Below are 109738 nucleotides of genomic sequence, written 5' to 3'. Positions count from 1 at the left end.
ATCCGCCGAGCTGCACAAGCCGATGGTGCTGCTGTTCGAGCCTGCCTATGCCGGCGTGCATGAGCGGATCCGCGCCCAGGTCTCGAAGCGGCTATCCTGGCTGAGCGGCCGTTTTGCCGGACCCTATCTGACCGGCGAGGCCTTCACCGTGGCGGACGCCTATCTCTTCGTCTGCCTGAACTGGTCCCCCTGGACGCAGATCCATCTCAAGCAATGGCCGGCGCTGCACGGTTTCATGGCCCGTGTGGCGGCCCGCCCGAAGGTGCGCGAAGCACTGCGGGCCGAAGATCTCCAGGCCTTCGATGTCGATGGCGTCTTTTTCGCGCCGAATGCCTATCTCGCCTCGTCGGATTGGACGGGCTCGCCGGTGCAGCCCTGAGCGCGTCCCTCAGAGCGCGTTGACGGCCACAGGCAAAGCGCGCTTATGGGCGGTGGCCCGATAGGCGGCAAGGATCCGGCGGCGGGCGATCTCGCCGACCGGCTTGCCTTCGAGGAAATCATCGATCTCGTCGTAGCTGACACCATATGCCTCCTCGTCGGGGCGCAGCGGCCGCTGGTCTTCGAGATCGGCGGTCGGCACCTTGAAGATCAGCTCGTCGGGCGCGCCGAGCCGCTTTGCCAGCAGGCGGACGCGGCGTTTGTTGAGGCCGGCGAGCGGCAGGATGTCGGCGGCGCCATCACCGAATTTGGTGAAGAAACCCATGACCGCTTCAGCCGCATGATCAGTGCCGATGACGAGGCCGCCGAGCGCGCCGGCCAAAGCGAACTGGGCGATCATGCGCTGGCGGGCCTTGATATTGCCGAGAATGAAATCCTGCCGGCCGGCATCGGCAAAGGCAAGGCCGCCATCTTGAGCGGCGGCCAGCATCGCATCCGCCGCCGCCTTGATGTTGACCACCATCGAGCGGTCAGGGTCGATCGTTGCAAGGGCCTTCACCGCATCGGCCTCATCCGCCTGGACGCCATAGGGAAGGCGTACGGCGATGAATTCGGCCGCATAGCCGCCGTCACGCAGCTCGCGCACGGCCTTCTGAGCCAGCAAAGCCGCCGTCAGCGAATCGACGCCGCCGCTGATGCCGAGGACGTAGCCTCGCATGCCCGAGCCGACGAGATAATCCTTGAGGAAAGCGGTTCGCCGTTGGATCTCCCGCTCCGGATCGATCTCGGTGGCGACACCTAGTTCGCGGATGATCTCGGCTTGCTCGTCGAACAGCACAGTCATTAAGCTCCTCCTCCCAGCTTACGGAATTCCGGCGCCACTATGGCGAAAAGATGGGGGAAGACGAAGCCGTTTCGGGCAGACCTGCCATGCATTTTATGCAAGTGGGCGGCGAGGCTCGAACAGGTCAAAGACGGATAGACTGGTTTCGCTGGCTGCCGCACACCTACCGTACAATCGTAAACAGCTCCACTGGCTCGGCAAACCCCTTCAGCCCCTGTGCCCCGACCGACATCACATCCCCTGCCCCGGCTTTTTCGCGGAATGGCTCAGACATCAGCAAGGCCTCGCCCAATTCACTGCAGGCGGTCTGGATGCGGCTGACCAAGTTGACGTCGCGGCCGATCAGGGTGAAGTCGAGACGCCGGCCGGAGCCGATATTGCCGTAGCTGACCTCGCCGTAATGCAGGGCGATGCCGGCCTTCACGCCGATGCCGTCGTACTGGAAACGGTCGATCTCATCGAGGATGGCGCGGGCCGATGCCAGGGCAGCGCCGCAGGCATGGGCCGCAGCGTAGCCGGGAAAGAAGGCAAGCACGGCGTCGCCCATGAATTTCAGCACTTCGCCGCCTTCCCGGGTAATGGCCGGGACAACCCGATCGAAATAGGCGTTGAGAAGCCCAAGCACGGTGCCGCCGGGGAGTTTATTCGACAGCTCGGTAAAGCCGCGCAGATCGCAGAGCAGCAGGGCGGCCTCCATCGATTCGATTTCGCCCTGGCGGATGCGGCCGGCCAAGATCCGGCTTGCGGTCAGCGGGCCGACATAGGTGTCGAGCAGGCTGAGCTCGACCTGGCGAAGAATGCGCAGTTCGCTGGTGTTGCGCAGCGCCGGCAGAATGCGCTCGATCACCTGACGTTCGGAGGCTGTGAAGCCGGCCGGCCGCCTCGTGCCGAAGACGGCGGCGCCGACCGGCCCATCGATATTGCAGAGCGGCGCGATGACAAGCTGCATCAGACCGCGATCGGCGAAAACGTCGATATGCCGCCAGCGGCCGTGCACGATTTCGCCGGGGCCAACCACCAGCGGCTCCCGGGTTTCCATGACCTTGCGCAGCGGCGTGTTTGAGATCGCGACCCGCGCGCCATGTTCGCGGTCGTGGATCTCGACCGGCTCGCCCGGCGCCCAGGCAATGGTGCGGCCGACGAGCTCGGGATGCAGCGTCATCAGATGCAGGGTCAGCCGGTCGACCGGCAGGCCGAGCGCCTGAAGCCTGCGGCCGAGGCCGGAAACGAGGCCTGCTTCGTCGAGCGCGTGGCATTCATCGCCGGAGAGCCATTCGATGATGGCAAGCAGCGCGCCGGTGCCGACGGCATTGGTCTGCCGTTCGGCGGCTGGAGCATAGATTGCGGTTGTCATGGCTTCTTCTCCTTGACCAGGTGGCGCTAATGGGCGCCGCCGCCCGAGAGTTGATCGGGTTTCTTCAGTAGCAGGATCGCAAGCAATGCGACGACGAGCGCAACGCCGAGCAGGAAGAAAGCGTCGCTGAAGGCCATGATATTGGCCTGCTTGCGTATCTTGAACGCGATGGCGACCATGGCCTTATTGCTGGCGAGCGCCTGGTCGCTGACGCCATGGCTCATGAAGTAGGCGGTCAGGCGAGCGATACGATCGCGGGTGGCTTCCTCGAAGACCGAGACCGAGTGGGTGAGGATATTCGAATGGTACTGCTCGCGCTTCGACAGGAAGGTCTGCAGCGAGGCAATGCCGACGGCGCCGCCGAGATTGCGCATCATGTTAAAGAGGGACGAGGCCGAACCGGCATTCTCCTGCTCGATGCCTGCAGTGGCGATCGCCGAAAGCGGTGTGAAGACCAGTGCCTGGCCGATGGCGCGGACGATGTTCGGCCAGAAGAGCTGGTCGCTGGCATAATCGCCGGTCATGTGCACGTTCATGAAATTCGAGGCGGCAAAGAGGGCGAAGCCGATGATGATCAGCAGCCGCACATCGAAACGCTTCATCAGGCGCGGCACCAGCGGGATGAGCAGCAGCTGCGGTATGCCGGTCCAGGCGAGAACCATGCCGATCTGCTCGGAATTATAACCCTGGATGCGGGTGAGATAGATCGGCAGCACGAAAACCGAACCGTAAAGCGCGATGCCGAGCAGGAAGTTGGCGACGATGCCGAAGCCGAAATTACGGCGGAGCAGCAGACGGAGGTTCAAGAGCGGATGAGCCGCTCTCAGCTCGATGACGATGAACAGGGTCGTTGAGACGGCTGATATAACCGACAGGCGCAGGATGAAATCGGAGCCGAACCAGTCTTCCTTGTTGCCCTCTTCCAGCACGGTCTGCAGGGCCGCAAGGCCGATCGCCATGGTGACGATGCCCGGCCAGTCACCCTTGGCGAGCAGCTTCAGGTTCATCGGCGCCCGATCGAGCGAAGCCCAGAGCAGGCCGACCATCAAGGCGCCGGGCACCAGATTGACATAGAAGATATATTCCCAGCCCCAGTTCTCGGTGAGGTACCCGCCGATCGTCGGGCCGATCGCCGGTGCGAAGGTGGCCGACAAGGCAAAGAGGGCAAGGCCGATCGGCTGCTTGGCCTTGGGCAGCAGCGTGATGATGATGGTGAAGGCCATCGGGATCAGCACGCCACCGGCAAAACCCTGAATGGCGCGCAGGATGATCATCTGCTGCAGATTGGCCGCGAAGGCGCAGGCCACCGAGAAGATCAGGAAGAGGATGGCGTTGGCCAACAGATAGTTGCGCAGCGAAAAGACCCGCGCCAGCCAGCCGCTGAGCGGAATGACGACGATTTCGGCAATCAGATAGGAGGTCGAGATCCAGCCGCCGTCATCCGTGCCGGCGCCGATGGCGCCCTGGATATCGGCAAGCGAGGCATTGACGATCTGGATGTTGAGGACCGCCATGAAGGCGCCGAGTGTCGAGCCGACCACGGCCGACCATATTCGAAGCGGGCTCGTGACGGCAGGCGTCGCGGGCGCTGTCGCGGCGGGGCGCGCAAGCGAATTGCCGTTTGCGGCGATCTGAAGCGTGGCCATGACCTATCTCCTTCCGGCTGTGGCGGAAACTTTCTGACGATGGGTTCTGCGATATTTCGGGAGGAGATGGATCATCCAGCGTGGCTGGAAAATTCCTCCTCGGTTTCTCCAGAGGCCTGGGAAGCCTCGCTCTGGGCAGCCTTGGTATCGACTTCGGGCTCGACCGACATGCCCGAGCGCAGCAGCCCGCTCAAAGCCCCGTCGTCGATGACGATCTTGACGGGGATACGCTGGACGATCTTGGTGAAGTTGCCGGTGGCATTGTCCGGCGGCAGCAGCGAGAATTCCAGACCGCTTGCCGGCGAAACGCTGTCGACATGACCCTTGATGGCGATATCGGGAAAACTGTCGACCTTGATCTCGACCGATTGGCCGGGACGGACATAGGTCAGCTGCGTTTCCTTGAAATTGGCGACGACATAGACCGCATGCAGCGGCACGACAGCCATCAGTTGGGTGCCCGAGGTGACATATTGCCCGACGCGGATCGAGCGGGCGCCGACCGTGCCGTCGACGGCGGCGACGATATCCGTGTAGGAGAGGTTGAGTTCGGCCTGGTGCGCGGCCGCGGCCGCCCGGTCGCGCTGGGCTGCCGCCTGTTCGCGCTCAGTCCGGAGCACCGGCACCTTGTTCTCTGCCGCGACGAGCGCTGCCCGGTCGCGTTCGACGGCGGCAGCGGCCTGGTCGCGTGCCGACTGGGTCTGTTCGGCGCGCGACTGGGTGCCGGCGCCGTTGGTGATCAGGCGGGCGGAGCGGGCGGCATCGGAAACGGCAAAGTCCAGCGAGGCCTGCGAAGCGTCGACCGTGGCCTTGGCCTGTTGGATGACCGACTGTTGCAAAGCGATCTGGGCATCGATGTTGGTGATGGCGGCCTCGGCTGCCTTGACGTCGGCTCTCGCCTGCGAAAGCGCTGCCTGGAAATCGCGGTCGTCGATGCGGGCGAGAACCTGGCCTGATTTGACCACGTCGTTGTCGTTGACGAGAACCTGCTTGATATAGCCGGCAACTTTTGGCGCGACGGTGGTGTAGTCGGCCTTCACATAGGCGTCGTCGGTGGATTCGATGAAACGGCCAACCGTCCAGTAGCGATAGCCGAAATCGCCCGCGAACGCGGCGCCGGCAAGCAGTGCTGCGGCGATGACCGCACGCTTGAGCATCCGGCGGCCGGTCTTTTCAGGTGCTTGCGCGACCGGGGTTCCGGTCATGGGTGTTGCGGGTGCCTCGGCGGCGGGCGCCCTGGCGGCCTCCTCGGCCAGGATCCGCTCGGCCTCTCCAGCACTTTCGAAAAACTGCTTGCGGGGTAGCTCGACCATCGTCCTTTTCCTTCGTCTGTCGCCCTGCTTAGGCGAGGCCTGTTCGATGCGAAGGAAAATGCACCCTGCCATTCACTTTGATAATCTGCTTAAATCAGGAAGGATCATCAACTCTCAGCGGATAATCCGAGGGCAATATGGATCGGCTGACAAGCCTTGCAGTTTTTGGCCGCGTCGTGGAATGCGGCGGTTTTTCCGCGGCCGCGCGCCGGCTGAACATGTCCGTCACCATGGTCGGCAATCATGTGCAATCGCTGGAGGAGCGGCTCGGTGTACGGCTGCTCAACCGCACGACGCGCAAGGTCAGCCTCACGGAAACCGGCAAATATTATTATGAGCGGTCGTCGCAGATTCTCGCCGAACTCGATGAAGCGGACCGGACGGCGAGCGCGCTGAGCACGACGCCGCGCGGCACGCTGAAGGTCTATACCAGCGGCTCCATCGTGCGTTTCCTGCTGCCCGTCTTTAGCGAATATATGGAGCTCTATCCGTCGATCTCAGTCGATTTCAGCGTCGGCGAGCGGATGGTCGACATGATTGAGGATGGCTATGACCTAGTCATCCGCACCCTGCCGCCGGATTCGTCGCTCATCGCGCGCAAGCTGACGCCGTGGCGCCATATGCTGGTCTGCTCGCCCGCCTATGTCGACAGCCATCCGCTCCCGCTGAAGCCGGCCGAGATTGCCGATCACAATTGCCTGCAATACGCCTACTATCCTTATGGTGACGAATGGCGCTTCGAGGATGGCGACGGCCGGCAGGAAAGCGTCAAAGTCAGCGGCAATGTCGTCTCGAACAATGCCGAGATGCTGCGCTTCCTGACGATGAACGGACGAGGCCTCTTCCTGGCGCCGAGCTTCGTGGTGTTCGACGACATCGCCGAAGGGCGGCTGATAAGGATCATGCCGGATTACCGGCCGGTGGAATTCACCATCAACGCCGTCTACCCCAACCGCAGCCACCTGCCGACCAAGGTGCGGCTGTTCATCGACCTCTTGGCGGAGAGATTTGCGGAACATCGGAAGTGGATGACGTGAGGGGTAATTTCAACACAGCGGAGCTCGGCAGCAATGCCGATCGGACATCAAAATGCCTCGACTTCGCTGGACATCATTCGACGTTAAAAAACAACGAGGTGAATGTGTCGGTTGAGCACATAGACATTTGGAATGTTCGGCGAATGGTCATCGCCGCTTTTCTTGGAATCGCCTATGCCGCCTACGATCGCGCCTTGGATTTTTGGCCGCTTGGTTTTGGCAATGGGCTGCGAGGACTCTTTGATCTGTTGGGAGGTCTGCTGCTCGCTCTTTTGATCGTGGGCATACTGCTCGTTTGGTTTGTCAGCGCCATTGCTGCCCAATATGATCGTCGTTTCCGTGGGATGGCGAGTAGCTTCATCGCCATCATCATTGTTCCGGTTTGCTTTGGGACGATCGTCACCGTGCCACTATTCGATCCTTGGCTATGGTACGCCATTTTGAATAAATCGAGTTTCGAAGCCGCCGCAGCCACGAGTGGTTCTTCACAGAACAGTCCAAAGTTTGCCATCATCGATGCGCGCGACGTTTCGACGGGTATCGCCGGCGTGGGTCTCAATCATTTCGTCGCTCTCATTTACAGCGAAGGCGATCCATACAAACATGTTTATAACGACAGCGATGAAGAAAAACTGGGATCCAATTCGGTGCTGACGCACCTCTACGGCAATTTCTACAGGCGAGATGAGTACTGGTGACGCCCCATCGGTTTGAAGTTGTCATTGGTGGCTTTGCAGATGGCTCCAAGGGGAGCGACCGCGCCAGCTCTGCGCTTGCGCTCCGGGCGTTCGCAGTTGCAAATTCACTGGATCGATTGCGCCCGCTGCGCCGGACCCGCCCCGGCCCTGCGCTTGCGCTTCGGGCGTTCGCCACTGCAATCGATTCACTGGATCGATTGCTCCCGCTGCGCGGGATCGTGGCTCACTCCTCGCTCTCGGTTCTGCCGTGGGCCCAGTTCATGTAGAGCTCCAGCGCCTTGCGGGTGACCGGGCCTTCCTGGAGGTTGCGGTCGTCGAGGCGGGTGACGCCGACGACTTTGGAGTAGTTGCCGGTGGTGAAGATTTCGTCGGCGGCGAGGAAATCCTCGACGGACAGGGCTGCTTCGCCGACGTCGAAACCGGCCTTGCGAAGCAGGCCGATGACGCGGGCGCGGGTGATGCCGGCGAGGAAGGTGCGGTTGGCGGCCGGCGTCATCACCACGCCGTCACGCACCAGGAAGACGTTCGACGAGGCGGTTTCGACGACATTGCCGTTGAGGTCGCGCACCAGCGCATTGTCGAAACCGCGGCTGCGGGCCTCGGCGATCGTGCGGCCGCTGTTCGGATAGAGCGAGCCGGTCTTCGCCTCGGTCATTGCCGTTTCCGGCGACGGACGGCGATAGGGCGAGACGGTGAGGCTGGTGCCGGCATGACCGCCCATCGGCGCCTCGAACAGGCAGAGCGCGAAACGGGTCGATTCCGCATCGACGGAGACGATGCTGCCGGCCGAACCATGTTCGCCCCAATACATCGGCTTGATGTAGATCGCCGTCGCGCCGTCGAATCTGCCAACGCCTTCCCAGGCAAGCGCAGCAATCTCCTCGGCCGATTTTACCGGCTTCAGCCCCATGGCGAGCGCCGAGCGGTTGACGCGCTGGCAATGCAGGTCGAGATCCGGCGCGATGCCGTCGAACCAGCGGGCACCGTCGAAGACCGTGGAGCCGAGCCACATGGCATGCGAGGTCGGCCCGATCAGCGGCGGATTGCCGGGAAGCCATTCCCCGTCGACGTGAGTCCAGGTGGTGGAACGCGGTGATGTATCGACGGCCATTGCTGCTCTCCCTTCAGAATCCGGGAAAGCAAAAACCCCGGCGGCAAGCCGGGTCAAGGACAAATCCCGGCCGGAAATACGGAAGCAAGAAAATGCCGGAGCACAGCGTCCGGCCGCAATATTCGTGCGCGACACCTGCGGCCTGAGCGATGGGTGCATCAGCAAAAATGATCGAATCTTTGTTGGAATGGCGGGCTGGCGCATGCGATCATCAGGAGAAATCGCCGGACAGCAGCAAGGGAGAACGCCGATGAAAGCCATGTATTATGAAGCCTTCGAGCAGGCGCCCGAAATCCGCACCCTGCCCGATCCGACCCCGACTGAGGATGGCGTCGTCATCTCCGTCGGCGCCAGCGGCCTCTGCCGCAGCGACTGGCACGGCTGGATGGGACACGATCCCGATATCCGGCTGCCGCATGTGCCTGGACACGAGCTTGCCGGGCGGGTCGTCGCCACCGGCCGCGGCGTGATGCGCTTCAAGGTCGGCGACCGGGTCACCGTGCCCTTCGTTTCCGGCTGCGGCCATTGCAGCGAATGCCATTCCGGCAACCAGCAGGTCTGCCCGAACCAGTTTCAGCCGGGCTTCACCCATTGGGGCTCCTTCTCCGAATATGTGGCGATCGATTATGCCGACACCAATCTGGTGCACCTGCCGGATACGATCGACGATGCGACGGCGGCAAGTCTCGGCTGCCGCTTCGCCACTTCGTTTCGCGCCGTCGCCGACCATGCGCGCACCGGACCCGGCGAATGGATCGCCGTGCATGGCTGCGGCGGCGTCGGCCTGTCGGCGATCATGATCGCCACCGCGCTTGGCGCCAATGCGATCGGCATCGACATATCGGAGGAGAAACTCGCCTTCGCCAGAGAGTGCGGCGCGGTGGCGACGGTCAATGCCGCAAGCGTTGCCGACGTGGCCGAGGCGGTCCGCGAAATCACCAAAGGCGGCGCGCATGTCTCGATCGACGCGCTCGGCCATCCCGCCACCTGCTTCAACTCGATCAAGAATCTGCGCCGGCGCGGCCGGCATGTGCAGGTGGGGCTGATGCTCGGCGAATATGCGACGCCGCAAATCCCGATGGCGCAGGTGATCAGCAACGAACTGGAGATCTACGGCAGCCACGGCATGCAGGCCTGGCGCTACGACGCCATGCTGTCGATGCTGGCCGCCGGCAAGATCGCGCCGCAGAAGCTGATCGGAAGGCGCATCAGCCTGGAGGAAGCCGTGCCGGCGCTGATGGCGCTCGACAAGGCGGAGGGCACGGGGATCAGCGTGATCACGCAATTCTAGAACCGGGCGGGCCGGAGCAGCGAATCGCCGGCCAACGCTCCACAAGCGCATTTTTCTGGGTGCTGGGCGCGCGCCCTTCCGTCCTCTGCCTGCCGGTCATCTTTTCGCGCCGACCGAAGGAGGCCGTGGCCTGACGGACAGCGACAGCGGCAACGTCTCAGGCTGTGCGCCGTTCAGAACAGGTGCTTGTGACGCACAAAAAGCCGCGAGAGGCGATCGAGCACGACCCGCACACGCGGGACTTGAGCGAGTTCGGCCGGCGTCAGCATCCAGAGCTCCCGTTCGGGCATGGGCGCGGCGAAGGCGACGGGCTCGAGGCCGGAGACGGTTGCGGCCAGATAGAGCGGCAGCATGGCAAGGCCGAGACCGGATGCGGCGGCCTGCGCCTGCACCGCATTGCTGCCGGAGCGCAGGCTGACGGGGTGGTCGGGAAAATTGTTGTCAAGCCAGCGCGCCTCGGCGACGCCCTGGCTCTCGCCATCATAGGTGATCAGCGGCGGAAGATCACCCATCTCAAAGGCGTTCCGCGTCTCCTTCGAGCCGAAAAAACCGTAGCGGATGGTGGCGACGCGCCGGCCGGAGAGCTCGCTGTCGCCGGGATGGCCGAGGCGCAGCGCGATATCGGCCTCGCGCTGGGCAAGGCTTGCCACCTTGATGTCGGTGATGATCTCAAGTTCGACATGCGGCAGTCCATCGAGGATCTCGGCCAGGTTGGGCGCCAGCACGAGATCGGCAAGAGAGCGGATCGTCGTCAGTCGGACGCGGCCCCGCGGACCGTCTTCGGCATCGAGCCGGTCGCGAATTGCGGCAGCCGCAGCCTCCATCGCGCCCGTTTCGGCGAGAATGGCGCTGCCTTGGCGGCTCAGCGCGTAACCATCGGCCCGGCGCTCGAAAAGGTTGACGCCGAGGTTTTGCTCAAGAGCTGCGATGCGCCGCGCCACCGTGGCGTGATTGACCTTCAGGGCGCGTGCGGTGGCCGAAAGGCTGCGGTGCCTGGCCAGCGCTGCAAAAAAGCGCAGGTCCTCCCAATCCAATCCTGTGCGTTTTTGCTCAGCCACTGTGAATATATAGCGGATATTCGCTCAGGTCGATAGGCGCTATCTGATAGTGGCGAACCCGAACCCAAGAGAAACACATGGCTCCCCTCACTCTTCTTCAGCATGCCGGCGTAACGCCAAAACCGATCGACCTTGCAAAATCGGTGCTCGTCATCATCGACGCACAGAACGAATATCTCGACGGCAAGCTGCCGCTTCCCGGCATCGGGCCGGCAATTGTCGAAATAGGCCGGCTGCTCGACGCCGCGCGCGAAAACGGAGTGCCGGTCTTCCACGTCGTGCATCACGCACCGCCCACCGGCAGCCTCTTTGCCGCCGGCTCGCAGGCCGCCGAAATCATTCCGGCGCTTGCTCCCGTCGACGGCGAGAGGGTGATCGCAAAGACGCTTCCCAATGCTTTTGCCGGCACGACACTGGCAGCGGCGCTGACGGATCTTGCGGAAGGAAGCGGCCGTACCGATATCATCCTCGTCGGCTTCATGACGCATATGTGCGTGAGCGCCACGGCGCGAGCGGCGCTCGATCTCGGCATTCGGGCAATCGTCGTCGCATCCGCCGCCGCCACCCGCGCCCTGCCCGATCCGCTCGGCGGCGTCATCAGCGCCGATCTCGTGCATCGCACGGCGCTTGCCGAACTCGCCGACCGTTTCGCGACCGTCGTCCCGGATGCGGGGTCTGTTGTCAAAGACGGCGTAAAGGTCTAACGGCTGCACCGCCCAGAAAAAATGGGCAAGAAAAGGCGGGCATGAAAAGCCCGTAAGAAGAAGAAAGAGACATGATGTCCAACTCATTTGTGACAATGCCTGCCGGCAAAGAGGCAAAGCGCTTTTTCGTCCTCGGCGACCGGATCGAACGACAGGTCCGCATCCGCGGCACCTGGCTCAACATCTTCGACGTCACCGTGCCGCCCGGCAGCCGGACGCCGAAACATGCGCATGCGAGCCCGGAGGTGTTCCGCATCCTCGAGGGGGGCCTGACGATTTGGCGGCTGACCGACAACGGCCCCGAAGAGATCGAGGCCAGCGCCGGCGACATCGTCACCATCGCGCCCTTCATGGTGCACTGCTATGCCAACCGCGGAGATGTTCCGGCGGTGTTTTCGGCGATCGTCGATCGCGACATGGCCGAATTCATCGAAGCGGAAGGCACGAGCGAGCCGCTGAAGGCCCCCTCGCCCGAGACCATCGCCCGCATGACGGCTGCCGCCAATGCTTATGGGATCACCATCCTCGCCGCATGACGGCGCGAGCGCGCGATGCCGGAACGGTGAGAACGGTTTCGGCATCATGCGGAAACGCGTGGAATCCCTGATCAGACAGCGGCGCGGCCACCATTTTCAAAACTGTCACATCAACATCCTATGATGTTTTTTGCCCGGCGCCTCTTGCGTGGGAAGCGTTTCAACGCCAAAACGGCAACATGCCTGATAGCGAGCCATCCAGTACAAGCTCCGCCCGTTCCAGCCTGGATCTACCGGCCGAGGAAGCTGGCGACCATTGTAGCAGGCGCGATGACGCCCGCCTCGCCTGGGATATACGACGATGGAAAGACGATGGGCGATGCTGATATAGCGTCTATCCGAACGCGTCGCCGCCTCGCCTCATCATCTTGGCATTCAAACCTCAACGAATAGGGTCCCTGTGTTTCTGGAAATTGGAATTGTGGCGCTTCTCACCATCCTCAATGGTGTGCTCGCCATGTCGGAGCTCGCTGTCGTATCGTCTCGAACAGCCCGCCTGAAGGTTCTCTCCGACAATGGCAGCAAGGGTGCTGCCCAAGCCATCAAGCTTGCCGAAAACCCCGGTCGCTTTCTCTCCACGGTTCAGATCGGCATTACGCTGGTCGGTGTACTCTCCGGCGCTTTCTCGGGGGCGACGCTCGGGGGCCGGTTGACAGCATGGCTGGAGACGCAGGGCATGTCATCGGCGGTTGCCGACGCGGTCGGCGTCGGTTCCGTCGTCGTCGCCATCACCTATCTCTCTCTGATCGTCGGCGAACTTGTGCCAAAGCAGATCGCGTTGCGGGAACCCGAAGCCGTTGCGGCGAGGGTCGCGCCCGCCATGGCGGTGCTTTCCAAAATTGCGCTGCCGCTCGTCTGGCTGCTGAACGCCTCCGGGAACCTTGTGCTCAAGCTCTTGGGTCAATCCGGAAAAGGCGGCGACAACGTTTCCGATGAAGAGATCAAAACCGTGCTCGCCGAGGCGCAGTCGGCCGGCGTGATCGAAAGCGAAGAGTCGGCGATGATTTCAGGCGTCATGCGGCTGGCCGACCGCACCGCCCGGGCGCTGATGACGCCGCGGCGCGACGTCGAAATTATCGATATCGATGACAGCCTTGATGAAATCCGGGCGCAGTTGCACCGGACGAAACGATCGCGGCTGCCCGTTCGCAAGGGCAGTTCGGACGAGGTGATCGGCATCCTGCCGGTCAAGGATTTTTACGACGCGATGTCCGAACATGGCAGTGCCGATATCAAGGCTCTGACGCAGGACATCCCTGTCGTTTCGGACCTTGCAACCGCGATCAACGTGATCGAAGCCATCCGCAAATCGCCGGTGCACATGGTGCTGGTTTTTGACGAGTACGGCCATTTCGAGGGCATTGTTTCGTCAGGCGACATTCTGGAAGCGATCATGGGCGCCCTGCAGGAGGGACCGGTCGACGAGCAGGCCATTGCGCGGCGCGACGACGGCTCCTACCTCGTGTCCGGCTGGACGCCGATCGACGAATTCGCCGAATTCCTGAACCTCAAGCTCGACGACGACCTCGAATATCAGACGGTGGCCGGCCTGGTGCTGGAAGAGCTGAAACATCTGCCGGAACTGGGTGAGAGCTTCACCAGAGACGGATGGCGCTTCGAAGTCATCGATCTCGACGGCAGGCGCGTGGACAAAATACTTGTCTCTGCGGAGTGAAAGCTCTTTGAGATCATCGAGCCTGATGAAGCAACATCGACGGCATCCGCCACAGGAAAGTGTGGCCTGACATCAGGAGGTACCGCCATGGCATGGTCCGCCCAGCAATATGTGAAATTCGAGGACGAGCGCACACGACCGGCACGCGATCTTCTGGCCCAGGTGCCGCTGCAGAGCCTGCGCCGCGCCGTCGACCTCGGCTGCGGGCCGGGCAATTCGACCGAACTCATCATCGAGCGTTTTGGCGCCGAAGGCGTCTCCGGCCTCGACAGCGACGTCAACATGCTGGAGGCGGCCCGCAAGCGGCTTCCCGGCACCGCCTTCGTCGAGGCCGATCTCGGCAGCTGGCAACCGACCGAGCCGGCCGATCTGCTCTTTGCCAATGCAGTCTTCCAATGGCTGCCCGATCATCTGGACATCTTCGACCGGCTGATGGACGGGCTTTCCCCAGGCGGCGTGCTCGCCGTGCAGATGCCCGACAATCTCGGCGAAGCCTCGCATCTGGCAATGGAGGAGAGCGCCCATGCGGGTCCGTGGAAGGCCGCCTTCGAGGAGAAGAGCGTGCGCCGCCAGCCGCTGGCGCCGCCGTCAGCCTATTATTCCAGGCTGATCGGCAAGGCCGCGCGCATCGATATCTGGCATACCATCTACAACCACCCGATGGCGGATGCGGCTGATATCGTCGAATGGGTGAAGGGCACCGGCCTGATGCCCTATCTCGCCCATGCCGGCGAGGCATATCGCGAGGCGTTTCTGGCGGATTATCTGGAACGGATCGAAAAGGCCTATCCGAAGATGTCGGACGGCCGGGTGATGCTGCGGTTTCCGAGGATTTTCATGGTGGCGGTGAAAAAATAACGGTGTGCTCCGTCATGGTCGGTTTGTGCCAATGGCTGCCCCTCACCCTAACCCTTGCCGGGGTCGAGCCGCTGGTCTCGACCCGTCCTGTGGACCCCCGTTTTGACGGGGAGAGGGGACGTGCCAAACGCAGCGTGGAGAGGGCGAGCGGGTGCGACATGCCCCCTTCGCCCGGCAAGCGGGGATCCGAAGGACGGGGCGAGACCGGTGGCTCGACCCCGGTCGGTGCCGGCAGGCGGATGAGGGGCGGGCCCCGCAAACTGTCAAATGCCTGTTACCCCCACCCTCATATGTTGCGGCGAAACCGGCGCGCATTATAGTCGGCCGAACAATCTCAGGGAGATGACACCTATGGACGCTGCCCCTACCCCGCCGGTCACCCTCGTCATCTTCGGCGCCACCGGCGATCTCACGCGCCGGCTGCTGGTGCCGGCGATCATCAACCTGACGCGCCAGCGCCTCGTCGGCGAGGATCTCAATATTCTCGGCATCGGCATCGAGCCGGGCGACGACGAGTTCCTGCGCGGCCGGCTCGACGCCTTTCTCAGCCATCTCAATGGCGACAAGCAGACGGTCAAGGACGAAGCGTGGGAGAGCCTGCGCCGGCGCATAAGCTACACCTCGGGTGATTTCACCAAGGACGATATTTTCCTCGAGATCGGCAGGCGGCTGGGGCCGGATGCCAATGCTGCTTTCTATCTCGCCGTGCCGCCATCCTTCTTCGGCTCGATCGTCGAAAAGCTCGCCGCCCATGGCCTGACCGACGAGAAGGACGGCACCTTTCGCCGTGTCGCCATCGAGAAGCCGTTCGGTACCGATCTCGCCTCGGCCAAGGCGCTGAATGCGCAGATCCTTGCTCAGATCGACGAAAGCCAGACGTACCGGCTCGACCATTTTCTCGGCAAGGAGACGGTGCAGAACCTGATGACGGCGCGTTTTGCCAACATGATCATCGAGTCGCTGTGGAACAGCCGCTATATCGACCATGTGCAGATCACCGCCGCCGAGATCGTCGATGTCGGCAGCCGCGGCAAATTCTACGATGCCACAGGCGCGCTGCGCGACATGGTGCCGAACCATCTCTTCCAGCTGCTGGCGATGATCGCCATGGAGCCGCCGAACAGCTTCGATGCCGAAGCGATCCGCAACGAGAAGAGCAAGGTGCTGAAGGCGCTGCGCATCTATACGCCCGACGAGTCAAAAACCCACGGCGTGCGTGGCGCCTATACGGCCGGGCCGCTCAACGGCGTCGAGCTCCCGGCCTATCGCGATACCAAGGATGTCTCCCCCGACAGCCGGACAGAGACCTATGTGGCGCTGAAGCTCTATGCCGATACCTGGCGCTGGGCGGGCGTGCCTTTCTATTTGAGGACCGGCAAGGCGCTGACGGCGCGCGACACCGAGATCGTCATCACTTTCCAGCCGGTACCCTTCGCGCAGTTCCGCGAGACCGAGGTCAGTCGCCGCCTGCCGCCGAACCGGCTGGTGATCCAGGTGCAGCCCGATGAGGGCATGAGCATGGAAATCTCGATTAAATCGCCGGGGCTTTCGGTCGATACCACCCCGGTTTCCCTCGACTTCCGTTATGCCGACAAATTCGATATCGGCAAAACCACAGGCTATGAATCGCTCCTCTACGATCTCTTCATCGGCGACCAGACACTGTTCCAGCGCGCCGACGGCATCGAGGCCGGCTGGGCGGCGGTACAGCCCTTCCTCGACATCTGGGCGAAGGACCCGAGCACCCCGGAACCTTACGCGCCGGGAAGCATGGGACCGGCCTGCGCCGATCGCCTGATCGAGCGCGACGGGCGGCAATGGCACGAACTTGGCGTCCTGCTGCATCACAACGGCAAGGACGCTAAATAGAACGCTTCTGTATTATCGATCGCGGCAGGCCGCGCTGGTGGAGGCGCCGCTGTTGCCGCCTTCGGTCGCCAGCGCGCCGCGGGCCTTTCGCGGCGGGCAGCGCGCCCAATCGACGCGGCCGCTCGGGGCGCCGTTGTCGACGCTGCCGGTTTCGATCGAATCGAGCGGGATGACCAGCCCGCTTTGCGTCTCGACGCCCGGTGCAGTGCCGAGCGGCGGCGTTCCGTCGATCCGGCCGCTGGCATCCATGCCCATATTCGACTGGGCGAGGACCGGGGCGGAGAGGCTGAGGAGAGCGATCGACGTTGCTGCAATAAACCTGCGCATGATGCTGTTCCCTCTGGTTTCAACGATGCGATAATAACAGCAATTCGATCTTCCTTGTTCCGCTTGACCGGGCGCGGACGATCAAAGTTTGGCGAGGAGAATATCGGTCTCGCGGAAATGTACTCTCGGGATCAATCGCGCCAGCGTGACAGCAGCTTTTCCAGCCCTGTCGGATAGAGATCGATGCCGGCATCTCGCACTATGTCGCGGCCGAACCAGCGCGCCGTCGCCGCCGTCTCGTCGAGTTCGGAATAGCGGATTTCATCACGCGCATAGAGCGATGCGTCGGCGAGTTCGACATCGGCGGCGAAGATATATTCGTGGCCGGTCGCGCCATGGTGTTCGAAGATATTTTCGAGCAGATGCCAGGGGCCGACGATGCGGATCGCCGTTTCGAGCTCCTCCCGGAATTCGCGCTGCAGGGCCTGTTCGCGCGTCTCGCCGAATTCGATCGAGCCGCCGAGCGGCCGAATGCCCTTGATATGGCCGCCATCATCCTCCACTTCCGCGGCGAGCAGCCGATCCTGCCTCCAGGCAAGGCCGATCACCTTCACCCTGATCTGCTGCGGCGGGCGCCAGACAGTCACGCTGCTCTCCTCCTTTTCGACGGAAATCCTTAACTGGCCGCAAGAGGCTGCATGGCAAGGGCGGCCGGAAGCCACCACGCGGCAAGGCCGCGAAGGCTTCTGGCCGTCGTCTCTCAGACGAACTGGCTGAGGCCGGGGACGGAAGCGACGACTTCGTCGACGACCTCTTCGCCGGCATATTGCTTGGCGATGGCGATGGTTTCCTTGGCGAGCGAGGTGATCTCGCCCATGCCGAGGCCCTCGCCCATCAGCTGCTGGCCGAGGCCCATGATGCCGCCGCCGCCGAGCGAGCTCATCAGGCCGCCGAGCAGACCACCGCCGCCGGCACCGGCGCCGTTGAACTGGGCGACGAGATCGGCGCCGCCGGGAATCGCTTCGATCATCCGCGCGACCGGGCCATCGGCCGCCTCGCGCTGCAGGAAGCCGAGCATCATGCCGAGCGCCTTTTCGGCCAGATCCGGCGCAATACCCACGCGATCGGCGACCTGGGTTACGATTTCATTCATGTCAGCCTCCTGTTATTTTGACGTTAACGTCAACGTTAATCGAGATTCGAGCGCAACTCAAGAGGCGCTTTCAAACGCGGTTTTGCTTTGCATGCAAACAGTTGTCCGCATCCTTCCGCCTGCTTATAACAGGGAAACGATGGTTCGATGAAGGGCGGCGCAAGCCCAAGCCATCTCAACAAATGGCGGCGGCGCCGAAGGGAGAGTTGCGGATGATCGAGGATGGCAAGATTTTCATCGGCGCGAGCCGCAACCCCGACGACAGCATCAACAAGCCGGAATATCTCGACCTGAAATTCGGCAACCGCCACGGCCTCGTCACCGGCGCCACCGGCACCGGCAAGACGGTGACGCTGCAGGTGCTGGCCGAGGGCTTCTCGCGGGCCGGCGTGCCGGTTTTTGCCGCCGATATCAAGGGCGATCTTTCCGGCATCGCCGCCAAGGGTGAGCCCAAGGACTTCCTCACCAAGCGCGCCGAGCAGATCGGCTTTACCGACTATGAATTTGACCAGTTTCCGGTGATTTTCTGGGATCTGTTCGGCGAGAAGGGCCACAGGGTGCGCACCACCGTCGCCGAAATGGGGCCGCTGCTGCTTGCGCGGCTGATGGATGCCTCCGAACCGCAGGAAGGCGTCATCAACATCGCCTTCAAGATCGCCGACCAGGCCGGACTGCCGCTTCTCGACCTCAAGGATTTCACCTCGCTGCTCAACTATATGGGCGAAAACGCCACTGCGCTTTCCACCCAGTACGGGCTGATCTCCAAGGCCTCGGTCGGCTCGATCCAGCGGGCGCTGCTCGTTCTCGAACAGCAGGGTGCGGAACATTTCTTCGGCGAGCCGGCGCTGAAGATCTCCGACATCATGCGCACCAGCAATAACGGCTACGGCCAGATCTCGGTGCTGGCCGCCGACAAGCTGATGATGAACCCGCGGCTCTACGCCACCTTCCTGCTCTGGCTGCTGTCGGAACTGTTCGAGGAACTGCCGGAGGTCGGCGATCCCGACAAGCCGAAGCTGGTCTTCTTCTTCGACGAAGCCCATCTGCTCTTCAACGACGCGCCGAAGGTGCTGGTCGAGCGCGTCGAGCAGGTGGTGCGGCTGATCCGTTCCAAGGGCGTCGGCGTCTATTTCGTCACGCAGAACCCGCTCGACGTGCCGGAAACGGTGCTCGCCCAGCTCGGCAACCGCGCCCAGCATGCGCTTCGCGCCTATTCGCCGCGCGAGCAGAAGGCGGTGAAGACGGCGGCCGAAACCTTCCGCCCCAACCCGGCCTTCGATTGCGCCACCGTCATCACCAATCTCGGCACCGGCGAGGCGCTGGTCTCGACGCTGGAAGCCAAGGGCGCGCCGTCGATCGTCGAGCGCACCCTGATCCGCCCGCCCTCGGGCCGCGTCGGCCCGCTGAGCGACGGCGAGCGCCAGCAGGTGATGGACAAGAGCCCGGTCCTCGGCCTCTATGACGACGACATCGACCGCGAATCCGCCTTCGAGATCTTGGCGGCGCGCGCCAAGAAGGCGGCAGATGCCGAGGCCGCCAAGCGGGCGCAGGAAGAAGCGGCCGAACAGCAGCCGGGCAGCACATCCGGCTGGAGCCTGCCGGGCTTCGGTGACAGCAATGACGACAATCAGGGCCGCGGCCAATCCCGCGGCAGATCGTCCGGCTACCAGCGCGAAACGGTGGTGGAAGCGGCGATGAAGAGCGTGGCGCGCACGGTGGCGACCCAGGTCGGCCGGGCGCTGGTGCGCGGGATCCTGGGGAGCTTGAAGCGGTAGCTTCGCTCTCTTCCTCCTCGCTGAGAAGAGAGCGAGACAAGGCCGACGCTCGATGCCTGGCTGAAGGAGAAGAAAAATGAGCACTGAATGGAAGACGCTACGCGCCGAACTTCCTGAAGATGTTCGCGCCCGGCTCGACATGAAGCGGCAAGAGCGCCGTCTTGGCAAGGCCTTGGCGGAAGTACGCAAAGCGATGGATGCCACGCAGCAAGAGGTTGCCGCGCGCGCCGCTATGACACAAAATACCGTGTCGAAAATCGAAAGCGCTGACGATGTCCTGCTATCGTAAATCGTGCGGTACATGCATTCTCTGGGCGGCGGCGTCGAGCTTGCCTTGAAAAACCCGACGGAAAAGCCAGGCGCGTTGATTTTGATCCTGAGATTTACGTCAAGCAGACCGTGTAGCCGCAGAGCACCCGAATAACCACAGCGAGGTAGGATCGGACTGCCGGCGGGCCGAGGATCTTGAACCTGACATCTTCATTCCCTAAATTCGCAAGCCATCGATCATTTCAACAGGATGTGTGCCGCAATGGATTTCAACCCGATCGCAACGCCAGTTCGCCTTGCCAACGGGGATATTCAGATCCATGCCTGCATCCATCACCCTCTCCCAGATTTCGTGGTCCGCGCCTGACGGGCGGCCGCTTTTTTCCGATCTTGACCTGAGCTTCGGGCCGGAGCGCACCGGTCTCGTCGGCCGCAACGGCGTCGGCAAGACGACGCTGCTGAAGCTTGTCTCCGGTGAGCTCCGGCCGCATGCCGGGACGATCTCGGTCAGCGGCAGCCTCGGCATTCTGCGCCAGAGCGTGCAGGTCGCGCCGGAGGAGACCATCGCCGATCTCTTCGGTGTCACCGCTGCACTTGCCGTTCTCCACCGTGCCGAGGCCGGCAGGGCAACCGCCGACGAGCTTGCTGCGGCCGACTGGATGCTGCCGGCGCGGATCGCCGCAGCACTCGGCCGCACCGGCCTCGACGCGGAGCCGCAGACGCCGCTTGCCGCGCTCTCCGGCGGGCAGCGCACGCGGGCCGGGCTGGCCGCGCTGGTTTTTGCCGAGCCGGATTTCCTGCTGCTCGACGAACCCACCAACAATCTCGATCGCGATGGCCGCGAAGCGGTAATCGCGCTGATGTCAGGGTGGCGGGCCGGCGCGGTCATCGTCAGCCATGACCGGGAACTGCTCGAAAGCGTCGATCAGATCGTCGAACTGACGTCGCTCGGTGCCACCCGCTATGGCGGCAACTGGAGCCATTATCGCGAGCGCAAGGCGCTGGAGCTTGCCGCAGCCCAGCATGACCTCGCCGATGCCGAAAAGCGCATGGCCGAGGTGGCGCGCAAGACGCAGGCGACGGTGGAGCGTCAGGCGCGCCGGGACAGCGCCGGGCGGAAGACGGCGGCCAAGGGCGGCATCCCGCGCATCCTGCTCGGCGGCATGAAGGAGCGGAGTGAGACGACCGGCGGCGACAATGCCCGGCTGGCCGAACGGCGGCGCAGCCAAGCGCTGGAGGAGGCAAAAGCGGCGCGCGAAAAGATCGAGATCCTCCAGCCCCTGTCGGTCAACCTACCATCGACCGGGCTTTCGGCCAGCAAGATCGTGCTGAGGATGGAGGCCGTAACAGCGGGTTATCGGCCGGGAGACGCCGTGATCCGCGATCTTTCCTTCGCCGTGACGGGGCCGGAACGGATCGCCCTCACCGGCCGCAACGGTTCGGGCAAGACGACGCTACTGGCGCTCGTCACCGGCGCGTTGAAACCCTGGGCCGGCACGGTCGCCGTGATGACCGGCTTTGCAATGCTCGACCAGAAGGTCAGCCTTCTCGATCCGTCGGTCTCGATCCGCGACAATTTTCGCCGGATCAATCCGCTTTCCGATGAAAACACCTGCCGCGCCGCGCTGGCCCGCTTCATGTTCCGGGCCGACGCGGCTCTGCAGACCGTCTCGACACTGAGCGGCGGGCAATTGCTGCGCGCCGGCCTTGCCTGCACGCTCGGCTCCACGCCGCCGCCGCTGCTGATCCTCGACGAGCCGACCAACCATCTCGACATCGACTCGATATCAGCGGTCGAGGCCGGTCTCAGCGCCTATGACGGGGCGTTGCTGGTCGTCAGCCATGACGAGAGGTTTCTTGAAAACATCGGAATAGAGCGGCGGTTGGAGCTGACTGGCGGGGCGGCAGTGGGTTAGAGAGACAGCCACTTGCCCCCCTATCAGGCGCGCGGCATTCTCCAACCTCCCTCATCCTGAGGTGCGCAGGCCGAAGGCCGAAGCCTCGAAGGGCACGCTCCAACGCTGCTCCTTGCAGCCATCGGCGTCAGCGCACCCGCCTCGCCCTTCGAGCACCTCAGGATGAGGGAGCGCGGAGCATCTAGCCACCGGAAATCCTGGTGACAGGGGTTTTTCTTGCCTCCTACCGCGGGCAATGGTATTTCACTCCTGCAACCCTTTCGAGAAAGGAGGATCACGCTATGCAAACTTACTTCCGGCATCATCGCCAGCGTGGTCCCGTCAACGCCCTGCAAATGCGTTTGCAGGGCTGACCAGAGACCTTTTCTCGACATCTCTTCCTGGTCTGCCCTTCGTGGCCAATGCGGCGCCGTCTCCAAGCTGCGCGCGCATTTCTGTAACGTCCCGGGCCTGAAAGGCGCAATTCCGTGATGGCTGATGCCCCGGATGCCCCGCTCCCGGTCAAGACCAGAGAACGATCATGACACTCATCACTATCCGCAACCTCGGCGTGACGCTGGGCAACCCGTTGTTTTCCAAGTTTAACCTCGTCGTCAATGCCGGCGACCGCATCGGCCTCGTCGCCGCCAACGGGCGCGGGAAGTCCACCCTGCTTGCCTGCATCACCGGCGCGCTCGAGCCGAGCGAGGGCGAAATCACCAAGGCGCGCGGGTTGACCATCGGCCATGTCGCCCAGAATGTGCCGGCCGCTCTTTTCGACACGGCGTTTTACAATGCGGTGCTGCAGGCTCTGCCGGCCGACCAGGCCGAAAGCGAGAGCTGGCGCGTCGACGTCGTGCTGGAATCGCTCGAGGTGCCGGAGGCCATGCGCCGACGGCCGCTGCAGCAGTTGAGCGGCGGCTGGCAGCGGCTTGCCATGCTGGCCCGTGCCTGGGTGAGCGAACCCGACGTGCTTCTGCTCGACGAGCCGACCAACCATCTCGACCTCGAAAAGATCGCGCAGCTGGAGGGCTGGCTGAATGCGCTGCCGCGCGACGTGCCGGTCATTTTATCCAGCCACGACCGCGCCTTCCTCGATGCGACGACCAACCGGACGCTGTTCCTGCGACCGGAGCACTCGCCGGTCTTTGCGCTCCCCTATTCCAGGGCGCGCGCCGCCCTCGACGAGGCCGATGCCGCCGAAGCGCGGCGATACGAGCGCGATATGAAGACGGCGGAGCAGCTGCGCAAGCAGGCGGCCAAGCTCAACAATATCGGCATCAATTCCGGCAGCGACCTGCTCGTCGTCAAGACGAAGCAGCTGAAACAGCGGGCGGAGAAGCTGGAGGATGCTGCAAAACCGGCGCATCTGGAGCGCTCGGCCGGCGCCATCCGGCTTGCCAACCGCGGCACGCATGCCAAGGTGCTGGTGACGCTGGAGGATGCGGCGGTGACGACCCCGGATGGAACGCTGCTGTTCAGGACCGGCCGACAATTCATCTGCCAGGATGACCGGATCGTGCTCCTCGGCCTCAACGGCGCCGGCAAGTCGCGGCTGGTCTCGATGCTGAGACTGGCGATCGAAAGGCCGGAGGCGGCGCCGGGCGGGATCAAGGCGACGCCGTCGCTGATTCTCGGCTATGGCGACCAGGCGCTCGCCGATCTTGCCGACGGCGACACGCCGCTCGGCACGATCATCCGCCGTTTCGATGTCGGCGACCAAAGGGCGCGCGCCCTGCTGGCCGGCGCCGGCATGACGATCGACATGCAAGCCAGACCGATCGGCCAGCTTTCCGGCGGCCAGAAGGCGCGGCTCGGCATGGTGGTGCTGCGGCTGACGGAGCCGAATTTCTATCTGCTCGACGAGCCGACCAATCATCTCGACATCGAGGGACAGGAAGCGCTCGAAAGCGAGCTGATGGCGCACGAGGCGAGCTGCCTGCTGGTCTCGCACGACCGCAGTTTCGTGCGGGCGGTGGGCAATCGCTTCTGGCTGATCGAGAAGAAGCGTCTGGTGGAAGTGGAGAGCCCGGAAGGGTTTTTTGCTTCGGTGGCGGGGTGACGGATATTTGAGCTGCGCCTTGCAGGCCAAAAGTGAGAGGCGCAGCCCCTCACCCTAGCCCTTTACCCTAGCCCTCTCCCCGTTCTGACGGGGAGAGGGGACGTGCCATAAGAGAAGTGGCGTGGAACGAAGAGCCTGCGGCATATCCCTTCTCCCCGTCAGAACGGGGAGAGGTGGCGGCAGCCGGATGAGGGGTCTGCCGCCCGGCACAACGCCTATCGCTTCGGCGCCACCAGGCAGAAGAAGGCGCCCTGGGGGTCGGTGGCCTGGATGATCCAGCTGCCGCCGGGGACTTCCATCGGGCCGTTGACGACCTTGCCGCCGCCCGAGGTGACGCGGTCGATCGCGGCATCGAGGGTGGGCACGATGAAATAATAGCACCAGAAGGGCATCGGCATGTTGTCCGGCTTGGTCATCATGCCGCCGGTCTGCCGGCCGCCATGGGCAAAGATGTAGTAAGTGCCCATCGGACCCATGTCCATTTCGCTGTCCTTCGTCCAGCCGAACAGCTTGGAATAGAAGGCGAGCGCGTCCTTGCCGTTGCCGGAATAGAGCTCGCGCCAGCCGATATTGCCCGGCGCGTCGAAGGCGAGTTCAGGCCAGGTCTGTTCCATCGGCGCCGGCGTCATGATGCAGATGACGGCGCCGTCCGGATCGGCGACGACGGCGAAGCGGCCGACGGTCGGGATGTCTTCCGGCGGACGCCGCACAGCACCGCCATTGGCGGCGAAATCCTTTGCCGACCGGTCGACATCGTCGACGCTGACATAACCCGTCCAGTTCGGCGGAATGCCCTGGCCTTCGAGTTCGGCCGGGAACTCCATCAGACCGCCAACGCCGATGCCATTGGCCTCGAAGACCGTATAGGTCGGCATGCCCTCCACCTTCATCTCGGAGGTGGTCCAGCCAACGACGGAGCTGTAGAATTTCGCGGCAGCCGCCGTGTCTGGTGTCATCAATTCGCACCAGATGAACTTTCCATGCGTATCAGACATCATACTCTCCCTTTGTCGGCCCGTTTCGAGTGCGCCGTGATGGTCAGATCTTGCGAATGTAATGCGCTTCCATGAACTGCTTCCACGAGCCGTCGGCCTGTCTGGCGCTGGAGGTGAAGGTGCGGTGATCCGGGTTGATGAAGGTGATCCGCTCGCGGTAATCGGCATGGCCCTCACCATTGAAGTCAGGTCCCGTCGTATAGAGGTCGAGCACGTTGCCGGAGGCATCGACCTCGCCTTCATAGACCCACATGAAGTCCATCATCGAGCCGATCCAGCTGCCGACATACTTGCCCTTTTCGGCATTGTAGCCGAGCGTCAGGATCGTGGTGGCCTGCTTGCCGTCGGGCATGCGGCCGTGCCCTTCGGCGACGAACCAGATGCCGTGCAGCGAGCGGACGGTCTCCGTCCAGTCGTCACCGCCGCCCATCTCGGGTGCGGTGACGCTCCAGTCGCCGATCAGTCGTTCCAGGAAGGAATGTTCCTTCAGCACTTCAGCCGTCTTCATCATCCTCTTCTCCCTTGAGTGATGCTGGGATGCTTTTGCGGCATTGCGGGGAACATGACGTCGTCGAAACCGCTCAGCGGCATCATATCCCCCTCAATGACAGCAGGATGGCGCCTCGGCCTCCTCATATTCGTCGTGGCGGCGCACGAAATTCATCGTGCCCTCCTCGTTGCGGCCCTTCGGCGCGCGGTCGAGGATCATCAAGGTGCCGATCAGTTCCTCCGGCCCGCGGGCATAGCTCGAATAGGTGTGGAAGACCTCGCCCTTGTCGTTGCGGTAGAAGGCGCTAAGGCCCGGCAATTCGTCATTGGCCTCGGCCGGCTCTATCGGTGTGAAATTGTAAAAGACCTTGTCTTTGGCAAGGTCCTCCGGGCTGAAAGAAACGTGATAATCGAAATTGAAATCGCCGCCGAAGGAGGAGACCCAGGGAAATTTCCAACCCATCCGCCTCTTATAGGCGGCGATCTTGTCGAGCGGCGCGCGTGAGACGGCGACCCAGGTGACGTCGTGATGGTTGAGATGCGGCAGGGCGCCGTCGACATGATCCGAAAGGAAGGAGCAGCCGGGGCAGCCGGCCTCCCAGTCCGGGCCGAGCATGAAATGATAGATCAAAAGCTGGCTGCGGCCATCGAAGAGATCGGCGAGCGATTTCTTTCCCTCGGGCGTATCGAAGGTATAATCCTTATCGACCTTCACCCAGGGCAGCGCCAGACGCTCGGCATTGATGCTGTCACGCAGCTTCGTCGCCTCCTTTTCCTTCAAGAGCAGGGCACGGCGGGCTTCGAGCCATTGCTCGCGGGAAACAACTTCGTTCTGCATCGGATGCGCCCTCCTCCGGCGCTGCCGGCGAGCCGGCCCATTCTCCTTCTCCTTGACTAAAAAGATTGATATCAATATAAAATGATCATGTCAAATTCGGTTGAAATTCCTTTCTCTACAACGCTGCTGGTGCGCGACACCTGCCTCTGCCTGCATGCGCAGCGCGCGGCGCGGGCGCTCGCTCGCCTGTTCGACGACGCATTGCGGCCCGCGGGACTGACCAACGGCCAGTTTTCGCTGATGATGTCGCTGAACCGGCCGGAGCCGCCGCCGATGGGGCCGGTCGCAACCCTGCTCGCCATGGACCAGACGACCCTGACGGCGGCCTTAAAACCGCTGCAGCGCAAGGGCTGGGTGAGCGTGATGGAAAATCCGAAGGACAGGCGCGGCCGGCTGCTTGCGCTGACCGGCGAAGGCAAGGCAGTGCTGGCAAGAGCGCTGCCGATCTGGAAAGAGACGCATGCGGCGCTCGACCAGAAGCTCCCTGATGGAAGTTCCGCGCGGCTGCGGCAGGATCTGCAGACGGTGTCGGGGATGACAGATGAGACGCCGACGCCGGCCGGGTCGCGCCGGCCACCTCAGGGCGCACGGGCAATCGGCGAATAGAGCGAGCGGAACGTCACTCCGCCACTGTTCGAATATGCCTGCAGCTGTTCGGTCTGCGCCAACGGCTGCCCCTCACCCTAGCCCTCTCCCCGTTTGACGGGGAGAGGGACGTTCCCCACGCGAGGTCTGTGGGGAACGGAGAGTGTGCGGATGTTCCCTTCGCCCCGTTTACGGGGAGAAGGTGCCGGCAGGCGGAGGGGCGCCTCTCCAATCTTCCGGCTGTTACTCCAATCAGGCAACCGTGACCGGAACTTCGGTCGAGGTGCGCATGGCGTGGCTGTAGGGGCAGACGATATGGGCTGCCGCGGCGAGCTTTTCGGCGGTTTCGCGGTCAAGGCCGGGGATGTTGACGGTCAACGCCACTTCGATACCGAAGCCGGTGCCGTCTTCGCGCGGGCCGATGCCGACCTTGGCGGAGACCGTCGTTTCTTCCGGAATCTTGACCTTCTGCTGGCCCGCGACAAATTTCAGGGCACCTAGGAAGCAGGCGGAATAACCGGCGGCGAAAAGCTGTTCGGGATTGGTGCCGGTTGCGCCGTCGCCGCCGAGCTCCTTCGGAACGGTCAGGGTGACGTCGAGAACGCCATTTTCGGAAACGGCGCGGCCGGCGCGGCCGCCGGTGGCAGAGGCTTGGGTCGTATAGAGGATAGGCATGACAATCTCCTTTGGTTGGCCCTTCGATCGGGGTTGGATTTTTAATATCGCACAATTAATTTGTATGCAAGTTAATTTTGCAAATTGCATTTCGACGTCGAAAAGAAGACAATCGTAGCCGTAGAGCAGGATGATTTTTGGCTGGCTCGGCCCAAAAATCTGAATCCTGCTCTACCTTAAGGTGAGAGCTGATGTTGCCCGACACCGCTCACACTTTTCGGCAACATGCTCTGGGATGGTGGATATGAAAGCGCAAACGGCAAAGACGATGGAGATACCGGACGAGGAGAAGCGGCTGGAAAAGCAGCTGTGCTTCGCGGTCTACGCGACGGCGCATGCCTTCACCCGCGCCTACAAACCGATCCTCGACAGGGTCGGCCTCACCTATCCGCAATATCTGGTGATGCTGGTGCTGTGGGAGCGCAGCGAGCTGCCGGTGAAGACGATCGGCGAGCAGCTGGACCTCGATTCCGGCACGCTGTCGCCGCTGTTGAAGCGACTGGAACAGAGCGGGCTGATCAAGCGCATCCGTGACCTGCGCGACGAGCGCCAGGTGATCGTGTCGCTGACCCCGAAGGGCGAGGCGATGAAGGCCGAGGTCGATACGATCATGACGGCGATCGGACAAGCCGCCGGCTGCACGCTGGAGGAGATGGGAGAGATGCGCGACATGCTGCATCGGCTGCGGGCCAATCTCGGCCGGGCCGGCCTCGCCGGCGGCTGAAGGCGCTAAAACGCTTTAGCGCTTGTTCTTACGCGGAGCGTTGCCGCAAAACCGCTGCGCACATTTACGCGACATGCTTTCACGAAGCCTGCTGGGAAGAATCAAGGCCGGCGCGGAGCGGATTTGCCCGGCGACCGGCGCTTCTTTGCCGGCGCCGCTTCCGCTCCGGCTTCGGCCGCCTGCTGCAGGCGCAACGCCTTCAGCTTTTCCGTCTTCTTGTCGCGGGCCGAGGCCTCGGCCGCGATGATGGCGCGCGCTGTCTGATCGGTGGCTTCCGCCTTGTCGCGGGGCGACAGCTTGGCGGGATTGAAGAATTCGTCTTTGGTGGCGGTCATATGCCCCTTTCTCAGGTGCTGGCGATGGGCCGCGGAGCCACCGCGGGCCAGATTTCACGGGCCCTTGGCCGGGCCGCTGGGTTAGCGGGCGCGGAGAACCTTTTTCGGCGCCGGCAGCAGGCCTTCGCGCTGCAGCTTCTTGCGGGCAAGCTTACGCTGGCGGCGAATGGCCTCGCCCTTTTCGCGGGCCCGCTTCTCGGACGGCTTCTCATAGGCACTGCGGGCTTTCATTTCCCGGAACAGGCCTTCGCGTTGCATCTTTTTCTTGAGCACACGCAGCGCCTGATCGACATTATTATCCCTGACGAGAACCTGCAAAATAATTCCTTCCTGTCGGCCGCAGCCTCACTTGAATGATGAATCGGACGGGACTACTTGCCCGTCCGGATGCCTGAAAATTTCAGCCAAGGCTCGGCGGCGCCGTCGGTCGCCACCTCGGGAGAAGCCGCCGACGGCGTTTCCACGACGTGGATATCGGCCTCGGTGATGCGCCGCTCGAAATTCTCGGCCGCGAACTGGACGCGATATTGCACATGTCCATGGTCATTCGGCAGGACGCTTGCGATCCGGCACCGCTTCTCAACTTTTGCCGTTCGGGTCAGGCCAGATTTCAAAACGATCGTGTCGCCGACTTTGTAGTTAGGCCTGCTCATTCAGCGTCCCTCGAGTCTTCGGCTGCTCAATTGAGCAAAACAAAAAGGCCGGGCGTGTACCCGACCTCTTCCGGTCATTCAGCCACACGGCTCCAATTCATCGTCAGCGTGCTGCCAGTACATCCGTGGTCAGCCCGCCGCCTTGTCATGGTTAGCCCAGGCGAATGACAAATCATGCGGCCTGAAGATTGTCGGCCGCGTTCTTGCCCGAGCGCTTGTCGCGAACGAGGTCGTAACGGACCTTCTGACCTTCGGTGAGTTCGCGCATGCCAGCGCGCTCGACTGCCGAAATGTGCACGAAAACGTCCGTGGAACCGTCATCGGGCTGGATGAAGCCAAAACCCTTGGTACCATTGAACCACTTGACGACACCTGAATTCACAACGATCTCCTTTCAACCGTTTGTGTGCGCCCGGGAAGGATGTCCGCGGGCAGTATCGATGTTGAGACGAGATCTGACGAGGCGCTTTTGGCGCATGGACAAAGGTCACAAGCAATATTCGATACGCCCCATGTAGGGCTTTTATCGAATTAAGCAATGCTAAATCAGAAATAAAACTTTTCCTGGCAGGACAATGGCGGCCGGAAAGCGGCGGAGGCGGCCGGCTGGCGGCCGCCTCGGCGGCATCACTGCCAGACGACGATCGGCGCCTTTGTCGGAACGCGGTCGTAGAGATCGATGATGTCCTGGTTCATCAGCCGGACGCAGCCCGAGGAGACGGCCTTGCCGATCGAGCGCCAGTCGGGGTTGCCGTGCAGGCGGTAGAGCGTGTCCTCGCCGTTCGAGAAGATATAGAGCGCCCGGGCGCCGAGCGGGTTCTTCAGACCCGGCTCCATACCGCCGTTATCGATCGAATATTTGACGAGTTCCGGCTGGCGGGCGACCATCTCGTTCGGCGGCTTCCAGCGCGGCCATTTCTGACGCCACTGGATGACGCCCGATCCCTGCCAGGCAAATCCTTCGCGGCCGATGCCGACGCCGTAACGCATCGCCATGCCATCGGCCTGGACGAGATAGAGGAAGCGGGACGGCGTATCGACGACGATGGTGCCGGGCGGCTGGCCGGTGGGATCGACGACGCGCTGGCGATAGTAGCGCGGATCGATCTGTTCATAGGGAACGGCGGGAATGAGGAAGCCGCCGTCTTCGACCGGACCGTACATGACGGCAAGCTCGGCGCCGCTCGGCACGCTCGAGGCTCCCGGCGACTGGAACAGACGCATGGGCGAACGGTAGATGATCGACGTGTCGCCCGATGTCACGGTGTTGGCGGAGGAGGCGCAGCCGGTGAGCGCGGAAGCTGCCGTCAGTGCCGAAAGGGAGAGAAAGCTGCGGCGGGAAAGATGGCTATCGGAACTCATGACGCGGGACTGATTTCCTTTTGATGCGGGAATCCTGGGATAACGACATGAGGAAATCTATCGGCTTGCGCCAAATAAACCATAGCTTCACGCAGACGTGTTCCTGATAGGGCCGACGATATGACGAGCGCTGTTGCAGCGCTACATCACAACGATCTCGGCCCTGGCAGGCAGGCGGTCATAGAGATCGACGACATCCTGGTTCAGCATGCGCACGCAGCCGGACGATGTGGCCTTGCCGATCGACTGCCAGTCGGGCGTGCCGTGGATGCGATAGAGCGTATCCTGCCCGTCCTTGAAAATATACATGGCGCGCGCGCCGAGCGGGTTCTGCAGCCCCGGATTCATGCCGCCATTCTCGGCCGAAAAGGCGCGAACATCGGGCTGACGCGAGACCATTTCGGCCGGCGGCGTCCAGCGCGGCCATTTCTGCTTCCACTGGATGACGCCGCGGCCCGACCAGGCGTAACCGTCGCGGCCGAGGCCGACGCCGTAACGCATCGCCTTGCCGTTGCCCTCGACGAAATAGAGAAAACGCGCCTTGGTATCGACGACGACGGTGCCGGGGCGCTCGGCCGTCTGGTAATCGACCTCCTGGCGCAGATATTGCGGCTGGACGCGGCTGACCGGGATGGCCGGCAGGGTGAAGTCCTCGTCGCGCAGTTCGCCATACATGGTCGCGTGCACGGGGTTGGTGACCGGCAGACCATAGGTCTGGTTGAACTGGGTCCTGTAGAGTTCGCGGGTCTGCGGCACCGGCTGATCGGGGATCGGCCGCACGCGGCGCGGATCGACGCCGGGCGGCTGATAGAAGACCGGCGAGGTTTCCTGGACGAAGCGGGCGGGCGAATCGGCGGCGACATCGGGAACGAGGATGTTGCAGCCGCTGAGCGACGCAGCGACCAGCACCAGCCCGGCAATCGGGAAGACCCGGCGCAGAATATTCATGGAACCACCCTTATCAACGATCGGCGAGACAGCGATATCTGCCGGACGATGGCATCCGCGGCTGGCGCGAGGCTGGTGTCGGGGGACAAGTTTAGAAATCAAAACGCCCAGAGCCGCTGCGCTTCGCCGCGAAGCGCAGCGATCGCCTGCACGGCAAGATCATTGTCCATCTGCAGAACAACTGCGGCATGTTTTAATTCCGTCTCGTCCTCGAGTCTGTCGAGTACCCAACCGATCTTGCGTTCAATGTCCTGGCCATAAGCGTCCGTCGCTTTCCGAACGGCAACAGCGGGAATCTTCTCATAACGGGTGAGCAGCATGCCGAGATCGATGGCATCGCGATAAGCGACAGCCCTGTCCTGGCAGCGGTCAGCATTGGCGAGCAGTTTTTCAGCGAACATATCGGGGAGCGACAGCATTGGTACGTTCAGTCTTGAATCGAAAGTACCCTCAAGAGCCACCCGGGCCTCACGCACGATTTCGAAGCGAATAGGTTGGCTTTCGAGGGTAAGGACAGTACGCACGCCGTATTGGTCCGTCCTGAACTCCCTGAGTGTCGTGACCGGCTCGCGGAAAAAGGCTCCTACTCCGCTTTCCACCGCCGCCGTCCGCAAAACGCGATATCCTTCCCCATCTGCACAGAGGAAATCGACATCAAGCGACAGCCGGTATTCGTCGAGATGCATGACAATGGCTGTTCCGCCGGCAAACCAACATCTGTTGGCCAGGAAAAAATCCGCCTGCATCAGTCGGAGGGCCGCGGCGATGGTGCGATGTTCAGGACGTCTGAATTCCATAATGGCAACCTGGTTTCCGCATAAGCTTAGATATCAAGGATAAAGAACGGAAAATCAGGAGACGAGCAGAATGCCGTTGCCATAGGCGGCAGCCAGATCGCGGATCAGCCGCATCTCCCGTTCTGTCAGCCGGCCGGTATCGACAAAACGCCAGTTGCGCTCATACAGCGCGAAAGCTTCGCTGGCAGGGATCGCGCGCACGGGGTCACGATTCCAAACGAGCGATTTCAACTCGGGGAAGTCGTTCGGCACGATCATCGTCTCTGCGTCCGTCTTCATACCGGGAATATAGGCCCAATGGGCCTGTATTTGAAGCGGCGGCGAAAATCAGGCTGCCACGCCACGGAAGAAGCGGATGCTTTGGTCGATCTCGGCCGGCAGCGCCGAGGTGTGGTTGCCGGCGACGGTATCGGTTTCGATGTGCGCGCCGGCGGCGCGGGCGCGGCGGGCGAGCAGGTCGGCGCGATCGTTGAAATGCGCCTCTTCGGTGCCGTGGACGACCCGGACAGGGCATTTGAAGCTGTGGGCGTAGCAGAGCGCCGAACGCACTTCGAATTCATGCGTATTGCTGTCGTCGAAGCGGATATCCTGGGGGTAGCGATTGAAGAAGCGGAAGGCGTTGGGATTGCCCGAAATCGGCGCGGCCGCACGGAATTTATGGGTGCTCATCGCCGTCAACATGGTCAGCGTGCCGCCGATGCTGTGGCCGGCGATGAACAGGCGTCCGGAATCGACACCCGGCAGATGCGCCAGGCGCTCGGCCGCGGCGAGAACGTCGTCGACCTCATCATAAAAACCGGAGAAATTGCCCCTCTGGCCGTTTTCACCGCGCAGCGACGGCATCATCACGACATAGCCGGCATCCATATAGGGCTTCATCAGCTGCCAATGGCCGATGCCCATGGCATTGCCGCCATGCAGGAAAAGCACGGCCGGCTTCGCCGTACGCTCACGCTTATATTTGGAAACCCAGGCCGCCAGCTCCAGCTCGCCGCCATAGCCGGAACGGTAGAAGATCTTCTCGGCGTCGGCAGGCGCGGCCAGCGGTTCGTATTTGTCGGGCGCCGGCCCCTTCTGCAGCAGCTTCGTGCGAAAACGGCGGCGAACCTCGGCGTAATCGTGCTTGGCAAGGCGCGGTTCGTCCGGGACATCGAAGGCGGCCGCCATACGCGGCAGGACGAGCGCGCCGGCAAGACCCGCCAGCACGGCACGGCGTTGGCGGAAAAAGGAATTTCGTTCATGCGAGCTCATGCGCAGCACCCAAATCATTTCCCCGGCTCGCAAGATTTGCACCGGAAACCGCGGTGGCGCCAATACACATCCTGTTGAAAATATCGCCCTGCGTCATTGTTGCGCAGGCGGCCCGCGACTCAGCCTGGCTTGGCGTCGATCATGGCTATCAGCGTGCGCAGCCGGTCGGCCTCGTAGGGCGGTTTGTCGGGGCGAAGGCGGGCGATGCGGGGGAAGCGCATGGCGACGCCGGATTTGTGCCGTGTCGAGCGATTAATACCCTCGAAGGCGACCTCGACGACGAAACCGAAATCCCTGTCGGCGCGCACGGCCCGCACCGGGCCGAACCGCTCCGTCGTATTGTTGCGCACGAACTTGTCGAGCAGCTCGAGCTCGGCATCGGTGAAACCGAAATAGGCCTTTCCCACCGGCACCAGCTGTTCGCCGTCCTCGTCGTCGGCCCAGACGCCGAAGGTGAAATCGGAATAGTAGCTGGAGCGCTTGCCGTGGCCGCGCTGGGCATACATCAGCACCGCATCGACATTATAGGGATTGCGCTTCCACTTGAACCAGGGGCCCTTCATGCGGCCGGCCTGGTAGATGCTGTCGCGGCGCTTGATCATCACTCCCTCGATGACCGGATCGGGCGGGGCGGCGCGCAAAGCATCGAGCTCCTCCCAGGATGAGAACGGCACGAGCGGCGACAGATCAAAGCGATCGTGGGGGGCGCGGTCGATGATCTCGGAGAGACGCTCGCGGCGATCGACATAGGTGCGGCCGCGCACATCCTCCTCATCGTCGAAGAGCAGGTCATAGGCGCGGATGAAGGCGGGGTAATCGTCGAGCATCCTTGCGGTCACCGTCTTGCGGTTCAGGCGCTGCTGCAGATCGGAGAAGGTGCGGGTCGGGCTGTTGGAGCGGGCGGTACCGCCGACCAGCAGCTCGCCGTCGACGACGCCGGAAAAATTGATGGCGTCGAGAATATCGGGAAAGGCGCCGGAGATATCGTCGCCGGAGCGGGAATAGATCTTGCGCCGGTCGCCGGAGCGAGAAAGCTGGACGCGGATGCCGTCCCATTTCCACTCGGCGGCATAGTCGCCCGGTTCGAGACCGGTAAGATCCCCCTCCTCCACCGCATTGGCGAGCATGACGGAATGGAAGATCGCCGGCGTCGCCAGCGCCGGCTTGTCGCCGCCGCCCGTCAACCACTGGAACAATGCCTCATAAGGCGGCTGCAGGCCGTGCCACAGGGTTTCGATCTCGGTGACGTCCTTGCCGCCGAGATCGGCGAGCGCCTGCTTGGCAAGGCGGGCGGAGACGCCGATGCGCATGGCCCCGGTCGCCAGCTTGATGAAGGCGAAGCGGCCGGAGGAATCCAGCCGGTCGAGCAGGTCGCGGACATAGCCGCGCACTTCGGTGCGGCCGAGCCCGTTCATGCGGCTGACGACCTCGCCGAGGCGCGGCTGGGCAAGGGCGGAACGGTCTATATCGCGCTCATTATCCCAGACGAGCGAGATGGTTTCGGCGAGATCGCCGACATAATCGTAGGAATAGCGGAACAGCACCTCGTCCATGCGCTCCAGCACCAGCTCGCGCAGCATGGCCGGCTTGACGTTGCGCACCTCCAGAGTGCCGGCGATGGCGGCAAGGCCATAACCGCGGTCGGGATCGGGCGTGTCGCGGAAATAGTCGGTCAGCAGCTTGAGCTTGCCGTTGCGGCTGGGGGTCAGCACGAGGCGGTCGAGGAGGTCGGCGAAGGCTTTCATGCGGGCCTCGTCCGGGCATGACGAGGCTCCATAGGAACTCCCTCATTCCTGTGCTCGTCACAGGAATCCAGTGCGCCCAAGTCCTTGGGCGCCGGTGGCTCTTTGGTGTTGCGTGAGTCATTCACCGCGCCGACGCGCGGTGGCTGGATTCCTGTGACAAGCACAGGAATGAGGGAGTGTGGAGCAGGCGTCGCTGCCACATCCAAAGTGCCGGCGATGGCGGAACTGTCGGCTGGAGAGGCGTTTTCGCGCAGCACGCTCATCTCAATCCGCCTCATCCTCGTAGCCCACCAGATGCAGCGGTTTCGCCTTGATGCCCTGCAATTGGCACCAGCGCACCAGCGCCTCCTCGCGGCCATGGGTCACCCAGACCTCGGCCGGGTGCAGCTCCCGGATCGTTTCCGTCAGTTCCGGCCAGTCGCAATGATCGGAGATGACGAGCGGCAGTTCGACGCCGAGCTGTTTGGCCCGCTGGCGCACCATCATCCAGCCGGAGGCGAAGGCCGGCAGCGGCTCGTTGAAGCGGCGCGCCCATCGGTCGGCGAAGGCCGAAGACGGGCCGATGACGACCGCGCCCTTGAAGGCGGATCTGTCGCGGCTTTCGATGGTCGCCGGCAGCAGCTCGCCGAGATCGATGCCCTGGCCGATATAATAGTCGCAGAGTTTTTCCATGGCGCCGTGGATATAGATTGGTTCGGCATAACCGGCATCGCGCAACAGCCGGATGACCCGCTGGGCCTTGCCCAGCGCATAGGCGCCGACGAGATGGGTGCGCTCGGGAAATTGGCGGAGCGAGGCCAGCAGCTTGCCGGTCTCGTCGAGCGGATCGGGATGACGGAAGACCGGCAGGCCGAAGGTTGCCTCGGTGATGAAGACATCGCAGGCAATCGGCACATAGGCCGCACAGGTCGGGTCGGGACGGCGCTTGTAATCGCCGGAGACGACAATGCGGGTGCCGTTCTTCTCGATAGCGATCTGCGCAGAGCCGAGCACGTGGCCGGCGGGATGAAAGCTCACCCTGACGCCGTTGATCAGCAGCTCCTCGCCGAAACCGGCACTCTGCTCGCTGCCACAAAAGCCCTCGCCATAGCGCAGCCGCATGATGTCGAGCGTCTGACGGGTGGCGAGCACGTTCACGTGACCGGGTCGGGCGTGATCGGAATGGCCGTGGGTGACGAGCGCCCGCTCCACCGGCCGCACCGGATCGACGTAGAATCCGCCTTCCGGGCAATAGAGCCCTTCCGGGGCGGGATAAAGCAACGCGTCAGCTCTCATGCAGCAAGAGATAGCGGCAAATGGGCGCGAGGCCAGAGGGAGCGCTTCAAGACGAGAGCCCGTCGAGGAAGGACAGCACTGCGGCGTTGAACTCGGCCGGCCGCTGCAGCGGCGCAAAATGGCTGACGCCCTTGAGAGTGATCATCTGAGCGTCCGGAATGCTGCGGGCGAGATATTCGGCATGCGCGGGCTTGATGAACTCGTCGTGTTCGCCGAGCACGATCGCTACCGGCACGCGGATGCGGCTGAGGTCTTCGGCCCGATAATTCGGCTCCGTCCGCATCATCAGGCTGACGGCTTCGATGAAGCCATTGAAATCGTCCGGCGTGGCGGACAAGGCCGCGTAATCCTTGGCGTGGCGGCTGAAGCATCGGTCGATGACCGGAGTCGCAACGAATTCCAGGGTGCCGCTCGGATCCATGTTGCAGGCAAAAAAGAAGACGCCCGCGACACGCGCCGGCGCCGTCGCGGCGAGGATCAGCGCGATGCAGGCGCCGTCGCTCCAGCCGACAAAGGCCGCTTTCTCAAGAGAGAGTTCGTCCATGACCGCAAGCACGTCGGATGCCATCAGCTCATAACTATAGGGACGGGCATCGCGCGTGCTGCGGCCATGGCCGCGGCTATCGATCAGCACGACGCGGCGCCCGCTTTGGAGCAGCGCCGGGACCTGGTAGCCCCAGTTGCCGCTGTGGCCGAGGCCGCCATGCAGCAGGATGACGGCAGGGCCGGCGCCGTAGCTCGCATACCAGATGCGGGCGCCGGCGCGTCCGACATGACCTTCGATAGAAGCCGGCGGCAAGGGTTCGGCGCCATGGGCTTCGAAACGGATGAGTTCGTCGTCCTGTTGTTCCATTGATGCCAGTCCTCTCCTGAGATAACCGCGCATAGAAAAGCCGGAAAACAGCCCAAGAACAACCAGAATCGCTTTCTAGCTGTTGTCTTCTTCGATGCAATCTGGGGGAGCAATATGGGCAGGAAGCTTTTCTATGGCGCGGCGGCGGTCGCGCTCGCCGCGGCCGCCACCTATCTCAACAATAGCAGCCTGCTTGCCGTGCATCGGCCGGGAAAGCCGGTGCTGCTCGCCCATCGCGGCATCGCCCAGCGCTTCGACGAAACCGATCTGAAGAACGATACCTGCACGGCAAGCCGCATGCTGCCGCCGAAACACGATTATCTCGAGAATACGATCCGCTCGATGCAGGCTGGCTTTGCCGCCGGCGCCGATATCGTCGAGATCGACGTGCATCCAACGACGGATGGGCAATTCGCCGTCTTCCACGACTGGACGCTGGACTGCCGCACCGACGGGCACGGCGTTACCCGCGAACATTCGATGGCTGACATGCGGAAGCTCGACATCGGCTACGGCTATACGGCCGACGGCGGCAAGAGCTTCCCCTTCCGCGGCCGCGGCATCGGCATGATGCCAACGCTGGCCGAGGTGCTGTCGACCTTTCCGGATCGGCGATTCCTCATCAACGTCAAGAGCCGCGATCCATCCGAGGGCGAAAAGCTCGCTGGTGTGCTCAACGGACTTTCACCCGCGCGACGGGCAGAGATCATCGTCTATGGCGGCGACGAGCCGATCGACGTCATCCGCCAACGCGTGCCCGATATCAAGACCGCCTCGCGCCAGAGCCTGAAGGGCTGCCTGTTCGGCTATATCGGCTATGGCTGGACCGGCCTCATGCCGGAGGCCTGCAAGCAGCGGATGATGCTGGTGCCGATCAATATCGCTCCCTTGCTCTGGGGCTGGCCCGATCGCTTCCTCAACCGCATGCAGGATGCCGGAACCGAGGTCTTCGTGCTCGGCCCCTATCGCGGCAACGACTTCTCCACCGGCATCGACGATCCCGCACAGCTGGCGCGGCTACCGCAAAACTATGCGGCAGGCATTTGGACGAATGAGATCGAGACGATCGGACGGCTCCTGGAATAAGGCGGAGCGCCGCCCGCCTCAGAACTCCTCCCAGTCGCCGCCGGCGACTGCCGCGTTGCCATGGAAGGCTGCGCCGACCTTCGCAGCCATTGCCCGCGGCGCCGATGCGACGGGCCTGGAAGCGGCAGTTGCCATGGCGGGGCGCTGCTGGCGTGAGGCTGGGCCGCCGATATTGAACTGGCCCAGCAGCTGGAAAAGCGCGTCGGCTTCCTTCGCGAGGCTATGTGCGGCAGCCGTCGATTCCTCCACCATGGCGGCGTTCTGCTGTGTGCCCTGGTCCATGGTGTTGACGGCGGTGTTGATTTCCTTCAACCCAGTCGCCTGCTCCTTTGAACTCTCGACGATCGCAAGAACATTGTTGTTGACCTGCTGAACCTGGGCGACGATCTCTTCGAGAGCCTTGCCCGTTTCGCCGACCAGCGTCACGCCGCTCTTCACATGCTCGTTGGAGGCCCCGATCAATTCCTTGATCTCCTTTGCCGCCTTGGCCGATCTTTGAGCAAGCTCGCGAACCTCTTGCGCGACCACCGCAAAACCCTTGCCGGCATCGCCCGCGCGCGCCGCCTCGACGCCGGCGTTAAGCGCCAGGAGGTTGGTCTGGAAGGCGATTTCGTCGATGACGCCGATGATGTTGCCGATCTCTGCGGACGATGTTTCGATCTTGCCCATCGCATCGACGGCGCTGCGGACCACCGCGCCGGAACGCTCGGCGTTCTCGCGCGTCCTTCGAACCAGCTGGCCGGCTTCCTGGGCGCGGTTGCTCGAATCGGAGACCGTTGTGGTGATCTCTTCAAGGGCGGCTGCGGTTTCCTCGACGGAGGCCGCCTGCTGTTCCGTGCGCTTCGACAAATCGTCCGAGGCTGAACGAACCTGCTGGGCGCTGGCAGCGATGCCCGTCGCGTTTTGAGCCACGACCTGCATCGCTGTGCGCAGCTTGGTGGCCGCGGCGTTGAAATCGGTGCGGAGCCTTTCCAGTGTCGGAATGAATGGTGTTGCGACCTCCTGGGTCAAATCGCCGCCGGCCAGGCCCATCAAAGACGCCGCAAGCTGATCGACATTGTTGACGCGGGCAGTAACGTCAGTCGCGAATTTGACGACCTTGAACACCTTGCCGTTCATATCGAAGATCGGATTGTAAGAGGCCTGGATATAGACCTTTTTTCCACCCTTGCCGATGCGCAGGAATTCGTCAGCCACGAACTCCCCGCCTGACAAACGCTCCCAGAAACGCCGATAATCCTCGCTGTTTGCGTAAGCGCTGTCGCAGAACATGGAATGATGACGGCCGTGGATTTCCGCAAGCTGATAGCCGAGCGCCGACAGGAAATTTTCGTTCGCTGTCAGGATCTCGCCTTTGGGCGTGAACTCGATAATGGCCTGGGCGCGCGACAGTGCGCTCAACTTGCCGGCATCTTCAGCGCTTTGCAACTTCTGCTTGGTGATATCGGTGGCGAACTTCACTACTTTGTATGGTCTTCCGCCACTAAAGACGGGGTTATAAGAGGCTTCGATCCAGATTTCCTTGCCACCCTTGCCGATGCGCTTGTACTGGCGCTGATCGAACTCGCCTCGGCCGAGCCTCGCCCAGAACTCGCGATACTCGGCCGACGAGGCTTCTGCCGGCTCGACGAACATCCGGTGGTGCTGTCCGACAATCTCAGACAGCTGGTAGCCGAGCGCGGCACAGAAATTGGCATTGGCTGTCAGGATCTTGCCGGTAAGGTCGAATTCGATGATCGCCTGTGACCTGCTCATTGCGGCCAGTATGGCCTTGGCGTCAGATCCGAAGCCCAATGCTAAATTTTTCATTCTGTTCCCCTTACTCAAAATCCACGCGCTCGATTGCCGCGACCACCCGTGATGGGCTTCGCCGGACAAGCACCCCGAAAATAAAATCCATTAAATTCTTTAAGTATCCATTAACCGCACACATCCATCCGACGCGCCGACCGCGTCTGGGTGACAACAAAAAAACTCGTATAAAATCAGTGACTTAGGCCGCAGCACTAGCGGAGTTCCAGTGCCAACGTGAAATCTCCCGGCGCCAATTTCTCGCCTAACCGGCCCCGAAAACCGAACGGTGCATTTACTGTCTGTTAAGCATCAATCGTTCTAATTCTTGGTGTTCCCGGTAGCGGGCACTCCGACTTCCTCTGCAGCGACATGTTGCACCGCAACTTGAGCGCGCAAAAATCGGCGATCGCACGGGCGGATTCGGTCGGCACATCAGCGACCAATCCGCCGGAAGAATCTGGTGATTGGAGAAAGACATGGAGCTCGAGGCCCAGTTCAATCGAATTGAGGAAGCAGCCGCGGGCTTCAACACGCATTATGAAGTCTTCAAATATATGAAGGGTCTCACTCAGGGTCTGGGAATGACCGCTTTCCTGATCATGACGCTGCCGACGGTCGATTTTGTCGAGATTGGCGCGACCAAGATCATCACCAACTGGCCGGCGGAGATGGTCGATTATTATGACTCCCATAACCTGATGGTCGACAGTCCGGTCATCCGGCGGATGCTGAGATCGACCAGCCCCTTCAACTACGATGTCGAGGCGATCAACACTGACCGCGGAGAGGGCAAGAAGTCCACGGTCATCGATTTGTTCAGGCGGTACGGCATGGAAAAGGGAGCCTATTTTCCCGTTCACGATGCCGCCGGCGGACGCGGTGCGATGTCGATTTCCGGGTCCCGGAATTTCACCATGCTCGAAATGGCGAAGATCCTGTTTATCGCGACACTCATCTATGATCGGCTCTCACAGCTGACCTTGAACGAGAAACACAAGCCGATTGCCTTTACGTCGAGCGAGCTGGACTGCCTGAGGCTGACGGCCGGGGGCAGGAAGAGCAGCGAAATCGCCAAGCTTCTCGATCTGTCGGAAAATGCGGTCAACAATCATATCGGCAGCGTGATCAAGAAGCTGGGATGCACGACGAGAACACAGGCGGTCGTCAGCGCTCTGCGTCTCAATATCATTCGGGTTTAGAGCGCGTTTCGGTCACATCGACTGCGTCTGCAGCAACAGGGTAGCCGCCTCGGGCGAAACGGGCTTCGAGAAGCGGTAGCCCTGCGCCTCCTCGCAATGCGCCTGCCGCAGGAAATCCATCTGAGCGTCGGTCTCTACGCCTTCGGCAAGAACCGAAAGCTTCAGCGTCTGCGCCAGCGAAATGACGGCGGAGGCGATGGCGACGGCGGTCTTGTCGCCCGGCAGGGCCTCGACCAGCGAGCGGTCCATCTTCAGCCGGTCGAAGGGGAAGGTCTTCAGCGCCGCAAGGCTGGAATAACCGGAGCCGAAATCGTCGATCGACAGGCGCACGCCGAGCGCCCGCAACGATGCCATCATCGCCAGCGCACGTTCGGCATCCTGCATCACCACGCTTTCGGTGACCTCGAGTTCCAGCCAGTGGGATTGCAGGCGGTGACGCTCCAGCGCCTCGGCGACATGGCTTGCGAAATCCGGATCGGCGAATTGCTTGGCCGAAACGTTGACGGCGATCGTCAGCGGCGCGAGGCCCATATCCTGCCAGGCGCGCGCCTGGCGGCAGGCCTCGTTCAGCACCCAGAGGCCGAGCGGAACGATGAGGCCGGTCTCTTCGGCGAGCGGGATGAAATTGACGGGCGGCACCCTGCCCTTGGCCGGATGGTTCCAGCGGACCAGCGCCTCGATGCCGGTGATGCGCCCGGTGGCGACATCGACCTGCGGCTGATATTCCAGGAACAACTGATCGCCCGTGATCGCCTGGTGGAGCTCCTCCTGCTCGCCGAGCGGCATGCCGACCGACGTGCTGGCGCCATCGTGATGCTGCAGCGTATTGCGGCCGAGCTGCTTGGCCCGGTACATAGCGCGGTCGGCATTGGCGAGGAGCTCTTCGGCGGTTGCGCCGTCGACGGGGAAGGCGGCGACGCCGATGCTGGCGGTAACGGCGATATCACCGCTCTCGCCGCGCATCGGCCGGTTGATCGCCTTCTGCAACTCGCGCAGGCGCCGCGCAATGCCGGCATCGTGGCTCGACTGGTGGACGAGCACCACGAGGAATTCGTCGCCGCCGAGCCGCACCACCATATCGGAGGCGCGGACGCTGTTGGCCATGCGGGTGGCGATCTCCTTCAGCACCTCGTCGCCGGCGGCGTGGCCGCGGCCGTCATTGATGTCCTTGAAATTGTCGAGATCGATATAGGCGACGGTGACCTTGCGGTTGTTGCGCCGGGCCTGATCGAGAATATTGGCCAGCCGCTCCTTCAGGAAGGCGCGGTTCGGCAGGCCGGTCAAATCATCATGATGGGCCATGAAATGGATGCGGTCGTGGACCCGCTTGCGCTCGATGGCGATGCCGGCGATGTGCGTGGCGAGCGCCACCAACTTCGTTTCATGCTCTGTGGGGCGGCGGACTTCCCTGGAATAAAGCGCGAAGGTGCCGAGCACATTATTCTCAGAGGTGGCGATCGGCGTCGACCAGCAGGAGCGGAAGCCGAAGGGCGCTACCAGCGCGCGGAAATCCTCCCACAGCGGGTCGCTCATCACGTCCTCGACGATGACAGGATGGCCGCGCCAGGCGGCGGTGCCGCAGGAGCCGACCTTGGGACCGATCGTGACGCCGTCGATCAGGCGGCTGTAGCCGCCGGGCAGATTGGGAGCCGCGCCGTGATAGAGTCTGGTGCCCTCGCTGTCGAGCAGCAGCACCGATCCGTCGATGCCGGTCAGTTGCGCCTCGATCATCAGCACCAGCGCCTCGAGGACCATTGGCAGCGGCTCGTTGCGGGCGATCATTTCCAGCAGTTTCGCCTGGCCGCGATGGAGATCCTCCTGGAGCTTGCGTTCGGTGATATCGCGGGACACACCGATCAGCCCGACGATTTCGCCGCGTTCGTTGCGCAGCGGAATCTTCGAGGTCAGCCGGCATACCGGCCGGGGGCTGCCTGGAAGAACGACCGTTTCCTCCATGTCGATCCGGGCCTGGCCGGTCGCCATGATCTGCTGCTCAATATCGAAATGACGGCGCGCCACCTCGAAATCGAACAGGTCGAAATCGCGCTTGCCGGTGAGCTCTTCGGCACTCCCGAAGCCAAGGTTGCTGGCGGTGACGGCATTGGCGAAGACGAAGCGGCTGTCACGATCCTTGACGTAGAGGAAATCGGGCAGTTCGTGGATGATCGCTTTCAGGCGCAGATTCTCGACGCCCTCGGAGAGGTGGTGGGCGGTCGACGCCAACATTGCCTCGGTCGCGGCGACGAAGCGCCGCGTTTCGGCCGTCAGAGCCTCGGCAGATTCCCATCGCCTGACTGTTTCGTGCATAACCCCATTCTCCCCGGCCCCGCAATCGTCATTTCCCTTCAAAGTAGTCCTGAAGTCCTTCGGCTTGCTTAAGTGACAGAGTGAACAACACGCCAAAATAGGCGGCGAGATCCTGCCCTCAACCGCGCCCGCACGCGCAATTTCGCATGCTGCGGAAAAGTCTGTGCCAAAAGAAGACAGGCGGAATGGCACGTTTCCTGCTACGGGGGCGCCATGACAGGAGCGCCCGGAATGCCTTCACGCCGCGACATGCTTCTCTTTCTCGCCGCCTCAGCGGTTGCGGGCGGGGCGTCGCGCGCGCTGGCCTCGCCGCTGACGGCAGCCGCCCAGCCCGACCTGCGCGGCGCGATCGACGCGGTTGAATATCGCGCCGTTCCCGAAAGCGGCGACCGCAAGGCCCGCAACCTGGAGCAGATGATCAAGCGGGCGGCGGCCGAGAATGTGCAGGTCTTCCTGCCGCCCGGCACCTACCGGATCTCCAATCTCACCTTGCCGGACAACACTCGCATTACGGGCGTGCCGGGCGCGTCGCGGATCGTCTATACCGGCGACGGCCATCTCTTCGCGGCCGGGAATGTGCGGCGCATCGAGCTTTCCAATCTCGTCATCGACGGTAGCAACCGCTGGCTCGGCGATTATGCCGGCGGGCTCCTGCAATTTACCGGCGTCGACGAGGTGCTGATCGACAATTGCGAGATCGGCGGCAGCCGCAAGCACGGCCTGCAGCTGGAGCGCTGCGGCGGGCGGATCGAACGCAGCCGCATCTCAGGCGCTGCCCAATCCGGGCTTTACGCCATCGATTCGGCCAATCTTTCGGTCACCGGCAATACGATCGCCGATTGCGGCAATGGCGGCATTCTCGTGCATCGCTGGAAGAAGGCGGAAGACGGCACCGTGGTATCAGGCAACCGTATTTCCAACATCCGCGCCAATGACGGCGGCACCGGCCAGAACGGCAACGGCATCAACATCTTCCGCGCCGACGGGGTGATGGTGGTGAACAACCATATTTCCGACTGCGCCTTTACGGCGATCCGCGCCAACTCAGCCTCGGACATCCAGATCAGCAGCAACCAGTGCCGGCGGTCCGGCGAGACGGCGATCTATGTCGAATTCGCCTTCGAGGGTGCCGTGGTCTCCGCCAATCTGATCGATGGGGCGGCCAACGGCATCTCGATCGCCAATTTCGACGAGGGTGGCAGGCTTGCCAGCGTCACCGGCAATGTCGTGCGCAACCTGACGCTGAAGGGCCCCTACCAGCACGAGGTCGGCTTCGGCATCGGCATCGCGGCGGAGGCCGATACGCTGGTGTCGGCCAATGTGATCGAAGGGGCGCCGCGCTGGGGACTGCAGATCGGCTGGGGCGCCTACCTGCGCAATGTCGTCGTCAGCGGCAATGTGGTGCGCAAGGCCCCGGTCGGCTGCGCCGTCTCGGTCGCCGACGGCGCCGGCACGGCCGTCATCACCGACAATGTCTTCCAGGAAACCAGGGACGGCGCGGTTCTCGGCTTCGCGTGGGAGAAGAAAGTCTCCGGCGAGTTGGCGGACGGCGGCTCGCCCTATGCGCAGCTCACCATCGAGCGAAACCGCGTATCCTGACGGCCGGAAGCCGCCTTCGACCGCGGCTCTGCCCGCGGCAAAACCTCACGCAAGTGAATTCACACCGTCGTCACTGCGTCTGATAGGTGCCGGTGACGGTCGCTTCCGCCAAGGCATGCTTCTTTGCCTCCGCCCACATGGCGCTGATGCCGGCGGCATCGGGGATCGACAGCTTCGGCACGTCAAGGGCGGCGAGGCGGAAGATATAGTGATGCGGACGATCGCCGGCCGGCGGTTGCGGGCCGTCGTAACGGGCGTTGCCGAAATCGTTCTTATAAAAACGCGGCGCCTGTTCGGGTGCGGTGTCGGCGCTTTCGGCGAGTTCACTCCATTGCGCCGGGATATTGGCGATGCCGCAATGGCGGAAGGTGCCGCGCGGCGCATCCGGATCCTCGATCACCAGGGCAAAACTCATGGTCTCGTCGGGGGCGCCGCTCCAGGCGAGCGGCGGAAAGAGATTCTCGCCGGCACGGGCATATTTCCTCGGAATCGGCTGATCCTGCGCAAAGGCTTTGCTGATCAATGTCAAAGTCATGACAGTCTCCTTATCGTCTCAGGGACGACCGCTTCCCTTCTTATGCTGACTTTCCTGGTTGCGGCCGCGCGTGATCGTGCGATCATCGTTCCCCGCATCCGGATCGGGCTTCAGATCGCGGCCTTTGCGAAGGGCTTCTTTCGCCTGCGCATTGCGTTGCAGATCTGCTTCGGCGTCGAAACCATCATCGGCGTTTGCGGTTTTCTCGCGTTTTTCGATGACGCGAAGCTGCTGCTCATGGGTCTTTTTCCCCGTCATGACATTCCTCCTTGTCTGAGCACATGCCCTCTTTGGACGCCTCGCCGGCGCCAGCATCAGGGTCGAACCCGCCGGCCCTCTCATTGTTCCCCGGGGCCGGGCAATTCTGCCTGTGATTTCCGGAGTTACGCAGCCCTATCAAAAGCTTTCATCATTCCATCAGCGACGACGACTTTTCCGAGGGAGATCGGGCGATTACGGTTTCTCCGACACATCAAGGGGATATGGTGATGCTGACAATTTACGGGGTCTATCGTTCACGCGCCTCGCGCGTCTATTGGATGGCGGAAGAGCTCGGGCTCGAATTCCGCTCTGTGCCGGTGCTGCAGGCCAGGCGGCTCGCCGACCCGCTCGCCGCGGGGGCGCCGCTCAACACCCATTCGGCCGAGTTCGCCGCCGTCAATCCGATGGGTCAGATCCCCAGCATTGCCGACGGCGACCTCGTCATGCACGAGTCGCTGGCGATCAATCTCTACCTCGCCCGCAAACATGGCGGGCCGCTGTCGGGCCAAACCGTCGAGGAAGACGGATTGCTGACGATGTGGACGGTGTGGGCGGCCTCGCAGGTCGAGCCGCATTCGGTCCGGATCGTGCTGACCTATGATAACGGCCTGGAAAACAGCGCCGAGGGCAAGGAGACGATCGCGGCCGCCTGCTACGGGCTGCGCCGGCCGCTTGCGGCGCTCGAAAGCCAGCTTGCCGGCCGTTCGTGGATCGTCGGCGACCGCTTCACCGTCGCCGATCTCAACATTGCCGAGGTGCTGCGCTATGCCCAGAGCGAGGCAGCGCTTTTAGACGCCCATCCGAACGTCAAGGCCTGGATCGAGCGCTGCCAGTCCCGCCCCGCTTACAAGAGAATGCAGGAGACGCGCGGCAAGGAACCGATCGAGGTTTGATCTAAAGCGCGTCGCGCTTTAGCTTTTTGTTTTTGCGCATGTCGTTGCGGCAAACGCGCTTCGCGCTGTGCCTGGGAAACCGCTGCACAGTTTTGCGCGACATGCTTTAGCGGAACAAGGCGAGCGTACCGTCCATTTCTTCGCGGATCCACGCCTTGAAATCCTTGACCTTCTTCGGCTCGCGCGCACCCTCGGCGGCAATGAAATAATGGCCGAAACCGGTCTTTGCGCGAATGCCGAAGGGAGCCGCCAGCCGGCCTTCGGCCAGCGCAAAGGCGGCAAGCGTCTGCCAGGCAAGCATCACGCCCTGGCCGGCGATCGCCGCATCGAGACAGAGCGAGGCGTCGTTGAAGACGTGACGGGTCACAGGCGTGGCGCCCGATAGCCCCGCCTCGCGCATCCAGACCTCCCAGCCGAACATGGCATGGCCATCGATGATGGCAGGCAGCTTCAGGATATCGGCGGGCTCTTTCAATTTCGCCGCCATTTCGGGCGAACAGACAGGAAAGACCTCCTGTTGCAGCAGCAGTTCGGCCTTCACGTCTGGCCATTTGCCGGCGCCGACGCGGATGCCGATATCGACATCGCCAAGCGCCGGATTGACGAGATTGTGCGTCGCATCCAGCCGCAGCTTGATGTCGGGATGTCGCTCGGCGAAACGATCGAGCCGGCAGACGAGCCAGCGGGCGGCGAAGACTGGCGCCACCGAGATCGTCAGGATCGCATCGTCCTTGCGGCTGGCGATCGACACCGCCGCCGAAAGACGGGCAAAACCCTCGTCGAGCGCATGCAGCACCGGCCGGCCGGCTTCGGTGGCGATCATGCCGCGGGCGGTGCGCTCGAAGATCACCTGCCCCAGTTGCGCTTCGGCCTTGATCACCTGCTGGCTGACGGCGCCGACCGAGACGCCAAGCTCGTCGGCGGCCGCCTGCAGCGAGCCGAGACGGCCGACGGCGTCGAGCGCCCTGAGGCCGTTGAGGTGCACCGTGTTGAGGTTCTTCATATAGTTTTTCTATAACAGCGCCTCGGTAATCTCAATTGAAAATCTGGCTGCCGGCGCACAGATTGGTGGCATAGGCGATCCCAGCCGGTGCGGGATCACCATTTACGTCACCGCTGGAGAAAGCGAGGCATGCCATGTCATTGCTGAAGTTTTTCTTGAAGCCCGCCCTTGCCACGGACGGCGGGGACACCGCTCCAATCTGGAAGGACGATCCGCTGCGACACCCCGAGATCAAGCACATGTCGTTGCGCGAAATCGCTGATCTGCCACTTGGAATGGAGAGTGACGCAAGCGCAGAGACTAGGACGCCGCTGACAACAGGCGCATGAGACGGCTGCCGCTCATTTGCAGAATCGCTCTGTCTCGGCCCACAAAATGCGCGTCGCCGTAGAAAAACCTTACTTGGCACCTGCATTCGCGCGAGCCACGTCTCGGCGTCGCGAAGCCTATCTGTTTCAGAAAGAGATTTTCAGTGCCATCCATTCGAAAAATCCTATTCGGACTCCTCGGAATTTTCACGGTCGTGATTGTCGTCGGTGCCGGCTGGCTCTGGCAGGTCGCGGGTGTTTACGGTTTCAACACCGTCTTGCGGCGCGGCGGGACCTATTGGACCGACATGAAACCTGACGACGATCGCCTTTCCGCCTCCATGCGTTTGGCGTTGAGCCCCGTGATCCCGGCGGTCCTGCCCGGGCCGCTGGTCTGGCAGGAGCCGGAGCCGGGCTTCGAGGTGGCGGAGCTGCCGGTTCTTGCCGATGGCCGCGAAGTCGACCGGATCTTTCTAAGCCGAGTTGACCCGGCCCGCTTTCGATTCGTCACGCATAATGCGGCTGCGGGCGATAAGGGCATCGACGAATGGGAAAAGACTTTGCCGAACGCCGTGCTCATCGTCAACGGCAGCTATTTCGACAAACATGGCAGGCCCGATACGCCTTTCATCAGCGAAGGCATTGCGATGGGTCCTCGGCAGTATGACGCGCGGGCCGGCGCCTTCACTGCCGATAAAGACACTGCCGAGATCCGTGACCTCTCGCATCAGGATTGGCAGACAGCCTTTGTCGGCGCGTCGAACGCAATGGTCTCCTATCCGCTCCTGATCGGCGATGACGGGCAAACGCATGTGAATGTGAAAAGCCGCTGGCTCGCCAACCGTACGTTTGTCGCCAAAGACGATCTGGGGCGCGTCGTCATCGGGACGACAAAGGAAGCGTTCTTTTCCCTCGACCGGCTGGCACAGTTTCTCAAGACCTCGCCGCTCAATCTCAAGGTCGCGCTCAATCTTGACGGCGGTCCCGTCGCCTGCCGGAGCGTGCGGCTGAATGGCTATCGGCAAAAATTCTACGCACGGTGGGAGTCTCAGGCGGACGGCAACACAGTAAGCCTGCTCCGCTGGCCGATTTCCGAAGCCAACTGGGCCATGCCGATGGTGCTGACGGTCGAGCGGAAATAGGTCGATCGGCACTGCGCTGAAAGGCGCCCAGCCGATGACGCGCGCATTGACCTGCCGCTTTTCCCGGCGTAAATAGCTAGACAGTCTAGCCAGGAGACGTCTCATGGAATGGCAGTTGCAGGACGCCAAGAATCAGTTCTCGAAGGTAGTTCAGAGGGCGCGAGATGAGGGGCCGCAGGTGGTGACGTTGCGCGGAGAGCGGACGGCTGTCGTCTTATCCGCCCGCGATTACGACGCCCTGCGCGCCGGCCGCCCGACGCTCGTCGACGATCTGCTGGGCGGTCCTGCCTGGGACGACGAGCTTGCCGATGCGGTGGAAGCTCGGGCCAAGAACCCAAGCCGTAGCGTGACCTTCTGATGTATCTGGTTGATACGAATATCGTCTCGGAGGCGCGGCGCGGCACGCCGCAGGCGGTTACCTGGCTGCGCTCCGTCGACCCGCTGAGCATCCATCTGAGCGCCCTGACCCTTGGCGAGATCATGCGCGGCATTGCCCTCAAACAGAAGTCGGATCCGAAGGCCGCAGGCCACCTCGCCGAGTGGCTGCGCAAGCTGCGCCATGATCACGGCGCCCGCATCCTGCCGGTAACAGATCAGATCGCCGTGGAATGGGGCCGAATCGCCGCGATCCGGCCGCGCGGCGACATCGATGGACTGATCGCCGCGACCGCCATCGTCCATGATCTGATCGTCGTCACCCGCAATGTCGGCGACTTCAATGACACCGGCGTATCGGTGATCGACCCTTGGGAACCCTCGGCATGACCTCCGGGATTCTGCGCCCCTGCCCCGCGGGCCTCAGGTCAGCGATCAGCCGCGATCGTAGGCGAGCGCGCGCTGAACGGCGGGGCGCTTCAGCATGCGGGCGTGGTGGGCGCTGACCTTTGCGAAGCGGGCGGGGTCGACGCCGTCGGAGGGCAGCCAGTCGGTCATGACGAAGAGATAGGGATCGGCGAGCGAATAGGTCTCGCCCATCACCCAGGGGCCTTTGAACATCGTCTCTTCGATCAGGGCGAAACAATCCGCCATATTCTGCGGCACCTTCGCCTTCATCGCCTCGAGCGCCGCCGGATCGTCGGCCCAGCGCGAGCCGCGCGGGCGATGGGCATGGTTCACATGCACGGTCGAGCAGAGATAGTTGTTGAAGGACTGCAGCCGCGCCATTTCGAAGACATCGCCGAGCGGCGCGAGTTTGGCGGCCGGCGCGCTTTCCGCGATGAAACCGAGGATCGCCGGCGTTTCCGTCAGGACGCCGCGGTCGGTGACCAGCGCCGGCACCCGTCCCTTCGGATTGATCTGCAGATAGCCGGGCGTGCGCTGCTCGCCATCGCGCAGGCTGAGCTTTTTCGTTTCGAAGCCCAGGCCGGATTCTTCCAGGGCAATCAGGCTTGCGAGCGCGCAGGTTCCCGGCGCGTAGTACAAAGTCAGCATGGTTGTCGTCTCCCTTTCGGGAAGTGTATAGCGCAGCCGTCGCGATGCCGGAACTGGAGAGATGGCAGTTTTGACACTGGGTGGGGACGCCCCTCATCCGCCTGCCGGCACCTTCTCCCCGCTTGCGGGGCGAAGGGGGCAAGCCGTGACCTCTCCGTCCCTCGCCCACATCTCGCGGGGCATGTCCCCTCTCCCCGTTTGACGGGGAGAGGGCTAGGGTGAGGGGCAAATCACGGCACAAACTCGCCCTCACCCGCAGCCCGGCACATCCTCCAGCCGGTGCCAGACCGGGATGCCGCGTTCCCTCGCAATGCGCACGTCGTTGTCGGCGCCCTTGGAATCGCCGGCCAAGCGCAGTACGCCCTCGCAGAGCTGCAGCAGCCGGCCGGCGACCGGGTGGAAGATCTCTTCGTAGAGGCCATCGCCAACCGACGTGCCGCCGGCGGCGTGCCAGATCGGCAGCGCCACCCATTCACCGATCATCGGCACGTGGCCAGCCGCAAACAGCTTATGCGAGGGTTCCTCCAGCCGCCTCAGGTTGGCGGCCATCTTTTCCGGGTCGTCGCCGGTTCCCGACCGGTAAGGGCCGGCAATCAAAATCAACATGATCCACTCCTTCGCTCCGCCCTATGCGTGAGCACTCCCGGCCTCATGCACGGGACTTCCCGAAAATGCACGATAATTCTTGAATGTCGAGTCATTTCATGCAAGATCACGCTATCTCGTTTAATTTCGTGCGGAGAGATGATGCTGACGACGCAACGCAAGGCCTTGATCCTCGACATATTGCGCCGTGACGGCCAGGTGATCGCCAAGCGCGTCGCCGGGGAATTTTCGCTTTCAGAGGACACGATCCGGCGCGACTTGAGGGAAATGGCCGCCGAAGGGCTGTTGAAACGCGTGCATGGCGGGGCGATGCCGCTATCGCCCGATCTGCCCGATTTCACCGCCCGCCGCAGCGTCTCGTCCGAGATCAAGGCGCGGCTCGGGGCGGCGGCGGCGGCGATGATCAGGCCGGGGCAGATGATCTTCCTCGACGGCGGCACGACGACGGCGGAGATCGCCCGGCATCTGCCGCGCGACATGCCGCTGACGGTTGCGACCCACAGCCCGACGATCGCGGCCGAGCTGGAGCACCATCCGACGGCCGAGGTGATCCTGACCGGCGGCCGGCTCTACAAACATTCGATGGTGGCGACCGGGGCAGCGGCGATGGCGGCAATCTCGCAGCTGCGCCCCGACCTGTTCTTCCTCGGCGTCACCGCCGCCCATCCGGTGCACGGCCTATCCACCGGCGATTTCGAGGAAGCGGCGATCAAACGCCATATCGCCCGCCGCTCGGCCGAAGCGCATGTGCTGCTGACGCAGGAGAAGTTCGACCTCGTCTCGCCCTGCCCGGTGCTTGGAATTTCCGAGGTGGCGGGGCTGATCGTGCCGGCGGAGATGACGGCCGAACGGCTGAAGCCCTATCGCGATCTCAACAACACGATCGCCGCGGCATAGTCATTCGGCAAGAGCCGAGGTAACGCTGATATCGCCGACATGGATGCCGTTCCAGTTGCGCATCGCGGTTGCGGCGAAGGCCGTCAGGGCGGCATGCACCGTCTCTTGCGTCTCGAAGAAACGGGCGAGTGTCGCGGCCACCATGGCTTCGGCGGCACGGGTGGCGCCGTCCTCGCATTTCAGCGCGATGGCGATGCCCTTTTCCGGGATCGCGGCGCAGAAGACGCCCTCGGCGCCGGTTTTGACGAAGATGCGACCCGGGGCGATCTGCATCAGCGCCGTGCAGGCACGCCCGGAGCCGGCGACATAGAAGGGCTCGGCCATGCAGGCCTCGATCAGGCGGCGGGATGCCTTGGCGCGCAAAGGCTCCAGGCCGATGCCGGTCGCCATCTTGGCAAAACCGTGGGCAAGGCTGCGCAAAGGCACGGCATAGGTCGGGATCGAGCAGCCGTCGGTGCCGCAGCTTTCCGCGCCGAGAACGGCGCCGGTCAAGCTTTCCATCGTCGCGCGAATCTCGACCTGCAGCGGGTGCTCATAACCGACATAGCCGGTCGGATCGATATCCCGGTGGCAGCAGGTGCAGATGAAGCCGGCATGTTTGCCGGAGCAATTGTTGTGCAGCGCCGTCGGCGCCTCCAGCGTGCGGGCCTGCTGGATCAGGACCTTCTGGTTCATCGACCAATGGGCGCCGCATTCCAGGGCTCCCGCATTCCGGCCGGCGCGCGCCAGCATGGAAGCGGCAAGCGCCACATGCTCGTCCTCGCCATTATGCGAGGCGCAAGCGAGCGCCAGTTCCTTGTCGCCAAACCCATAGGCATCGGCTGCACCGCTTTCGACGAGCGGCAGCGCCTGCATCGCCTTGCAGGCAGAACGCGGGAAGACGGCGGCCTCGACATCGCCGAGCGAAAAGACAAGGCTGCCATCGCCATCGACGACCGCCACCGCGCCACGATGACGGCTTTCGACAAGCAGACCACGGGTGACTTCGACGGCGACGGGATTGGTCATGGCTCTCATCCGGATGCTGGTGGGATGCCGCAGGCATAACGCGTCAGGGCGCGAAAGCCAACGGGGTTTGGGCTAGGCTGCCCGTCGCAGGGCCAGCGGCCTGTCTTGGGAGCGCCGGCTATTGTCCGGGAGACATCCCGCCAGCTTCCGTCATCCATCGCCACCATTGGATTTGCCACGGATCTCCCTCCACTCTCCGTCGTCCTCGGGCTCGACCCGAGGACCCAGGCTGGCCTCCGTCGCACCGTCCCATGGATTCCAGGCTCAAGGCCTGGAATGACGGAGGTTGAAGAGGGCGGTTTGGCAGGATCACTATGCTGCCGTCCAGCCTTAACCTCCGTCACTCGGGCAAATCGACTTCTGGCTCTCCAGTTTGGCAGCCCATATCTGAGCGGAATGCATCACAAAAATTGACCGCGACGATCGAAAACTATCGTTTCCCTGATGTGTCCGATTCCGGCTAAAGGTGGCGCATCAGGAACCGCTCCCATGTCATCCAGTTTTCCCTTGATCCTTGGCGATAAGAGGATCCGCATTCCCACCGTGACGCTCGTCGCGCTCGCCTTTACCTATGCCTCGACCGTGCCCTACCAGTCGATCATCGGCATCAATGAACTGGGTCTCGGCAACGGCGCCTATTCGGCGCTGGTGTTCTTCTCGGCAATCGTCAACGTGACGACCAGCCTGACGCTCGGCATCTGGTCGGACAGGCTGAAGGAGCGGCGGCCGCTGGTGCTGGCGCTGTCGGTTGCCGGCATGCTCGGCTTCGGCTCGATCGCGATCATCCACAGCCCGGCCATCTTCATCGTGTCGACGCTGCTGCTGGTGCCGATGAGCAATTCCACCTATTCGCTGCTTTTCGCCAGCCTGCGCGCCAGGACCAACCAGATCGAGCGCGGCCAGGCAGCGGCGGTGACGGCGACGGTGCGGGCGCTGTTTTCCGGCTCCTGGGCGCTGGCGCCGGGGCTGATCGGCCTTTACCTCGCCAATTCGGCATCGATGACCCCGGCCTATGGGATCGCGGCCTTCGCAAGCCTCGTCTGCTTCTGCCTGTTTTTCCTCTTCGCGCCCGGCAACGGCACCGCCGGTCCCGCCCCCGATCACGTCGGCTTTCTGGCGTCACTGAAACGCATCTTCATGCCCACCGTGCTGCTGCGCGTCGTCGTTATGTCGCTGCTCTTCGGGCTGCAGCGGCTGAACGGCATGCTCTCGCCGCTGATCATCACCCATGCGGCCGGCGGAACCGTGGTCGATGTCGGCTTCATGGCCGGGCTGACGGCCTTTCTCGAAATGCCGTTCATGATGATGTGGGGTTTTGCCCAACGGCGCTTCCGCACCGTGCATGTGCTCGCCTTCGGCGCGCTGATCTACTGCACCTATCTGATGCTGCTCGGCTTTGCCTCGGCGCGCTGGCACGTCTATGCGCTGCTCCTCCTCAACGCGTGCGGGGCGGCGGCGATCCTCAGCGTGCCGATCACCTATCTGCAGGACCTGATCGCCGACCGACCGGGGCTCGGAACCTCGCTGATCTCGCTCAACAGTTTCATCGGCACCGGCATCGCCGCCGGGCTCTTCGCCTTCGGCACCGGCATCACCAACTATTCCGGCACCGCCTTCGTCGGCGCCGGCGCCGGTCTGGCGGCGATCGGAGCGCTGCTCTATCTCGAAAGCGAGCGGCGCCAGGCGCGGCAGCCGGCTTGATGTGCGGTCGCTTGCAAGCGACATGATCCACAGTGTGAGCGCAGAGGAAACGTCGCGCGCCACCGGCGGTGCGTCGGTGATCGCCAGGCCGGAACCTCACCCCACATTCCGTCATCCTCGGCCTTTGAGCCGAGGATCCATGCTCGCTACAAGTCGAAGCCGCTTGGGTCCTCGGGTCAAGCCCGAGGACGACGGAAGAGAGGGTGGCGCCTATCGCGAAAGACACATTCGCGGCAGGGACAGGGCGACACGCGCCGGAAACGCAGCCCCTTCAGCGGCTCCGCCTCAACGCGACGTGATGCGATAAGCACAGCGGCGGGCGCCGGCGAGGATGTGTTCGCTGCGCTCGACCTCGGCGCCGAGGACGGCCCGGAAGGTTTCGAGCTCGGAGCGGCAGAAGCCGGCGCAGGCGGATGCGGCCGCGCAGATCGGACAGTGGTTTTCGACCAGCATGAAAGAGCCATCGGCCTCCCGCCAGCTGTCGGCCATATAGCCTTCGCGGGTGCGGATAGCGGCTAAGCCCTCGACGCGGGCGGCAAGGTCGCCGGCAGTCTCAAGCTCTCGGCGATAGCGCTTCAGGGTTTCGGTCTCGCGGGCCGAGATGACGGTGTCGAGCGCTGCGGCGCCAAGCTGTTCGGTGAGGGTGGCGAGCAGGTTTGCCGTCAGTTCGGCATGGCCGTCGGGAAAGCGGCGGTTGCCGGCCGCAGTCAGATGCCAGAGCTGACGCGGCCGTCCCCGGCCGCCGGCGGCGACGGTCACCGGTTCCACCAGCCCCTCCTCCGCCATCTTAGCCAGTTGCTGGCGGGCGGCCTCGCCCGAGATGCCGAGCGCATCGCCGATTGCGGCGGCAAGCTGGGGACCCTCGGTCTTGATCAGGATCAGAATCCTGACGGCTGGGGATTGGCGCATATTTTCCAAGTCAAGTCTTGCTTTAATCGAGGCTGCATGTAATTTTCCAATTTATAACTTGGAATATCATTTCTCGCCAGCGAAAATGTCGGGGTTCTCCCATGTCCAAAATCGACCAGACCATCGCCCTTCCGGACGCCAGCTCCGTCTTCCGCCTGTTCCTTCCCGAGCACTTGGCGGCAACGCTGATGCTGGCCGGCGGCGTGACGCTTTATGCGGTCGAGAGCTACGTCACCGCGACCATCGCTCCTTCGATCGTGCGCGATATTGGCGGTCTTGCCCTGTTTTCCTGGGTGACAAGCCTGTTCGTCGCCGCCGCCGTGCTCGGTTCTATCTTCGTCGCCATGCGGCCGCGGGGGATTACGCTGCGCGGCGTCTATGTGATCGCCGCCCTTGTCTTCGGCGCGGGCAGCCTGGTCGCCGCAATCGCCCCGTCAATGCCGGTAGTGCTGATCGGCCGGGCGCTGCAGGGGCTCGGCACGGGGGCGCTTGCGGCCCTCGGCTACGCCTTCATCCGCTTCGTCTACCCCGAACCCTTATGGCCGAAGGCGACGACGCTTTACGCGGCGATCTGGGGGATCTCGACCGTCATCGGCCCGACGCTCGGCGGCTTCTTTTCCGCCGGCAGCAGCTGGCGCTACGCCTTCATCGTGCTCGTGCCGCTCGGCCTCGTGATGGCGGCGCTGGCACCGCGGCTCCTGCCCGAGGTCGAGGACGACCGCGAGCAGCTCAAGACGCCGGTTGCCCAGATCGGGCTGCTTCTTGCCGCCGTGCTGATGATCAGCGCCGCCGGCGCGATCGAGGCGACAGCCATCAAAGCCGCCCTCATCACCGCCGCGTTCATCGCGGTATCGGCCATGCTGTTCATCGAGGCCCGAAGCCGCAACCGGCTGCTGCCGTCCGGCGCCGTCAGCCTGTCGAAGCCGATTTCCCGCGTCTATCTGACGATGCTGGCCATGACCCTCGTGCTCGTCAGCGACGTCTTCATTCCCTATTTCCTGCAGAGCCTGCACGGGGTGACACCGCTGATGTCGGGCTATCTCGTGGCGCTCGTCGCACTCGGCTGGACCTTCGCCGCCTTCCTCAGCAGCTCCCTGACCGGCGGCCAAGCCCATGCGGCGATCGTTGCCGGCGCGCTGATCGAGGCGGTGGCGACCGCTTCGCTGGCCGTCCTCCTCGCCCGGGACAATCCGCAGGGGCATTTGCCGCTGATTGTGCCGGCGGCGATCGCGATATTCATGATGGGCTTCGGCATCGGCCTCGGCTGGGCGCATCTCGTCGCCATGGTGTTGAAACTCGTCGCCAGCAACGAACAGGACAAGGCCTCGGCGGCAATCCCGACGATGAGTTCGCTCGGCGGCGCCTTCGGTGCGGCCATCGCCGGCGTCATCGCCAATGGCGCCGGCCTCGTCGAACCGGGCGGCATATTGGGCGCGCTGTCGGCGGCGCACTGGCTCTATGCGGCGATGGCGCTGCCCGGCATCGTCGCGATTGCGGCGGCGATGACGCTGAGAGACAGTCGAAATTGAAAAGGCGCCTCAAGGTTCGAGGCGCCTCTTGTAGCGTGACTAGATCTTTCAGGCGACGTTGCGTTCCGGTTCCGGCGCCTGCTGGACGGCCTGCTGCTTGACGCCGAGATAGAGGACGGAGCCGCGGCCGATGCCATAGGTATCGCAGACCTGGGGCGTCAGGAATTCGGTGACCGGAATCTGCTGGACAGCCAAACCGGCGCGCTGGATCACATCGATGAAGCCGGACCTCGAGAAGATGCGCACATGGTCGTCCTGGCCGAAATGCGCCCAGCGGCCTTCCGGCGTCGTCACCTCGGGATTCTCATAGGTGTCCTCGATTGACAGGCAGATCGGCGCCATCAGAATGGCGACGCTGTCCTGCTTCAGGACTCGCCGGATTTCTGCCGTGGCACGCACCGGATCCTCGACATGTTCGAGCACATGCGAGCAAAGTACGAAGTCGAAGCTCTCGTCGGCGTAGGGCAGATTGTGAATATCCGCCTTGTCGTCCGCCTCGGGCATATGCATGTCGCAGCTGCGGTAGAAGACATGCGGGTGGCCCTTGAGCCAGAAGGTCAAGGCCCGGCCCGGCGCAATATCCAGGAAGCGGACGGGCTGCGCCTGATCGAGGCGCTGGAATACCGGCGTCAGGAACAGCGCGTATAGCCTGTCGCGATCGGTCGAATGACAATTGGGGCAGCTATAGGCCTGATGGTTGATCGTCTCGAACTCATCGATGCGATAGGGAAAGCCGTGCTCGACCGCCTTGTCGATGTAGTAGCGCGGTAGCGGTACGAAATGCGGAATTCTGCTGCGGCAGATGGGGCAGGCGTGGAATAGAGCCATTGTATCCTCGTAGGGACCGTACAACGCGCAAGCAACGCCACATCAAGATGCGCAGTTTCGCGGCCGGGTTTCGATCAGACAAACGTTCAACGATCCTGGAGACTCACGAACGGCCAGGATCAACGCCACCTTGCGCGCCAATGCTGGCCCGAAACTGACGTCAGACAGTGAGCATGATCTTGCCGATATGGCTGCCGTCTTCAAGCAGCCGGTGCGCCGCGACGACGTCCTCGAAGGCAAAGACCTTGTGAACGACAGGAGCGACGGTGCCGGCCTCCAGCAGCGGCCAGACTTCGGCGAGCAGATCGTCGCGGATGGCGCGTTTTTCTTCCGTCGTGCGCGGGCGCATGGTGGAGCCGGTGACCGTCAGCCGCTTGACCATGATCGGCGACAAATTGATCTTTTCGGCAACGGCGCCGCCGAGGAAGGCGATGATCGACAGGCAGCCGTCCTTGGCGAGCGAGGCGAGGTTGCGCTCGAAATAGGCCGCCCCGATCATGTCGAGGATGATATCGACGCCCTGGCCGGTCTCGGCCCTGATCACCTCGGCGAAATCCTCGCTGCGGTAGTTGATCGCCCGTTTGGCCCCGAGCCTCTCACAGGCCTCGCATTTTTTCGGTGAGCCGGCCGTCGCATAGACCTCGGCGCCGAAGGCGCGGGCGAGCTGGATCGCCGTCGTGCCGATGCCGCTGGTGCCGCCATGGATCAGCACCGTCTCGCCTTCCGTCAGCCCGGCCATCTGGAAGAGATTGGCCCAGACGGTGAAGAAGGTTTCGGGCAAGGCCGCCGCCTGCACCGCGTCATAGCCCTTGGGAAAGGGAAGGATCTGGCCTGATGGTAGCAGGCAATATTCGGCATAGGCGCCGCCATTGGCGAGCCCGCAGACCTTGTCGCCGACGGCATGATCGGTGACATCGGGGCCGACGGCGACGATTTCGCCGGATAGTTCCAGGCCGAGGATCGGGCTCGCATCCTTAGGCGGCGGATAGCTGCCCTGGCGCTGGGCAATATCGGGGCGGTTGACGCCGATCGCCGCGGCGCGCACCAGCACCTGCCCCTCACCCGGCACCGGCAGCGGGCGTCTGCCGATCGCCATCACCTCTGGAGTGCCGAAGGACTTGAGATCGACGAAACGCATTTCCTGAGGCAATGGCATGGTGCGATCCTCCCTGATCCAAACAGGGGAATTAAATCAGCACCGCCGGCTTGGGAAGGTTGGAAGCGGCAAGCGTGTCAATTCGCCTCGCCGAGGACGTGGAAGGCGAGGCCCTCCTCGCTCTCCTTGGCGGCCGATTTGATGACGGCGATCTCGGCGCCGACGCGGTTAATATCGTCGATGACGAGGTCTTCCGGCAGTTCGAGCACGCCGATCGAGCAGCGCATCAGCGGGAACAGGGCTTCGGCGCCGGTGCGGTCGTGGCCGAGGATTCGGCCGGCGGCACGGTGCTCTTCGGAATAGAGGTCGAGCACGTCGTCGTGGAAATCGCTGATGAGCCGGTCGAGGATCTCGGTCAGTTCCTCCTTCGTCCAGCCGACGACGCCGATGAAGAAATCGTCGCCGCCGACATGACCGAGGAAATGCCGCTCGGCGAAGAAATAGCGGCGCATCAGCGCGGCAAACAGCGAGATCGCATGGTCGCCGAGATGGAAGCCGTAGGCATCGTTGAACGGCTTGAAATTGTCGAAGTCGCAATAGCAGAAATGGCGGACCTCGTCGCCGTCGCGGCCGGACTGGCGCATGAAATCGCGGATGGCGCGGTTGCCCGGCAGGCCGGTCAGCGGGTTCTGGTCCTGGGCGGTCTTCAGCTGCTTCTCGTTGATGACCTTGATCAGCGAGGCGGCGGAGACGACGCCGGCATAACGCATATTGTCGGTCAGGATCAGGCAGTTGCTGCCTTCCATATTGGCAAAGATCGCCATCAGATGCTCGGCATCGCTGTCGAGGCCGACGATCGGCGCCATCTCGACGAAATGCGAAATGCTGCGCTCATACATCTTGTTCTTCAGGAGATCGCGGCCGAAGGGCTGGTAGATATATTCCTTCAGGTGATGCTCATGGATGATGCCGCGTGGCTCGTTGTTGGCATTGAGCACGGGAAAGAAAGCCTGGCGCGGATTGCGGCGGAAAAGCTCGAAGACGCTGTCGATGCTGTCGTTTTCGTAGACTGCCGGCAGCAGCTCGATCTGCTTGCGGATGAGGATCTCGTCGAGCGACTGGCTGGCGCGCTTGCTTTTCCCGAGCTCCTGCAGATGCGGGAAGGACGGCGCCAGCTCCGACATGTGCGTCGTCGGCCGCGAGATGAACCAACCCTGGACGAGATCGACGCCATATTCGCGGCAGGCGATGAATTCGGCCTCGGTCTCGATGCCCTCGGCGATGACGCGGGTGCCGAGCACATGGGCGATGTTGACGATGCTCTTCAGGAGATGGCGCTTGCGCGGACTGCGGTCGATCTCGGCAACGAAATGGCGGTCGATCTTCAGATAATCGACCGCGTGATCGCACAGCAGTTTCATTTCGCCGTGACCGACGCCGAAATCGTCGATCGCCAGCTTGAAGCCGGCCTTGCGCAGCTTCGAGACCAGGGCTGAAAATTCCGGTACGCTGGTATTGTCGAAACGCTCGGAGAATTCGAAACAGATCGAAGACGGCGGGATATTCGCAGTCCTCAGATGCTGCAGCAGGTTTTCGACCAGCCGTTCGCCATGCGGGATGAGGCGGACGTCGAGATTGAGGAACAGCGTCGAGTTGGAGAAATTCGACAGCGTCGCGAATTTGGCAAGCGCGCGGCTTGCCAGCATCTGTTCGAGCTGCAGCAACTGGCCGGCCTCATGGGCCTGATCGAGAATCTCGGCCGGCGTGTCATAGCCGATGCGCTCCTGGCCGCGCATCAGGGACTCGTAACCGAACACCGTGCCGGTGCCGGCCTCGACGATCGGCTGGAAGGCGTTCTCGACCACGAGCTTGGCAAGGGTAACGATCTGATCGCTGGCGTAACGGCGCAGGACGCCGGGCTCGACGGGGGAAGCCAGGGATGTGCCGGTTTTCATCTCGGCCGAGCTCCGCTGTGATTTGTTCTTGTTGAGCCAGGACCATGCGGCAGAAGGATCAATGAACCCTTTCGCCAGTGTGAAAGTTTTGTGAAAGACGCGAACCATCGCTGCGCGTTCCGCGTTTATTCGAGTTCCCCCATACAATCAGATGCTTGTTCAGGCGGAGCGACGGCGCTGCGCCTCATGATCGGCGAACATGTCGGCGACGCATCTGCCGCCCGAGGCAACGCTCTCGTCATTGAGGAGATCGGCCTTGATTTCGCCGAGCTTGCGGGCGCTGTCCCAGAGGCGGAGCGCCTCGCGGACGACCTCGCTGCTCGAGGCGTAACCGCCATTGTCGACGGCAGCACGGATGCCCGCTGCCTGTTGCGGAGAGATGGAAACGGTGACCATCGGCATGAACTTCCTCCCTTTTTTATTCAGGCAGTACCCTGCCTTTGGGGGACGCATGACCATTTGCGGCGATCGTATAGGACCACCCGCTTTTGGCGAGCGGTCCGTACTCCTTAAGTCTAATCCCCTGCCATGTCCTTGTCAAAACGGAGGCGCCAAAAAGCCGACGACGGCGCTTCCGAAATTTCAACTGCGCAAACCGAGACCGAAGGCGATCATCGTCCATCCCTGAATGATGAGATCGACGGCCAGGAAAAGACCGAGGATCCAGAGGCTGTTCACCGGCCAGCCCAGCGCGATGACAAAGCCGGCCAGCGCCGTCATCACGCCGCTGGCGGCGATCCAGCGCCAGCCCTTCAGCGGTCGCATCCGCATCCCGACCCAGAGGCGGAAGACCCCGGCCACCAGCAGCGCAATGGCCAGAAACAGGGTCAAGGCCGCCGAGGTGAAGATGGGATTGATGAAGGCGCAGATGCCGGCAAGCACGTAAAGCAGGCCGCTCAGAGCCCAGAAGAGCACCTGATCCCAACGGCGCACCTGAAAAGCGTGGACGAGATAGATGACGCCGCCCGCCAGCATGAGCATGCCGACATAAAAGACCGAGGCGACGGTGGCCATCAACAGGTTGCTGAGAGCGATGAGGCCGCAGATAAGAAGCAGAACGCCGAGGCCGAGGAACCATGTCCATTTCGACCGCAGCGGGGATCCGGGCATTTCGTTGAAGACGCTGGTCATAGCACACCTCCTGATCAACTTCGAATATGTTGCGCCCGTTTCTCCGGAAAAGATCTGCGCCAAATCAATTCGGCCGAGATTTTTGTTGATTGATCAGTCAATCAAAAATATCCTTATCCAAAATGCGTGAGGAGTTGGCGTTTTGCCGAAAGTCGGAATGGAACCGGTGCGCCGCAAGGCGCTTGTCGATGCGGCGCTGCGAGTGATCGGCGATCACGGCTCGCTGGCGGTCACCATGTCCGATATCGCCCGTCAGGCCGGCGTGTCTGCAGCCCTTGCCCATCATTATTTCGGCAGCAAGGAGCAATTGCTGATCGAGACGATCCGCTCGCTGCTCAGGCAGCTGCGCCGCGATACGGTGGCGGCGCTGAAGGAGGCGCGCACGCCGCGTGAGCGGCTTTCGGCCATCATCCGCGTCAGCTTCCACGCCGACCAGTTCACGCCGGAGACGATTGCCGCCTGGCTTGCCTTTTACGCCGAAGCGCAGCGCTCAGAAGAGACGCGCCGCTTCCTGGTAATCTATGCCCGCCGCTTGCGCTCCAACCTGCTTGCCGATCTCAAGGCGCTGCTGCCGGCCGACGCCGCAGAACGCATCGCCGAGGGCGCTGCGGCGATGATCGACGGGCTTTATATCAGGCAAAGTCTGAAATCGGCGCCGATCGGCATCGAAGCCTCGATCGCGCTGACGGAGGATTATGTGAACGCACTTCTGGCCAGCGCCTCCCCTTCTCCCACCCGGGGAAGGAAAAACCACTTCGCACCATCCAAGGATAAATGACATGAAAGCCCAACCGAAAGCCTCGCACTTCATCGATGGCGAATATGTCGAGGATAGCGACGGCACCGTCATCGAGAGCCTCTATCCTGCTACCGGCGAAGTGATCGCCCGGCTGCATGCGGCAACGCCTGCGATCGTCGAGAAGGCGATCGCCGCGGCCAAAAGCGCCCAGCCGGAATGGGCGGCGATGAGCCCGATGGCGCGCGGCCGCATCCTGAAACGCGCTGCCGACATCATGCGCGAACGCAACCGCGAGCTTTCCGAACTGGAAACGCTCGATACCGGCAAGCCGATCCAGGAGACGATCGTCGCCGATCCGACCTCGGGCGCCGACGCCTTCGAATTCTTCGGCGGTGTTGCACCGGCCGGCCTCAACGGTTCGCACATCCCGCTCGGCCAGGATTTTGCCTATACCAAGCGGGTGCCGCTCGGCGTCTGCGTCGGCATCGGCGCCTGGAACTATCCGCAGCAGATCGCCTGTTGGAAGGGTGCGCCGGCGCTGATCGCAGGCAATGCCATGGTGTTCAAGCCGTCTGAGAATACCCCGCTCGGTGCCTTGAAGATCGCCGAGATCCTGCATGAGGCGGGGCTGCCGAAGGGGCTCTTCAACGTCATCCAGGGCGACCGCGATACCGGGCCGCTGCTCGTCAACCATCCCGATGTCGCCAAGGTGTCGCTGACCGGATCGGTGCCGACCGGGCGCCGGGTGGCGGCGGCTGCCGCCGGCAGCCTCAAGCATGTGACGATGGAACTCGGCGGCAAGTCGCCGCTCATCGTCTTCGACGACGCCGATCTCGATTCGGCGGTCGGCGGCGCCATGCTCGGCAATTTCTATTCGACCGGCCAGGTCTGCTCGAACGGCACCCGTGTCTTCGTGCAGAAGGGCATCAAGACGGAATTCCTGAAGCGGCTGAAGGCGCGCACCGAGGCGATGCTGATCGGCGACCCGATGGACGAGGCGACGCAGATCGGCCCGATGGTCTCCTGGGCACAGCGCGAGAAGGTGGTCGCCTATATCGAGAAGGGCAAGGCCGAAGGCGCGACGCTCGTTGCCGGCGGCGGCATTCCCAACAACGTCTCCGGCGAAGGTTATTACGTGCAGCCGACGGTGTTTGCCGACGTCACCGACGAGATGACCATCGCCCGCGAGGAGATCTTCGGGCCCGTCATGTCGGTGCTCGATTTCGACGATGAGGACGAGGTCATCACACGCGCCAATGCCAGCGAATTCGGCCTGTCGGGCGGCGTCTTCACCGCCGACCTCACCCGCGCCCACCGCGTCGTCGACCGGCTGGAGGCCGGCACGCTGTGGATCAACGCCTATAATCTCGCGCCGGTCGAGATCCCCTTCGGCGGCTCGAAACAATCCGGCTTCGGCCGCGAGAATTCGCTGGCGGCGCTGGAGCATTATTCCGAGCTGAAGACGGTCTACGTCGGCATGGGGCCGGTACAGGCGCCTTACTAAGTCAGCGCAAGCAGCCCCTCATCCGCCCTCCGGGCACCTTCCCCCCCAGGGGAGAAGGGGAGTCGAGAGGCCGTGGCACGTCCGTTCTCCCCTCGGGAGAAGGTGGCGGCAGCCGGATAAGGGGGCGACGCGGCGCGGCGGCTGAAGCAAAACACGAGAGAAAAACCATGCAAGCAGATTTCGTCATCATCGGCTCGGGCTCCGCCGGCTCCGCCCTCGCCTATCGCCTCTCGGAAGACGGCAAGAATTCCGTTCTCGTCATCGAGGCGGGCGGCAGCGATTTCGGGCCGTTCATCCAGATGCCGGCCGCCCTTGCCTGGCCGATGAGCATGAAGCGCTATAATTGGGGTTATCTCTCTGAGCCGGAACCCAACCTCAACAACCGGCGTATCACTGCGCCGCGCGGCAAGGTGATCGGCGGCTCCTCCTCGATCAACGGCATGGTGTATGTGCGCGGCCACGCGGAAGACTTCAACCGCTGGGAGGAGCTTGGCGCCAGCGGCTGGGCCTATGCCGACGTGCTCCCCTATTTCAAGCGGATGGAGCATTCGCATGGCGGCGAGGAAGGCTGGCGCGGCACCGACGGACCGCTGCATGTCCAGCGCGGCGGCTTCACCAATCCGCTGTTCCGCGCCTTCATCGAGGCCGGCAAGCAGGCGGGCTTCGAGACCACCGACGATTATAACGGCAGCAAGCAGGAAGGCTTCGGCCTGATGGAGCAGACCATCTTTTCCGGCCGCCGCTGGTCTGCCGCCAACGCCTATCTGAAACCGGCGCTAAAGCGGAAAAATGTCGGCATGGTCTACGGCCTGGCACGCAAGATCGTCATCGAGGACGGCCGGGCGACCGGCGTCGAGATCGAGCGCGGCGGCAAGGTGGAGGTGGTCAAGGCGACGCGCGAGGTGATCGTCTCGGCCTCCTCCTTCAATTCGCCGAAGCTCTTGATGCTGTCGGGCATCGGCCCGGGCCAGCATCTCAACGACATGGGCATCGCGGTGAAGGCCGACCGGCCGGGCGTCGGCGCCAACCTGCAGGACCACATGGAATTCTACTTCCAGCAGGTCAGCACCAAGCCGGTGTCGCTCTATTCCTGGCTGCCCTGGTTCTGGCAAGGGGTGGCCGGCGCGCAATGGCTGCTGTCGAAGGGCGGGCTCGGCGCCTCCAACCAGTTCGAGGCCTGCGCCTTCCTGCGTTCCGCGCCGGGGCTGAAACAGCCCGACATCCAGTATCATTTTCTGCCGGTGGCGATCAGCTATGACGGCAAGGCGGCGGCCAAAAGCCATGGTTTCCAGGTGCATGTCGGCTACAACCTGTCGAAATCGCGCGGCAGCGTGACGCTGCGCTCGCCCGACCCGAAGGCCGAGCCGGTGCTGCGTTTCAACTATATGAGCCATCCGGAAGACTGGGAGAAATTCCGCCACTGCGTGCGCCTCACGCGCGAAATCTTCGGGCAGACGGCCTTCGATGCCTATCGCGGCCCGGAGATCCAGCCTGGCGAAGGCGTGCAGAGCGACGAGCAGATCGACGCCTTCCTGCGCGAGCATCTGGAAAGCGCCTATCACCCCTGCGGCACCTGCAAGATGGGCGCCAAGGACGATCCGATGGCAGTGGTCGATCCGCAGACCCGGGTGATCGGCGTCGATGGCCTGCGCGTCGCCGACAGCTCGATCTTCCCGCACGTTACCTACGGCAATCTGAACGGCCCCTCGATCATGACCGGCGAGAAGGCCGCCGACCACATTCTCGGCAAACAGCCGCTGGCGCGCTCCAACCAGGAGCCCTGGATCAACCCAAGGGCGGCGGTCAGCGACAGATAATCAGTGATAATCTTCTTCACGCTGGTGACGGACGGCGAGGACAATGACGCTCGTTTCGTTCACCACCTTGAAGAGAATGACATATCCGGCTGAACCGAATGGTGCGAGGAGCTCGCGCAGCAAAGGATCATCCGCAGATGCGCGTCTGGCCATAAGCGGAAAATCCTGGAGTATCATCAGCGCTTTCTGGATGGTGTTAAGGGCACGTTCCGCCAAATCCGGATCACGTTCGATCAGAAAATCGGCGAGCCGGTCGAGATCTTCATAGAAGGTCTTGGTGTACTTCAGCTCGAAGGTCATTTCTGCTGTGCGGCTTTGCGGGCTTTCGCCTTTTGAAGCTTTCTGCGCATCAACGCCTGAATGTCGTCTGTTGTGTAGAACACACCCGTCCGCTGCGCTTCCGCCAAGCCGGCTAGGCCGCGTGCGACGAACTCCGCTTGGGTTCTTCTATAGTCGATCTGGCGGCGAAGGGAATCCTCCATCAGCGACGACAAGCTCTCGCCTTCTTTCAGAACGCTTTCGGCAGCAGCGCGCAATTCAGGATCCACGCGAAGGGATGGGAGCGATGCCGTTTTCATGAACTTCCTCATGCGTTGCAATTGCAACGCAATATGGCGGATCATCGTGGCATATTCAACTCCGCCCGTGGCGCAATTCATGCGCGCCTTAGCTGGGAAAATCGGGAGCGACCGCCTCAGAGAAATCCTATCCACCGCCCGGCCAATACGGCGGCGATCCAGACCGCGGCCGACAGGGCTGCGGAGAAGCGAAGGCCGGGTTGGATGAGGCCGGTTGATATGACCGTTTTCCACCCTTGCCCGAGATGAACAACCAGGAGGTTGAGCAGGCCGAGGCCGATCAGGCCAAGCTTAGCGAGGAAGGCCGGATTGGCGGCATATTCGACCGCCCGGACACTGAAGAGGCAGAAGCCGGTGAGAATGGCCGCGGCCAGGCCGACGCCCGCGGAGCGCGACAGAAACGGCGCGACAATCTCCACCGGCACCTTGCGGAAGCAGCCGGCAAGCCTGAGATCAAGCGGCAGGATGGCGCCGACGAGAAGGCCGATCGCCAGGATATGGCCTGTGTTGACGAACATGTAGAGTGTTGCGGAGCGCCGGAGCGTTACCGCTGGAGTCGTGGCCGACAGCCATTCGAGAATGTCGATCACAGCCGGTTCAGCCTGCGTCAGTTCGTCTTGATGCGATCCGGATAGATATCGTAGCGCTTCTCGCCGATGGTGATGCGCACCGCCTTCATCCGCTTTTCCTGCCGATCCTGCGAACGGTTTCCGAGCGCCACCACCTGATCGCCTGGTGTGGCGACGCCTTCGACGAAGCCGGAGCGCTCTGTCTGGCGTGGATTGCCGAGTTCGACACGCCACAGGCCATCATCGGCGGTCGCGACATCGAGTGTCGGATGCGGGCCGCCCATCGAGATCTTCTCTATGGTGCCGCGCAGCTCGATTTGATCCGCCTCGGCCCAGGACCAGCCGTGATGAGCGGCAGCGCCTGTGGCAAGGGCAGCCGACAGGCCGACGGCGGCCAGCAGGCGCTTTGTCGAAAGTGCAAACATGGTTCTTCTCTCTACCCCGAATGAGCAGGCAGGTGGAGCATCGCAGCGGCGAGAAAAGGCATTTCACCAAATATTGAAGAACAACGCCCTGCGGGCTGCCGATCAGGCCAGCAGGCGGGTGACTTCGGCGCCGTGCCTCGGACCGACGGCATCGGCGATGGTCGTCGAGAACAGCACCTTGCGGGTGGCGTCGGCGACCTTGGCGAAGACGTGGCGGATTTCGCAGGTCTGTTCACCATCGCAATCGTCGCATTTGCGGTAGGCGGTGATCGACAGGCACGGCAACGGCGCGATCGGGCCGTCGATAATGCGCAGGATCTCGCCGAAGGTGATGGTATGGGCGGGCTTCAGCAGGAGATAGCCGCCCTGCTTGCCGCGGCGACTGGCGACGATGCCGTGATGTTTCAGGTCGAGCAGGATCTGTTCGAGGAACTTTTTCGGGATCTTCTGCTGGGCGGCGATATCGGAAATCATCACCGGTTCGTCGGCATCGGCATCCGCCAGAACCGTCAGCGCCCGCAGCGCATATTTCGCCTTTTGCGTAATCATCTCAGACCGTCAACACACAGGCGGCGCGTATTCCCGCGCCGCTTCACGAGTACATTCGCCTCTATGGCACAACCAGCATGAACGGAATTTGAACGCGCTAGAGAAAGCCTTGAGGGACAAGCATTTTGGCCTTGTTTTTCACCCTTGGCCAAGCCCCTGCAATTTACGCCAAAACCCCGCCTTCCGCACCTTTTTCGGCATCACTTCAGATTTCGAATTGACAGGCTGCGTGTAACTCTACTATTTTTATAGAGATATAGGCTGTCGGCGGGGATCTTTATCCTCGGGCGGCTGTTTTTTTGCATTGCGGCAGCTTCGGAGAGATATTTGCTCCTGTGGCCGCAGCTTTCGAAATCCCTTTTTCTGTCCGATCCGGGACTGAACTGCGATACTCCGGTCAACAAAGGACAGGATTCTCATGACTGTTATCGATACGATTGCGGAAGCGGAAGCCAAGGCGCTGAACGACAAGCTGGCGGGTCTCGACCTTGCCGGACGTCTGTCGCTGGTGGCGGGCCTTGGCGGGCGCGTGGTGTTCACCACCTCGCTCGGCATCGAAGATCAGGTGATCAGCGCCGAGATCGGCATACATCGCCTGCCGATCGACATCGCGACGCTCGAGACCGGCCGGCTGTTTGCCGAGACGCTGTCGCTGATCGACGAGACCGAAGCCCAGTACGACATCCACATCCAGCGGTTCACCCCCGAAAAGGCCGATATCGACGCCTATGCTGCGAAATACGGCCTCAACGGCTTCTACGAAAGCGTCGAAGCAAGGCATGCCTGTTGCGGCGTGCGCAAGCTGAAGCCGCTTGCGCGCGCACTCGAAGGGGCAACGATCTGGATCACCGGCCTGCGCCGCGGGCAATCGGCCAACCGCGCCGAGACGCCCTTTGCCGAATATGACGCCGAACGGCACCTCGTGAAGGTCAATCCGCTCGCCGATTGGGACATCGAGGCGATCAAGGCTTTCGTTTCCGACAATGGCGTGCCGGTCAATCCGCTGCATGCCCGCGGCTATCCCTCGATCGGCTGCGAGCCCTGCACCCGGGCAATCAAGCCCGGCGAGCCGGAGCGCGCCGGCCGCTGGTGGTGGGAGCAGGACGAGACGCGCGAATGCGGCCTGCATGTCGCCGAAGAGGCCTCGGTGGTCGCCGCCCAGTAATCAACCCTCACGGCTTTCCCAATCAAGGCGCGGCGATCGCCGCAGCCTTTGGGAAAGCCAACATCAAAGAATTGTTTGCGGGCGCCGCAAACGACCGACAGCCTGGAGTAAGACATGCCCGATAGCCGTCCGGATACGGAACTCAGCAACCCGCAGAGCGCCAAGGCGCCGCTCGACCCGCATCTAAAGGCGCTGGAAAACGAATCCATCCATATCTTCCGCGAGGTGGCGGCCGAATTCGAGCGTCCCGTCATGCTCTATTCGATCGGCAAGGATTCCTCGGTGCTCTTGCATCTCGCGCGCAAGGCCTTTTATCCCGGCCGCGTGCCCTTCCCGCTGCTGCATGTGAACACCGGCTGGAAATTCCGCGAGATGATCGCCTTCCGCGACGAGACCGCGAAGAAGTACGATCTCGACCTGATCGAGCACATCAATCCGCGCGGTGCGGCCGAAAACATCACGCCGTTCACCCATGGTTCGGCCGCCTTCACCGACATCATGAAGACCGAAAGCCTGCGCCAGGCGCTCGATGCCGGCCAGTTCGACGCCGCTTTCGGCGGTGCACGCCGCGACGAGGAAGCAAGCCGCGCCAAGGAGCGCATCTATTCCTTCCGCACGCCCGACCATCGCTGGGATCCGCGCAATCAGCGGCCGGAACTCTGGAACGTCTATAACGGCATGATCCGCAAGGGCGAGAGCGTGCGCGCCTTCCCGCTGTCGAACTGGACGGAAGTCGATATCTGGCGCTACATCCAGGCCGAGGACATTCCGCTGGTTCCGCTCTACTACGCCAAGATGCGCAAGTTCGTGGAGCGTGACGGCATGATGATCCTGGCCGAGGATCCGCGGCTCGAGCTGTTGCCCGGTGAAGTGCGCCAGGAAGGCATGATCCGCTTCCGCACGCTTGGCGACTTCCCGCTGACCGGCGCCATCCGCTCACAGGCGACCACGCTGCAAGAGGTGATCGCCGAACTCGAAATTGCAACGGTGTCCGAACGCCAGGGCCGCGCCATCGACCGCGACCAGTCGGGCTCCATGGAAAAGAAGAAGCGTGAAGGATATTTCTGAGATGACCGCAGCCAACACCGCCGTCTCGGCCGCAACCGCCGTCAGCCTGCCCGCGGCCGAGCCGCAGAAGGCCCAGCGCGACTCGCGCCCGCTGCGCCTCATCACCTGCGGCAGCGTCGATGACGGCAAATCGACGCTGATCGGCCGCCTGCTCTGGGACACCAAGGCGGTCAAGGAAGATCAGGCCGCCACGCTGCAGCGCGATTCGACCGGCAAGCAGAACGATCTCGGCCTGCCCGACTTCGCCCTGCTGCTCGACGGCCTGCAGGCCGAGCGCGAACAGGGCATCACCATCGATGTCGCCTATCGCTATTTCTCGACCGACAAGCGCTCCTTCATCGTCGCCGACACGCCCGGCCACGAGCAATATACCCGCAATATGGCGACGGGCGCTTCGACCGCCGATCTCGCCATCCTGCTGGTCGACGCGCGTTTCGGCATTCTGGAGCAGACACGCCGTCACGCGACGATCGCCTCGCTGCTCGGGATCAAGCAGTTCGTGCTTGCCGTCAATAAGATCGACCTGACGGGCTACGACCGCGCCGGCTTCGAGAAGATCAGCCACGAATTCCGGGAATTCGCCCTGTCGCTCGGCGTCAAGCAGATCACCGCCATTCCGATGTCGGCGCTGAAGGGTGAAAACGTCGTCTATTCCGGCCAGGGCGCCATGCCCTGGTACAGCGGCCCGACGCTGGTGGAAACGCTGGAACTGGCCACCGTGCGCTCGTCGCAGACGGTCGGCTTCCGCCTGTCGGTGCAGCGCGTCTCTCGTCCGGGTGAAAGCTTCCGAGGCTATCAGGGCACGGTTGCCGGCGGCTCGGTCAAACCCGGCGACAGCGTCATGATCCTGCCGTCCGGCATGGTCGCCAATGTCTCCAAGATCGTCACCTTCGATCTCGTGCGCAACGCCGCCGTCGCCGGCGACGCGATCACGCTGGTGCTCGACCGCCAGGTCGACGTGGCGCGCGGCGACATGATCGTCTCGATCGACGCCCAGCCGCAGGTCGGCCTCGCCTTCGACGCGCAAATCGTCGCGCTGCAGCCCGAGGGCATCGAGCCCGGCAAGCGCTACTGGCTGAAGAGCGGCTCGCGCCGCCAGCGCGTCCAGGTGCAGCCGCTCAGCCAGCTCGAATTGAAGACCGGCACGTGGAACGCCGCCCAGCGGCTCTACATGAATGCGATCGGCAAGGTGCGGCTTTACTTCGACGAAGCGGCGATCTTCGACCCCTATGAGCAGAACCGCCAGTCCGGCTCCTTCATCCTGATCGATCCGGAGACCAACAACACGGTCGCCGGCGGCATGGTGACCGGCAAACGCACCGAGCTCGGCGGCCTGCACAATGGCGACGCCCGCGTCATCCTCTCGCTGCCGGCCGATCTCGCCGAGCAGATCATGGCGAGCGAACTCTTCGCCAGCCGCAGCCACGAGGCCGAGGTGCGCCGCATGACGGCCGCCGAAGCCGCCGACCTCTGGTCGAGCGCGGCAAGCGATATCTGATAGGAGATAAGGGGCCGGGAAGACCGGCCCTTTTCGTAATGCCGAACCCGCTGGCTGCGGGGCTGGCGCATTCTTCGCGAACGGCTCTGTCACAAGATTCAGTGATGAAGTCGATCAGATCCTCGTACGTTGCAGCAAGCTCCTCACGCCGGGTCTCGGTCGATATCGTTGAAAACCCGTCACTCGTCGCGACGGATATCTTTTTCGATCATATTCCGCTGGGCGATGATCCGGTCAACGCGCGTCTGCGACTTAACATCTTGCCATATCGCCCACAGCGCTAAGCCAATGAATATTAAGCAGAGTAGGCGGAACATCCAAAGTGCTCCAACCGGCCCCAGTATGGCTACCAGCATTGCTGACCGCCATGACGAGCCTACATCATCGATCAGTAAGAGAGCTATCACCAAGGCAGCAATGACCACGATGCCGATGAATCTCTGGTTGTAGAAGTTTCTCATCACACGATAAGTCACATGAAATACTGTCCATCAGGTAAACATGTCGATGACAGCCGGGCTACACATGATCAAGCCCGAAGGCGGCCGGATCATCAACACCGGCTCCCATGCCGAGGAATGATCCATCGCCTGAGACCGATGCTGCTGCACAACAGCGCAAGTCTTATCGGGACGAAAAAGCTCTGTACGGCTTTTATGAAACCCTAAAATAGTGAACGCGGGCCATTTCGGTCGGTGTCCGACCCAACCGCTTACCCGGCCACGACAGCAGTATTTCGATCCGACGCCAGGTACCATAGGACCGCTAACAGAACGACCGCACCTCCAACGAGGACCGGCAGCGAAATCTGTTCATCATAAAAGAGCCATACCCACACTGGCCCAAGCACGACGTCGAGCATGGAGAGCAGCCCGGCCTCTCCAGAACCCACACGACGAGACCCGAGGAGCAGAAGGATATAACCTATGCCCGTCGTGAACACCCCGTACAGCGCACAGGCAAGAAACTGCTGCGGCGTAAGCATCCGGTGAAGGACGCAGGTCAGGCCGCTTGAGCATCCAGCGCCGTCGGCGTCCAGTTCCACGGAAGCAATTGTTCCAGTTTGCTCGTCGGCGTGTCAGCGATGTTGGCGAGGACATCAGCAAGCCAGGCTTGCGGATCGATGTCGTTGAGCTTTGCGCTCATGATCAGCGTCGCCATGAAGGCTGCGCGATCAGCACCACGATCCGATCCGGCGAAGAGCCATGACTTCCTTCCGAGAGCAAAGCCTCGCAGCGCCCGCTCGGCTGCATTGTTCGTCAGGCAAATTCTCCCATCTTCCAGGAATGACGTGAAGCCGTCCCAACGCTTCAGCATGTAATCGATAGCCTCGGCGACAGGAGAACTGCGCGACAGCTTTGCCCGCTCGGTCCGCATCCAGTCCTCGAGTTCTTTGACGAGTGAGAGGCTGTCGATGCGACGGCGCTGCAGGCGTTCGTCGGCGGCAAGCCCGTTGATCTCCCGCTCGATGTCGAACAGGGCATCGATCCGTTTGACAGCCTCCAGCGCCAGCGGCGAGATCGGCATGGCACGGCTGCCGCGTTTGGCATTCGTGGCAATGTCAGCGAGCACAAAGAACTTGCGGCGTGAGTGCGCCCAGCACAGTGCCTGCGTCAGCGGATCGGGATCGCGGTCAACCTTGAACAGGGGATTGTAGCCGCCATAAGCATCCGCTTGCAGAATGCCGGTAAAGGTCTTCAGGTGGCGCTCGGGATGCTCCTGCCGCCGGTCCCGCGACGCATAGTAAAGAGCTGCCGGTGGTGACTGCCCGCTGAACGGTCGGTCATCCCGGACATATGTCCAGATGCGCCCCGTATCGGTTTTGCCTTTCGCCAGGATCGGCACGGTGGTGTCGTCGCCATGCAGCCGCTCGGCGGCCAGAACATGCGCCTCGATCAACGAATGAATGGGCTTCAGCGCCGCCGCGCAAGCACCGACCTGGTCGGCCAGTGTCGATAAGCTGAGGTCGATCCCCTCTCGGCCATAGCGCTCGCTCTGGCGGTTCAGCGGTTGATGCTGGGCGAACTTCTCAAACAGGATCATCGCCAGCAGGTTCGGCCCGGCAAAACCGCGCGGCGTCACATGGAAAGGTGCGGGCGGCTGAGTGATCTTCTCGCATTCGCGGCAGGAGAACTTCTCCCGCACAGTCTGGATGACTTTCCACTGGCGCGGGATCACCTCCAGCGTCTCGGTGATGTCCTCGCCGAGCTTCGACAGCCTGGCGGAACCGCAGCAGCGGCAACTCGTCGGGGCGGCGATGACGACGCGCTCGCGCGGCAGGTGTTCGGGAAACGGCTTCCGTGATGGACGCTTTCGCTCGAACGCCCGGACTGTAGAAGCCTTGGCAGCAATCTCCGCCGCCAGTTCGTCTTCACCAGCGTCGGCTTCGAGTTCCTCGAGTTGCAGCTCCATCTGCTCGAGAAGTCGCGCCTTGCGCTCGGACCGGCTGCCGTAAAGTTCACGGCGAACCTTCTCGATCTCCAGCTTCAACCGCGCGATCAGCGCTTCTGAATGTGACACGAGCGCCTTGGCACTGGCGGCTTCCGCCTCGGCTTTCATACGCCAGGCACGCTCTTGCGCCAGCAGTGCAAGCGCACTGGCAAGATCGTCAGGAAGCTGTTCGGCCGCATCGTTCATGGTAGGATGGAATCATATTCGACCCAGCCATTCCAGTGCTTTTGCTCATCCTGCCGACGTCGGTCGCCAGGTTTTTTGCGGCATCCGCCAGTCTATACCTTCCAGCAGATAACCGAGCTGCGCCGGTGTGATCACCACCGATCCATCTGCCGCCGACGGCCAGACGAAGCGTCCGCGTTCAAGCTTCTTCGTAAACAGGCAGGCTCCCTGGCCGTCATGCCAGATGACCTTGATCAGGCCACCACCGCGACCGCGGAACACGAACAGGTGTCCGCACATCGGATCGCGCTTCAGCGTCTCCTGCACCATCAGCGATAGGCCGGGGAAGCCTTTGCGCATGTCCGTATGGCCTGTCGCCAGCCAGACCTTCACACCACTCGGAACCGGGATCATCTCCGTTCCAGCACGACATCGAGAATACGGCCCAGCGCCTCGGTATCGATGTCGCTGTCCACGCGAATACGACGGCCCCGACCCAGCTCAATCGTCACATCGCTACGCTTCCGGCGGGACTGCGATGGGGCAGGCGGCCCCGAGGGAATGGGCGTGGCTGGAGGCGCGGCCTCGGATAGGATCACCGGCACCAACGTGCTCGCCGTTTCCGTCTTCGGCTCCTCGATTTGGCAAAGCTCCTTGCGCCAACGGAAAAGCTGGCTGACATGGATACCGGCCGCACGGGCAATCTCGGAAAGCACCGCATCTGGCTCAAAGCAGGCCGCAACAAGCCGCTCTTTGTCTTCCCGAGACCAGCGCCGTCGGCGCTCGACAGACGTGATCACTTCAATCGGATGCTTCGTCATAGGACTACTCCTAGTGTTTGCACTAGGACTTCCGATGTTCGTCTCAACCTCGCAAGACGGCCCTCACCGGGCGCTTACGCTGCGGCGTGAGGATCCGGAAATGCATCAGCGGCAACGCGATGCACAGGCAAGCGAGAGCCGCAAAGGCCGTCATCATCGTCGTGTCCATATCCGGAAAGCGCCTAGCGATAACGATCTGGGTGGCGCACCCTGCAGTCATGGCGAAGGCGCACAGAATACCCAGCACATCCCGAGCCGACACGGCCGCGCCGACCGAGATAGCCACGCCGACGAAGGCCGCACTGCCGGCGGCGACGAAACGATAGGTCACACGGTCCCGAAGCCAGAGGAAGGCGATACCTGTCGCGATGAAGGGCAAGGTGGCGTAGACCGTCATCACAGTGGCGACCGTCGTCCACTGAAGGGATGCGATATAGGTGATAGCAGCGAACGCAGAGACAGCGGAGGCTGTGACACCCGGCATCCCGTAGGAACCAAGCCGCGACCGCCTACCAACCCTTCTCTGGACAATCAGGAAAGCTCCAAGTGTCACGAAGGAGAACGCTGACCGCCAAGCGACCATCGACCAGACATCCATGTCGGCCATGCGCACGAATAGGCCTGCGGTACTCCACATGAGCGCCGACGCGATGACCAGATATATCCCGGTACGACGTTCCTGTGATAAGCTCATGACAAATTCCTCCGCGCAGCTATGATGCATATTCAACCTTGTAGACGATCGGTCTAGTTATGAATATTCAATCTGCGACGCGCACGCGTCTCCTTTCCGAGGGCTTGCGACAGTTGCTCGCTCATGGGTACGAAGGCGTCGGGATCGGGCCGATCTTGAAGGCCGTCGATGTCCCGAAGGGATCATTCTACTACTTCTTCCAGAGCAAGGACGATTTCGTCGTCGCGATCATCGAGGCCTATGAAGCCAAGTACAGCATGATCAGGAAGGCGCTGTTCTCGGACACGTCGCGCCCCCCGCTGGCCCGTCTCGACGCTTATTTTGAAATGCTCGAACAGGAGCTGATACGAGAAGCACCCTATGCAGGGTGCCTCTATGGGGTACTCGCCCAAACGGCGGCAGGACGGAGCGCCTTCGTACTTGATGCGCTAGCCACCTCATTTGATCGCTGGGAACGGAGCATCGTAGACCTACTGTGCATTGCTCAACAGGAAGGCGACCTCGCGCAGGGGGAGGACATAGCCGATCTCGCCGCATGCATCGTCGAGGCCTACGAAGGAGCGCTCATCCGGGTGAAGGTGAAGGACGACATGCCAGCGTTTACCCGCTTCCGGAACAAAGGCCTCAAAAGGCTAACCCTGCGTGCCGCGTCGAGCCCCTGCTAAAGCTTCTTCGCCGATTAGTCTCAGCTCCCGGATGCGAACCAGGAGACGCTGCACCGCCGGTGCCACAGCGCAGAGAGCAATGCGGCGAGGACGATGTCGCGGGGCATTTTTCTTGGGTTTAATCTGTTTGAAGGCGATCACCCTGGGGAGCCCGCGCCGGGAACACCGTATGCCGTCGTCAGATGCCCTTTGGCCTCAGTTGCGATCCACCCGATGAAGGACTCAACCTCGCCCCTTTTGATTGCGTTGCGCGTCGTCACAGCGTCATAGCCGACGTCAGTGCGAACGCTTTGCGGAACTGCACGGACGAGCAGCCCCGCCGAAACGAGATCAGCAAGAACCGGTCGACTTCCAAGCACGACCCCCTGACCGGCGATCGCAGCCTGGACCGCCAGATTGTAATCGCTGAATCGCAAGCCGCTGGAAGACTCGACGCCTGATGCTCCGATCTGCTCCAGCCATAGTGTCCAGTCCACCCAAGTCCGCGTGGCGGTCGCCCAGCCGAGGGCGGAGGTTTCCCAATGGATGAACCGGCAACGCGCAAGATCGGTGGGCTCGTCCAGCCCTTCCGCGATCTGAGGACTGCAGAACGCGCACAATTCCTCATCGAACAGCCGGAGGGTGACAACCGTGTCATCCGGCCTTGCTCCAAAGCGGATGGCAATATCCGCATCGCCCCGAGCCAGATCGACCAGATGCGCCGAGGAGTCGATCAGCACATCCACTTCGGGCTCGCGAAGGCGGAACCGCTCGAGCCGCGGCACCAGCCAGGCGGTGGCAAAGGACGGCTCGGCTGAAACAACGAGCCGCCTGCGCCCTCCCTCAACGCGCATGCGCCGGACAGCCTCGGCCAGATGATCGAAGCCGGTCGCCAACCCGTCCCGGCCCGCCGTTCCAGCCGCCGTCAACCGCAGCCCACGCCCCGCTCGTTCGATCAGAGACAGGCCGAGCGTCTCCTCCAGCTTGCGCACCAGCTGCTTCACGGCTGCCGGTGTGACGTGCAGTTCCGCTGCCGCCTGAGCAAAGCTCAAATGTCGGGCAGTCGCCTCGAAGGCGCGCAGGGCATTCATTGACGGCAACCAGTCAGACATGAAGACAGATTATCTAACCTCTTGTGACAAATCAATTGCTTTGCATTAAGCCAGTTTATCCCGAATGCTACAGGAAATCTGATGTCTTGAAAGCCTCCCGATGAGCGACTCCATCCATTTTGATCCAAACGATACAGTTCCTGTCGACGCACGCCGATTTGAACATCCGCCCTTCCGTGGGAGGTACCCGAAACCCGCATGTATCGAACGAAGTACACCAACGGATCGATGAGTTCCCAATGAACTTTGCAGCCTCCGACGGCGCCGCGGCAGCCCACCTTCATCATCGCTCCGGCGGTCCCGAACAGTGGGGGACCCGAGCCATGTACCTTGCGGTAGGCCTCGCGATGGCGGCTTGGGCGCCGCTCGTACCGTTCGCAAAGGCGCGAACTGCCATCGACGACGGAACCCTAGGCCTCGTCCTTCTCTGCCTCGGGCTCGGCTCCATCGTCGCGATGCCGCTCACCGGACTTCTGGCGAACCGCTTCGGATGCCGGGCGGTGCTCTTCGCGTCCTCGCTCGCCGTCGCCCTTATACTGCCGATGTTAGCGCTTTCGAATGACGTCGTGACGCTGGCGATCTCGCTGGCGATCTTCGGCGCGAGCCTCGGCACTCTCGACGTTGCGACCAACATCCAGGCGGTGATGGTTGAGAAGGACAGCGGCCGCAACATGATGTCCGGCTTCTACGGGATCTTCAGCCTCGGCGGCATACTCGGAGCGGGCGGTGTCAGCCTTCTCATGCACTCGGGCTTCAAACCGCTGCATGCGACGCTCGTCATCAGCGGGGCTGTGATTCTCCTCGCACGCCTATCGCGTCGGGTTCTTCTCTCTTACGGCAATCGGGAAGCAAATGGTGCATCGCACTTCGTTGCGCCAAGTGGGATTGTCGTGGTCATCGGCCTTCTGTGCTTTATTTTGTTCCTCGCTGAAGGCGCAGTACTCGACTGGAGTGCACTCTTCATGATCGAGACACATGGACTCGATCCCGCCATCGCTGGCTTCGGCTACACGGCTTTCGCCGTAGCAATGACCATCGGCCGTTTGGCCGGTGATGGGATCGTGAAAGCCGTTGGAGGTAGCCGGATTATTGTAGTCGGCAGTTTCGTCAGCGCCGCCGGGTTTATCCTTGCCGTCTTCGCGCCGATGCAACTCCTCGCTTTGGCCGGCTTCCTGCTGGTGGGACTTGGAGCGTCTAACATCGTGCCCGTTCTCTACACCGCTGCGGGAGCTCAGAGGCGCATGCCAGCGAGCCTTGCTATCGCAAGTGTCACCACCATCGGCTATACCGGCATCCTCATGGGCCCGGCCGCTATCGGCGGCGTGGCATACATCGCCAACCTCAGCACGGCGCTGCTCCTGATCGCAGCGGCACTCGCCTTCGTTGCGGCCGCCGGGCCTCGAACGTTGCGTCGGTGAACGCGGGGGGCGAAACGGCAGCTTCTTCTTGGGCGCTCGAAAACCGACGGTGCCGACCGCTCCTGGCCATCGTCGACTCGCGCCGCTAGCCAAATCGTTCCACCAGAAAATCGATCACCGTCCGCAACATCGCTGTCGGCCGGCGGTTCGGCGCGTAAACCAGAAACATCGGAACAGGCCTGTAGGACCATTCCGGCAGCACCTGCTCAAGACGGCCTTCGGCGATATCGGCAGCGAGCAACAGTTCCGGCTGAAGCACGATTCCGGCGCCGCTGAGCGCTGCCATGCGCAGCGCTGCCCCCTGGTTGGTGGAGAATTTTCCGGAGATCGGCACATCACGCATTTCGCCTCCCGGTCCGACCAGGTGCCAGCGATCCTGCCTGCGCCAATAGGAGTGGCCGAGGCAGAGATGGTTGGTCAGAGCCTCGGGCGAGACCGGGCGGCCATGGCGGGCAAGATAGTCCGGCGCGGCAGCGAGAATGCGCCGGTAGGGCGTGAGCGGGCGGGCGACCAGGCTGTCGTCGGACAACGGCCCGATGTGGATACCGAGCTCGAAGCCCTCGCCGACGAGGTCATGGACATTGTTGTCGAGCGATAGCTCGATGCTGACGTCGGGATAGGCGTTCTGGTAATCGATCAGCGCCGGCACCAGGACCTGCGTCCCGAAACTGACGGGCGCCACCACGCGAAGCCGGCCGCGCGGCGCCGATTGCAGCTCGCTCGCCGAAGCCTCGGCCAGCGCCACTTCGGAAAGCGCGCGTTTGCAGCGCTCGTAATAGAGCTGGCCAACCTCTGTGAGCTGATGGCGTCGCGTGGTGCGATGGATCAGCTTCGCCCCAAGCCGGGTCTCGATGGTCTTGATGTGCTTGGCGACCATGGCAGGCGACACTTGCGCGATCTCCGCGGCCGCCGCGAAACTGCCGTTATCGATGACCCTGACGAACATCGCCATGCCGGCCAGCTTGTCCATGATTGCCTACCTGTGGGTTTCGAATGACGATACAAGCAGCTTATTTATCAACCTTGGTACTTACAACATAGTGGTCATGTCCCGAGCCGAGGCGACGGACATTGCCAACATGACCAAGGAGAAAACATGCCCATTCTTCACCTGCAGATGCATCCCGGCCGCACCGACGAGCAGAAACGCGCCTTCGCCCGCGAAGCGACCAAAGCCGCCGTCGAAACGCTGGCATGCCCGCCCGAGTCGGTGGAAATCCTGATAACGGAGATCGGCAAGGACTCCTGGGCGGTCGGCGGCAAGCTGAAATCCGAGGCCTGAGAGTCGACCCGCAGCATCGAAGGCTCGCGCTGCGGGCGCCGCCGGCGTGGTCTTGGGCAGAGAGCCGGCAAGCGGCCCTCGTGCAAGCGACGTGATTGTTCTGCAGGCGGTGGCTCACGAGGATGTGATGAAGAACCGCCGAATATCGGCGGTGGCCAGGGTGTTGTCGTCCAGGGCTGAAAACGAAGGAGTTCCTGCGATGAAAATCCATCCCTTGATTGCCGCGGTGTTCTTGCTGATTTCCACCTGCGGCGTTGCCCAGGCGGACGACCACCTTTTCCAGGCGGAACAGCATGGATTGAAGTCCGGCAGCACGGCAGCGTCCACAACGCACGCCTTTACGACCAACAGTGCCGGTCACAGCGGTACATTGGCGCCCGGCCAGGGAAGTCCGTTCACCGGACACGACACCCAGACGCCGGCCACTGACACGGATGCCGCCAACGAGCACGCCAACGTAAAGCCCCGCTGAGGAGACCAACGGTTCACTCAGCGCGAATTGCGATTAGGTTCAGTCCGTTCGGTAGATCGATTTTGAAGGCGCAGGAATTGTGTTTCCTGCGCCTTCATTGTGCATGGCAGTCCACTCCCACTCGTAGGCTGGGTTTACTCCGGTTTATCTAATCGCGGCGAACGCCTAGATGTGAGATATTGAATATGCGGCAGATCACCCGATCTGCCCGAATAGTTGAGGGAGGATGTCCTATGCCACTGTTCGTAATCACAGGGTGTTATTCAGCCACGGCAGCGAAGGGAATGATCGCCGATCCATCGGACCGGGAAGCGGCGGCCCGTGCCATCATGGAAGCAGCCGGCGGGAAACAGCATTCTTTCTACCTCACGACCGGCGAAACTGACTGGATGATAATCGCGGAATTCCCCGACGGTGTTGACCTGATCCCCGCACTTCTTGTCGTCGGCGCATCGGGAGCAGTATCGAATATCAAAACCGTGCGAGCATACACGGGTGCGGAATTCAAGGCCGCCCAAGAAAAGGCGGGCAAAATCGCATCTGCCTACAAAGCCCCTGCAAAATAGGCAGACCACTCGTTGGATCATCTCTGGCAGCGGATGTTCGATCCGCTGCCAGTTCGTAGTTGACACAATTGCTTTCGGCTTGGAGGCTTGCGACTAAACAGCAGTTGAACGCATTTGCGCTGGGGACCTTACGGCGCCAAGAAAACCAGAGTTTTGCAGAAACGGGCTTTTTGAATTCACGATTCGCCGTTTGCCGCTTGCCCACGGGCCAATGTGGGCTCATTCTCAGGTTAGATCCTGGCGTGCGGTAAGCGAGAGGTCAGGTCAACGCTCAATCCAGACCTCCAGACACCTAGCGTGGCGCCTTTTCTCGACTGATTGTTGAGCGAGGAGGTTGTCCATGTCCACGCGCTCTGTCGACCATCCGCTGCAACCGGGCGACCGGGTCCCGAACGTGGTACTTGATGCGATCTCGCGCGAGGGGAAGATCGCGCTCGATGATTTTCGTGGCCACAGCCCGTTGTTGATCGGTTTGTTCCGAGGCCTGCATTGTCCGTTCTGCCGGCGCCATGTCGCGGCCATGGCATATCTCAACCCGACGCTGCGTGAGAAAGGCGTCCAATCCCTGGCTGTTGTCAACACCCCGGTCGAACGCGCGCGGCTCTATTTCCGTTACCATCCGATACCCGATCTTCTGGCGGCTTCCGACCCCGTACGAGCTTCGCACCAAGCCTTCGGCTTGCGCGAGGTCGGGATCGACACGGTCATGGCGATACGGCTCGATCTTCCCGGCGAATTGCCGGAGCCCATGGGCGTGATGGCAATGGACGAATTTCTCAACGAGAAGGAAGGCTATCAGATTACGGACGCCGATCAGCAGATGATGACTGCCGACCACGGACAGCTTGTCGGTCAGTTCCTCATCGACCGGGAGGGCATCGTGCGCTGGAGCTTCACGGAAGTTCTGGAGGCTGGGGTCCAGACATTCAAGGGACCGAACTCCCAGGAATTGATCTCGGTCGCTTCAGAAATAGCCCTTTAAGCTGTCATTCTCATGGGCGCAGTCCGCCGGGGCCTTTTGCGGTGGAACACGCGGCATCACCCGGCTATAAAGCTCATGCTGCGTGGCCTTTTTAGCGGTAATCGATGCCCCATTCTCCCGAATCCTCTGGTGAAAGCGTTAGCAGTTCGAGTTCGGGTGGCAATCAGAACCTGGATTCGGCAGCGCCGGCGGCCGCCTCGGATTCGCCGGGAACCACCCAAGGCGACGAGCCGCAGAAGCCCCATGGCTCCTTCGACCAGACCAGGCAGGCCGCCAGAACTCTTTTGCGAGCAATACGCCAGGATGTGCAGGCAAATTCTGCCTTGGCAAAGATCAGGACGGCCGCCGTGTCTTGGGGGGCGAAGTTCCGGAGGTCGATACGGCCTGGAATGGCGTCGGCGCCCCTGACATGGATGACGACGGCTTTGGCCAGAGCGGGGCGCCGTATTCGCGATCGGCGCTCAAGCCCGCGTGAAAATCGACAGAGCGCATGGCGCATCGCCGGATGGCGGAAATTCGCTTTGGGGTCGGCCTTGCTTGCTTGCCTCATCGTCGCAGGCGTGCTGGTGTGGGCCCTGAAGGACGTGCCCTGGAGCGAAATCCGGGACGGAACGCTCAAGCCCGTCGTCGTGCTGGAAACGGCCGACGGTGCGCCGTTGGTGAGACAAGGACCTTATCAGGGGCCATATGCCCGATACGACCAGTTTCCGCCGCATCTGATCGATGCCGTCCTCTCGATCGAGGATCGCCGGTTCATGGATCATTTCGGCATCGATCCCAGGGGCATGGGGAGAGCGCTTGTGCGGAATCTCGAGGCCGGTTCGGTGGTGGAAGGCGGCAGCACCATCACCCAGCAACTCATCAAGCTGCAATATCTCGACAGCGACCGAACCATAAAACGAAAGATACAGGAGGTCGTCATCGCCTTCTGGCTGGAGTGGAAGCTCGGCAAGGCGGAAATCCTGACGCGCTATCTCAACAGCGTCTATCTCGGCGCCGGCGCCACCGGCATGCCCGCCGCCGCGCGCATCTATTTCAACAAGGACATCGGGGCGCTCGACCTGCCGGAGTCGGCGATGCTGGCGGGATTGCTGCGGGCGCCGAGCCAGTGGAATCCGATCGACAATTTCGAAGGCGCGCGGCAGCGCACCATGGTCGTTCTCGACGCGATGGCGGCCAATGGCAAGATCACCGCGCCGGAGGCGGCGGAGGCCAAGACGAGCTTTGCCAAGCTGCACCCGACGACGCCCACGCCGCGCTCCGGAAGCTGGTTTGCCGATTGGATTTCGCCGCAGGCGAGCGAAATCGCCGGCGCTTCGCCGGGTTCGACGACGGTGCGCACCACGCTGGTGCCGCAGTTGCAGCAGAGCGCCGAACGGATCGTGAAAAAAGCTCTGGACGGTGAGGGAAAGACGGTCGGCGCATCGCAGGCCGCCTTGGTTGCGATGACGCCCGACGGCGCGGTCGTCGCGATGGTTGGCGGGCGCGACTATAAGGCCAGCCAGTTCAACCGCGCCGTCACTGCGATGCGCCAGCCGGGTTCCACCTTCAAGCTGTTCGTCTATTACGCAGCCTTGAAGGCCGGGTTCACTCTGTCCGACCAGGTTCTGGACGCGCCGATCGACATCGACGGCTGGTCGCCGGAAAATTCCGGCGGCAATTATAGCGGCTGGGTGACGCTTGCCGAGGCTTTCGCGCGCTCGCTCAATGCCGCGTCCGTGGCGCTCGCCCAAGAGGTCGGCCTGGACAATGTGATTGCCGCCGCGCGCGAACTCGGCATCGATGCACCACTCGCCGACACGCCGTCCCTGGCGCTCGGCACCTCCGAAGTCAATCTGCTCAACCTCACCAGCGCCTATGCCTCCGTCCAACTCGGCAGGGCACCCGTCAAACCCTGGGGCATCATCGACTTCCAGGCGGCAGGGCAGCCCAAGACGTTTCGCGTCGGCTCACAGTCAAAGCCGAATGTCGACCTTTCGCCCTATCAGTCCGATCTCCTCGGCCTCCTGCAGCTGGTGGTCGAGCGCGGCACCGGACGCGGCGCCGATCCCGGCACGTTTGCCGCCGGCAAGACCGGCACGAGCCAGGACAATCGTGATGCCTGGTTCGTCGGCTTCACGGACGCGCTCGTCGTCGGCGTCTGGGTCGGCAATGATGATGACGCGCCGATGAAGGGGGTGACGGGCGGCGGCCTGCCGGCGCATATCTGGCGGGACTTCATGCGCGAGTCGACGAGCGAAGCAACACTGAACGGCGTGCGATCGGCCGAAGCCGCAGATGATGGTCAAGGCGCGCCGCAGTCCTGCAACATCACCGCCTGCTCGCGTAGCTACCGCTCTTTTCGGCCGTCCGATTGTACCTACCAGCCATATTCCGGCGGCCGACGGCTCTGCGAAAAGTGATGTGGTCCGGCGGGAGATGAGACCCGCCATGCTTGCCTGACGATAACAACGCCGTCGAACGACTTGTTCGGCCGCTCACCCTCAACCCGCGCGCGTTTGGGCGGTCGGAGCGGCCATCGGCTGCCGACTTGTATTCGCGCGCGGCCCGCGCTCACCTATCCATAAAATGGCATTATCTTATGCATTTCGGCCATCTACAGCCATAAACCCTGTTCCGATAGAGTGCCCACCGTCGAGGCAGGGTGATCGGCATGACCCCCTCGCCCAGGCCTTGCGAACACGCCCGCCGTCCTGGTCGGCGCGAGCGACAGGAAAAGGATGAAAACCATGTCTACAGACAACAAGCCATTGATCGCGGTAACAGGTGCAACGAGCAAACAGGGGCGCAGCGTCGTTACGACACTTCTTGAAAGCCAGCGCTTCCGCGTCCGTGCTTTCACGCGCAGAAAGGATTCGCCGGAAGCCTTGCGTCTCGAGAAGCTCGGCGCCGAGATCGTCACGATGCCGCTCGAACTCGGCCGTCAGAACGATCTCGTTGCTGCCTTCAAGGGCGCGGATGGCGCGTTTCTGATGACGCCGCCGATCGCCCCGCCGGAGACAATCGAGGCGCCTCTCGGGCGGCAATTGGCGGATGCAGCCGTCGAGGCCGGCGTTCAGCACATTGTTTTCAGCACGCTGGAGAATGTCCACAAGATCACCGGCGGTACAAAATATGCGCCGCACTTCACCGACAAGGCGCGGGTTGCAGATCACATTCGCGGCCTGCCGGTCTCGCATTCCTTCATCATGCTGGCATTCTTCTACACCAACCTGCTCGAATATTATGCGCCGCGCATGGACGGCGACACGCTGCTCCTGCCGATCTATCTTCCTGAAGATTTCGCAGCACCTTTTGTCGATCCACTGACGGCGACCGGGCCCGTTGTCCTTGAGATCTTCTCAAACCCCGCGCGTTATAACGGCAAAACGCTGCCGGTCGTCGGCGATATCATTTCGCCGCGGCAGATGGTCGAAACCTTTCAACGCGTGACCGGCATCAAGGCCGAGTATCGCAATGCTTTCACCAGGGACGGGCTGCTCGCCTATTTTCCGGAGTTTGCCGCCAACGAATTTTTCGTTCGAGAGCTTCTCGGAATGGTCGAATATGCTGTCGAGTACGGTTATTTCGGCAAGGAGCACGATCTCGAATGGAGCCGTCGCCTGGCGCCGGAGACGCTCAACTGGGAGCAATTTTTGCGGACGTCGGGCTGGCGCGGCGACAAGCGGTCTTTCGGAGGCTGAAGCCCGTCTCGCACAAAACTACGATGGCCGGATTCCCGGCAGCTTGGCGACCTCGGCGGCAAGAAAGTCGACGAGCAGGCGAACGCGGGCAACGGCTGCACGCTCCGGCACGATCAGCAAGCTCACCGGAACCGGCGACGGCCGATAGTCCCCGAGCACCACCTCGAGCCGGCCATCGTCCAGCAGATCGTGAACCAGCCAGAGATGGGTCGGGCCGATGCCGCGTCCGGCGGCAAGGGCTTCGCGCGCCGCAAGTCCGTGGTCGACGCGCAGCCGGCCACTGACCGGAACGACCAGCCTTGTGCCATCGGAAGCGGAAAGAAGGAGTTGATTGCTGCCTGCCACATTGGACATCACGATGGTTTCGTAGCGTGACAGATCGGCCGGATGCTCCGGCCGTCCACGGGCCGACAGATAGGCCGGAGCGCCGACCAGCAGCCGCTGGCTCTCGCCGACCGCATGCAGTTTCATTGAGCTGTCGGCGAGCGGTCCAAGGCGCAGCGCCACGTCAACGCCCTCGCGCACCAGGTCGATACGCTCGTCCGTCAGATTGAGGTCGACGCGGATATCGGGATGCCGGTCCTGGAAGTCAAAGATCGTGCGCGTAACATGCATGACACCGAGCGCTGCCGTACAGGAAAGGCGCACCGCGCCAGCCGGCGCCTGACGTGCAGCTCTGGCTTCTTCTGCAGCCTGTTCGACCAGGCGCAATATCTGAAGGCAGTTGGTATAATAGCGACTGCCTTCTTCCGTCAGGGTGACGCGACGCGTGGTGCGGCTGAGGAGGGCCACGCCGACAGCCTCCTCAAGCTCGTTGAGGTGCCGCGTCACGGTCGATTGGCCGATGCCCAGCTCCTTTGCGACCATCGACAGGTTGCCGCGCTCGGCGACGCGGACAAATGTGCGCATCCTGTCGAAACCCGGTCCGCCCTTATCCATTTTCAGCACAGCCATCGTTATTTCGTCCGTCGACGGAATAATCCCGACCGTGCCTGGCAGCAAGGCTCGGCGCCATATCCGTTGTCACGGTGTCGCAACAATTACCGTGTCGAACCGCGTGCGATGATCGAAAAACCGCAGTCGACCCGGTCTTCATCAGGCGGTTCGTCGCGGATGGCGCGCAGCAGCATGTCGGCGACGCGGTAGCCGATGTCCTGACGCGGGATATACACCGTTGTCAGCGACGGCTCGACGAAGGCGGAGAATTCCAGATCATTGAAACCGCAGATGCCGAGCTCCTCCGGCACGCGGATGCCGCGCGCCTTGCATTCGATGAGGACGCCGAGCGCCAGTTCGTCGCTCTGGGCGAAGACCGCATCGACATCGGGCACGCGCTCGAGCAGGCGGGCAAACAGCTCCCTGCCGAGGCCGGTGCGGCTTGGCGCATCGCCGCCGATAATGAGATCGGGGTCGAAGCGCCCGGCTTGCCGCATCACCGCCTCATAGCCTTCGATCCGCCGGCGCGAGCGGACATCGGCGCCGCGGCCGAAGAAGGCGATCCTGCTATAGCCTCTCGACAACAGGAAGCGGGTGGGTTCGGCGCCTGCCGTATAATGGTCGAGCCCGACGACCAGCTTCTGCGGCTCCTGGCTGAGATCGGTGACATGGGCGATGGGACAGGGAGCTTTGTCGATCAGCGGCAGAAGATCGCGGTAGGATTCGGCGCCGGCAATGATGACGCCGGCCGGCTTCTGCGTCAGGAATGATTTCAGCAGGCCGGCCTCGCCCTCGGCATGGTGCAGCGTGTTGGAATATTGCACGGTGAGATCGGTGTCGCGGAAACGATCCTCAATACCGACCATCAGGTCGGTAAAGCCGTATTGGTGCAGGGCCGGCGTGATGACGGCGACGATGCCGTTGTGGCGGCCGGCCAGCGCCCGGGCGGCAAGATTGGGAATATAGCCCATCTCCTCGACCGCACGCAGGATCTCCTCGCGCAGATCCTCGGAGACGATTTCGGGATTTCGCAGCGCGCGCGAAATGGTGATCGGGCTGACGCCCACCTTCTTGGCCACATCGCTCAGCTTCACAGGCGCGTCGCGCCTCGGCTTCCTCCCCCACTCCACCGACTTGCTCATCGCTCCCCGTCTGCCATCACGGGACTCGACCACCGCCGATTCTCCCTCATTACTTTCTGAAGAAGAAATAATTTAGAGTCTACTAACATCTGATCGTCGCGACATGTTCCGGCAGGCTCAGCATCATTTGCCGGCAAATTACGGGCGCGGAATCGGCGGCCATAAGACCACTATCCATGACGCCGGTCGGAAGCGGCCGGCCTTTGCCGCAGCCCTCTGGAAAAGCAGGGTTAAACCCAGGAGAAACCTTACAAATCGGCAATACAAACATGATCGATATTTAATTTGTAAATCGGTCCGGCGCGATCATATGAATCGGCAAGCGCGAATTCTTCCATTCGCCAGGTCGCCGCCCCCGACGACTGCGCGTGTCCCCGAGAATTGGCGCCATCCGCCATTCGACGCCAGGTCCCATGACATGGAACCACGACGCCATCAAAAGCCAATCTTCTTCCAAGGGGCGACCGCCCAAGGGATTATCGCCATGTCACACATCCTCCTCAAACACCGCACCGCAGCGCTTGTCGGAGCCGCCATCATCGCCGGCGCGGCCTGCCTGCCCTTTGCGATCAACAGCTCCACCGCGCTGGCTGCCCCCTCCGATACCGGCGGCATCCTTGCCGCAAGCGGCTCGTTCGCCGCGATCGTCGATGCCGACAAGCCGGCCGTCGTCACCATCACCACGACGGTCAAAGCGACCGACGTCAGCGCCGGTCAGCAGGACTCGCCGATGGATGAGCAGTTCCGCCAGTTCTTCGAGGATCAGGGCATCCCCCTGCCGCGCCAGGCGCCGCAGCAAAAACCCTCGCAGCATGCGATGGCGCTCGGCTCCGGCTTCATCATCAGCCCCGACGGCGTCATCGTCACCAACAACCACGTCATCGACAATGCCCTCGGTATCAAGGTGACGCTCGACGACGGCACCGAACTGCCGGCCAAGCTGATCGGCACCGACCCGAAATCCGACGTCGCCGTGCTAAAGATCGCGGCCGGCAAGCCGCTGCAGACCATCGCCTGGGGCGATTCCGACAGGCTGAAGCTCGGCGACCAGATCCTGGCGATCGGCAATCCCTTCGGCATCGGCACGACGGTAACGGCGGGCATCGTCTCAGCGCGCGGCCGCGACCTGCATAGCGGACCCTATGACGATTTCATCCAGATCGACGCGCCGATCAACCACGGCAATTCGGGCGGCCCGCTGGTCGACCGCGAAGGCAAGGTGGTCGGCATCAACACCGCCATCTATTCGCCGAACGGCGGCAGCGTCGGCGTCGGCTTCGCCATTCCCTCCGATGAGGCCAAGGCGATCGTCGCCAAGCTTGAGAAGAACGGCTCGATCGACCACGGCTATCTCGGCGTGCAGATCCAGCCGGTTACCAAGGACGTCGCCGATGCCGTCGGTCTCAACAAAACAGGCGGGGCGCTGGTGGCCGCCGTCTCCGCCGATACCCCGGCCGCAGCGGCCGGCCTGAAACCCGGCGATATCGTCACCTCGGTCGGCGGCGAGGCCGTCAAGACGCCGAAGGACCTGTCGCGGCTCGTCGCCGATCTTTCGCCGGGCACGCGGGAATCGCTTGGCCTCTGGCGCGACGGCAAGACGATGGAGCTCAACGTCACCGTCGGCGCCAATGCCGGCGCCCAGAAGCAGGCGGCGGCCGAAAACCCGGATAGGCAGGGCCAGGCATCCGGCCAGCCGAGCCTCGGCATCAGCCTCGCCGATCTAACGCCGGATGTGCGCCAGCAGCTCGATCTGCCGCGCTCCGTCAACGGAGCCGTGGTCGCCAGCGTCAAGCCGGATAAGTCGGCCGCCGCCGCCGGCATCCAGTCGGGCGACGTCATCGTCTCGGTCAACGACCGGCCGGTGCACAATGCCCGCGACGTCAAGGCCGCGATCGCCGAAGCCGGCAAGGCCGGCCGCAAATCGGTGCTGCTGCTCATCGAACGCGATGGTCAAAAGACTTTTGTCGCCGTGCCCTTTGCCACAGCCTGAGGCGGCCGCGCGTTGCGACATCCGAAACGGAGATCGGAAGCCCGTGCAAGCGGGCTTTCCTTGTCTCTGTCCGCCCCCGGCACAAGGCTGCCCGTCTCCGAGCGATGGCCGCCGTTGCTATGGTAAATTCCGAGATTTTTGCGCGAAAATCCGGCCGGGCCGCCCATTTTCCGTGCCGGAAAGCGACAGGGAAACAAGAGGTTGCGTCACTAGCGGACAGGCGCGCGAATGGACGGCAAGCGGCCCCTGCCGAATTAACCCTACCGGCTTACCTTAATATCAGCATCCGCTTGAAAGCGTGCCGCCCTGTGCCATCGTATTTTCACGATTGCTAAATGTCCGGAACTGCTCACCGGACCCCTAGCCCGCCTTTCCCTGGAGAGCCCAGGAGAGAACGGCTTCATACAGAAGGGCGCAACATATCAAACGGAGGGTATGCCATGAGCAATGTCGTGGAATTTCGGGCCGAATGCCCGCATGTCAAAACGCTGTCCGATTGCCGCGAGGCGCTTGAACCGCATGTGATGAAGATTGTCGCCGAGGCCGCCGCCTGGGGCTTTACGCCGGCGGAAGCGGCCATGGTGGTCGCCGATATTGCCGATGATTACATTCTGATGCTGTCGCGCGAGTTGCGCTCTTAAAGGGGGCGGCGTTCGGGGAAAACATGAGTGGGCCGCGCAGCGCCTGCAGGGGTAGCAGGGGTACACAGGAGACGAAAACCTGCCACGCGGCCCTGCAATCGAAACACCGGTTCGTTCCGGAAGTTCCCAGCCAAAATACTTAAATGGCGGAGTATTTCCTAACTTATTTCTCGCTTCGGAAATATTCCGTGACCCATGGTCGCGCAGCCCGAGTATAAATTTGGCCACGCAATTTGTCGCTGCCGGAGTTTCCTTCCGTCCTGGGAAGTACAGACAGCACGTTACCGCCATTTCGGCTGACGCGGCGGCGCATTGGCCTGGATCTCGTGCAATGGCGCGTGTGACCCGAGCAGCTTCTTCAGCTTCTTCTCCTCCGCCGGTCCAATGCCAAATTTGCGGCAATGCTCCGCAACGTCATGCTCCCGCGGACCAGGAATGCGAACTTGGCGATTGTTCATGCTCTTCATGTCTATTTCCTCCTGGAGAGGATAACAAACAGGCGGCAGTTTGGTTCGTTAGCAAATGCTAAAATTTCGAAATATGTTGATTGAGCTTCGGCTGCAGCAATATATCACATCGGACGCGTGGAGCTTTGCTGCGTTTACTTGCGAATGTCCCGTCACCTGCTGGATTGCGAGCACCGGGATTGATGATCTTGCTCAACTGATCTTCAACCAATGCCTGAGCGCCGCCACGGCGCCGTCGCTGGCATAGGCGACAATCCCGCCGGTCGTCAGGCCGGCAAAGGCGATCAGCCCTGAAATGCCGTAGCCGATCGATTTCATCCGCTTCCACTCCTCGAGCGCCGGGCCGACCGTCTCCTGGTTCTTCTCGACGGTTTCCTTGAGCGTTCCGATCTCGGCGCGAATCTGCGCATCGGCGCCGCCGCTGATCGCCACTCTCGTGTCGAGATGGGCGATCTGCCTTGCCTGCTCGTCGAGGCGCTTGTGGATCGCCGCCCTGGAATCATGGGCGTTCGCTTTTTCGTCGCCCATCTCCTGGCGCAGCAGCGCCACATTTTCCTCGATGCCGGTCAGCCGGCCCTCCACGCGCCCGAGCGCGCGCAGGATATCGTCGTTCGATGTCATATCGGCACCCTGTTACGAATTGAATTTCAGCTTTTCGGATTGCGCAATGCCGCCGGCGATGCGGTCGACCATAACCGGGTACGGGTGCACGCCATCAGACGTCACGCTCGGCCGCACGACGGACCCGACCGGCAGCACCGCAGCACGTACCGGCGATATCGTCAGGACATTGCCGGCGATACTTGCGATTGTCGTGGTCGAAATTCGCGCCATGCCATCGGGTCCGGCATAGGTGTTGATCTCCTGCTCCGGGCGAAAGACGCTCGCATCCGCGACCTCGATCGTCGAATAGGTTGCAACACCATCTGTCCCTGCCTGCGTGGTGACAGTCGTGCTGGCAAGCTCCAACATGCCCGGCCAAGCGCCGCCCTTCACACCGGACGTCCATGCAGAATAGGTGTCGATCGCAGCGTCGCAGCATGCGGACGTCCGCGCCATGATATCGTCATGCAGACGCCATTTGCCCGATGCATCGGTTCCGTCTGCTGGCCAGGTGTTGTTTGCCGAATAGCTCTGGAAAGATGCCTGCAGGTATAGGTTGCTCGCCGTGATCGAGCCTGTTGCCGGCGAAGTTGCCGATCCCGCGAAGCTATATGTGAACGTCGTCGAGCCTGTGACGGTGATGACGACATTTCCGTTGTACTCGGTTTGCGTCGCGCCCGCGATCGTCACCGTCTGACCCGACACCAGACCGTTAGTGCCGGAAGAAATCGTCGCAGTGACCACCGTTCCGACAGAGGTCAAGGTGACGGTGCGCGTCGTCATGGTGCGGCCGATCGGCGGGAACGCCACAATGTTGATGCCGGCATATTCCGCCCGGAGGCGCCCGACCAAGGCCCTGTAATTCGTATTGAACCAGGTGCTGTAGGACGTCGAGGTATCGTTCTGGCCCATCTGGTTGGCAATGACGGTGAAAGGCAGCTTGTTGCCGTTGAAGGCCTTGATCTCGCGGACGATATCCCTTCGCCGGGTTGCGATGGACGAGCCGGATCCGGTGTATTCGCGCACCGATCCGGCGCCGGGCATGCCGATCAGGCAATGCGGGATGCGTCCGGCGCTGCCGTCCTTGTCGAGCCAGCGTCGCAACCAGCCGAGATTGCCGCGGCTGTCGGCGGCGGAAGAATATTCCTGGCGCGCCTCGCCGATGCTGTCGACGAAACCGAGGGTGACCGGCCTACCGTCCCAATCGCCCTTGGCGACCATGAAATCGGCCCCCCAATATTGCGGCTGCGCCTGCTGGCCATAGCTCGTATCGAGGGCGGCGGTGCTGTCGGCGAGCGGCGTATCCTTGAAGGCCAGCAGCGTGTCGAGATCGCCGGCACCCCAGACGCGTTCGCCGCGATGTTTCTGGATGCGGTAGACCGGCCAGATCTTGTCGCCGACGGCGGTGTGATAAAACAGCCAGATTTCGATTTCGCTTTCCGGCGCGACATCGGGAATGGTCAGTTCGTCCGTCCAGGCGCCGTTCGTCTGGTCGGCGACCGTCACCGTGTTCGAGCCGGCGAAGCTGCATTGGTAAAAGATGCCGGCGACGCGGATGAACATGGCATCGGCGATGACCGAATTGCCGGGCGCGCCGATCGTGCCGGTGACGACGGTTTCCTGCGGCGAGTTTCCGCCCTCCGTCGAGGCGAAGCCGGAAAGGTGAAAGCGGAAGGTTCGCGTCTTATAGGACGGCGTGCAAACGACGATCTTGGTGCAGACATAATTCGTGCCGGCGGCGGCGGTGACGATGCCGCCCGACGGCATGCGGTTGCGGGTGGCAAAGAACATGTAGCGGTCGGGATCTCCCGCATTGCCGCCTGCCCCGCTCAGCAACGGATTGGCCAGGGCAAGCGAAATGGCATTCATCATCATCGGCGTGTTCCATATCGGCTAGTGAGGTCGTCGTAGAATTCGACCGTGCGCCCCTGGCGGGCATTGGCGCGGTCGAGCGCCTGGCGCTCGCGGGCGAGGATCGCAATCAGCGGCTCGCCTTCGAGGACAGGCGCATGCGCTTCCTGCCTTCTCAAATCGTCGGGCAGCGGCGGCAGCACGAGGCCGGCCGCCACCCTCCCCTTGGCAGCCGCCGCCTGGTTCAGGCGCTCAGTGGCGGAGCAGCCACTGACGATCAGCAGCAGTGACAGCGCAAGCGCGGTTCTTTTGCGAAAGCTCGAGTTCATAGGATCGGATCTCGTTTTCCAATGTGTCTCTGGCGGCCTGCTCGGCGGCCTTGGCCGCCTGCAGCCGCTTGCGATGCTCTTCGCCGGCGCGGGCCGCCGCATCGCGCTGGCGCTCCATCTCGTCGGCCCTGGCTTCGGCGGCAGCCTTCTCGGCCAGCACGACATAACCGGCGCGCGCCTGGCGCTCTGCGGAGGGATAGCCGATCGCAACGGCATAGAGGTGATAGAGCAGCAGCCCGGCGGCGATGCCGGCGCCCATCTTCAGCGTATCGAGAAGGCCGAACATCAGACGCCCTCCAGGCAGAAGGCGCGTTCCTTCTGCCGGCGGCGCGTCAGGCCGGGAAAGGTGATGCCGGCGGCGCGGTTCCACTTCAACAGCGCCTCGCAGCCCTCGGCCGTCCTGCCCTGATTAATGAGCCGGACAGCGCTCGAACCGCAGGCCGCCTTGACGCCGACATTGTAGGCAAACGAGGTCAGCGCCACGAAACGCGCATCCGGCAACGGCACCCGCACACAGCTTTCGATGCCGCGCGCATAGGTCTGAAGCTCCAGCGACAGCAGCGCCTTGCACTGCGCGACCGTCCTGCGATCCCCGGGCTTCACGCCATTGGTGCTGCCATAACAGATCGTCCAGGGCTGGCCTCCGGTCGCCGGATCCGGATAGGCATTCTGCCGCAGCCCCTCGAAACTGCCGACAAGCGCCACGGCCATCGCAGCCGCAGCACTACCCCTCTGAAGGCGGTTTGCCATTCAGTTCTCCTGAGATTTGCCGTTGAAAGACAATGCGGGCGACGATCGCCGCCGCGGCAAAGAGGCCCGATGCCACCGACATGGCGAGTTGGATGTAGACGTTGCGGGGTATCCAGGTGCCGGCGACGAAATTGATGACCGGCTCGAGGATGATGAAGATGAGCGCCAACGCCATCAGACGGACGCTCCAGGCGCGCCGCAGCACAGCGCGCCAGTTGTGGACGAGCATGGGGTGGGCTCCGGGTTGGGGAATGCGTGGACTGACTTCCTAGCCAGCGCCAAATATGAGTACCGAAAAGTACACTATTAGTTGTCTATTGCTAAAGTTTTCGCTTAACGGTTACGTTAGCGAAATGAGATCATCACAACATTCAAATAGAATCGCGGGCTTGGATACTGTCAGGGCGGTTGCCGCTCTGTCTGTTGTGTTTGCGCATCTGCTTGGGCCGTCGATGCCTGGCATTTCGCGTTACATCTTCACGGGTCACCCCGCCGTTATCGCCTTCTTCGTGGTTTCAGGCTTCTGCATTCATTACCCATACCGGCGGCAGGAGCTCCGAACCGCCCCGTTCCTCGCCGGCCGGTTCCTTCGCATCGTGCCACCGTCCGCGGTGGCGTTCCTCATGGCGCAAGCACTGGGCATCAGGGCATACAATCCCATCGACGGCTTCATACTCTGGTCCGTCGTCTGCGAGGCGGTCTACTATTGCCTTTATCCGCTGTTCCTGCCGGCAGCTCGCCGCATCGGTTGGCCGCTGATCATCGCTGCGTCGCTCATAGCCTCATATGGCGTCGCGATCGGCGTAGGCCCAGATCATTACGGCAACGCCAAATCATACGGGCCGCTGTTAAACTGGGTTGTCGGCCTTCCCGCTTGGCTGATCGGCTGCTATCTCGCTGAAAATTTCGACCGCCTGAAACTCGCCGGCCATGTGTGGCTCTGGCGCGCTGTCACAGCGACGACTGCGTCCATCCTATATTGGGCAACGATCAACACACCTGCCGGCTTCTACCTGACTATGACGCCATTCTCCGCGCTGGCGGCCTGCTGGATCATGGCCGAGATCAGGAGTGCTGCAGACCAAGGCCCCGTAAAGATGCTGGAAGCCGTAGGCGCCGCCTGCTTCTCGATTTATCTCGTCCACATCATCGCGGCGACCGCTGTTGAATGGTTGGTAACGCCGCCGATTGTCGTCTGCATCCTTTCACTCGCGCTGGTTTATCCGTTCTACCGTTGGATTGAGAAACCGTGCCATGTCGCCGCGCGGCGGGCCAAGGCAAAGCTGGAGCATTTGGAGGTTAGACGGCGCTTGGACGAAGGCGTCGATTTTGGTGCTGAAAAATCCCTGTAATTCAAAAGGCAACCCGCAGAGCCGCCTTCCCTGACATCAGAGGATCGGAGCCGGTTGGCTATTTTGACAGGACATAGCAGTGGAATGCACTGCGTTCGTCATTGGTGGCGCCCATAGCCGCGAGGGGAGTGGCAAACATTTTAAGAGCGTTTAGCCACTCAGCTTTTATGCCCGGCATCTTTTCGCGATCAACGCCATCGACCATTTTCATAAGCGCCGGGAACATCGGCCGGAAACCAATATCCCAAGTCTGGATTATCGTCTTTGGCAAGTGCTGCGAGTGGTGTAAAACTACAAGCCCCGCTCTTGCGAAATTTTCTCGCCAATCTTCATCCGACTTCGATTGCTTGATATTGTCGCTCAGTCTGCCGCGATCAAGAAGCTCAAGCCACTTCCATCGCTCGTCTTTCGTCTCAACGTACAAAGAGTTGTAAAAACTATACTCCGGAAGCGTGTCGTTCGGGAGCATCAGGCAAATCGCGCCGCCCGGCTCCAAGATTCTTCTCAGTTCCGTGAGAACGCTTATCGGGTTGTCGAGCCAATAAACGATGTTCGAAAAGATGGATTTGAAAGAATCGTCACCGAAAGGAAGTGGGCCGTTCCCATCGCCTTGGACGGTCTCCTTGTAGAAACCAAGCGCTGCTGCTTTCCGCAACAAGTTGGCCTTGTGATCAAAGCCAACGCTTATCTGATATGATGCTGGCATGGTGACTAGAGGGTCGAAGCTCTCATCGTAGGCGTCGTACACATCAGCGTTTTCATAGAATCGATCGAGTTGCTCCGTCTTCTGGAAGGCGTCGAATTCGGCACGGAACCGACCTCCCGCTCTTATAAAGGAAAACAGGCCGTCTCCGCATCCAAAGTCCAGCGATCTGCCCTCGAATTCGAAGCTTTTCATCGCCTCGATATCCAAATACCTCCAGATAGCGGTCTCCGGCCGGAGCCAAAACACGCTCAACAACTGTTCTAAAACCGAAGTCATTTGATCACCACTGCCCCACATTTCGTCCCGCTATACGATGGAAGGCCGCCTGGTTCAACGCGGATGTTCGAGTGTCTGCGTGACGCACTCGCCCCACCCCAAATCATGCCATCAAACCCCACCTGCACCTTAGTCGGGACGCAGAAGAAAACAAGGCAGTGAACTTTGCTGCACACCTCCTGAAATCAGGACTTGGGCGGCAAACAATACCATCCACGATGATCGAGGATTATACTGGCGGGCATCGATCCCACGGGTGGAGAAGCCTGTGAAAACCGCGAGACTCTTTCTGTGCCTTGCCGCATTCGCTGTCACCGTGCCCGAGGCCCCGGCTGATGCCGAGGAACTGGTGCGGTTCGAAAGCGTGCCGGTCAAGCTCAGCCCGTTTCGCATCCGCAAAGCCCGGGAACTGGGGGAAATTCTGCCTCAGCCGCAAGGCACGCCGCTGCTCGGATATTTGTCGCGGCCTTCGGGCGATGGCCCCTTCCCGGCGGTCGTCGTCATGCATGGATGCGACGGCTTGCGTGCGAGCGTCAGGGAGCTTTGGCCGAAACGGCTGGTCTCGTGGGGTTATGTCGTGCTTGTTGTCGACAGCTTTACCAGCCGCAACCTTGCCGACACGTGTCCAAGCCGTGTTCCCGATCGCGTCTTCGACGCCTATGGCGCTTTGGATTTCCTGGCGCAATCAGGCTTCGTCGATATCGGGCGCGTCGCCTTGATGGGCTTTGCGGCGGGCGGCACCGCGACGCTGGATGCCACGAAAATCGAAGGCTACGAGCAGCTGGTCGAGCGCAAGTTCAAGGCAGCGATTGCCTATTATCCCGCCTGTGACGCAGACCGCGGCGATGCGACGGTGCCGAGCCTGATTTTAACAGGCGAGCGTGACAATTGGAGCCGGCCCGAACGATGCCAGAAGAGGCTTGCCCGCCTCGGCGACGATAGCCCGCCGATCGAACTCGATATCTACAAGGGCACGTATCACGGTTTCGATGCCCCGGAATTTGCGGTCGGAAAGCGGGTTTTGGGTCATATCGAAAAATACAATCCCGACGCTGCGGGAAAATCGATCCGCAGCGTTTACGCGTTTCTTCGCAGATATCTGGGAAGGTAGAACTCTTGGCGTGCGCGGGGCAGATCAGGGCCGACTGAGGCCATGTCCGCGACCCCGCCATGTCCGGCACCCATGCCTCCCCACACTAAACCCCGCTCGGCCGCCCGGAGCTTGTCGCCTGGCTCGCCGAAGACCGAAACGCCTCCTCGGCGCTCGGCACTTTCCCTTCCGGCGTCAGGTCGTCGACGGCCTTGGGCAGATCGCGGCTCAGCCGCCCGAGGATTTCCTCATGCGACAGGCCGGTGTTCCGGGCGATCTCGTTCAAGACATCGGGGCCGAGCGCTTCGGCGAGCTCGCCGTCATTGATCTCGGCATTCTGGCCGGGGCGCACCCAGGATTCCATCTTGTCGCCGTGGCCGTTCTGCTGGAACGTCTTCAGGAGATCGCCGAGACCGCCGCTGACGATGCCGCCGGAGGTCAGGCCGCCGAGCAGGCCGCCCAGGCCGCCGGAGCCGCCGAGCATGCCGAGCATGCCGCCGAGACCGCCCGGCTGCTCGCCTCCCGCGCCGGATGGCTGCGGGCTCTGCAGGCCGCGCAGCAACTCGCCGATCTTGTCCCTGTTCTGGTAGCCGGCAACGGCAAGAACGGCGAGAAGCGCCTTCAATTGACCACTCATCATGATGCATTCCTCCGGTGATTGTCAGCACGGCTCAGGCGAACCGCTGCATCTGTTGTTCGGCAATTCGACGGAAAACCGCCTCGGTCCACGCGCCAGCCGGCTTTGCACGGAGCAATGCCGCGCCGAAGCGTCCGAGCGGTCGGTATTATATTTCGTACAGTCAGATTTCCGGGCAACCGCGCCGGTTGGCGAAGACCATGCGTTCCGGTCCGCGGCGCGTCATCCCCTGGACGACGATGCTGCGCGACGAGATGCGGACGATCTGGGCGCGGCGAAGGCCTTCGCTGCGGGCGATGTCGAGCGCATCACCGGGATCGCAGCCGCGTGGGCCGCGGCGGTCATAACGGTCATAGCGGCCGTAACGATCGTAGCGATCGCGGTCGCGGTCGCGGTCGTAGACGCCGACCCCGCCGGGGCCGATGCGCAATTCCATGTCCTGCGCGGCGGCAATGGTCGGGGCGATGGTGAGGCCGCTCATGGCGGCCAGGCCGACCAGTATGAAGTGAAGAGACTTATGCATGGTTTCCTCCCATGGTCTTGTGCTTATCGCCATACCAACATCGCCATGGGGAATTTGTTCCGTGAGGAAAGAAGCCGGGGCGGAAGCGAGCGCCGCCGGCCACGGGGTGCCGGCCGCTCAGCGCTCGGGCCGAACATGCTGCTCCAGCCAGGCGACAGCGAAGCGGCAGATCGAAGCCGCATTGACCAGCACCGATGGCGCATCGCCGACCAGCCCTTGCGCCCCATGCCCGCCGGCCAGGAATTCGGCGACGATCGCGGCGAAATAGTCGCTTTCAAGCCCGGCCACAACAGGATCGGCGGTGTCGAACTCCTCCAGCATGCGCCAGACAGTGCCGGCCGGCGTTGCGAAGGGCACCTCATATCGGCGCAGGCGCTTGCCTGGAATTTGCGCGAGATGCTCGGCATGATGCAGCAGGGTCATGGTGTCGAGCGGAGCCCCGACCATCAGCACCTTGCCGCCCGCCTCCACCAGTTTGGCGAGCGGGGAGCCCTCGCCATAGCCATAGTCGAGCGGGTGGTCGGCGGTCAGCCAATCGGCCCCGGCGCCGACTGCCGCCACCGAGGCGCACGGATTGCCGCTGCGCCGCGCCCCCGGCGTCGTTCGCAGGAATTCGGGGAACACGCCATTGTCGCGAATGGCCCTGGAGAGAGCCGGATCGAAGGGCGCGATATGGGGTCGCCACTCCTCGGGAACCCGTCCATCACCGTCGAGCAATGCGTCATAGGCGCCGTTCCAGTCGGTATAGGCGAGGATCGTGCCGGACGGCCCCACCACGTCGCGCAGCGCATCGATCAGCACGTCGGGACCGCTGAGCAAAAGCCCGACCCTGCTCATTGCGGCATGCACCATGACCATGTCGCCGGGGCGCAGGCCGAGCTCATGGAGATCCTGGCCGAGCGAGAGGCGCGTGTGAAAATGCGGGAGGGTCATCGGCCGAAGATCATGGCGTCGCCGGCCGGAGTCAATCTCCTTCTCCCACACGGCGGCAGACCCTTGCCGAAGAAGATCGATTGGTGACCGGGACCGCATGCAGCCCGAGTTACGGAGGTCGTCGTCGACCCCTAGGCCCGTGGCCACGGTGCAACTGCGGCCGATCTCCAGGCGTTACGCGACATCCGTCAATGGCCCAGGCTCGGCCGCCCGGAAGGGAGAAGGCTCCTCGACGATCGCGTTCAGCATCCGCACCACCACGGCCGGGGCGACGTGATGCGGCATATGGCCGACCCCTTCAAGGCGTTTCAAAAGAAGGCGGGGATATCGTTGCCGAAGCCAACCGATGTGCCGGTCGGGATCGACGATAAGATCTTGCGAGCCGAAGAGCACATGGACGGGAAGCTGCCGAGGCTCGCCTGCCAGCAGCGCCATGTCCCGGTTGAAAGCGCGCAGCTCGTCGGCCATCGCCTCGATCGCGCTTGCCCGGATCATATGGCCAGCGGGCAACATCTTCAGATGGGAGGGAAGAGCATTGGGCAATGATGATGACCGAAGTCCGTGCCGGAGAAAGAAGGAGGCCCAGCGGGGCATGATGTGGCGGCGGATCGCCGGCCCTATCACGGGCGCAACCGCGGCGCGCAGCAAGATCAAGGGCTTCGGGGGAAGCGGACTGCAGCACGGCGAGATCAACAGCAGTGCTTTTAAGAGCTCAGGTCTGCGGGCAGCCAGATGAAGGGCCGAAGCACTGCCAATCGAATGGGCGACGATCGTTACAGGTCCGGCCTCCAAGGTCTCGAGAAAGCGCTCAAGCCAGAAAGACTGTCCGAGCGGACCCCGTTCCTCAGGCGGCAGCGGGGAACTCAGTCCGTAGCCAGGACGATCGATGGCAATCAGCCGGTGTTGGCTGTTTTCGAGAGGAAGCAGCACCTCCTGCGCCAGACTGCCACAGCCATGCAGAACAACAACCGGGCTTCCGTTTGGCGAGCCGCTTTCAAGGAAATGAACCTGTTGGTCATCGATGACCTCGATCGTGCCCAGTCTGGGCTGGATGAAGTGCTTCTTCAACATGCGCAGCAAACCCGACAGGCTGGCAAAAGTTCCCGCGACCGATCGCGCAAGCGACTGATAATGTGTGATTTACAGGGTCGCGGGCGGAACCCAGCTCAATGGAAACGCCAGGTTCCTGTTGAGGACAGTGATCGTGTCTCGCCCCTTCTCTATCGGAACGCTTTGTGCCTATATTGGGGCTACGCTAAGTACAACACGGCGCAACGGCCGCGGTTGCTGCAAAGCGTTCGGGGATTGCCAAACCGGCGGGTATCGTCAGTGGTGAGCGCTACAAGGTACTTGCTGATCTTGCCGCTGATGGCAGTCATCGCCTACATGGCGATCGTGGCTGTGGTCTATTTCTCGCAGCGATCCATGCTTTATCCCGGAGCCGGCGCCGCAGCTCTTCCGGAGCCGGCGAGCTGGGGCGAGACGGTCCACATCAGGACGCCCGACGGAGAGCTGCTGCAGGCACTCTACACCAGGGGCGACAGCGACAGGCCCTGCGTGCTCCTGTTTTTCGGAAACGGTGATCGCGTCGACAATTACGCCTTTCTCGCCCAGGCTCTGTCCGCGCGGAGGATTGGGTTGCTGGCGATTTCCTATCGCGGCTATCCCGGATCGACCGGCTCGCCCGGCGAGCAGGGCCTGCTGACAGACGGCATCGCCGCCTTCGACTGGCTTTCGGCACAGGCAAAAAGCGGGATCGTTGTGCTCGGCCGCTCACTTGGCACTGGCGTTGCGGTGAATACCGCCGGGCAGCGGCCGGCCGCGGGCGTCATTCTCGTCTCTCCGTATCTGTCGGTTCTGTCGGTTGCGCAGACGCGTTATCCGCTCCTCCCGGTCGAGCTCCTGCTCAAGGATCCTTTTCGCTCGGACCTCAGGATAAGCAAAGTCAAACAACCGAAGCTGTTCCTCCACGGCCGGCTCGATGACAGCATCCCGCTTTCATCAGGCGAGGCGCTGTTCCGCCTCGCACCCGAGCCCAAGCGGATGGTGATCTATGACGCTGCGGGTCACAACGATATCCTCAACGATCGCATGGTCGGCGAGGTAATCGGTTTCGTGGAAGCGCTCAAAGAAAACCGGCCCCGAGATGCCGTCACGGACGGGACCGGGGGCGACGATCAGCGCAGTGTGACGGGTTCGGCTTCGAATCCATAGGCGCGTTGCACGAGCGCGACCCGGATTTCATACCGCCTATACCAGTCCGCCCGGCCGCGGCGTTGCGCTTCGACGTGATCGACAACCGCTTTCCATGCCCGGATGCTGTCCTCGTCGCGCCAATAAGAATTGATGATCCCGAATCCGTCAGCGCGGCGGGCGCTTTCGAAACCCAGAAATCCGGGCTGCTGCTCTGCCAGCTCCACCATCGCAGCACCGACATCGCCGTAGCCGTCTTCGACCTCCGTTCGCTGCGATGAGAAACAGACGACGTAATAGGGTGGTGCAGGTAAGCTCGCGATCGACATGCCAACCTCTCGTTGCTGATAGACGGAGATCTTCGCAACCCGCCGCCGTGCGGTCAATTCCGTAACGTTGATAAGCGGCATCAGGGGACAGTCGCCGTCGCCATCAACATGATTCAAGTAAGAGCGGAGATTATGTCCCGAGCCATTGCAATCACCCGCTCATTGGATAAGGTGAAGCACATTATATTAAAACTTCAAGGCGAAAGAACTGGGGATGCCTTTGCGATTTTTTCGACAAAATAATATTCTGGTGACTGTAGTCTCGCTCAGTTTAGGTCTTTCTGGATGTGTTACCAACGCTGGCGGTGTTCTGAAATCCGAGGATCAAAGTCGAGCTCTGAGTGGAGAGCGGACGAAGATGGGGCAGTCTTATAATTTGAATGTCGATTGCACCGCCGCGACCATCCCCCACATAAGCCTCGTGCAGCCGCCATCACATGGATCGGTGGAGTTCGTCAGAGAAAAGGTCTTTTCCAATTACAAAGAGTCGCAGCGCGTGAAGTGCAACTCCAAAAGATCTCCGGGAGTGGCGGAATACTATACTTCCCAGAGCGGCTATTCTGGAAAAGACATGTATAAAGTTCGCGTGTCTTACGGTGAAGGGACGATCAGGGACGTCACCGTTAACATCAACGTGATTAAGAACTAGAGCATTTTCGCGGCCGCCCGTGCGGCGTGCCGGCCGCGTCGCCAATCGTGAAATCTCCGGATTTTCACTCGCTGCATCCATGCCGTCATTCCGGGCTCGAGCCCGGAATCCATGGCCACGGTCGAGCAGACCGGCGTGGGTCCTCGGGTCAAGCCCGAGGACGGCGGAGGGCGGGGTGAGCTTCGTGGCAAATCCAGAGGTCGCCGTGAGAAAGCAGCGGCGTTGCGCCTCTAGTTGAAACAGCAGCTCATCGATTTAGCGGCCCGGTCGGAACCGTTGGCTTTGTCAGCTCGAAAGCGGCAGCGGATAACGCCGGAAAGTTCTCGCTTGGCCCCAGCGCATTGAGGACAAATTCCGCGATGGCGGCGCCTTGGCGTTCGGCCTGGAGAGAATTTTCAGCTGGGCCACTCCAAACGGTCCATACAGCGGCCAAATGGCCGCTGATGGCCACTGCCGCAGTGCAAAAACGAGTGCCGGTTGACGAGGGCTCGGCGTCACAGACAACGGACGGCTCCCGGTACCGAAGGCGCATCTGCTCAAGTTGATCGGAGACCCGCTCGCCGCCGACGGTCCAGTGATTTTGAAAGGCATCCAGCCTCCTGTCGTCCACGAGATAAAACGAATCGCGCGGCATCACCCGTAGAAGCGGAGAGGCTGGATCGTTGCAGACGGACTGCGACCACTGGCGGGTCAGATGCGTGCAGATACGCTTGAATGACGTGTCGAAGTCATTCCATCCGTATGCCCGCACTCTGATTTCCAGATTGTCGAAGCTCGGTGCCGGCGCTCGGCTGCCTGCGGCCTTGCCGAACCTCTCCAGCCGTTCTTTCGCCGCTTGATGATCCTTTTCCTCGCTCACCGAAAAGGAGGGCTTTTCGGCAAACCCCGTCAAAGCAACAAACGGGATGATCAAAGGCACGCCCCCGACGATGACGTGGGCATCGGATGCGAGGAACGCGATATCGGCGTCGGTGGGCCGCTTTGGAGATGGCGAGCAGGCGACTGCGTGGGCGCCGAGCAACACGCAGACAGCGATAATCCACAATGGTCGACGAAAGATCATTCCGTCGGGATACGATATCCAGATTGCATGATCGTTACGCTAAATCCACAAATTGTACCGACCACGAGGCTGCGGGTCATGGACTGCATCCTCATCACGGTGCGCGCGCGCCGTAAAGACGCGCGCACAACAGCCATTCTCAGCGGAAGCCGCCGCTGGCGGCCAGCCGTTCGCCGGTCATCCAGCGGGCGTCGTCGGAGGCGAGGAAGACGGCGACGCCGGCGATATCGTCCGGCTGGCCGACGCGGCCGAGCGGCGTCTGGCCGACGACGAGCTGCTCCAGATCCGAGCCGATGACGCCGGCCGTGTGCGCCCCCTCGGTCTCGACCATGCCCGGCAGGATGGCGTTGACGCGGATCTTGCGCGGGCCGAGCTCCTTGGCAAGCACGCTGTTGATGCCCTCGAGCGCACCCTTGGTACCGGTGTAGACGGCACTGGCCGGCGGCGCCATGCTGGTGACCACCGAGGAGATGTTGATGACGCTGCCGCCCTCGCCGAGGTGCTTGACCGCCGCCTGGGTGGTCAGGAGAACGCCGAGGACGTTGACGTCGAAGATGCGGCGATAATGTTCCTCGGTCACCTCCTCGATCGCGGCGAATTCATAGACGCCGGAATTGTTGACCAGCACGTCGAGCTTGCCGAACTCCTTGACGGCGGCATCGACTACGCCTTGCGCCTGTTCGGCCTTGGACACATCGCCCTGAACCGCGATGGCCTTGCCGCCGGCCGCACCGATCGCCTCGACGACAGCATCGGCGCCGGCCTTGCTCGAGGCATAATTCACCACCACCTTTGCCCCTTCGGCCGCCAGCGCCTTGGCAATCGCCGCGCCGATCCCCTTGGAGGCCCCCGTGACGACCGCGACCTTTCCGGTGAGTTTTGCCATCTTCATTTCCTTCCGATCAGGACTGCCGCCGTTATTGGTGGCTTGTTCCATAGTTCAGAAATTCGGAACTGTTGATCTCGATGTCAAGGGTCGCTATATAAAATTCATGAGACCGCTGTTTCACCCCGCTTTGGAGGATATACGGCCGGAGGCGATCCTTTATGCGCTGTCCGATCCCGAGCGCGTCGCCATCTTCGCAAAGCTTGCCACCGCCGGCTGCGGCGGCACGTGCTCGGCGCTCGCCGACCTCGGCGACCGCGTCATTCCGAAATCATCGCTGTCGAACCATTTCAAGGTGCTGCGCGAATCCGGGCTGATCCGCAGCGAACGCCAGGGTGTGGAGATGCGCAACCAGACCCGCTGCGCCGAACTGGACGAACGCTTCCCGGGGCTGATCAGATCGATCCTGGTGGCCTATGGACAGCTTCCCGGGCAGCTGGCGACGAATTGATCGCTGAGGCAACAGGGGCATTGAGGCGGCGGCACAGCTGATCGGTTATTCTGCGAGGGCTGTTGAGTGGACAGGACGTCATGGTTCAGGGCCGGTTGCCTCGACGCAGCTTGAGGTCAGCCTGAGAAGAGCTCGTTCGCTTTTCGGGCATAGCGATCGGCCTGCTCCTCCTCACCCATCGCTGCCAGCAGCAGCGCCAGATTCCGATATGTTTGAGGGTCATCAGGACGCAATCTTATCGCCGTCAGGTAATGTGACCTTGCTTCTATGAGAGCGCCTTTCTCATGCAGGAGAACCCCTAGATTATTATGGGCTTCGGCGTACATAGGAAGCGAGCTCAGTGCTGCACGATAATGTGATTCTGCTGCCTCGACGTCTCGTCCCTCGAGAAGCATCGCATAATTATAGTGGGCTTCGGCGTAATCCGACCTCAACTGCAACGCCTGTCGGTAATGCGATTCAGCTGCTTGCGCATCACCGTTCTTCTCGAGGAAGACCCCGAAATTATTGTGGGCCTCGGCAAAGCCCGGTCGAAGCCGCAGGGCCTCCCGGAAGTGATGATGCGCTTCGAACTGATCTCCCCATTCATCGAAAAGACCAGCCAGACGCAAAAGCGCGTCCACATGATCCGGTCGACACTTCAGAGCCTGCCTGTAATGGGCGGCCGCTTCATCAGGGCGACCGGTTTCCTCGAGGAGAATTGCGAAATTGTAGTGAGCTTCCGGATATTGCGGCCAGAGACGAATGGCATCCAGGTAGCGGGCTTGCGCGGCGGTTCTGTCGCCAGCGGCCTTCAAGATGACACCAAGATTATTGTTTGCCTCCGGATAATCCGCTCGTAGCTCCAATGCCTTCTCGTAACAATGCCGTTCCTCAGCCAACTCCTTCTCATCCGCCCCGGCCATTCCCGCCCCCTTCAGGAACCAGTCCTCGGCTGTCATCCGCTCTTCGGACCGTGCAGCAAGCGCTGTGCGGTCGACGGACACGACGCGATAGAGATGTCGTCTCGGCAGGAAGTCGCCTTTGAGTTCGAAGACATCGACCTCCTGGAAGAGATAGACCGGCAAATCGATAAGATCGAGAATGGTCTGTGTGACGAAGAGGGTGTCCGGCTCGGCACGTGATTCCACCCGCTTGGCTATGTTCAAGGCACGACCGACCCAGGCGTCGTCATCGTGCATTCGCGAACATTCGCCGAAATGGCAACCCACCCGGATCGGAAGGTCGTTCGCCTGACCACCCGTCAGGTGACGCCGCCGTTGCTTCCAATAGGCGATCAGTTTCAGCGAGAAATGGACGGCTACATCAGCAGATTCGAATAGATAAAGATGGCCGTCGCCTGTAAAATTCTCATGCCGCCGCCCGTATTGGCTGGCAAGCGTCTGAGACAGGTAGCGATATTCCGCAATCGCGCTTGTGATCGTATCGCGCGAAACCGTGTTCCAGACCGCTGAGTGTCGGACGAGGTCTGTGAATACGGCGGCAAAATAGATGTCCATTCGCAACGGCCGGAAGTTAACAGCGATTGCGCGACATGTCGAAACGCATGCTGTCATCGCTCAACACAAGGACAGTCATCATGCCACAGTACATGGTTGAAAGACACTTGCCGGGAATCACTCCCGATCAGCTGAGTGCGGCGGCGTCTCGGGCGAAAAATGTCACTGCCGAGATGACCAGGGAAGGTAAGCCGGTGCGCTATCTTCGCTCGACATTCGTCCCGGCCGAGGAACGATCATTCTGCCTGTTCGACGCTTCCTCGGAACAGGATGTGAAGGAGGCAAACGAACGCGCCGAAATCCCACTGGTGAGAATTACCGAAGTCAGACATATCTCGGCCGAGGACGTGGTCTAGGCCATCCAAAGCCTGCAAAGCGCGAACATTGCAACGACCGAGTCTGGCCGTCCGGGAAATGATTAAGCGATCGACCTCCGGCCGCCATCGGGTCAATCCCTCGGACGACGGAGTGTGGGGCGCTTTTGGCGGGCACCTTGAACACGAGATGACCACGCCTTCACGCCCGCGCGGCAGGAGGGCGTGAGGAAGGCGGCCGTTAGGGGCGCCTTGTGTTTCGTCAGGCCGGACGTCTGATCATTCTTGCAACAGCGATCAGGATGCAGGCTCCGATGAAGCCCGCGATCAGATAACCCAGCCATCCGCCAAGGGTGACGCCGAAGAGCGACAGGATAAAGTTGGCGATGATGGCGCCGACAATACCGAGAAGAACGTTCATCAGCACGCCCATGTTGCTCTTCATGAACATCTCGGCGAGCCAGCCGGCGATGCCGCCGATGATGATTGCGGCGATCCAGCCGATACCTGCATTTTCCATGGCATTTCCCCATCGTGAATTATTGAGTAGCCGGCGCGTGCCATCGGTCTCGCGGGTCGAGCTAAAGCGATGGCCAAGCGACATGACTATAACCTTCCGCCACGCGAGTTGGTTCCGTAAGGCCCCGCGCGCCCAAGGCGATGCGTGCTCTTGTCGATCTGGTTCAGCTCACTTGTCGCCGCAGGCCAATCGTTCGCCGGCCCTCTATCACGGCAGCGTCGTCCGTCCGCACCGTCAGTCGCCTCGTGCCGCTGGCCCTCCCACACCCTGCGTCATTCCAGGCCGTGAGCCTGGAATCCACGGCCGCGGCCGCTCGGACGCCTCGCCGAAACGTTCAACCCTCCCCATGACGCTCGATCGCCTCGGCGAGATCGATCCAGTGCGGACGGTTGTTCCACCAGTGGACATGGTCCGGCGCGGGAAAGGCCGGATCGGCGAAGGTGCCGCCGGCGATGACGACGGAACCGGGAAAATAGTCCCCGGATTTCGAAAACCCGCCGCCGCCGCAGATCCGGCAGAAGGCTTTCATCACATCGGGCGTGCGCTCACCTTGCGGAAACCAGGTCGAATAGTCGCCGGAAAGAACCCGGACATCCTGCTCGCGGAACCAGACATTGTGCGACAGCGCGCTGCCGGATGCACGCTGGCAACGCGTGCAGGTGCAGAGGTGGTTGTGCAAAGGATCGCCGTCGACCTCCAGGCAAAGCGCGCCGCAGGGACACTTGGCATGAAAGATGGGCATGTGGATCCTCCCGTGCTGACAAATACTTTGTCGATCTGACCGCTCTGCAATCGATAGTTCCCGCAGAAATATCCGAGATTCTCGAATGTGAAACCACTAGGGACAGCCGACAGCCGATCAATCGTGC

General features: G+C 62.3%; 120 protein-coding genes (1 of these 120 running past the window's edge). 47 read left to right on the top strand and 73 right to left on the bottom strand.

What is annotated here, in order from left to right; all coding sequences use genetic code 11:
- Nucleotides 1-379: the 3' portion of a glutathione S-transferase N-terminal domain-containing protein gene (locus tag AMC88_RS06335; protein ID WP_029531567.1), read on the top strand. Its footprint begins 305 nt before the window's first position; the window shows 379 of its 684 coding nt (coding positions 306-684); its start codon lies off the left edge, out of view; its stop codon occupies nt 377-379.
- A 9-nt stretch (nt 380-388) separates the two neighbouring features.
- On the opposite strand, the gene nadE is transcribed toward AMC88_RS06335, so the two are convergent.
- The 4 genes from nadE to AMC88_RS06315 form a co-directional block, all read right to left on the bottom strand.
- Nucleotides 389-1222, bottom strand: coding sequence for an ammonia-dependent NAD(+) synthetase (gene nadE, locus AMC88_RS06330; RefSeq protein WP_012483130.1), 834 nt, complete (start codon nt 1220-1222; stop codon nt 389-391).
- A 163-nt stretch (nt 1223-1385) separates the two neighbouring features.
- Nucleotides 1386-2576, bottom strand: a complete 1191-nt coding sequence (locus AMC88_RS06325; protein ID WP_064829918.1) for an adenylate/guanylate cyclase domain-containing protein — start codon at nt 2574-2576, stop codon at nt 1386-1388.
- 26 nt (nt 2577-2602) lie between these two features.
- Nucleotides 2603-4222, bottom strand: coding sequence for an MDR family MFS transporter (locus AMC88_RS06320; RefSeq protein ID WP_064824989.1), 1620 nt, complete (start codon nt 4220-4222; stop codon nt 2603-2605).
- Between the two features lie 71 nt (nt 4223-4293).
- Nucleotides 4294-5535: an HlyD family secretion protein gene (locus AMC88_RS06315; protein WP_012483127.1), complete on the bottom strand. Its 1242-nt coding sequence runs from the start codon at nt 5533-5535 to the stop codon at nt 4294-4296.
- Between the two features lie 137 nt (nt 5536-5672).
- Between AMC88_RS06315 and AMC88_RS06310 the strand changes: the two genes are divergently transcribed.
- Complete coding sequence (locus tag AMC88_RS06310; protein ID WP_064824988.1) at nt 5673-6572, top strand: LysR family transcriptional regulator; 900 nt, start codon at nt 5673-5675, stop codon at nt 6570-6572.
- Nucleotides 6560-7270: a hypothetical protein gene (locus tag AMC88_RS06305; RefSeq protein ID WP_225880749.1), complete on the top strand. Its 711-nt coding sequence runs from the start codon at nt 6560-6562 to the stop codon at nt 7268-7270. Before AMC88_RS06310 ends, AMC88_RS06305 begins: the two co-directional genes overlap by 13 nt.
- Nucleotides 7271-7493: 223 nt before the next feature.
- Here AMC88_RS06305 and AMC88_RS06300 read toward each other — a convergent pair whose 3' ends face one another.
- The gene (locus tag AMC88_RS06300; protein WP_064829917.1) at nt 7494-8381 is read right to left on the bottom strand and encodes a branched-chain amino acid aminotransferase; all 888 of its coding nucleotides are present in this window, start codon (nt 8379-8381) and stop codon (nt 7494-7496) included.
- A gap of 250 nt (nt 8382-8631) precedes the next feature.
- Between AMC88_RS06300 and AMC88_RS06295 the strand changes: the two genes are divergently transcribed.
- Nucleotides 8632-9672: a zinc-dependent alcohol dehydrogenase family protein gene (locus AMC88_RS06295; protein ID WP_012483123.1), complete on the top strand. Its 1041-nt coding sequence runs from the start codon at nt 8632-8634 to the stop codon at nt 9670-9672.
- A gap of 173 nt (nt 9673-9845) precedes the next feature.
- Here AMC88_RS06295 and AMC88_RS06290 read toward each other — a convergent pair whose 3' ends face one another.
- Nucleotides 9846-10706, bottom strand: coding sequence for a LysR family transcriptional regulator (locus AMC88_RS06290; protein WP_185171444.1), 861 nt, complete (start codon nt 10704-10706; stop codon nt 9846-9848).
- Between the two features lie 101 nt (nt 10707-10807).
- Here AMC88_RS06290 and AMC88_RS06285 point away from each other — a divergent pair, with 101 nt between their 5' ends.
- From AMC88_RS06285 to zwf, 5 genes are all read left to right on the top strand, one after another.
- Nucleotides 10808-11434 (top strand): cysteine hydrolase family protein, encoded by a 627-nt coding sequence (locus AMC88_RS06285; protein WP_064824987.1) that lies wholly within the window; start codon nt 10808-10810, stop codon nt 11432-11434.
- A 71-nt stretch (nt 11435-11505) separates the two neighbouring features.
- Nucleotides 11506-11970, top strand: coding sequence for a cupin domain-containing protein (locus tag AMC88_RS06280; protein ID WP_016734417.1), 465 nt, complete (start codon nt 11506-11508; stop codon nt 11968-11970).
- Between the two features lie 400 nt (nt 11971-12370).
- A complete protein-coding gene (locus AMC88_RS06275) occupies nt 12371-13645 on the top strand; it encodes a hemolysin family protein (RefSeq protein ID WP_012483118.1) in 1275 nt (424 codons plus the stop codon).
- A gap of 87 nt (nt 13646-13732) precedes the next feature.
- Entirely contained in the window at nt 13733-14503 is a 771-nt protein-coding gene (gene tam / locus AMC88_RS06270; RefSeq protein WP_012483117.1) for a trans-aconitate 2-methyltransferase, read from the top strand.
- 351 nt (nt 14504-14854) lie between these two features.
- Nucleotides 14855-16372 carry a glucose-6-phosphate dehydrogenase gene (zwf, locus tag AMC88_RS06265; protein WP_064824986.1) on the top strand — a complete coding sequence of 506 codons (1518 nt, stop codon included), beginning with the start codon at nt 14855-14857 and terminating at the stop codon, nt 16370-16372.
- Between the two features lie 12 nt (nt 16373-16384).
- Here zwf and AMC88_RS06260 read toward each other — a convergent pair whose 3' ends face one another.
- The 3 genes from AMC88_RS06260 to AMC88_RS06250 form a co-directional block, all read right to left on the bottom strand.
- Nucleotides 16385-16699: a hypothetical protein gene (locus tag AMC88_RS06260; protein ID WP_010023895.1), complete on the bottom strand. Its 315-nt coding sequence runs from the start codon at nt 16697-16699 to the stop codon at nt 16385-16387.
- 131 nt (nt 16700-16830) lie between these two features.
- Complete coding sequence (locus AMC88_RS06255) at nt 16831-17286, bottom strand: NUDIX hydrolase (RefSeq protein WP_010023896.1); 456 nt, start codon at nt 17284-17286, stop codon at nt 16831-16833.
- A gap of 113 nt (nt 17287-17399) precedes the next feature.
- Nucleotides 17400-17792, bottom strand: coding sequence for a hypothetical protein (locus AMC88_RS06250; RefSeq protein WP_064821627.1), 393 nt, complete (start codon nt 17790-17792; stop codon nt 17400-17402).
- 212 nt (nt 17793-18004) lie between these two features.
- Here AMC88_RS06250 and AMC88_RS06245 point away from each other — a divergent pair, with 212 nt between their 5' ends.
- From AMC88_RS06245 to AMC88_RS06230, 4 genes are all read left to right on the top strand, one after another.
- Nucleotides 18005-19567, top strand: a complete 1563-nt coding sequence (locus tag AMC88_RS06245) for a helicase HerA-like C-terminal domain-containing protein (RefSeq protein ID WP_064821626.1) — start codon at nt 18005-18007, stop codon at nt 19565-19567.
- Between the two features lie 76 nt (nt 19568-19643).
- A complete protein-coding gene (locus AMC88_RS34000; protein WP_010020135.1) occupies nt 19644-19856 on the top strand; it encodes a helix-turn-helix domain-containing protein in 213 nt (70 codons plus the stop codon).
- 301 nt (nt 19857-20157) lie between these two features.
- Nucleotides 20158-21753, top strand: coding sequence for an ABC-F family ATP-binding cassette domain-containing protein (locus AMC88_RS06235; protein ID WP_064824985.1), 1596 nt, complete (start codon nt 20158-20160; stop codon nt 21751-21753).
- A 520-nt stretch (nt 21754-22273) separates the two neighbouring features.
- The gene (locus tag AMC88_RS06230; RefSeq protein ID WP_016734423.1) at nt 22274-23794 is read left to right on the top strand and encodes an ABC-F family ATP-binding cassette domain-containing protein; all 1521 of its coding nucleotides are present in this window, start codon (nt 22274-22276) and stop codon (nt 23792-23794) included.
- Nucleotides 23795-24009: 215 nt separating this feature from the next.
- Here AMC88_RS06230 and AMC88_RS06225 read toward each other — a convergent pair whose 3' ends face one another.
- From AMC88_RS06225 to AMC88_RS06215, 3 genes are all read right to left on the bottom strand, one after another.
- Nucleotides 24010-24789: a VOC family protein gene (locus AMC88_RS06225; protein ID WP_016734424.1), complete on the bottom strand. Its 780-nt coding sequence runs from the start codon at nt 24787-24789 to the stop codon at nt 24010-24012.
- A 43-nt stretch (nt 24790-24832) separates the two neighbouring features.
- Nucleotides 24833-25300: a DUF1579 domain-containing protein gene (locus AMC88_RS06220; RefSeq protein WP_016734425.1), complete on the bottom strand. Its 468-nt coding sequence runs from the start codon at nt 25298-25300 to the stop codon at nt 24833-24835.
- Nucleotides 25301-25390: 90 nt separating this feature from the next.
- Nucleotides 25391-26116, bottom strand: coding sequence for a DUF899 domain-containing protein (locus AMC88_RS06215; protein ID WP_010017118.1), 726 nt, complete (start codon nt 26114-26116; stop codon nt 25391-25393).
- An 87-nt stretch (nt 26117-26203) separates the two neighbouring features.
- On the opposite strand from AMC88_RS06215, the gene AMC88_RS06210 reads away from it, so the two are divergent.
- Nucleotides 26204-26722 (top strand): MarR family winged helix-turn-helix transcriptional regulator, encoded by a 519-nt coding sequence (locus tag AMC88_RS06210; protein WP_064825821.1) that lies wholly within the window; start codon nt 26204-26206, stop codon nt 26720-26722.
- Nucleotides 26723-26953: 231 nt separating this feature from the next.
- Here the strand turns inward: AMC88_RS06210 and AMC88_RS06205 are convergent, their stop codons facing one another.
- Entirely contained in the window at nt 26954-27376 is a 423-nt protein-coding gene (locus AMC88_RS06205) for an organic hydroperoxide resistance protein (RefSeq protein ID WP_004676027.1), read from the bottom strand.
- 235 nt (nt 27377-27611) lie between these two features.
- Between AMC88_RS06205 and AMC88_RS06200 the strand changes: the two genes are divergently transcribed.
- Entirely contained in the window at nt 27612-28100 is a 489-nt protein-coding gene (locus AMC88_RS06200) for a MarR family winged helix-turn-helix transcriptional regulator (protein WP_010020478.1), read from the top strand.
- Between the two features lie 101 nt (nt 28101-28201).
- Here AMC88_RS06200 and AMC88_RS06195 read toward each other — a convergent pair whose 3' ends face one another.
- The 12 genes from AMC88_RS06195 to AMC88_RS06140 all read right to left on the bottom strand — a co-directional run bounded on the left by AMC88_RS06195 (nt 28202) and on the right by AMC88_RS06140 (nt 37319).
- Nucleotides 28202-28435 (bottom strand): hypothetical protein, encoded by a 234-nt coding sequence (locus AMC88_RS06195; RefSeq protein ID WP_010020476.1) that lies wholly within the window; start codon nt 28433-28435, stop codon nt 28202-28204.
- A gap of 81 nt (nt 28436-28516) precedes the next feature.
- Nucleotides 28517-28753, bottom strand: a complete 237-nt coding sequence (rpsU, locus tag AMC88_RS06190) for a 30S ribosomal protein S21 (protein ID WP_016734429.1) — start codon at nt 28751-28753, stop codon at nt 28517-28519.
- Between the two features lie 53 nt (nt 28754-28806).
- Complete coding sequence (locus AMC88_RS06185; protein WP_064824983.1) at nt 28807-29088, bottom strand: hypothetical protein; 282 nt, start codon at nt 29086-29088, stop codon at nt 28807-28809.
- A gap of 172 nt (nt 29089-29260) precedes the next feature.
- Nucleotides 29261-29470 carry a cold-shock protein gene (locus AMC88_RS06180; protein ID WP_004676036.1) on the bottom strand — a complete coding sequence of 70 codons (210 nt, stop codon included), beginning with the start codon at nt 29468-29470 and terminating at the stop codon, nt 29261-29263.
- Nucleotides 29471-29715: 245 nt separating this feature from the next.
- Nucleotides 29716-30450, bottom strand: a complete 735-nt coding sequence (locus AMC88_RS06175) for a L,D-transpeptidase family protein (RefSeq protein WP_016734431.1) — start codon at nt 30448-30450, stop codon at nt 29716-29718.
- A gap of 141 nt (nt 30451-30591) precedes the next feature.
- The gene (locus tag AMC88_RS06170; RefSeq protein WP_010024956.1) at nt 30592-31398 is read right to left on the bottom strand and encodes a L,D-transpeptidase; all 807 of its coding nucleotides are present in this window, start codon (nt 31396-31398) and stop codon (nt 30592-30594) included.
- A 98-nt stretch (nt 31399-31496) separates the two neighbouring features.
- Entirely contained in the window at nt 31497-32195 is a 699-nt protein-coding gene (locus AMC88_RS06165) for a nucleotidyl transferase AbiEii/AbiGii toxin family protein (protein WP_010024957.1), read from the bottom strand.
- 54 nt (nt 32196-32249) lie between these two features.
- On the bottom strand, nt 32250-32453 hold the full coding sequence (locus AMC88_RS06160; RefSeq protein WP_004676044.1) for a hypothetical protein: 204 nt from the start codon (nt 32451-32453) through the stop codon (nt 32250-32252).
- A 69-nt stretch (nt 32454-32522) separates the two neighbouring features.
- Complete coding sequence (locus tag AMC88_RS06155; RefSeq protein ID WP_041683860.1) at nt 32523-33446, bottom strand: alpha/beta hydrolase family protein; 924 nt, start codon at nt 33444-33446, stop codon at nt 32523-32525.
- Nucleotides 33447-33565: 119 nt separating this feature from the next.
- The gene (locus AMC88_RS06150; protein ID WP_064821617.1) at nt 33566-35191 is read right to left on the bottom strand and encodes a cisplatin damage response ATP-dependent DNA ligase; all 1626 of its coding nucleotides are present in this window, start codon (nt 35189-35191) and stop codon (nt 33566-33568) included.
- Nucleotides 35192-35455: 264 nt separating this feature from the next.
- Complete coding sequence (locus AMC88_RS06145; protein WP_012483100.1) at nt 35456-36466, bottom strand: ligase-associated DNA damage response exonuclease; 1011 nt, start codon at nt 36464-36466, stop codon at nt 35456-35458.
- Between the two features lie 46 nt (nt 36467-36512).
- The gene (locus AMC88_RS06140) at nt 36513-37319 is read right to left on the bottom strand and encodes an alpha/beta fold hydrolase (protein ID WP_064824982.1); all 807 of its coding nucleotides are present in this window, start codon (nt 37317-37319) and stop codon (nt 36513-36515) included.
- 114 nt (nt 37320-37433) lie between these two features.
- On the opposite strand from AMC88_RS06140, the gene AMC88_RS06135 reads away from it, so the two are divergent.
- Nucleotides 37434-38405, top strand: a complete 972-nt coding sequence (locus AMC88_RS06135; RefSeq protein WP_012483098.1) for a glycerophosphodiester phosphodiesterase family protein — start codon at nt 37434-37436, stop codon at nt 38403-38405.
- Nucleotides 38406-38423: 18 nt separating this feature from the next.
- Here the strand turns inward: AMC88_RS06135 and AMC88_RS06130 are convergent, their stop codons facing one another.
- A complete protein-coding gene (locus tag AMC88_RS06130) occupies nt 38424-40214 on the bottom strand; it encodes a methyl-accepting chemotaxis protein (RefSeq protein WP_012483097.1) in 1791 nt (596 codons plus the stop codon).
- 461 nt (nt 40215-40675) lie between these two features.
- On the opposite strand from AMC88_RS06130, the gene AMC88_RS06125 reads away from it, so the two are divergent.
- Nucleotides 40676-41398 carry a LuxR family transcriptional regulator gene (locus AMC88_RS06125; protein ID WP_012483096.1) on the top strand — a complete coding sequence of 241 codons (723 nt, stop codon included), beginning with the start codon at nt 40676-40678 and terminating at the stop codon, nt 41396-41398.
- Nucleotides 41399-41410: 12 nt separating this feature from the next.
- Here AMC88_RS06125 and AMC88_RS06120 read toward each other — a convergent pair whose 3' ends face one another.
- A complete protein-coding gene (locus tag AMC88_RS06120; protein ID WP_012483095.1) occupies nt 41411-43705 on the bottom strand; it encodes a sensor domain-containing protein in 2295 nt (764 codons plus the stop codon).
- A 231-nt stretch (nt 43706-43936) separates the two neighbouring features.
- Between AMC88_RS06120 and AMC88_RS06115 the strand changes: the two genes are divergently transcribed.
- Nucleotides 43937-45304, top strand: a complete 1368-nt coding sequence (locus tag AMC88_RS06115) for a TIGR03808 family TAT-translocated repetitive protein (protein WP_041683575.1) — start codon at nt 43937-43939, stop codon at nt 45302-45304.
- Between the two features lie 70 nt (nt 45305-45374).
- On the opposite strand, the gene AMC88_RS06110 is transcribed toward AMC88_RS06115, so the two are convergent.
- Together AMC88_RS06110 and AMC88_RS06105 are read right to left on the bottom strand one after the other, a co-directional pair.
- A complete protein-coding gene (locus AMC88_RS06110) occupies nt 45375-45839 on the bottom strand; it encodes a YbhB/YbcL family Raf kinase inhibitor-like protein (protein WP_012483093.1) in 465 nt (154 codons plus the stop codon).
- 18 nt (nt 45840-45857) lie between these two features.
- Nucleotides 45858-46097, bottom strand: a complete 240-nt coding sequence (locus AMC88_RS06105; RefSeq protein ID WP_012483092.1) for a hypothetical protein — start codon at nt 46095-46097, stop codon at nt 45858-45860.
- A 230-nt stretch (nt 46098-46327) separates the two neighbouring features.
- Between AMC88_RS06105 and AMC88_RS06100 the strand changes: the two genes are divergently transcribed.
- Nucleotides 46328-46993, top strand: a complete 666-nt coding sequence (locus tag AMC88_RS06100) for a glutathione S-transferase family protein (RefSeq protein WP_064825820.1) — start codon at nt 46328-46330, stop codon at nt 46991-46993.
- Nucleotides 46994-47099: 106 nt separating this feature from the next.
- Here AMC88_RS06100 and AMC88_RS06095 read toward each other — a convergent pair whose 3' ends face one another.
- A complete protein-coding gene (locus AMC88_RS06095; protein WP_004676067.1) occupies nt 47100-47996 on the bottom strand; it encodes a LysR substrate-binding domain-containing protein in 897 nt (298 codons plus the stop codon).
- Nucleotides 47997-48130: 134 nt separating this feature from the next.
- Here AMC88_RS06095 and AMC88_RS33995 point away from each other — a divergent pair, with 134 nt between their 5' ends.
- The 4 genes from AMC88_RS33995 (at nt 48131) to AMC88_RS06075 (ending at nt 50211) form a co-directional block, all read left to right on the top strand.
- A complete protein-coding gene (locus AMC88_RS33995; RefSeq protein ID WP_064824981.1) occupies nt 48131-48325 on the top strand; it encodes a hypothetical protein in 195 nt (64 codons plus the stop codon).
- 143 nt (nt 48326-48468) lie between these two features.
- Nucleotides 48469-49446: a phosphodiester glycosidase family protein gene (locus AMC88_RS06085; RefSeq protein ID WP_064824980.1), complete on the top strand. Its 978-nt coding sequence runs from the start codon at nt 48469-48471 to the stop codon at nt 49444-49446.
- Between the two features lie 103 nt (nt 49447-49549).
- Nucleotides 49550-49804 (top strand): type II toxin-antitoxin system Phd/YefM family antitoxin, encoded by a 255-nt coding sequence (locus AMC88_RS06080; RefSeq protein ID WP_004676069.1) that lies wholly within the window; start codon nt 49550-49552, stop codon nt 49802-49804.
- Entirely contained in the window at nt 49804-50211 is a 408-nt protein-coding gene (locus tag AMC88_RS06075; protein ID WP_010025678.1) for a type II toxin-antitoxin system VapC family toxin, read from the top strand. The genes AMC88_RS06080 and AMC88_RS06075 overlap by 1 nt, the downstream gene beginning before the upstream one ends.
- 45 nt (nt 50212-50256) lie before the next feature.
- Here AMC88_RS06075 and AMC88_RS06070 read toward each other — a convergent pair whose 3' ends face one another.
- Both AMC88_RS06070 and AMC88_RS06065 read right to left on the bottom strand, forming a co-directional pair.
- On the bottom strand, nt 50257-50877 hold the full coding sequence (locus AMC88_RS06070; protein WP_012483086.1) for a glutathione S-transferase family protein: 621 nt from the start codon (nt 50875-50877) through the stop codon (nt 50257-50259).
- Between the two features lie 249 nt (nt 50878-51126).
- The gene (locus tag AMC88_RS06065; RefSeq protein ID WP_010007611.1) at nt 51127-51483 is read right to left on the bottom strand and encodes a hypothetical protein; all 357 of its coding nucleotides are present in this window, start codon (nt 51481-51483) and stop codon (nt 51127-51129) included.
- Nucleotides 51484-51624: 141 nt separating this feature from the next.
- Between AMC88_RS06065 and AMC88_RS06060 the strand changes: the two genes are divergently transcribed.
- Nucleotides 51625-52380: a DeoR/GlpR family DNA-binding transcription regulator gene (locus AMC88_RS06060; protein ID WP_041683574.1), complete on the top strand. Its 756-nt coding sequence runs from the start codon at nt 51625-51627 to the stop codon at nt 52378-52380.
- Here AMC88_RS06060 and AMC88_RS06055 read toward each other — a convergent pair whose 3' ends face one another.
- Entirely contained in the window at nt 52381-53388 is a 1008-nt protein-coding gene (locus AMC88_RS06055) for an asparaginase (RefSeq protein WP_012483085.1), read from the bottom strand.
- Between the two features lie 489 nt (nt 53389-53877).
- Here AMC88_RS06055 and AMC88_RS06050 point away from each other — a divergent pair, with 489 nt between their 5' ends.
- Nucleotides 53878-55089 (top strand): MFS transporter, encoded by a 1212-nt coding sequence (locus AMC88_RS06050; protein ID WP_012483084.1) that lies wholly within the window; start codon nt 53878-53880, stop codon nt 55087-55089.
- A gap of 285 nt (nt 55090-55374) precedes the next feature.
- Here the strand turns inward: AMC88_RS06050 and AMC88_RS06045 are convergent, their stop codons facing one another.
- Nucleotides 55375-55998, bottom strand: coding sequence for a helix-turn-helix transcriptional regulator (locus AMC88_RS06045; RefSeq protein ID WP_012483083.1), 624 nt, complete (start codon nt 55996-55998; stop codon nt 55375-55377).
- 101 nt (nt 55999-56099) lie between these two features.
- On the opposite strand from AMC88_RS06045, the gene AMC88_RS06040 reads away from it, so the two are divergent.
- Nucleotides 56100-57527: an MFS transporter gene (locus AMC88_RS06040; protein ID WP_064824978.1), complete on the top strand. Its 1428-nt coding sequence runs from the start codon at nt 56100-56102 to the stop codon at nt 57525-57527.
- A gap of 48 nt (nt 57528-57575) precedes the next feature.
- On the opposite strand, the gene AMC88_RS06035 is transcribed toward AMC88_RS06040, so the two are convergent.
- From AMC88_RS06035 to AMC88_RS06015, 5 genes are all read right to left on the bottom strand, one after another.
- Nucleotides 57576-58355: a class I SAM-dependent methyltransferase gene (locus AMC88_RS06035; protein ID WP_012483081.1), complete on the bottom strand. Its 780-nt coding sequence runs from the start codon at nt 58353-58355 to the stop codon at nt 57576-57578.
- 160 nt (nt 58356-58515) lie between these two features.
- Nucleotides 58516-59511, bottom strand: a complete 996-nt coding sequence (locus AMC88_RS06030) for an NAD(P)H-quinone oxidoreductase (RefSeq protein ID WP_012483080.1) — start codon at nt 59509-59511, stop codon at nt 58516-58518.
- Nucleotides 59512-59588: 77 nt separating this feature from the next.
- Entirely contained in the window at nt 59589-61406 is a 1818-nt protein-coding gene (locus AMC88_RS06025; protein WP_170960092.1) for a GGDEF domain-containing protein, read from the bottom strand.
- Between the two features lie 159 nt (nt 61407-61565).
- The gene (locus AMC88_RS06020; RefSeq protein ID WP_004669555.1) at nt 61566-61808 is read right to left on the bottom strand and encodes a ribbon-helix-helix domain-containing protein; all 243 of its coding nucleotides are present in this window, start codon (nt 61806-61808) and stop codon (nt 61566-61568) included.
- Between the two features lie 180 nt (nt 61809-61988).
- Nucleotides 61989-62537 carry an HdeD family acid-resistance protein gene (locus tag AMC88_RS06015; protein WP_012483078.1) on the bottom strand — a complete coding sequence of 183 codons (549 nt, stop codon included), beginning with the start codon at nt 62535-62537 and terminating at the stop codon, nt 61989-61991.
- Between the two features lie 142 nt (nt 62538-62679).
- Between AMC88_RS06015 and betI the strand changes: the two genes are divergently transcribed.
- The 3 genes from betI (at nt 62680) to betA (ending at nt 66597) form a co-directional block, all read left to right on the top strand.
- Nucleotides 62680-63315 carry a transcriptional regulator BetI gene (gene betI, locus AMC88_RS06010; protein ID WP_004669551.1) on the top strand — a complete coding sequence of 212 codons (636 nt, stop codon included), beginning with the start codon at nt 62680-62682 and terminating at the stop codon, nt 63313-63315.
- 1 nt (nt 63316) lies between these two features.
- Nucleotides 63317-64780 (top strand): betaine-aldehyde dehydrogenase, encoded by a 1464-nt coding sequence (betB, locus tag AMC88_RS06005; protein WP_012483076.1) that lies wholly within the window; start codon nt 63317-63319, stop codon nt 64778-64780.
- A gap of 167 nt (nt 64781-64947) precedes the next feature.
- On the top strand, nt 64948-66597 hold the full coding sequence (betA, locus tag AMC88_RS06000; protein WP_012483075.1) for a choline dehydrogenase: 1650 nt from the start codon (nt 64948-64950) through the stop codon (nt 66595-66597).
- On the opposite strand, the gene AMC88_RS05995 is transcribed toward betA, so the two are convergent.
- From AMC88_RS05995 to AMC88_RS05975, 5 genes are all read right to left on the bottom strand, one after another.
- Entirely contained in the window at nt 66598-66897 is a 300-nt protein-coding gene (locus tag AMC88_RS05995; protein ID WP_012483074.1) for a type II toxin-antitoxin system RelE/ParE family toxin, read from the bottom strand.
- On the bottom strand, nt 66894-67175 hold the full coding sequence (locus AMC88_RS05990; RefSeq protein ID WP_041683859.1) for a YlcI/YnfO family protein: 282 nt from the start codon (nt 67173-67175) through the stop codon (nt 66894-66896). Before AMC88_RS05990 ends, AMC88_RS05995 begins: the two co-directional genes overlap by 4 nt.
- Nucleotides 67176-67291: 116 nt before the next feature.
- Entirely contained in the window at nt 67292-67765 is a 474-nt protein-coding gene (locus AMC88_RS05985) for a DUF6644 family protein (RefSeq protein WP_010022588.1), read from the bottom strand.
- A gap of 17 nt (nt 67766-67782) precedes the next feature.
- Nucleotides 67783-68169, bottom strand: a complete 387-nt coding sequence (locus AMC88_RS05980) for a DUF6152 family protein (protein ID WP_012483072.1) — start codon at nt 68167-68169, stop codon at nt 67783-67785.
- Nucleotides 68170-68271: 102 nt separating this feature from the next.
- Entirely contained in the window at nt 68272-68718 is a 447-nt protein-coding gene (locus AMC88_RS05975; protein ID WP_004669535.1) for an RrF2 family transcriptional regulator, read from the bottom strand.
- Nucleotides 68719-69136: 418 nt separating this feature from the next.
- Here AMC88_RS05975 and AMC88_RS05970 point away from each other — a divergent pair, with 418 nt between their 5' ends.
- The 3 genes from AMC88_RS05970 (at nt 69137) to cysN (ending at nt 72449) form a co-directional block, all read left to right on the top strand.
- On the top strand, nt 69137-69883 hold the full coding sequence (locus AMC88_RS05970) for a phosphoadenylyl-sulfate reductase (RefSeq protein ID WP_010023335.1): 747 nt from the start codon (nt 69137-69139) through the stop codon (nt 69881-69883).
- A gap of 114 nt (nt 69884-69997) precedes the next feature.
- Nucleotides 69998-70951 carry a sulfate adenylyltransferase subunit CysD gene (cysD, locus tag AMC88_RS05965; RefSeq protein ID WP_012483070.1) on the top strand — a complete coding sequence of 318 codons (954 nt, stop codon included), beginning with the start codon at nt 69998-70000 and terminating at the stop codon, nt 70949-70951.
- 1 nt (nt 70952) lies between these two features.
- Nucleotides 70953-72449 (top strand): sulfate adenylyltransferase subunit CysN, encoded by a 1497-nt coding sequence (gene cysN, locus AMC88_RS05960; protein ID WP_064824977.1) that lies wholly within the window; start codon nt 70953-70955, stop codon nt 72447-72449.
- Between the two features lie 179 nt (nt 72450-72628).
- On the opposite strand, the gene AMC88_RS05955 is transcribed toward cysN, so the two are convergent.
- The 6 genes from AMC88_RS05955 to AMC88_RS05930 all read right to left on the bottom strand — a co-directional run bounded on the left by AMC88_RS05955 (nt 72629) and on the right by AMC88_RS05930 (nt 76580).
- Nucleotides 72629-72925, bottom strand: coding sequence for a hypothetical protein (locus AMC88_RS05955; protein ID WP_141397942.1), 297 nt, complete (start codon nt 72923-72925; stop codon nt 72629-72631).
- 236 nt (nt 72926-73161) lie between these two features.
- On the bottom strand, nt 73162-73434 hold the full coding sequence (locus AMC88_RS05950; protein WP_064829916.1) for an EamA family transporter: 273 nt from the start codon (nt 73432-73434) through the stop codon (nt 73162-73164).
- Between the two features lie 17 nt (nt 73435-73451).
- The gene (gene tnpC / locus AMC88_RS05945) at nt 73452-75086 is read right to left on the bottom strand and encodes an IS66 family transposase (RefSeq protein WP_029875830.1); all 1635 of its coding nucleotides are present in this window, start codon (nt 75084-75086) and stop codon (nt 73452-73454) included.
- Nucleotides 75087-75131: 45 nt separating this feature from the next.
- The gene (gene tnpB / locus AMC88_RS05940; RefSeq protein ID WP_008536947.1) at nt 75132-75479 is read right to left on the bottom strand and encodes an IS66 family insertion sequence element accessory protein TnpB; all 348 of its coding nucleotides are present in this window, start codon (nt 75477-75479) and stop codon (nt 75132-75134) included.
- Nucleotides 75476-75886 (bottom strand): IS66-like element accessory protein TnpA, encoded by a 411-nt coding sequence (tnpA, locus tag AMC88_RS05935; RefSeq protein ID WP_029875829.1) that lies wholly within the window; start codon nt 75884-75886, stop codon nt 75476-75478. The genes tnpB and tnpA overlap by 4 nt, the downstream gene beginning before the upstream one ends.
- 43 nt (nt 75887-75929) lie before the next feature.
- The gene (locus AMC88_RS05930; protein WP_237353171.1) at nt 75930-76580 is read right to left on the bottom strand and encodes a DMT family transporter; all 651 of its coding nucleotides are present in this window, start codon (nt 76578-76580) and stop codon (nt 75930-75932) included.
- Nucleotides 76581-76639: 59 nt separating this feature from the next.
- Here AMC88_RS05930 and AMC88_RS05925 point away from each other — a divergent pair, with 59 nt between their 5' ends.
- On the top strand, nt 76640-77245 hold the full coding sequence (locus AMC88_RS05925; protein ID WP_010012964.1) for a TetR/AcrR family transcriptional regulator: 606 nt from the start codon (nt 76640-76642) through the stop codon (nt 77243-77245).
- A gap of 137 nt (nt 77246-77382) precedes the next feature.
- Here AMC88_RS05925 and AMC88_RS05920 read toward each other — a convergent pair whose 3' ends face one another.
- Nucleotides 77383-78336 carry a LysR substrate-binding domain-containing protein gene (locus tag AMC88_RS05920; protein WP_064824975.1) on the bottom strand — a complete coding sequence of 318 codons (954 nt, stop codon included), beginning with the start codon at nt 78334-78336 and terminating at the stop codon, nt 77383-77385.
- Between the two features lie 119 nt (nt 78337-78455).
- On the opposite strand from AMC88_RS05920, the gene AMC88_RS05915 reads away from it, so the two are divergent.
- Complete coding sequence (locus tag AMC88_RS05915; protein WP_225884130.1) at nt 78456-79754, top strand: MFS transporter; 1299 nt, start codon at nt 78456-78458, stop codon at nt 79752-79754.
- A gap of 85 nt (nt 79755-79839) precedes the next feature.
- Here AMC88_RS05915 and AMC88_RS05910 read toward each other — a convergent pair whose 3' ends face one another.
- A complete protein-coding gene (locus tag AMC88_RS05910) occupies nt 79840-80724 on the bottom strand; it encodes a LysR family transcriptional regulator (protein WP_064824974.1) in 885 nt (294 codons plus the stop codon).
- A 126-nt stretch (nt 80725-80850) separates the two neighbouring features.
- Between AMC88_RS05910 and AMC88_RS05905 the strand changes: the two genes are divergently transcribed.
- From AMC88_RS05905 to AMC88_RS05890, 4 genes are all read left to right on the top strand, one after another.
- On the top strand, nt 80851-81036 hold the full coding sequence (locus AMC88_RS05905; RefSeq protein WP_012483065.1) for a 4-oxalocrotonate tautomerase: 186 nt from the start codon (nt 80851-80853) through the stop codon (nt 81034-81036).
- Between the two features lie 91 nt (nt 81037-81127).
- Nucleotides 81128-81508 (top strand): hypothetical protein, encoded by a 381-nt coding sequence (locus tag AMC88_RS05900; RefSeq protein WP_237353170.1) that lies wholly within the window; start codon nt 81128-81130, stop codon nt 81506-81508.
- Between the two features lie 233 nt (nt 81509-81741).
- Nucleotides 81742-82074, top strand: a complete 333-nt coding sequence (locus AMC88_RS05895) for a GYD domain-containing protein (RefSeq protein ID WP_029531575.1) — start codon at nt 81742-81744, stop codon at nt 82072-82074.
- A gap of 340 nt (nt 82075-82414) precedes the next feature.
- Nucleotides 82415-83056, top strand: a complete 642-nt coding sequence (locus AMC88_RS05890) for a peroxiredoxin-like family protein (RefSeq protein ID WP_012483062.1) — start codon at nt 82415-82417, stop codon at nt 83054-83056.
- A gap of 163 nt (nt 83057-83219) precedes the next feature.
- On the opposite strand, the gene AMC88_RS33990 is transcribed toward AMC88_RS05890, so the two are convergent.
- Complete coding sequence (locus AMC88_RS33990) at nt 83220-83606, bottom strand: hypothetical protein (protein WP_225884131.1); 387 nt, start codon at nt 83604-83606, stop codon at nt 83220-83222.
- Between AMC88_RS33990 and AMC88_RS05885 the strand changes: the two genes are divergently transcribed.
- Complete coding sequence (locus tag AMC88_RS05885; protein ID WP_225880751.1) at nt 83578-85458, top strand: PBP1A family penicillin-binding protein; 1881 nt, start codon at nt 83578-83580, stop codon at nt 85456-85458. The genes AMC88_RS33990 and AMC88_RS05885 overlap by 29 nt on opposite strands.
- A gap of 327 nt (nt 85459-85785) precedes the next feature.
- On the top strand, nt 85786-86739 hold the full coding sequence (locus tag AMC88_RS05880) for an NmrA/HSCARG family protein (RefSeq protein WP_064825818.1): 954 nt from the start codon (nt 85786-85788) through the stop codon (nt 86737-86739).
- 18 nt (nt 86740-86757) lie between these two features.
- Here AMC88_RS05880 and AMC88_RS05875 read toward each other — a convergent pair whose 3' ends face one another.
- Together AMC88_RS05875 and AMC88_RS05870 are read right to left on the bottom strand one after the other, a co-directional pair.
- Nucleotides 86758-87678 carry a LysR family transcriptional regulator gene (locus AMC88_RS05875; RefSeq protein ID WP_064825817.1) on the bottom strand — a complete coding sequence of 307 codons (921 nt, stop codon included), beginning with the start codon at nt 87676-87678 and terminating at the stop codon, nt 86758-86760.
- Nucleotides 87679-87779: 101 nt separating this feature from the next.
- The gene (locus AMC88_RS05870) at nt 87780-88817 is read right to left on the bottom strand and encodes a LacI family DNA-binding transcriptional regulator (RefSeq protein ID WP_064821582.1); all 1038 of its coding nucleotides are present in this window, start codon (nt 88815-88817) and stop codon (nt 87780-87782) included.
- 484 nt (nt 88818-89301) lie between these two features.
- Here AMC88_RS05870 and AMC88_RS05865 point away from each other — a divergent pair, with 484 nt between their 5' ends.
- Both AMC88_RS05865 and AMC88_RS05860 read left to right on the top strand, forming a co-directional pair.
- Nucleotides 89302-90807: a DegQ family serine endoprotease gene (locus AMC88_RS05865; RefSeq protein WP_064824972.1), complete on the top strand. Its 1506-nt coding sequence runs from the start codon at nt 89302-89304 to the stop codon at nt 90805-90807.
- Between the two features lie 440 nt (nt 90808-91247).
- The gene (locus AMC88_RS05860; RefSeq protein ID WP_012483054.1) at nt 91248-91448 is read left to right on the top strand and encodes a hypothetical protein; all 201 of its coding nucleotides are present in this window, start codon (nt 91248-91250) and stop codon (nt 91446-91448) included.
- A 281-nt stretch (nt 91449-91729) separates the two neighbouring features.
- On the opposite strand, the gene AMC88_RS05855 is transcribed toward AMC88_RS05860, so the two are convergent.
- The 7 genes from AMC88_RS05855 to AMC88_RS05825 all read right to left on the bottom strand — a co-directional run bounded on the left by AMC88_RS05855 (nt 91730) and on the right by AMC88_RS05825 (nt 95677).
- On the bottom strand, nt 91730-91915 hold the full coding sequence (locus AMC88_RS05855) for a hypothetical protein (protein WP_004669502.1): 186 nt from the start codon (nt 91913-91915) through the stop codon (nt 91730-91732).
- 192 nt (nt 91916-92107) lie between these two features.
- Nucleotides 92108-92536, bottom strand: a complete 429-nt coding sequence (locus tag AMC88_RS05850; RefSeq protein WP_064824971.1) for a hypothetical protein — start codon at nt 92534-92536, stop codon at nt 92108-92110.
- A 12-nt stretch (nt 92537-92548) separates the two neighbouring features.
- Entirely contained in the window at nt 92549-94390 is a 1842-nt protein-coding gene (locus AMC88_RS05845) for a hypothetical protein (protein WP_064825816.1), read from the bottom strand.
- Complete coding sequence (locus tag AMC88_RS05840; protein WP_064825815.1) at nt 94390-94617, bottom strand: hypothetical protein; 228 nt, start codon at nt 94615-94617, stop codon at nt 94390-94392. Before AMC88_RS05840 ends, AMC88_RS05845 begins: the two co-directional genes overlap by 1 nt.
- 4 nt (nt 94618-94621) lie before the next feature.
- Entirely contained in the window at nt 94622-94984 is a 363-nt protein-coding gene (locus tag AMC88_RS05835) for a hypothetical protein (RefSeq protein ID WP_064824970.1), read from the bottom strand.
- Nucleotides 94984-95448 (bottom strand): lysozyme, encoded by a 465-nt coding sequence (locus AMC88_RS05830; protein ID WP_064824969.1) that lies wholly within the window; start codon nt 95446-95448, stop codon nt 94984-94986. Before AMC88_RS05830 ends, AMC88_RS05835 begins: the two co-directional genes overlap by 1 nt.
- Nucleotides 95423-95677 (bottom strand): DUF7940 domain-containing protein, encoded by a 255-nt coding sequence (locus AMC88_RS05825; RefSeq protein WP_064824968.1) that lies wholly within the window; start codon nt 95675-95677, stop codon nt 95423-95425. The genes AMC88_RS05830 and AMC88_RS05825 overlap by 26 nt, the downstream gene beginning before the upstream one ends.
- A 124-nt stretch (nt 95678-95801) precedes the next feature.
- On the opposite strand from AMC88_RS05825, the gene AMC88_RS05820 reads away from it, so the two are divergent.
- Nucleotides 95802-96800, top strand: coding sequence for an acyltransferase family protein (locus AMC88_RS05820; protein ID WP_041683570.1), 999 nt, complete (start codon nt 95802-95804; stop codon nt 96798-96800).
- A 58-nt stretch (nt 96801-96858) separates the two neighbouring features.
- Here AMC88_RS05820 and AMC88_RS05815 read toward each other — a convergent pair whose 3' ends face one another.
- Nucleotides 96859-97782, bottom strand: coding sequence for a methyltransferase domain-containing protein (locus AMC88_RS05815; protein WP_064824967.1), 924 nt, complete (start codon nt 97780-97782; stop codon nt 96859-96861).
- Between the two features lie 268 nt (nt 97783-98050).
- On the opposite strand from AMC88_RS05815, the gene AMC88_RS05810 reads away from it, so the two are divergent.
- Entirely contained in the window at nt 98051-98893 is an 843-nt protein-coding gene (locus AMC88_RS05810) for a dienelactone hydrolase family protein (protein WP_237353169.1), read from the top strand.
- 85 nt (nt 98894-98978) lie between these two features.
- On the opposite strand, the gene AMC88_RS05805 is transcribed toward AMC88_RS05810, so the two are convergent.
- The 4 genes from AMC88_RS05805 to AMC88_RS05790 form a co-directional block, all read right to left on the bottom strand.
- The gene (locus AMC88_RS05805) at nt 98979-99512 is read right to left on the bottom strand and encodes a YidB family protein (protein WP_064824965.1); all 534 of its coding nucleotides are present in this window, start codon (nt 99510-99512) and stop codon (nt 98979-98981) included.
- Nucleotides 99513-99672: 160 nt separating this feature from the next.
- Nucleotides 99673-100032, bottom strand: a complete 360-nt coding sequence (locus tag AMC88_RS05800) for a hypothetical protein (RefSeq protein ID WP_004679492.1) — start codon at nt 100030-100032, stop codon at nt 99673-99675.
- A gap of 117 nt (nt 100033-100149) precedes the next feature.
- Nucleotides 100150-100965 (bottom strand): aminoglycoside 3-N-acetyltransferase, encoded by an 816-nt coding sequence (aac(3), locus tag AMC88_RS05795; RefSeq protein ID WP_064824964.1) that lies wholly within the window; start codon nt 100963-100965, stop codon nt 100150-100152.
- 174 nt (nt 100966-101139) lie between these two features.
- Entirely contained in the window at nt 101140-102036 is an 897-nt protein-coding gene (locus AMC88_RS05790; protein ID WP_012483042.1) for an alpha/beta fold hydrolase, read from the bottom strand.
- Between the two features lie 261 nt (nt 102037-102297).
- On the opposite strand from AMC88_RS05790, the gene AMC88_RS05785 reads away from it, so the two are divergent.
- Nucleotides 102298-103179: an alpha/beta hydrolase gene (locus AMC88_RS05785; RefSeq protein WP_041683856.1), complete on the top strand. Its 882-nt coding sequence runs from the start codon at nt 102298-102300 to the stop codon at nt 103177-103179.
- On the opposite strand, the gene AMC88_RS05780 is transcribed toward AMC88_RS05785, so the two are convergent.
- The 3 genes from AMC88_RS05780 to AMC88_RS05765 all read right to left on the bottom strand — a co-directional run bounded on the left by AMC88_RS05780 (nt 103143) and on the right by AMC88_RS05765 (nt 106085).
- Nucleotides 103143-103487 (bottom strand): antibiotic biosynthesis monooxygenase family protein, encoded by a 345-nt coding sequence (locus AMC88_RS05780; RefSeq protein ID WP_012483040.1) that lies wholly within the window; start codon nt 103485-103487, stop codon nt 103143-103145. The two genes, AMC88_RS05785 and AMC88_RS05780, sit on opposite strands and share 37 nt — an antisense overlap.
- 896 nt (nt 103488-104383) lie before the next feature.
- Nucleotides 104384-105199 carry a hypothetical protein gene (locus tag AMC88_RS05770; protein WP_064824963.1) on the bottom strand — a complete coding sequence of 272 codons (816 nt, stop codon included), beginning with the start codon at nt 105197-105199 and terminating at the stop codon, nt 104384-104386.
- 139 nt (nt 105200-105338) lie between these two features.
- Nucleotides 105339-106085 (bottom strand): glucose 1-dehydrogenase, encoded by a 747-nt coding sequence (locus AMC88_RS05765; RefSeq protein WP_010017713.1) that lies wholly within the window; start codon nt 106083-106085, stop codon nt 105339-105341.
- A gap of 106 nt (nt 106086-106191) precedes the next feature.
- On the opposite strand from AMC88_RS05765, the gene AMC88_RS05760 reads away from it, so the two are divergent.
- A complete protein-coding gene (locus AMC88_RS05760) occupies nt 106192-106536 on the top strand; it encodes an ArsR/SmtB family transcription factor (protein WP_016734488.1) in 345 nt (114 codons plus the stop codon).
- Between the two features lie 116 nt (nt 106537-106652).
- On the opposite strand, the gene AMC88_RS05755 is transcribed toward AMC88_RS05760, so the two are convergent.
- Nucleotides 106653-108035, bottom strand: a complete 1383-nt coding sequence (locus AMC88_RS05755) for a tetratricopeptide repeat protein (RefSeq protein ID WP_064824962.1) — start codon at nt 108033-108035, stop codon at nt 106653-106655.
- A gap of 80 nt (nt 108036-108115) precedes the next feature.
- Between AMC88_RS05755 and AMC88_RS05750 the strand changes: the two genes are divergently transcribed.
- Nucleotides 108116-108391 carry a DUF4242 domain-containing protein gene (locus AMC88_RS05750; RefSeq protein ID WP_012483035.1) on the top strand — a complete coding sequence of 92 codons (276 nt, stop codon included), beginning with the start codon at nt 108116-108118 and terminating at the stop codon, nt 108389-108391.
- A gap of 220 nt (nt 108392-108611) precedes the next feature.
- On the opposite strand, the gene AMC88_RS05745 is transcribed toward AMC88_RS05750, so the two are convergent.
- Nucleotides 108612-108869 carry a GlsB/YeaQ/YmgE family stress response membrane protein gene (locus AMC88_RS05745; RefSeq protein ID WP_004676991.1) on the bottom strand — a complete coding sequence of 86 codons (258 nt, stop codon included), beginning with the start codon at nt 108867-108869 and terminating at the stop codon, nt 108612-108614.
- Between the two features lie 334 nt (nt 108870-109203).
- Entirely contained in the window at nt 109204-109611 is a 408-nt protein-coding gene (locus AMC88_RS05740; RefSeq protein WP_064824961.1) for a GFA family protein, read from the bottom strand.
- Nucleotides 109612-109738 lie beyond the last annotated feature (127 nt).

The sequence above is a fragment of the Rhizobium phaseoli genome (assembly GCF_001664385.1).
In the GTDB taxonomy this organism is placed as follows: domain Bacteria; phylum Pseudomonadota; class Alphaproteobacteria; order Rhizobiales; family Rhizobiaceae; genus Rhizobium; species Rhizobium phaseoli.
This window is presented reverse-complemented; position numbering and strand designations above follow the sequence as displayed.

What these genes read in the sequence shown, in the direction of transcription:
- AMC88_RS06065 (WP_010007611.1), bottom strand. Translation starts at nt 51,483, where the DNA reads ATGTTGATTTTGATTGCCGGCCCTTACCGGTCGGGAACCGGCGACGAC.
- AMC88_RS05890 (WP_012483062.1), top strand. Translation starts at nt 82,415, where the DNA reads ATGTCCACGCGCTCTGTCGACCATCCGCTGCAACCGGGCGACCGGGTC.
- AMC88_RS06220 (WP_016734425.1), bottom strand. Translation starts at nt 25,300, where the DNA reads ATGATGAAGACGGCTGAAGTGCTGAAGGAACATTCCTTCCTGGAACGA.
- AMC88_RS06115 (WP_041683575.1), top strand. Translation starts at nt 43,937, where the DNA reads ATGCCTTCACGCCGCGACATGCTTCTCTTTCTCGCCGCCTCAGCGGTT.
- AMC88_RS06215 (WP_010017118.1), bottom strand. Translation starts at nt 26,116, where the DNA reads ATGCAGAACGAAGTTGTTTCCCGCGAGCAATGGCTCGAAGCCCGCCGT.
- AMC88_RS06045 (WP_012483083.1), bottom strand. Translation starts at nt 55,998, where the DNA reads ATGCGCCAATCCCCAGCCGTCAGGATTCTGATCCTGATCAAGACCGAG.
- AMC88_RS05745 (WP_004676991.1), bottom strand. Translation starts at nt 108,869, where the DNA reads ATGGAAAATGCAGGTATCGGCTGGATCGCCGCAATCATCATCGGCGGC.
- AMC88_RS06130 (WP_012483097.1), bottom strand. Translation starts at nt 40,214, where the DNA reads ATGAAAAATTTAGCATTGGGCTTCGGATCTGACGCCAAGGCCATACTG.
- AMC88_RS33990 (WP_225884131.1), bottom strand. Translation starts at nt 83,606, where the DNA reads ATGAGGCAAGCAAGCAAGGCCGACCCCAAAGCGAATTTCCGCCATCCG.
- AMC88_RS05825 (WP_064824968.1), bottom strand. Translation starts at nt 95,677, where the DNA reads ATGCTCGTCCACAACTGGCGCGCTGTGCTGCGGCGCGCCTGGAGCGTC.
- AMC88_RS06225 (WP_016734424.1), bottom strand. Translation starts at nt 24,789, where the DNA reads ATGTCTGATACGCATGGAAAGTTCATCTGGTGCGAATTGATGACACCA.
- cysD (WP_012483070.1), top strand. Translation starts at nt 69,998, where the DNA reads ATGCCCGATAGCCGTCCGGATACGGAACTCAGCAACCCGCAGAGCGCC.
- AMC88_RS06050 (WP_012483084.1), top strand. Translation starts at nt 53,878, where the DNA reads ATGTCATCCAGTTTTCCCTTGATCCTTGGCGATAAGAGGATCCGCATT.
- AMC88_RS05855 (WP_004669502.1), bottom strand. Translation starts at nt 91,915, where the DNA reads ATGAAGAGCATGAACAATCGCCAAGTTCGCATTCCTGGTCCGCGGGAG.
- AMC88_RS33995 (WP_064824981.1), top strand. Translation starts at nt 48,131, where the DNA reads ATGTCATTGCTGAAGTTTTTCTTGAAGCCCGCCCTTGCCACGGACGGC.
- AMC88_RS05780 (WP_012483040.1), bottom strand. Translation starts at nt 103,487, where the DNA reads ATGTCGATCGCGAGCTTACCTGCACCACCCTATTACGTCGTCTGTTTC.
- AMC88_RS06135 (WP_012483098.1), top strand. Translation starts at nt 37,434, where the DNA reads ATGGGCAGGAAGCTTTTCTATGGCGCGGCGGCGGTCGCGCTCGCCGCG.
- AMC88_RS06280 (WP_016734417.1), top strand. Translation starts at nt 11,506, where the DNA reads ATGATGTCCAACTCATTTGTGACAATGCCTGCCGGCAAAGAGGCAAAG.
- AMC88_RS05970 (WP_010023335.1), top strand. Translation starts at nt 69,137, where the DNA reads ATGACTGTTATCGATACGATTGCGGAAGCGGAAGCCAAGGCGCTGAAC.
- AMC88_RS06310 (WP_064824988.1), top strand. Translation starts at nt 5,673, where the DNA reads ATGGATCGGCTGACAAGCCTTGCAGTTTTTGGCCGCGTCGTGGAATGC.
- AMC88_RS05880 (WP_064825818.1), top strand. Translation starts at nt 85,786, where the DNA reads ATGTCTACAGACAACAAGCCATTGATCGCGGTAACAGGTGCAACGAGC.
- AMC88_RS06060 (WP_041683574.1), top strand. Translation starts at nt 51,625, where the DNA reads ATGCTGACGACGCAACGCAAGGCCTTGATCCTCGACATATTGCGCCGT.
- AMC88_RS06150 (WP_064821617.1), bottom strand. Translation starts at nt 35,191, where the DNA reads ATGAAAGCCTTCGCCGACCTCCTCGACCGCCTCGTGCTGACCCCCAGC.
- AMC88_RS06315 (WP_012483127.1), bottom strand. Translation starts at nt 5,535, where the DNA reads ATGGTCGAGCTACCCCGCAAGCAGTTTTTCGAAAGTGCTGGAGAGGCC.
- AMC88_RS06095 (WP_004676067.1), bottom strand. Translation starts at nt 47,996, where the DNA reads ATGAAGAACCTCAACACGGTGCACCTCAACGGCCTCAGGGCGCTCGAC.
- AMC88_RS06195 (WP_010020476.1), bottom strand. Translation starts at nt 28,435, where the DNA reads ATGACCGCCACCAAAGACGAATTCTTCAATCCCGCCAAGCTGTCGCCC.
- AMC88_RS06030 (WP_012483080.1), bottom strand. Translation starts at nt 59,511, where the DNA reads ATGCCATTGCCTCAGGAAATGCGTTTCGTCGATCTCAAGTCCTTCGGC.
- tam (WP_012483117.1), top strand. Translation starts at nt 13,733, where the DNA reads ATGGCATGGTCCGCCCAGCAATATGTGAAATTCGAGGACGAGCGCACA.
- AMC88_RS05765 (WP_010017713.1), bottom strand. Translation starts at nt 106,085, where the DNA reads ATGGCAAAACTCACCGGAAAGGTCGCGGTCGTCACGGGGGCCTCCAAG.
- AMC88_RS05905 (WP_012483065.1), top strand. Translation starts at nt 80,851, where the DNA reads ATGCCCATTCTTCACCTGCAGATGCATCCCGGCCGCACCGACGAGCAG.
- AMC88_RS06100 (WP_064825820.1), top strand. Translation starts at nt 46,328, where the DNA reads ATGCTGACAATTTACGGGGTCTATCGTTCACGCGCCTCGCGCGTCTAT.
- AMC88_RS06295 (WP_012483123.1), top strand. Translation starts at nt 8,632, where the DNA reads ATGAAAGCCATGTATTATGAAGCCTTCGAGCAGGCGCCCGAAATCCGC.
- betB (WP_012483076.1), top strand. Translation starts at nt 63,317, where the DNA reads ATGAAAGCCCAACCGAAAGCCTCGCACTTCATCGATGGCGAATATGTC.
- AMC88_RS05755 (WP_064824962.1), bottom strand. Translation starts at nt 108,035, where the DNA reads ATGGACATCTATTTTGCCGCCGTATTCACAGACCTCGTCCGACACTCA.
- AMC88_RS05845 (WP_064825816.1), bottom strand. Translation starts at nt 94,390, where the DNA reads ATGATGAATGCCATTTCGCTTGCCCTGGCCAATCCGTTGCTGAGCGGG.
- AMC88_RS06070 (WP_012483086.1), bottom strand. Translation starts at nt 50,877, where the DNA reads ATGCTGACTTTGTACTACGCGCCGGGAACCTGCGCGCTCGCAAGCCTG.
- nadE (WP_012483130.1), bottom strand. Translation starts at nt 1,222, where the DNA reads ATGACTGTGCTGTTCGACGAGCAAGCCGAGATCATCCGCGAACTAGGT.
- AMC88_RS05930 (WP_237353171.1), bottom strand. Translation starts at nt 76,580, where the DNA reads ATGAGCTTATCACAGGAACGTCGTACCGGGATATATCTGGTCATCGCG.
- AMC88_RS05740 (WP_064824961.1), bottom strand. Translation starts at nt 109,611, where the DNA reads ATGCCCATCTTTCATGCCAAGTGTCCCTGCGGCGCGCTTTGCCTGGAG.
- AMC88_RS06245 (WP_064821626.1), top strand. Translation starts at nt 18,005, where the DNA reads ATGATCGAGGATGGCAAGATTTTCATCGGCGCGAGCCGCAACCCCGAC.
- AMC88_RS06145 (WP_012483100.1), bottom strand. Translation starts at nt 36,466, where the DNA reads ATGAGAGCTGACGCGTTGCTTTATCCCGCCCCGGAAGGGCTCTATTGC.
- AMC88_RS06320 (WP_064824989.1), bottom strand. Translation starts at nt 4,222, where the DNA reads ATGGCCACGCTTCAGATCGCCGCAAACGGCAATTCGCTTGCGCGCCCC.
- AMC88_RS05980 (WP_012483072.1), bottom strand. Translation starts at nt 68,169, where the DNA reads ATGTTTGCACTTTCGACAAAGCGCCTGCTGGCCGCCGTCGGCCTGTCG.
- AMC88_RS05815 (WP_064824967.1), bottom strand. Translation starts at nt 97,782, where the DNA reads ATGACTTCGGTTTTAGAACAGTTGTTGAGCGTGTTTTGGCTCCGGCCG.
- AMC88_RS06105 (WP_012483092.1), bottom strand. Translation starts at nt 46,097, where the DNA reads ATGACGGGGAAAAAGACCCATGAGCAGCAGCTTCGCGTCATCGAAAAA.
- AMC88_RS05820 (WP_041683570.1), top strand. Translation starts at nt 95,802, where the DNA reads ATGAGATCATCACAACATTCAAATAGAATCGCGGGCTTGGATACTGTC.
- betA (WP_012483075.1), top strand. Translation starts at nt 64,948, where the DNA reads ATGCAAGCAGATTTCGTCATCATCGGCTCGGGCTCCGCCGGCTCCGCC.
- AMC88_RS06165 (WP_010024957.1), bottom strand. Translation starts at nt 32,195, where the DNA reads ATGGAATTCAGACGTCCTGAACATCGCACCATCGCCGCGGCCCTCCGA.
- AMC88_RS06250 (WP_064821627.1), bottom strand. Translation starts at nt 17,792, where the DNA reads ATGAATGAAATCGTAACCCAGGTCGCCGATCGCGTGGGTATTGCGCCG.
- AMC88_RS06075 (WP_010025678.1), top strand. Translation starts at nt 49,804, where the DNA reads ATGTATCTGGTTGATACGAATATCGTCTCGGAGGCGCGGCGCGGCACG.
- AMC88_RS06025 (WP_170960092.1), bottom strand. Translation starts at nt 61,406, where the DNA reads ATGAAAACCGGCACATCCCTGGCTTCCCCCGTCGAGCCCGGCGTCCTG.
- AMC88_RS06020 (WP_004669555.1), bottom strand. Translation starts at nt 61,808, where the DNA reads ATGCCGATGGTCACCGTTTCCATCTCTCCGCAACAGGCAGCGGGCATC.
- AMC88_RS06160 (WP_004676044.1), bottom strand. Translation starts at nt 32,453, where the DNA reads ATGATCGTGCCGAACGACTTCCCCGAGTTGAAATCGCTCGTTTGGAAT.
- AMC88_RS05865 (WP_064824972.1), top strand. Translation starts at nt 89,302, where the DNA reads ATGTCACACATCCTCCTCAAACACCGCACCGCAGCGCTTGTCGGAGCC.
- AMC88_RS05920 (WP_064824975.1), bottom strand. Translation starts at nt 78,336, where the DNA reads ATGTCTGACTGGTTGCCGTCAATGAATGCCCTGCGCGCCTTCGAGGCG.
- AMC88_RS05770 (WP_064824963.1), bottom strand. Translation starts at nt 105,199, where the DNA reads ATGATCTTTCGTCGACCATTGTGGATTATCGCTGTCTGCGTGTTGCTC.
- AMC88_RS05875 (WP_064825817.1), bottom strand. Translation starts at nt 87,678, where the DNA reads ATGGATAAGGGCGGACCGGGTTTCGACAGGATGCGCACATTTGTCCGC.
- tnpC (WP_029875830.1), bottom strand. Translation starts at nt 75,086, where the DNA reads ATGAACGATGCGGCCGAACAGCTTCCTGACGATCTTGCCAGTGCGCTT.
- cysN (WP_064824977.1), top strand. Translation starts at nt 70,953, where the DNA reads ATGACCGCAGCCAACACCGCCGTCTCGGCCGCAACCGCCGTCAGCCTG.
- AMC88_RS06120 (WP_012483095.1), bottom strand. Translation starts at nt 43,705, where the DNA reads ATGCACGAAACAGTCAGGCGATGGGAATCTGCCGAGGCTCTGACGGCC.
- AMC88_RS34000 (WP_010020135.1), top strand. Translation starts at nt 19,644, where the DNA reads ATGAGCACTGAATGGAAGACGCTACGCGCCGAACTTCCTGAAGATGTT.
- AMC88_RS05925 (WP_010012964.1), top strand. Translation starts at nt 76,640, where the DNA reads ATGAATATTCAATCTGCGACGCGCACGCGTCTCCTTTCCGAGGGCTTG.
- AMC88_RS06205 (WP_004676027.1), bottom strand. Translation starts at nt 27,376, where the DNA reads ATGCCTATCCTCTATACGACCCAAGCCTCTGCCACCGGCGGCCGCGCC.
- tnpA (WP_029875829.1), bottom strand. Translation starts at nt 75,886, where the DNA reads ATGACGAAGCATCCGATTGAAGTGATCACGTCTGTCGAGCGCCGACGG.
- AMC88_RS06235 (WP_064824985.1), top strand. Translation starts at nt 20,158, where the DNA reads ATGCCTGCATCCATCACCCTCTCCCAGATTTCGTGGTCCGCGCCTGAC.
- AMC88_RS06285 (WP_064824987.1), top strand. Translation starts at nt 10,808, where the DNA reads ATGGCTCCCCTCACTCTTCTTCAGCATGCCGGCGTAACGCCAAAACCG.
- AMC88_RS05790 (WP_012483042.1), bottom strand. Translation starts at nt 102,036, where the DNA reads ATGTTGAAGAAGCACTTCATCCAGCCCAGACTGGGCACGATCGAGGTC.
- tnpB (WP_008536947.1), bottom strand. Translation starts at nt 75,479, where the DNA reads ATGATCCCGGTTCCGAGTGGTGTGAAGGTCTGGCTGGCGACAGGCCAT.
- AMC88_RS06210 (WP_064825821.1), top strand. Translation starts at nt 26,204, where the DNA reads ATGTCAAATTCGGTTGAAATTCCTTTCTCTACAACGCTGCTGGTGCGC.
- AMC88_RS05995 (WP_012483074.1), bottom strand. Translation starts at nt 66,897, where the DNA reads ATGACCTTCGAGCTGAAGTACACCAAGACCTTCTATGAAGATCTCGAC.
- AMC88_RS06125 (WP_012483096.1), top strand. Translation starts at nt 40,676, where the DNA reads ATGGAGCTCGAGGCCCAGTTCAATCGAATTGAGGAAGCAGCCGCGGGC.
- AMC88_RS06185 (WP_064824983.1), bottom strand. Translation starts at nt 29,088, where the DNA reads ATGAGCAGGCCTAACTACAAAGTCGGCGACACGATCGTTTTGAAATCT.
- AMC88_RS06055 (WP_012483085.1), bottom strand. Translation starts at nt 53,388, where the DNA reads ATGACCAATCCCGTCGCCGTCGAAGTCACCCGTGGTCTGCTTGTCGAA.
- AMC88_RS06140 (WP_064824982.1), bottom strand. Translation starts at nt 37,319, where the DNA reads ATGGAACAACAGGACGACGAACTCATCCGTTTCGAAGCCCATGGCGCC.
- AMC88_RS05990 (WP_041683859.1), bottom strand. Translation starts at nt 67,175, where the DNA reads ATGAAAACGGCATCGCTCCCATCCCTTCGCGTGGATCCTGAATTGCGC.
- AMC88_RS06155 (WP_041683860.1), bottom strand. Translation starts at nt 33,446, where the DNA reads ATGAGCTCGCATGAACGAAATTCCTTTTTCCGCCAACGCCGTGCCGTG.
- AMC88_RS05835 (WP_064824970.1), bottom strand. Translation starts at nt 94,984, where the DNA reads ATGTTCGGCCTTCTCGATACGCTGAAGATGGGCGCCGGCATCGCCGCC.
- AMC88_RS05805 (WP_064824965.1), bottom strand. Translation starts at nt 99,512, where the DNA reads ATGATGAGTGGTCAATTGAAGGCGCTTCTCGCCGTTCTTGCCGTTGCC.
- AMC88_RS05895 (WP_029531575.1), top strand. Translation starts at nt 81,742, where the DNA reads ATGCCACTGTTCGTAATCACAGGGTGTTATTCAGCCACGGCAGCGAAG.
- AMC88_RS05830 (WP_064824969.1), bottom strand. Translation starts at nt 95,448, where the DNA reads ATGGCAAACCGCCTTCAGAGGGGTAGTGCTGCGGCTGCGATGGCCGTG.
- AMC88_RS05760 (WP_016734488.1), top strand. Translation starts at nt 106,192, where the DNA reads ATGAGACCGCTGTTTCACCCCGCTTTGGAGGATATACGGCCGGAGGCG.
- AMC88_RS05850 (WP_064824971.1), bottom strand. Translation starts at nt 92,536, where the DNA reads ATGACATCGAACGACGATATCCTGCGCGCGCTCGGGCGCGTGGAGGGC.
- AMC88_RS05750 (WP_012483035.1), top strand. Translation starts at nt 108,116, where the DNA reads ATGCCACAGTACATGGTTGAAAGACACTTGCCGGGAATCACTCCCGAT.
- AMC88_RS06170 (WP_010024956.1), bottom strand. Translation starts at nt 31,398, where the DNA reads ATGAATATTCTGCGCCGGGTCTTCCCGATTGCCGGGCTGGTGCTGGTC.
- zwf (WP_064824986.1), top strand. Translation starts at nt 14,855, where the DNA reads ATGGACGCTGCCCCTACCCCGCCGGTCACCCTCGTCATCTTCGGCGCC.
- AMC88_RS06110 (WP_012483093.1), bottom strand. Translation starts at nt 45,839, where the DNA reads ATGACTTTGACATTGATCAGCAAAGCCTTTGCGCAGGATCAGCCGATT.
- AMC88_RS06300 (WP_064829917.1), bottom strand. Translation starts at nt 8,381, where the DNA reads ATGGCCGTCGATACATCACCGCGTTCCACCACCTGGACTCACGTCGAC.
- AMC88_RS06260 (WP_010023895.1), bottom strand. Translation starts at nt 16,699, where the DNA reads ATGCGCAGGTTTATTGCAGCAACGTCGATCGCTCTCCTCAGCCTCTCC.
- AMC88_RS06200 (WP_010020478.1), top strand. Translation starts at nt 27,612, where the DNA reads ATGGTGGATATGAAAGCGCAAACGGCAAAGACGATGGAGATACCGGAC.
- AMC88_RS06175 (WP_016734431.1), bottom strand. Translation starts at nt 30,450, where the DNA reads ATGAGTTCCGATAGCCATCTTTCCCGCCGCAGCTTTCTCTCCCTTTCG.
- AMC88_RS06040 (WP_064824978.1), top strand. Translation starts at nt 56,100, where the DNA reads ATGTCCAAAATCGACCAGACCATCGCCCTTCCGGACGCCAGCTCCGTC.
- AMC88_RS06035 (WP_012483081.1), bottom strand. Translation starts at nt 58,355, where the DNA reads ATGGCTCTATTCCACGCCTGCCCCATCTGCCGCAGCAGAATTCCGCAT.
- AMC88_RS05870 (WP_064821582.1), bottom strand. Translation starts at nt 88,817, where the DNA reads ATGAGCAAGTCGGTGGAGTGGGGGAGGAAGCCGAGGCGCGACGCGCCT.
- AMC88_RS05950 (WP_064829916.1), bottom strand. Translation starts at nt 73,434, where the DNA reads ATGCTTACGCCGCAGCAGTTTCTTGCCTGTGCGCTGTACGGGGTGTTC.
- AMC88_RS06325 (WP_064829918.1), bottom strand. Translation starts at nt 2,576, where the DNA reads ATGACAACCGCAATCTATGCTCCAGCCGCCGAACGGCAGACCAATGCC.
- AMC88_RS06230 (WP_016734423.1), top strand. Translation starts at nt 22,274, where the DNA reads ATGACACTCATCACTATCCGCAACCTCGGCGTGACGCTGGGCAACCCG.
- AMC88_RS05975 (WP_004669535.1), bottom strand. Translation starts at nt 68,718, where the DNA reads ATGATTACGCAAAAGGCGAAATATGCGCTGCGGGCGCTGACGGTTCTG.
- AMC88_RS06015 (WP_012483078.1), bottom strand. Translation starts at nt 62,537, where the DNA reads ATGACCAGCGTCTTCAACGAAATGCCCGGATCCCCGCTGCGGTCGAAA.
- AMC88_RS05800 (WP_004679492.1), bottom strand. Translation starts at nt 100,032, where the DNA reads ATGCATAAGTCTCTTCACTTCATACTGGTCGGCCTGGCCGCCATGAGC.
- AMC88_RS06080 (WP_004676069.1), top strand. Translation starts at nt 49,550, where the DNA reads ATGGAATGGCAGTTGCAGGACGCCAAGAATCAGTTCTCGAAGGTAGTT.
- AMC88_RS05910 (WP_064824974.1), bottom strand. Translation starts at nt 80,724, where the DNA reads ATGGACAAGCTGGCCGGCATGGCGATGTTCGTCAGGGTCATCGATAAC.
- AMC88_RS05860 (WP_012483054.1), top strand. Translation starts at nt 91,248, where the DNA reads ATGAGCAATGTCGTGGAATTTCGGGCCGAATGCCCGCATGTCAAAACG.